This is a genomic window from Xanthomonas sp. CFBP 8151, assembly GCF_011761885.1.
Lineage (GTDB): Bacteria > Pseudomonadota > Gammaproteobacteria > Xanthomonadales > Xanthomonadaceae > Xanthomonas > Xanthomonas arboricola_B.
Window position 1 is genome coordinate 688,175 of record NZ_JAASQZ010000002.1, and the last position, 115,343, is coordinate 803,517.

Below are 115,343 nucleotides of genomic sequence, written 5' to 3' on the forward strand. Positions count from 1 at the left end.
TACCGCTGCTCACCGAGGTCGCGCTGCGGGATCTTTACGACTGGATGGACCGCCTGTTGCGGATGGCTTGCGATATCGGCGTTGCATCGACGCCGCATGCCCCTGGCCAGTTGGAACCCACCACCGCGCCTGCGGACGTGGTCAAGCAAACCTGGAAGCTCTTCGACGCCATTGCCCACGCCACTGCGCATTGGTCGCTGCATCATGCCGTCAGGCAGGCCAACGACCGGCTGGCACCGGTGCGACGCGCCAAACATGGCCTGCTCGACTCCCTCGAAGAAGAACTGGCAGAGCTCACGCTGCACTGGCAGCGGCGCGACCTTGCGACGTTGCAAACAGCGTTGCATGCCTATCACGTACGCCGCATCCAGGCCGTGCCGCGCATCGTGGCGATTATGAATGAGCGCATCAATCAGGCTTCCAGCTTCGGCGACTGAGTGTCGTCAGCGCAGCACATTGCGGGACCTGCATGCTGTGCTTGCGCACTGCCGGCAACGTGTGCCTGATGTGGCGTGAAAGGTGCGATGCGACGCCACCGGCCAGGTTTCCACAGCCATCTTCGATGGCGGTCACACAGTGCATTTAATTATGACGGTGTTACGACTTAATCATTTGAAAATCAATAAGCCCGCCTTTTACCTTGTCTGCGTCATGGATCCCCATGACGCAACCAGGAGACAGCGATGAACATCAATGACACCACCTACAGCGATGCGTCCAGCGAGATCACGGTGCTTGGCGTCGCCAGCACCGACACCAAAGGCGGCCCGCTGGCTGGCGAAGAGATCGGCGGCTTCAATGTGCCTGGCATTTCCGAAGAGTGAACCCGGGGCGTGCCTATGTGCACGCCTCTCCCACCAGGAGTAGAGACCATGGATACCAGCAACAACGACGCTCGTACCACGGCGTTGGATCAGGATCTCATCGTGCTCGGCGTCGCAAGCCTGGACACACAGGGCGGGCCATTGGCAGGCGAAGAAATGGGTGGCATCACCACGCTGGGCATCAGCCAGGACTAGGCATTGCCAACGCGCGGCAGTCGCCGCTGGGCTGTACATGCCGACGGGCAACTTCCCAGGCCACGGGGCGCACTGCAACGGTGCGCCCCTTCTCTCTCAAGGACAGCGCCATGCACCGCTACACATTGCGCGACGACCTATCGTTCTGCCGCATTGGCCAGCGCCTGGTGTTTCTGGATGTCGGCAACGACCGCTACTTCCGTCTGCCCCAGGCACTGGAGCACGCCCTGCTCGCCTACCTGGCGCAAGACCCGGTGCCGGACCTGGAGATCAACGACCTTGTCGAACGGGGCCTGCTGGTGGAACGGTCGCAAGCGACCGCCGGCCCGCAGCTTCCCGTCATGCCTGTTGCGCGTAGCGCGATGGAAATGCCCATACCAGCGCGGCGACCACAGTTGTTTGAAACGCTCGAAGTGCTGGCACTTGTGCTGTCCACACGCCTGGCATTGAAGCGCACCCCGCTTGGCAGGGTACTTGGCAGCCTCTCCGCTGGAGCACAGCGTCGGGGGATGCAGCAATGCTCGCTTGCCGGACTCGAGCAACGGCTCACCGATGCGGCAGCCGTCTTCCGGCGCTCCCGCGTGTGGGTGCCGGTGGAGATGCGCTGCCTGCTCGATTCGGTCGCATTGGCAAGATTCCTGCACAGGCGCCAGTTCGACGCCCAGGTTGTGTTCGGGGTCGCGCTCGATCCGTTTTCGGCCCATTGCTGGGTACAGACAGGCGATCTGGTCTTGAACGACACGGTCGGCAACGTCCACGCGCATACCCCCATCCGGGTGGTGTGATGTACCGCTACATCGCCTTGCTCAACCATGCGCAGGCACACCGCGATGGCGATCGCGCCAGTGTCGATGCGTCGCTTCGACAGATCGGCTTACACCTACGGCAACGCGCTGGGCACATCGATCTGTATGCATCGGACGACACGCCCGTGCTTGCCGTCCCTGGTGGTGGCGCACTGATCGGCCATGTCTTTTCGCGGCGCGACAACGCCCGCTTGGTGGACGGCGCATCGCTGCATGCGTTGTCCGCAGCACAGCGCACGCGACACCTGATCGATACGCACTGGGGCGAGTACCTGCTGTTGCATGCACCGCACGCGGATCCGGGCACTGTCACCGTCATGCGCGAGCCTTCCGGCGGCGTGGCATGCGTCTACGCGCTGCCGCATGGCTTCATCACTTCGGATATCTCGATCGCCACGCATGCGGGTGTGTACGCGCGTGAGATCGACTGGGACTCCATCGCCCATCATCTGCACTACCCGCACCTCAAGACCGAGCGCACCGGGCTTGTCGGCGTGCGCGAATTGCTGCCGGGCAGCCAGCTGTGTCTGCAGTCCAACCGCAGCAGTATCGAGCAAGTCTGGAACCCCTGGGATTTCGTCGCAGCACCTCAGCGCCGCTACAACCCACTCGACGCACAGGCACAGTTGCGTCAGGCGGTGGCCTCCAGCGTCACGTGTTGGGCGCGGACCGATGCGTCCGTGCTGCTGGAACTGTCTGGTGGCCTGGACTCTTCCATCCTCGCCGCATGCCTGAAAGACACTACCGCGCGCGTGGCATGCTGCAATCTGGTCACGCCGGTGCCTGGCGCCGACGAGCGGCACTATGCCCGGCAGATGAGCGATCTGTTGGGCACCGAGCTGATCGTGCGCACCCTGGGATTCGACGCTGCACCGGTCGATTTCGCACCGCCGGCACATGCGGTCGCGCCCAGTACCTGGTTTCTGCAGCATGCCTCCAATGCGCTGAAAGAAGCGGTCGGCACGCAGCTGGCCATCACCAGTTTCTTTTCCGGCGGCGGCGGCGACACCGTGTTCTGCAACACCAGATCCGCCGCGCCCGCCGCAGACGCCTTCCGTGCAGGCGGCCTGCGCGCCGGCTTCAGCGCAGTCCATGCGCTTGCCGAACTGCACCAGTGCACGCTCTGGAAAGCAGGCAGGTTGACGATCAAAAAACTCCTCGCCAAGGCCGGGCCGCCGCGCAAGCCGGAGCGATCGTTCCTGCCAAGCACGCAGGCTGCGGTTCCATTGCAATCGCATCCCTGGTTCGATGCCCCGCCCGACAGCCTGCCCGGTGACCGCGAACGTATCGTCGATCTGGCCGGCACCCAGGTGTTCCGCGATGGGCTGGCGCGCAGTGCGTCGTGGCACCTGCGTATGCCGCTGCTGTCGCAACCGGTGGTGGAAGCCTGCCTGACAGTGCCGAGCTGGATGTGGATCGCTGGCGGCCGCAATCGCGCCGTCGCACGCGATGCGTTTGCTGATGTGCTGCCTGCGCAGATCCTGCATCGCCGCAGCAAAGGCACCTTCATGAACTACTCCGGCGCGGTCTATCGTCAGGGCAGGCAGCAGATCCGCGATTATCTGCTGCAGGGTCGGCTTGCAGGCCAGGGGCTGCTGGACGCCGATGCCCTGCGCCACCATTTCGACCACACACTGGCCGACGGCGACCACAGCGTCATGCGCATCTTCGAGCTGTGTGCGGTCGAGAACTGGGTTCGTCATCAGCGCTGACATTGCCTGCACTGCGTAGATGCGTGCCGTCGGCGTGCCAACGTGCCACACGGAAACTGCACCACGCACACTAGTGGCCACGCGCCGGCAGTGCCGCCTTGATTGCGCGCCAGCGCGCGTACTGCGCGGCCTTTTCCGGCGCAGCGTCCTGATAGTCCTGCAACCAGAAGCGGAACCAATCGACGTTGCGCGCATACACGGCCAACTTGTGCTGCGGCTGGAACTTCTGGTGCGGCTCGTTCGCAAACACGTACAACTCGGCGCGTTGCGCACGCAGCAGGGGAATCAGGTAATCCAGCGCGTACAGATACTCCTGCTCGGAATGCTGGAACAGGATGGGTGCGCGAATCCGCTCCAGCTTGAACGCCGGCGACAGCGCCTTCCAGCGCTCGGGCGTCTGCTCCGGTGCACCCAGGCCCCACATGTCGCGCAGCCCCTTGAGGAAGGGCTCGCCCTTCATGCTGCCGAACAGGTAGTACGACGGCGACACCACCGGGTTGGCCACCGAAGCGGCCGCCAGCAGGTTCGACTCGGTGGCCGTCCACAGGGTCACCGCACCGCCGAAACTCAGCCCCCCCATGCCCACCCGCGTGCGATCGATGCCGGCCTGCGACGACAACAACGCCACCGCACTTTCCACCGCCGCCAGCCCTTCGCCGTGCCGTTCCAGCGCATCCATGGTGTAGCCGGGTAGCTGATTGATGCACAACGCTGCGATGCCTACTTGCGCCAACGTGGCCAGCGGCCACTCATCGCCCACGCCACCGCGCACGAAGCCCGGGCAGCTGTAGTAGGTGACGAACAACGGCAGCTTGCCCGCGCCGGTACCGTGTGCCGCGAAGAACTGCCCGCTGTATCGCCGCCCGCGTGCATCGCTCCACTGCAACAGCCGCGCAGGCGTTGCACGCGCCATGTCCGCCGCAAGCTCCGCGTTGGGATCGAACAGCACCTGCCGCGCGCCATCGTCCAGGCCGAGACGTTCCAGACGCGGCGGGCGATCGGCTTCGGCTGTCACGCACACCAGCGCAACGGCCGAGGCACCGCAGCGTGCCGCCGGATCCCGTCCGCCGTTGATCAAACCGCGCCCCTGCACCACCAACCGCACCTGCCCGGTGGCCGGATTCCAGCGCTGAATGGATTGCGCCAGGCCCAATGCAGGATCGGTGATGGTGAAAAGCACCTCCGCACTCCCCGGGCGCCACTGCACTGCACTGATTGCCTTGCCCACGCAGGCCGCCGCCGTGCAGCGCACGGCCTTGCGCGCATGTGCGCCGGGCACGACTGACAGCGCCACCTGCGGACGGAGTAGCTGGCCGTTGCCATCGCCCACACGCGACAGCACCGCCACCGCCCCACCGGGCGCAGGCACGGATTGCCACACGTCACCGTCGACACCGTGCGTACTGACGGGCGATTCCTGCGCGGGCACCGGCGCAGCGGCGAGTGGCCGCGTGGTTGCCGTCGCCAGATCCAGCGCCAGCCAGTGCTCCGGCACATCCGCCGACAACCCGGTGCGATCGAACCACACCGTGCCGAAGCGTTGCGTCGCCAGCCGTCCTTGCACATTGCCCGAGCGGAACAGGCCTTGCCCGAGCGGCACCGTCTCGTCGATCCGGATGCCCTGCGCATACTCGTCCTGTTCGGCCGCCATGACCTGCGCGCGCGTGGCACCGACGCGGTAACGCAGCACCCGCCCATCCGCGTCCAGCGAAAACTCCTGCACGTCGGCCGCATCGTGGGTCACCGCTTGCGCGCCGGAACCGTCCGCTGCCGCGCGCCACACCGCGATCACGCCCTCGATCAATGCGCGGTAGTACAGCCAGCGGCCATCCGGCGACCACAGCACCTTTGCAGGCAAGGACCCGCCAGCCGAGTCCCGCAACGGCACGCCGCCATCGGCAACGCGTCTGGGCGCAGCATCCTGCAGGCCCTGCACATACCAGACGCTGTCGTAGGTGTTGCGCTGCACCGCTGCCTGCTCGGTGCGAAAGGCCACACTGCGGCCATCCGGCGACAGCGTGGGGCTACCGATATCCACCACTTCCAGCAATCGTTGGGGCGACACCGTTTGCGCGTGGCCCACGCACGCACCGGCCGCCATCAGCACGCCTGCAAGCAGCAGGCGCCATGGTTTGTGATTCCTCACGCACACACTCCTCTCGGCAACGCTCAAGGCCCATCGCCAGTACAGCGGCTGCAGCAGGCAGCCCACACATCACCAGTGCTTGGACACCGACACGCTCACGAAGCGGCCAATCGCCGAATAGTTGGTGGAGTCGTACGGCGCCACGTACAGTGGCGAGGTCACCCAATACAACGGCGGATCGCGATCGAAGACGTTGTCCACCGACGCGCCGAACTCCAGCCCGGCCCACGCACCGCGGCGTGTGCCGGTGGCGTAGCGCAACGCGATATCGAATGTGGTGAATGACGCCGACTCCACCCCATCGGCGCGGTTGCGCACCCCGCCGCGGTAGTTGCCGAACAGCGAGGCAGTGAGCCCGCCCTGCTTCCACACCGCACCCACGCGGCTGCTCAGCTTGGGCGGGTTGAACAGCGTGCCGGCCAGATCGAACGCCGGTTGCGTGGGCAATGTCTGCTGCGTGCTGTCCAGCCAGCTCGCCGAGCCGCGCAGGGTCAGCGTGCCGCGCGCCAACGCCACCTGGTAGCTACCGCTCAGGTCCAGACCCTCGATGTCCTGCTGCGCCACGTTGGCGTACTGCGTGTAGATGATTGCCGCCACCCGGCTCGGGTCGTAGGCGACGCCGGCAAAGTTGGAGAACCGGCTGGCGAGCGCGATCACATCGGCCTGCGCCTGCGGCGTCGGCGTGCGGTCCACGAAGGGCGCGTAGATCGGGTTGCGCAAGGCCTGGCTGGCATTGGTGATCGGCTGCAGCACACGGTTGCTGTAGTCCACCCCGAACCAGGTCAGCTCCGCCTCCAGGCCATCCAGCGCCTCGGGGTGCCAGGCCAGCGAGACCGAGCGGGTGATGGCGCGCTCCGGCTGCAGATCCTGGTTGCCGCCATCGGCCACCAGCACCGTCGTGCCGGCAGGAAAGCCCACCCCGCCGAACGCGCCCGGCTGGAACAGCCACACCTCCTGCGCGTAGTTGCGCTCGAACAGCGTCGGCGCCTTGAACGACTTGCCCCACGAGGCCTTGAGCGTCACATCGCTGCCAGGCGCATACAGCACACCGAACTTGGGCGTTGTCACCCCGCCGAAGCTGCTGTAGTCCTCCCCGCGTACCGCCGCTGTCAGCGTCAGCCGCTGCACACCAGGCACGCCCTGCGCCGGGCCCACCACCGGCAGGTTCAGCTCCGCATAGGCGAAGCGCGCGCTTTCGCTGCCGTCGATCGTCTCCACGCCACTGACGTGGTCGACGTTACGGAACGTGTTGCTGCGATACCCCACCCCGGTGGCCAGGCGCGCATCGCCTGCCGGCAGCGCGAACAGCGGCCCCTCGGCGCCCAGCTCGTAACTGCGGCTGTCGTTGCAGTAGCACAGGTCGGTCACGCTCACCGCACCGCTGGCCAGCGCCGTTTCCTGGCGGTATTGATCGTGCTTGCTGTTGCCGTCGGTGGCGCCCAATGTCAGCGTCCAGTCGTTGGGCAACCACAGCGCAAGGCTTGGCGACAGCAGCAGGCTGGTGGTGGTCGGAGTGACCCGGCTGTTGCGGCCACTGACAGCGTAGAAGTGCAGTTGGTCGCGTTCAGTGCGTAACGCATCCAGGCGCAATTCGGCGTTGTCGCCCAGCGCCTGGTAGGCACTCAGCAGCCCGCTGCGCAGGTCGCTGCCCGGATACAGCGTGGACGGGTCCACCAGCTGTGCGGTGTAACCACGCTGATGGCTGTAGATGGGGTCAGCGGACACGTCCTGATAGGTCGCGATCACCCCACCACTGCGCCAGGTGGTGCCTGCAGTAACGTTATATTGCCGCGAGGTGAGCCCGCCTTGCGTGGCCCGCCCGAAGCGCGTGCCAACGCTCACCCCGTCGTAGTCGCGCTTGAGGATCACATTACCGACGCCACCCACCGCGTCCGACCCATAGATTGCCGACGCACCGTCGGCCACGATCTCCAGCCGCTCCACTGCCTCCACCGGGATCGCGCTGAGGTCCACCGCCTGGGTGAATCCGCCATAGGCCAGCCGGCGCCCATTGAGCAGGGTGAGCGTGGCATCGGCGCCCAGCCCGCGCAGGTTGAGGCTCGCGCCGCCGGTCATGTTCTGGTTCGCATTGCCGGCCCCGGCCAGATTGCCGCTCAGCACGCCCGGGTTCTGCCCGCCGGAAAAGTTCTGCGGCACGCTGCGGATTACCTCGCCCAGATCGCTGAAATCCTCTTCCTGGATACGCGCCGCGCTGATCGAAATCACCGGCGACGGAACGGCACCGCCCTTGATGCGCGTGCCGGTGACTTCGATGGACTCCAACTCGGTCGTGGCGGTTGGCGCCGGCGGGCCCGCCGCAACCGCAGCCTCCGGCGAGCCGGGCCTGGGCGGCTCGCCGGCGTCCGGTGCTACGGCTGCCGGCGTTTTCTGCGCCGCTGCCGGAGGTTGCGTCGCCACCTGCGCTGTCGCGGCCTGTGCCCCCACCGCACCTGCCGCCCCGCTCGCCGCGGCTAGCAGGGCGAGGGAAATGGCGTTGCGTAACGTGCGTGTCTTCATGCTGCATCCTTTGGCTTGCCTGGGTTGGCCCGCCGGCGGCGCACGCCGGGGCGACCCGGCGCGCATCGTCAGCTGAGCAAGATCGGTCCTGCACCCGACTGCTGAAACACGGGCACCGCAACGCGGCAGGCAGTGACCAGTATCGCTAACTGTTTGATTTTCTGGCAACCATCGCGCACGCAAAGTGGCTCGGTACCCATCCGGGCCCGACACGTCATCGCTGTGTCCGCAGTTGCCCTGCTCCTACCCCCTGCTACGCGTCCGACGCGCTACACCCGCATCGCCACCACCCGTGCGCGCCTTGCCGTGGCCACGTGCACAAGCGCATCACCGCGCTGCGCATCGACGTGACCTGCAGGGGTTTGCACGCCTTGCGTGGCCGTGCGTTGCTGCGCCCCAAGGTTGTGCAGCGACACCAGCGAGACAACCGCCAATCCAGTCTGCTGCGTGCATGATCCAAACCGGCACTGCTCCCCGATACTGCCCGTCGTGCTTGCATGTGCATCCTTCGCGTCCTGGGCGCGGCACCATCGCCATTGCGTCCCCCGACAACAAGTGACGTTGCACAAGCGCAATGCCCTACCAACGATGTCTGCAACATGCAGGCAGCGCTGCAACAGCGCGCACATCCAACGGTCTATGCAACACGAAGTGCGGAGTGCGGAGTGCGCGCTACTGCCTCAGCAGGTGATGCACCGCATAGCCAATTGCGGCAACCAGCATCGCTGCCAGCACCAGCCAGGGCCAGCGACGCCGCCGGCCAGAGCGCGACGTCAGCAGTTCCAGATCGCGTGCAGTAGCGGCCTGCAACTCGGCATCATCCAGCACCGCCGACGCGTGTTCGTCCACGTCGAGCAACTGCTGGTAGGCCACACAGTGGCGCGGATCGGCAGCCAGCCATGCCTCACGCGCAGCGCGCTCTGCAGCAGTCTCGCTGCCGCGTCGAACGAGATAGGCGGCCGCCTGCGCGTGGATGCGCCCGGACTCTGCACGCATGGCTGGTCACTCCCGACGGGCCGTCTGCCTGCGCCCTCGTACACGATGCTACCAGCATCTTCCGGCGGCGCCAGCCAGCAGCCTTGCAGCCCGGTTACTGCGGCAATTTCCCCACGGCCGCACGGCACGCCAGTAGCGCACGGCTGATGTGCTTCTCCACCATCTTGGTGGAAATCCCCATCGTCGCGGCGATCTGCGGATAGGTGAGCCCGTCGAACCGGCTGAGCTTGAACGCAAGCCGGCACTTCGGCGGCAGTTCGAGCAAGGTGCGCTTGAGCAGCACATCGAGCGTCTGGCGCGCATCGGCGATCTCGTCCACGCCGGCCTCGTCGGCCCTGATCGGCGCCACCTGATCCAGCGACACGTGCTGCGCCGCCAGCCGCCGCTGACGCGAGCGCCGCAGCTCGATCACCAGATTGTGCGCGATGCGATACATCAGCAGCCGGCGGTCGCCGATGTTGGGCGCATCGCGGTACACCATCATCCGCGAGAAGGTCTCCTGCGCCAGGTCTGCAGCGGTTTCGGCATCGCGCGTACGGCGGCGCAGGTACACCAACAGCTCAGGATGCAGTGCGGCCAGTGCCTGGTCGAACTCGGCACGCAGGCGCTCCCTGTCCCCGAGCGACAGCTGGCCGCGCGCCGCAGGCGGCCCGTCACGCGAGCTCATCGTGATCGCCGCGCCTTCGGCCAAGTGCCGCTGCCCACCAACTTCCCCACGCATCTTGCGACACGACGCACCAGCGCAACGCGCGCGCAAGGGCCGTGCAAGTGGATCTGAACATGAGCAGTGCAGCCAAAAGAGGGAGAGTGGGTGGTGGGCACCGCACCCCGAACCGCAGCCCCACCTCTTCCTCTATGACGGCAAGCGATGCTAACCCCCTACGTTTTGCGCGTTAGTCAGCCTGGGGCATGACCACCACGCGCTCGACACTAGATCGCTGCACGCGCAGCGGAGCGCGGCATCGCCCGGTTGCCACGCTTTTCCCGCGCACTCTATGCAAACAGCGAGGCGGCACGCTTTAGCAGTTGCAGATAACGGATACGCCGCTTGCTACGAAGCGTGCACTAGACCAATGCGTGTGCTCACCTCACGAATGCGCATGCGTCTCTGCAATGTCGACCACTACTCAGCTTCTATGTGCCGCCTTTTGAAACTCGACGGGCCCGTGAGCGCCCGGATACTTCTTCTTGATCAAGATGCGATCGGACGGCGTGACGCAGCTGTCCTCCAGTGAATTGACCACATACGCCTCATCCATCCTGCAGACAACCTGACTGCACCGGTTGAATCAAGTCTTGCTGATGGTGATGTAACTCACGTGCAGCTGGTCTTCGGTTAGACCAATGACAACTCGCGTCGTACCGACCTGCAGCAGCCTGTAAGCCCTGGAGCCGGGCGCATCTGGGTGAGGCGGATACGGGAGGGCATCTGCCCAGGCCGCATCATCGAAAAGAACGCGGGACGGCCAGACCTCTATCACCAGAGTTGTTCGTGATCGATCTTCTTGCGCACCCCGCAGCTCGATATTACGCACGGCGATGCCTGCCAACAGACCATTGCTACCGCCGCGTACAGCCACCCCATCTCGTGACTGGATGGGGCCGAGTTTTGTCGTCAGTAAAGAATCAAGCGCCGCAATATCCTTGAAGTCCGTGATGAGCAAGCGGTCTATGTCTCGCCTAAGTCGCCTCATTACATCAGGCGCTTCCGGCTGCGCTCTGCTTCCGGATGCTACAACAGCCTGCTGAAAGACCGGAGTGCCGGAAACAGGCGCCGCAAGAATCAGACAGACCGCCATCGACACTAACAGGCTCACCGCGCATCCCCTACCGCATGCGGCGCCGCTCGCCGGGTCAGTCACATGCGCCGAGAAAAAGATCATGTCCCCGTCCTCCGTTCTGGATGCACCCACAACCCTAGCCGCCCGAGAAGAGCATCGCAGAACATCGGATCTGTATCCTTCACACCATCCGGTGCTGCGGGGCGATCGATTGCTCGCGCTGCTGCTCCTGCTGCTGGGAGTGCTGCTGACGCTGCGTCTCGCCCAAAGCCTGGAGCTGCGCGAGAGACTGCTCAACCGGCTGTGCAATCGCGTCGTTGGTCTTCATGTGCGCCATCTTGTGAGCGGGGTCGTTCAACGCGCCTTCCACAACGAAGACGTTCTCACCCTGTCGCACGGACTTGGTGTTCTCGCTCAGCACAACGTGATCGATCCGCGCCAGCCCGCTTTCCTTGGCTAGATATGCGCTGCTTGCTGCAAGGCGGGCGCTGTTGTCGTCGTATTCCCTGCCGAGGCCTCGCTCAAGGCGACGAACGGCATCCTCGGCCTGGCGATGAAGTGGATCATGCGCCTGTGGATGCGCGGCTACTGCACTGACCTCGCCCGGGGGCACCTGATTACCGGGTAGATGCGCCTCTCCGATCACTTTCTGCCACCAGAGCTGATCGGGCTTAGGATTACTGCGCTCCCTGTTCAACTCACTGTTAGGCAAGGGGGCATGGATGCTCTTGATCTCGTCGACATTCCCTACCGGCTTGAGCGCGCCTTCAAAGTCCTTGTCGACCCCCTGTCTGGTCGTACGATGCAGTCCCGCATGGTTCAGCGCACCCCACGTGAAGTCGATGCAGCTGTTGGAAGCGCCACCGTACTCCATATTGAACCCATGTTTCGCAGGCGACTTGCCGAAGTCTTTTAGCTTCTCGTACTGCGACTGATCGATTTCCATCGTGCGCGAGTAATAAGGATCTTTATAGTTCCTGACGTCATCCTTGAATACCTTTCCCGGCCCGCTAGACTCGCCGTGCTCTGCGGGAGCAAACCCATAGCTATTAACTTCCTTGCCGTCGCTTACTGTGTAGTACATGTGGCCGGCCATGGAGTTGCCGCCGGTGATCAAGAGTGGGGTGCCCGCCGCAGCGACGTAGACGGTGACAGTGTAGCGTTTGTCGTGATCATCCATGTCTCGCCAACCTTATTTTGCTTTGTGAGTGTAAGCAATCAACAGCTGAGCGTTCTCATCTAGCAATGCCCGCCGGTTCTGATCAATACGCAATCGGAGACGATAGCGACCAGCCTGGAGGGAAGTACTGTAGGCAAACGCGAGCTCCTCGGAGACCGTGCCGGTCGGGGGTAGCCCAGCGCGTGCCATTGTCGCGACATCTGCATTTAGCGCGAACAACCCCTTTGCAATGCCGTCTGCGGCGATGGCAACAGGCAACTCTTGTTCTCTTCCGACACGCTGACTGCGCTGCAGCTCCACCGGAACCGCCCCGGCCTGCTCGATACGTTCCAGATGCACGACTGCAATGATATCGGCACGCACCAGACGGTCGGCGGCATCCGCTACCGTGCCCATGTCATTTCCCGTCAATAGAACGCCGATGAAAATTGGTGGGTTCGCGTCCTCCGGCTGGGCAGGTACGTCGAACTCAAGCACCATGTTTTCTCCGTCGTGCGAAAGCAAGCTTCGCGTCAATGGCACTGTGGTTTGCATATCTGACTGCTCCTTTGCAATGGAGGTATTTGCGGGGGGCGATTGCATGCTGCAGCCTATGATCAGACCGATGATCGATGCCGCAACGGCAAAGCGCATTCGACCGCTTGTAATAAGCACCGTATCTCTCCTGTGAGTGTGATGCTGGATCTGAGGTTCAAGACAAATCCGCGTCCAGGACCATGGGCCATCTTAGCTGCATCTTCTGCGGTCACTATGCAACGTCGTATCGCTTACTCACCCCGCATGGCCAACTGCACTTACGGCGGCGGGCAGGCGTGTGGGCGGCCGAGACTTACCTTATTCTGTTGACCCTCAGCGCGTCATTGACGGACCGGCCTGGGTAACAGCTTGCTGCGACTGCTCCAGCGCCTGCTGCTGTTCGCGTGCCTGGGCCTGAGTCTGGTTAATTGCCTGCACGCGATCGAACGACTGGCTCTCTGGTGACTGCACGGCGTCCACCGTCGGCATGTGCGCGCGCTGGTGTGCCGGGTCGTTGAGGGCGCCCTGGACGACAAAGACCTTCTCGCCGCCGGCCAGCTGACCTGTTGGGTTGTTGAGCACAACATGATCCACCCGCGACAACCCTTCCTCTTTTGCCAGCGCAAGCAGGCTGGCAGTCATGCGCTGACTTGCCCCGTCCCACTCTTTGCCGTGCTGGGCGTCGAGCTGCATCACACCACTTTTGATCTGCTGATATAGCGCGTGGTCTGGGTGGCCTGGCTGTGAGGGCGCCTGCGCTGGGGGACGTGGCGATTGTGGGTCGCGCTCTCGCAGCTCCTGCTCCAGCGCTTGGGCAGAAATCGGCGAGACGTGCAGGTGAGTGTCCTTGCTGTGCTGGAAGAGCCCAGGGGTTGGCGGCTGCGTACTACTGTCCAGGTATGGCATGGGGCGGGTGTCGCTGCCCAGGTCAATGCCGTTGTGCTCCAAAATTTCTTCATTGAATCCCAGGCGCTGCATGTCCAGGATCATTGGCTGCTCCGGCTCGCCGGGCTTTGACTTGTTGTAGTGTCGCTCGTAGATGGCGGCTGTGCCGACCACCCACGGACCGTAATGGTTGACGTAGTCGGACTGGCCCGCATGACCGATACGGGTGTCCTTGACCGACTTGTCGAAGTAATTCACTCCCATTGCCTCGACATTACCCGCCGTGGGCGACAACGTCAGGTCGCTATTGAACGCCAGGTTTGCCTTGGGCGTATAGATGCTTGGATAACCGCTGCGCGTGACGAAATCTCTGGCCCGACCATCCGCAAACAGGTACACATCTTCAAGCGTAGGATTAGGGTTACGACTCTTGACCGCGCTCACGATAGCGTTCCATCCGGCTATTTCGGCCGTTGCTTCGTCCGCACGGTTACTGGCAAGCACCTTCTCGCCAGCAGCAGTGTAATCGTGCGTGCTACGGGCGATTTTTATTGCCTCTGTTTTGAACTGTTCCCGCGCAAGCGCAGCAGTGGGACTGTAAAGGCTATGCTGAATTTCATGTCCCAAGACGAAAGTCAAATCGCCTGCTGCTGCATGCTTGCCGTTGGCATCATTCACCAGCGCTGCAAGCGGCAGGTGAATTTCCTGATCGCGTGGATCATAGGTGCCTCCCGCATGCGGATCGTTTAACGGCGCGAAGCCTTTCAGCAGCTTTTTCTGCACCGCCTCGTTGATCTGGCGGGTCAACTCGGGCGAATCGTTCAGGACCCGATTGAAGTTGTCCAGATGCTCACGTGTGACACCTGGTTGCTGACCGAATGACGCCACCACGGCACTTGCTTCTTGGCTCAACATGTCCGCTCCTTGGACTAGCGAATTTGAACCCACTCGATGCACTGATGAGTGGTGCGCGCTAAAGGTTCGTCAGCCTCGCCACGCGGGAAGAGCTCTACGCGCATCCCTGGGCGTTGAAAGATATCGCTCATCCATCGCCCATCTTCGACAAGATTGCGTTGTCGCGAGAAACCCATTTTTTCGAGGTGCGCCGCAAATGCCTCGAAGTCGATCTGGCAGATATCCGACATAGACGGAGACGCTTCTGGCGGATTAGGCAGGAACAGGAACTCGAACCATGCACCCTTTATTTCGGTTTTGTTGACACCAAACCCGTAGTTCCAGTCTCGGGTCAGCACTCCGCTGGCACCGAACCGCCCGGAACCATCACCGCGGTGCTGTACCGACTGGCCCATTGCTCGAGACACATGATCGGCAGTGAACGATTCAATACTGGTGCTTGTGCGAATCAGCTCCAGTACCCGCTCCAATGCTTCCTGCGCGGTACGTGGTCCACCTTTGGAAGGATCTGCAGGTACGTGATCGGCTGAGGAACTCATGGCAGATGTCTCCGTGACGGTTGCCGGTGCTGGGGTGGCCGCCGTGTGGGCGCATGCGCCCAGAGCGAGGGTGGCGAGCAAGGCGTAGAGGGGGCGCGCGATCATGAAGCGTCCGTTGTGCGCTGGTGTGGCTGCGACGCTAGTGGCATCCGGCACCGAGGTCAATCGCAAGGGGTCTGGCAGCCGCACCATCATCACCGCACGCTGCGCGCCTTGGCCGGCACCTCCACCGGCGGCAACACCTCCATCAGCAACTGCCCTTCGCTCGCGGTGATGCGCAGCTTGGTGCCGATGGCAAAGCCCAGTTGTTCCAGCCATAGGCCGCTGAGGCGGACGTGGGGTACGTGCTGGTCGCCGGCGTGGTCGTGGGCGCCGGGGTAATGGGTGTAGCTGACGGTGCATTGGCGCGGGCGGCGGGCGCGGCGGGGTGCGCGTAGCGTGCCGGGGCCTTGCGGGGAGGCGTCCGGGTCGGGCGGCAGCATCGGTGGCAGCTTGGTGCGGTCGGGTTCCACAACAACCCACTGCACCCGCTTAGGCGGCGTGGGACGCGCACGCGTGCGGGTGGGCCGTGCGCTGGCAGATGCCGTGGGTGGGCGGCGGCGTGTCATGGCGCCTCCGGGTGGTGGCGGGTGATGGTTGCAGCGACGCGCTGCTGCAACGCCACGGCCCTGCGTGCGAACCGGTCACGCGAGTTGTGCGGCAACACAGCGAGCTGGCGACTTAGCAGATACGCCGGATGGTCGCTCGCCTGCTCAACAGCCGCGCGTGCGACGAGCCGGCACAGCACATCGCCCACATCCCACCGCAGGCGGTGAGCGGAAGCTGGCAGCAGATCAACCGGCACAGATGCCGGCATGGATGGTGCGGTAGACATGGCAACGCCCTCCTGGAACAACCCAAGAACCGCCGCCAACGGCGACGGGATGTCGGGAGGTTCGAAACCGCACACAGCCGGCGGGCGTATTCCCCTTGCGGGTGTTGTATTAGCCGCCCTCCCGACGCAGGCATGGCGTCGGCTTGTACCTGCAGGATGCAGGCACAAAAAACCCACCGGTTTGACGGAGGTGGGTACCGCTGTGTGAGGAGTTTCGACGCTCCTTAAGTTGGAGATTGCAACGCACCGATCGCGATGTCAACTGTCGCCATCTGTTCTTAAAAGGCAGATCCAAAAGGCACGGACGCACAGCCTGTGTGCTCAGATATTTAAGATCACAGACCCGCTACGCACCGGGCGCACTAAGAGAAAATTTTTCGTACTGTCCCAACGTTTCCACCTGGCCGTATAGATCAGACACCTCTAATCTTGCCGTATCACTCAACGATGGCAGGCGTCATGGAAAGTAGCGGCGTAGCACCGGTCGTGCCCTTGACTTTCAAGGCATTAGAAGAGCGCCTCAGCGCGCTACCGGAGTTTCCAGCAGATACCGCCAGCCCAAGCCGCCTCGTGCGCGGCGCAGGCATCGTCATGGCGTTGGCAATCGCTTCGACGCTGATTGCATCATTCCTCAGCTTCACGAGTGTTCCGCCTCAGTTGCTAGTAAAGGTAGCAACCGCCGGCCTCCGGGTTGCATTAGTAGCATTGGGCGTCCTGATGCTGCTCGGCATCTACGGGATCGCGAGTGATCTGCGTCGATGGACATTAGATCAAGCAATGCGCACTGATCATCAGCTAGAGCAATTTATGCAGGAGGTGACTTGGCTGCAAGGGTATCCGGCGGCAACCTTGCAAATCATGCTGGATCACGCGCGCTACAGCCATACACGCCGTGCGGGCCGCATTGCGCTATTGGCTGGAAGCATCGACAAGCTAGGCCTTCTGCCGGTTGCGGCGTCGCTCTTTCTAGTTCTGCGCGCTGGTGGCAATCCTTTAGCAATGTCTCCATTGACAGCAATGGTGGGGATTTTCCTGCTGTTCTTCTGGATGATCTGCTGGGTTGCCACATCGGCTAGGGGTAAGCTGCAGACCTATGAGTATTTGCTCGACATGGCGCTAAAGGGCAAAGAGAGGGGCGTAATAGTAGCTGACGCATAGATTGGAGTCAGGCATGGCCAGGTTAGCTCGCCGCTGTAACTTCAGAGTTCCGCGAGCCCGTGGGGGCATACTTGCAACCGATCTCCACATGGATAACCATGCGTTTGATTGCGGTGGAGCTGTCAAATCATGCAAACGAATCCTCACGCCAACCTTTGTGCTCTAGCATTGCTAACAGCTGCTAGTCTCTTCTTCGTATCAGGGTGCTCTGCCATGCAGCAAGACTCACGGCCCGGCTTCAATACTCAACAGTCTGCCGCGAAAGCAAGGCAGCAGCTTCAAGCCGCCAACCCGGTAGGCTCGCCCATTACGGCCGCGCAGAAAAACCTTGAGGATCTAGGATTTCACTGCCAAGCGCTGAACTCTCCTGGCGCAGGTTACAAAGCGTCAATGATGTGCACGCTTTCCCCTGTCGTGAAAGAAGCGCAGCCATCGGTGACAGCGCCAGCTGTGCCGGTTACCTGGATGGTGGGCTTTCATTCTGCTGACGGAATCTACTTGAGCAAACTGGTAGTGAATCGAGCTCCGCAAGATATTGAGGAATAAGTCATGGATGAGCAGAAGAAGGCAACAATTTTGGTGGGGGCAAGCGAGGTTGCTGGTGACCGCCGCCATCTTTACCTGCTCTTTCAGAAATCCGACGGCAGCCAGACGGTAGTACGTGGGGGACCCGACACTAGAGCCGAGGGAAATGACTTGGCAAACTTTGCCGAGAGCACAGTTCTTGGCTCGGAGAAGTTTGGGCACATTCGAGTTGAAGCAGCCCCTTACATTGCCCCTTATGAAATTGGGTACCGGCTCAAACAAGACGGCAACTACGAGCCAGTACCTTTGAACCAGTTGGATCCTTCCGAGCCGGCTCTTGCGAGGGATGCCAAGGGCAACATCGTGAAAGCGACAGTCACCGCACCAGACTGGCCCGCACCGGGCGAGCGCCACGAGCGCATCGTTGCCTGGAGCGGTTCTGACCAGGAGTTATCCACAAAACTTGAGTCTGCCCTGAAGGCTGGGGATCAGATCAATCACGCACAACTGGAATATTCTCCGCTGTACAACAACAGCAACGGTGTTGTCAGCAACTTGCTGAAGTCCAGCGGCGTTCAACCTGTTCTGCCGAAGAACGCACAAGGTGAGACAGTCAACGCCCCGGATTTCGGGGAAGACCTTTATCAAGACGTCGGCGCGGCATCGGTACGCAGCGGATACAGGTTTGACGGCAAGCAGTGGTTCGATGCGGACGATCGTAAAATCGCGCCTCCTACGAGTGGGCAGCCATTGGTACCACAGGATCCGGCCGCGCCGTCGCGTGGATCATCGGATGGTTTCAAGCTCAGCGCGCAGGCTCCATCGCCTAGCGATCCCATGTTTGCTCAAATCCAGGATGGCGTACATCGGATCGATCATTCGCTGAATCGTGCTCCCGATGCGGCAAGTGACCGTATGACCTGGAGCCTGTATGCCCTTGCCAAAGAGCAGGGACTGGAACGTGTAGACAGCGTAGTGCTTGGCCAAGCAGGCACCCGGGCAGCCGCCGGCGAGTACGTTTTTCTGGTCCAGGGAGATCCCTCCACCTCCGTGTACCACCGCGAGCAAATGCGCACGGCAGATGCGGTGGAGAGTTCGGTTGAGCAAAGCCAAGCGCGCGTACAGTCTGCCGAACACACACGTGCACTCGCGATGAGTGCTGAAACTCAGGAACAGAGTCAAAAGCAAGATGCACCAAGGTTGCAAGTCTGATTGACCCAGTCATAGCAGCCTTTCGACCAGCCAAGCAGAGACAACACGTAAGTATTCAGACACTTGGCAGTAGCTCGCTTCCGGCGTTTGAGGTTAGCTTTTGGCTTGCCGAGATGGCAGGTGCTAACGCTTCTAGACGGATCCCAAACCTTGGCATGAACTTAGATATGAAAATTAGGCTCATTTTTGGGACAGCATTCCTTTCGCTATCAATCTCGACTGCTTCTGCAGAAGTAAGTATGCGCTCTGATTATAGAAAGAGCGACGTGCAGCCGGTCAAAGTTGCAAGGGTGGGATCCAACTCGCTCCAAATCACCTATCACATGCCGGCGGAAAGCCAATTCTATTCTCCCGGCGTTGATTTTTTAAGTGACCGCGGCGTCTTGCGCATTGCTATCCGCAGATGTGGCATTAGTGCTAGGTGCGATGCGATGGCGAAAGCTGTCATACCACCAGCTGAGCTTTGGATGCCGAAAGTCACCGTGCCCTATGCGGGCGAAGAGGTCTTGCTGATTTACGTGGATATAGAAGAAAAATTTGCACCTTAGTTTTAAAGTCTGTTCTAGTGGTTCAGGTCAACCTGACCGCGTTAGTCTTGGTAATAAAATGCGTGACCGCAACATTCAGTCGATCATGCAGCTACCTATCTCACTATTCACTCAAACCGCCAGCGTTTTTTTCTGCACGGCCCAATGGGAGCGTTCACTCCATGGAAATCCTCTACTCGGGTACGGACAAGATACTTTGCGACTCGCTCACTTTGATGCTCACTGAATCTCGAATCGAGTACGAGACTAACAGGCGCTTTTACAGAGTGCAGATAAATGACGGCGATGAAGTGCATCAGGTTTTGGTTCAGTGCAATGATTGGGACAGTGCAGCCCGACAGCTCGACATGCTTACCAGGAGGACGCAACACAACGAGGCACCCGCGTCAGCGAACCCTGGATCGCGTCGCCAGTACGCCGCAGTGATCATGATTGCTCTTGGAATCTCTGCCGGCCTTGCCGCTACAAAGCTACTCCATAGCGACCCCAACCCTTGCCTGTTCCTACCGCAGCCCCCTGCTCCCAGCCGATAAGCAACTGGCAGGGCGTGTCGTCTACCCCGGTAACGCAGCGATCAATGTATCGGACGCGACTCAAGAGTGCGAACAGGTGAACCTTCCCCTTTTATTAGCGCGAGCCATGGCTGATCGTATCCTCCCCCAACTGCATGCGCCCAGCGCAAAGCAGTTGGCCAACCTGTACGCACGACGGATGTAGGTCGAACTGGCATTTCTTGATCTGAAGTCCAATCGCTACGGCTAAGCGATGGAAGACAGCCTGACCCGACGCGGTGAGCGGCTGCAGATCCTGTTGTTGCTCAATACGCTGGCCACCTTCGCCAGTTGGCTGGCAGGACTGGGCTGCGAAGCCACTGGCATCGCACACTGGCTGTCGCCCCGCGACAGCTAGCGCAAGCTCTACTCGACACTGCATTAGGGCGCGAGGCGTTGGTCAGACGTTGGCCGATGGAACCTGTCTCACGCTGGCTAGAACGCTTGCGCACACTGCCCGACCGCAGTGCGTGAGCAGATGACGCTGGTGCCGTAAAAACATGGGAACACCTAATAGCCTGACCCCGTTATTTGCACAGTTCCATGCCAGCCTCCGCCAGCGCGCGGATTTCCCATCTGCGATCCGTGATACAGCGGGAATGCGGAATGACTTGAATTGTGGACTCTCCGCTAACTCTTAGCAGAACTTGCTTAAGCACCTAAATGTGCAGGCCCAGAATCGCCTCCGCGACGCGTCGGGAACCTGCGACGGGGTTATCGAAGCTGATCGTCGCAGGAAGTTCTACGCGGAAGGTGAGCGATTGGGCGTCAACATGCTGGTGGGCGACGACGTCATCGCGCCGCAGGACCTCGACGGCCGGGTCTGCCATGTCGTAACCGCGGATAAAGGTCAAGGCGAACGGGGTCGTGAACGGCGCCTCGTTAGCCATCCTGGGGTGCTCGTATCCGATGCCCGACTCCGAGCCGTACATGGCTACGCGCATGAGAAACTCGTCGACCGAGCCGCTTGCTCCGGTCGCGGTGAGTCGCTCAACGATGCTCTCCACCAGGGAGGGGATCGACAACGCAGGCACGTTGGGATCTGTCTGGCTCAGGCCGATGCTTATGAGAAGCAGGCGCGCTTCCCCGAGGGTGTCATCAGTGGCAGGGGCAGGCTCGATCTGGTGAACGCCATGGATGGCGTGACTTGAGGTGGCTCGAGTAGTGGTCTTTATCTCTACGCCCGTGCCCTCCCAAGTGAAGTCCCTTGCAGAGCGGCGCCAGCCATCCCAAGCCTCGATGACCTGCCCGGCGTTGAGATTGTCTGCGCGGCGGCAGACGGCGTCGAGAAGGAGCAGTTCACCTAGAAGTCCGAGGATGGCGTTCTCGGAGATCTCCAAGCGTTTGATGGCGAGTTCGATCAGAGGCTCGGTGACGGCAAAAGCGCGCCCCAAATTGACGTCAGCTCTCTCGCGCAGCAGTTCAGCGGCAATGAATGCACCGACCTGGTCGAAGTGCCCCAGAGCGGGAAGAAGGATGCGGTTGGCCCTCAGCGGCGGCAGGGTGTCTCGGTGCCACGAGTGGTGGTGAATCGCAGACTTCACGGTGCTCGTCTGGGGCTTCAACTGGTCGCCTGCAAGGAAAAGTTCCAAGTGACCGCGACTGTTTCGAGCGAGACCGACCACCTTCGCGTCCGTCAACCAGGTGATGGCTCGGTCATCTCCGATGGCGCCAGCCGGAATGGCGCTAATCTGATCGAGAACTGCTTCGTAGCTGATCATGGAAGTCTCTTCGTAACGGTGGCCGCCCCAGCACGGGTAGCTGAGAACTGCTCAGGTCCTCCCGCAGGGAGGCAGAGTCCAACTGCGACCGTGGGGTGCAAGTCGCTCGGATGTTGATTGACGTAGAAGAGGATCTGACCGTCGGCGCCGCTGGGTCGCCACGCCGTATTGCTGCTCGATGGCACGGATGCGCGACGATGGTGGTAGTAGTCGAAGTAGACGTCACCGCGATACTCGCTCTGGCCGGCGCTTGGGTCGCTAGCTCCCCAAGTTGTCTTAAGTTCGCCTCCGACCACCCTCTTTGTGGTGGCGTGGATGTTGAACGGAAGCAGTGCCAGCGGACCGCTGGACACGACAGCACCATCTCCGTAGCGAATGCCGACCCAGAACCGTGGTTGCTCAGTTGTCTTGCGATCGAGGTCGGCGTAGGACCACAGATCACCGGGGTGGCCAGTGACAAAGAGTCCTGTGATTGAGCGAGTGAGGCTGGCCGACCAGAGTCGAAGATAGGCGGCGATGGCATAGGGGCAGGCACGCCGGGTCGGGTCCCCTGCTCCGTGCCTCACGGGCGGGCGGTAGAACGGCGGATCCGAGATGGGGGTAATTGCGTGTGCTCGGGCTTCAACTCGGCTCCAGAAGTCCGCGTGGAAGCCCTCATTCCCGGGTTGGTAGTCTGCGAAAGTGAGACGATCCAAAAGCTCGGCGGCCTCGGTAAGTTTGAGTGGCACATCCAGTATTCGGCCTCGCAGCACGTTGGCTACAGAGAGATCGCTGGACGACCGTGCGAAGAGTTCCGCCACGACGTCTGCATTGGGATCCGCCTGCTGGCTGTTATTGATAACTGTGACGAAAGGGCGAGCCCCTGGTGACAGGGGAAGGTTACCGACACCCGCGATCTTGCCGGTGGCCTCGAAGTTGAGGCCCTGTAGAACCGTCGGTTCGGGCGCGCCGCCCATCATGCGCTCAGTGATGGCCGTGCGAACCGCTTCGTCGACATCATGATAGGCGCGGAAGAGGGTGAATTGGTCGCTGGAGGCGAAGACGCGGCACAACTCAATATAAGACCCACGGTAGCCGAACCAGCGCTGCATCTGCATCTGAGTGTCGGCTAGCGGGTTAGCCGATGAACGCTGAAACAACGCTGTGGTCATTCCTTCCAGCGTCAGTCCGCGCGCCATGACGTTTCCTGAGACAAAGATAGTGCTGACGTCGCGCGCGGCACTCCACTTGCCGCTTTCTGGGTCCCGGCTGGGGGTGTAAGCAGGGCGCTCGTCAGCGTTAGGGTCGCTATTGACCACGGCGACTCTAGTCCCTGGGATCACCTCACAGATGAGCAGGGCTTCGACGGTCTGCCAATCCGGGAAGGTCTTCGGCGTAAGGACTTTGAACTCGTTCTCGATTGCTCCGGCGGAGGCAATGTACTTGTCGAGCCACTGCGCCCACGGGGTAGGGTCCGCCTGCAGGTCGTTCACCAAAGTGTCGGGGAGCCTGGCGTCGCCGGCGTCAAGCAGTTTCCGAGCAGTCGTCCGGTCTTGGATCCCTGCCCAGAGCAAGACGTCCTCGGCGCCCTGAAAGTGATCTAAGATAGCCGCTGAAGGGTGGTAGAGCATCGAGTGCGGCGGAGCCACGTCGGCAAGGGCTTCTTCTTCGGTGTCGAACTGACCTTTGATGGCGGACGCCGGACCTAGCTTGCCGGAGCGATACAAGCGGATGGCGCCCGCCACCAGGAAGGCCCGGACGGCGTCGGCGAGGTCCTGTTGCGCGGAACTGGTCGTGGGCACGCACAGGCCGGCCGCCTCCGCACGGCGGTAGAAGACCTCACCGCCGGTGTAGTAAGAACGGATTCCAACGATCTCAGGGTAAGTCGATGAGCGAGGGGCGTTGAGGTTGCCAAGGTCGGTCATGTCCACTGGATGGCCGACGTCGAGCGGAGTACGAAGAGAGATCATGAAGTCGCGCGGCGCTAGGGGATTGTGGTCCTCCTGAAGCAGGTTGGCCTGGGGTGTCGCCGTGTAAGCGATGTAGGTTGAGAATAGGTTTCCAGGTGACCCCTGGGGCGGGTCCCAGAGGTTGGCGATCGCACGCGGGATCTGCTTCAACCTACCGTAGATGGGATCTTGCGAGGACTCAACAATGGCATCGAGGATCGAGCCGTCATCAGCCTCATCGTCAAGCACGAGCATGTGAGCTGTGCGACCAAGCTCCTTCACTGCGCCGAAGACGCTTGTGCGGAGGCTTGCTGCCAAGGCGTGCAGATGATCGGTTTGCTTCATCGCCACAATGATCAGCGGCTTGCCCTGACTCAAACGTTGCCGAACCTGAGCCGGTGGCAAGCGATAGGTGGTTGTCAGCGGGTATGTCTGCTCTGACAGTGCGACGCTAGGGGGTGGGCACAGGAGGCGACGCTTGATCTTCTGTGCGTTCTCCTCCCCCGAGTCCAACTGCTGCAACAGTCTCTCGTAGGTCTGGCGCCATAAGGAGAGACGGGTCCCAGCGAGCACGACGATGATGTCAAGGCCGTAGTCGATGGCCAGTGCTGAAACACCCAGCATAGAAGCTGTCTTGCCAGACTGGACCGAACCCATGACAAGTCCAGTGCGCGACCGGCTAGAGGACCATTCTTCGGGCTTCGCCGTGTCGGCCGCCAGTATTCCGCGCTGGAGAATGTATCGAGAGTCTGCTTCAACAGAGGCACGCGCCGTGTCTGTCAGGCCGGTGAGTTGGGCCTTGTAGCGGGCCCACCACGACTCCGGCCGCAGGGAGGCAGGCGGACTGAAGTAGACATGCTCGACGAGTGGGGTGCTTTCCGGCACAGCTCTCAACTCTTCTGCTTGATGCGCATCCGCTGCAGCGAGGCGTACCCGGAAGCACCGAACTGCTGACGCACTGCCTCATCGGCTTGAACAGGATCGATGCCGAAAAGTTCGAGAAGACTCTTGCTGATCCTGGCGATGTAGTCCCACTGGGTTTTTGTCTGCGTCTTGTTAGGGCGCTCCCAGTCCGCGGATTCCTCGCTCGCCGTTCGGACAGCATCACCATTCGCCTCGATGCGATCCTCGATGTCGTCCGGCGACGCCGCCAAGGCCATGGTCATGCCCACGAGGGAACCTACGAGCTGGAGTTCCTGCCACTTGACGCCCTTTCCACCGTCCATGAATTTCTCGGACCACAACTCATTGTGCGATGAGTGGAGTTCGACAGCGCGTAGCAGCAGCGAGAACAGCTTGGTCAACGTCAAGGGCTGGGATAGTGGGTGGGACCGGCTCTTCTGAATCGCAATCAGCAACTGGTCGATGTTGCGACTAGTCGATGCCAGGTCTCTTCCGGCGGTGTCGTGCAACAGCACCGAGATGACCCACGCGAGAACCTTGGTGCGCTTGTAGCGCGTGTCGCCGAAGCCATAGTTCTTCAGCGCCTCGCCGAGACGGCCAAGATCGGGGATACCGGCCAACGACTCGGCGATTTTGGCGACATCAGTGTTCGGGTCGGCGTCACCGGCGGCAGCAAGAGTCGCGCGGGTGAGTTCGACCTCGTGGTAGACCGCGTTACGGATCTCTTCCGCATTCAGGTGAACGCCTTGCTTGTTGTAGAGGCGAAAAACCTCATGGATCTGGGCTTGACTGGCCTGGGTGTATTCGATGACGGGAATGGTGTACTCCACGACGTCCTCGAACAACGCATCGACGGTGAGTTGCTGACCAGCGACGTTGATCTCCCGGGCCTTAATTTGCGTGTAGTACTTCCCGCGGAGAGGCTCAAGGTAGGAACCAACCAGTCCGCCGTCTCCGGTCGTGCGTAACTTGAACGGGAAGTAGTATTCGTTTTCCTGTGTGGAATTAAGTGCGTACCCCTCCAGCGCTTTCCACGCCCGACGGAAGGCCGGATAGTCGTCGTTAAACAGATCCGTCAAATTTCTGCCACCGTGGTCATCTAGGCGTCCTTGCTCGTTGAACCTTTTTCCACTGTGCCGAGCAGTGACTTCCGCAACCTTCTGCTTGGCGACGGGGTGCTTTCCCACGAACCGGAGGATGGCTGTGAGCCTCTGCTTGCCGTCGACGACCTCGTGCGGAGTGGAAGAGCCGGTTCGCAGCAGAATGATGGATGGCAAGGGGACGCCACGGAGAATGGACTCCATTAGGGACTGCCGGTCGCCGCTGCCCCAGACGTCACCTCGCTGGTAGGACGGCGTTAGGTTGGGCGCCTTTTTGGTGAGTTGGAAGATCGGCCAGACTGCGGCCTTCGCCGTGACCGGCTCTGGGCTCACCGCTTCCTCGCTCGCGTCGATCTCGGCCCACGCGTCAGCCCAAGACTGGGTGGCCGTCGCACGGCTGGTGCCTTTGGCCTCAAGTTCATCGAGAAAATTGATCTGCAGCCGACTCGCGATGTCCACGCGCTCGTTTAAACGCTCCAGCGTGCGAAGGCTCAGAGGCGGGTAGACGGCTCCCGGAGCAAGAAGATCGGTGGGATCAAGTTTGAGTTCAGCGATGAGTGCTCGAAGGAAGGGTTCACCGCCCGTGAGCGGGAGGTCACCGCTGAAGCTCAGCCATCCTTGAATCTCAGCCAATTGGTTCATCCATGTATCGGAAGCAAAGTCGACGTCCCCACTGCTGAACATCGAAGATATTGGCGCAACGCCGTCGGGCACGTCTGAAGCCTCCGAGAGAGTCGCAAATCCGTCGGCGAGGCTCTCCAGCATCTGGACCCGCGGGTCCTCCTCTTCGAAGTCGTCTTCGTGTTCGATGTGATCGGTCACGCAGTAGCTCCCAACGGTTCGGGGTCAGGGGTGATGCTTGAGGTGGGCCCGATGAGCCCGTTCAACAATCGCTCCGCGATCTCTTTTACGACGCGGGCGTTAACTGCGTTACCCAGGGCTTTGTACGACTCGAGGTCGGACGCGGGTAAATGAATGTCGCCGAGACACTGAAGTTCAGCACACTCGGCTGGGGTCATGTAGCGACGTTCACCGGTCAGATTGGCACCGAGGATGGGCACCTGGGTCTGTGTAAAGGCAATGAGACTTGGGGAGGTAGTAGGACGCTTGATCCGCACCCCAGACGCGCGCATCTGTAGCACGAAGTTGTCGATGTCGCGGTCTTCGCCCTGTGCATTCCACTCCATCTTCTGGAAGCTGGAGTCGAGGTCTTGAGGGCTCCATCGTGCGAGCCAAGGGTCGATCCAGGAACGATTGGCCTGGTAGAACTCACGGTTCTGCCTAATGAAAGTCCGTTTCCAGGTCGGAAACTGGTAGTCGCCTGGTCGGTTGGCATGGCTCGGTATCCTCGCGACCTGTTCGTCGATCGTGCACTCGAGGGAGTGTCCGAAGCTGCCCTTGAAGCCCATTTGGCGCAGACCCCACACAGGTCTGCGGACCCAAACCCCTGACGGAGTTTCGTGCTCGTAGGGGTAGGTCGCCCCGAACTCCATCGCCCAGATCGGGAAGGAAGGCAGCTTTAGCGCAGCCGGCGAGCGGCGCAGGAAGTCACCCCACATGTCAATGGCTCGTAGCGTCTTTTCCGGGATGGCGCGGCTGGAAGGTACATCGTGGCGCAATACCCGGTGGATCTCGGTCGGGTCCTTGTGCTTCGCTGGCCACTCGAAATGATCGAGCCCCTCAAGCGAACCAACAAAGTAGGCGCGGTCCCGCACCTGTGGGATGCCGAACTCGTGAGGCGAGAAGTGGTCTACATCGACGGAGTAGCCAAGCTCTTCCAGCATGCGAATGATCGTGGCTTTGGTACGGCCGCCGTCATGCTTGAGAATGTTGGGCACGTTCTCCAAGATGAAGTGACGCGGTCGCTTGACTCGCAGGATGTCGTGCACCTTGAAAAAAAGATTGCCTTGACTTGTGTCCTTGAAACCCAGTTGGTCTCCTGCTTTCGAGAACGGCTGGCAGGGAAAACCCGCAGTAAGGACGTGATGATCAGGCACGTTACGGGCGATAATCTCGTCGCTGTTGAGGTCGTTAAGGTCACCCCAAGCGTCGATGCCGAAGTTCACCTTGTAAAGAGCGTTCAACGTAGGCTCCCACTCAGCTGCGAATACGCCACGTCCCTCCAATTCATCAAGGGCAACGTGGAAGCCACCTAGCCCAGCGAAGAGGTCAACAAAACGGAAGGCCTCACTACTTGTTCCCATGCTCCGGTCCCGTCTTTTCCCTGCCTGATCAGGCGAAATTGCTAGTGGCTTTTTAGCCTTGGAATTGTGTCAACTCCCACCGGAAAAGTCAGCAGCGGGCGCAAAACCGGAGCCCAAGCATACTCCCGATGCTCTGAAGCCCAACTGCCTGATGTCCAAGATGGATGTTACGCGACGCCTCAAGTTTCTCGAATCGTTCGCGTGTGCGCACCCCCGTTTGCTCATAAATGAACTCTGCCCCGCTTTTCGCACCCAAATGGCTGGACCGGCTGTGAACACCGCTAAAGCCATTCTCGATTAGATGATCTTGGCGGCATGAAAACAAGGGAGAATCTTAGAACCTGCCCCCCCCCCGTTTGCTGGGCTTAAAATGATAAGCGTCCGAACATGGCACTCGGCGGCAGCACGCCGATACAGAAGCTCGCATTGACAGCGCAGTTTCACCACTAAAAACGAGGGGCTACGCAAGGCCACCTGTGCTGGCCGCCCCCCCCCCTTTTGGTGACGCCACCGGGACTACATCACCCGCATCTTTTGCGCCCTCTCCCGCCCCCCGCTTCGCCGCAAACCAGACCTTGTAAGCATCAGGATCGTAAAAGGAGATCGACTCCACCTCTTTCAGCACAATGACCTTGATCCAGTCTTCAATGACGACCTTTCGCCCACCCACTCCCTTAGCGATCAGCGCCTGAAGCTGCTCGCGATGTCTCTCATGCGGCCGTCGCATCCGCCTGACAAATTTCTTCCCCTCCGGGGTGTTGGTCAATTGCGCAAGGCTCGGCTCCTGGAGACGTTTCTCGATCAGCGCCAGCTGCTTCTCAACCGAATACAGGCGTTGCCGGGCTTCCCAGAGTTCGATTACTGGGTACTCGGTGCGGTGATCCCCCATCCTAAGGTCATCCTTATCGCGCCACGTCGAGAAGGAGGGGAGCAACTCAATGCAAGTGCGGTCATCGTCTAGGTCGAACGGAATCTCGAACACCCTGCCGCAGTAAATCTTGCGGGACTTCAATGTGAACATGACCAGTTTCTGCTCATCCATCGCGCGAGTAAGGATCTGCGCCATTGACCCCGCGTCTTTCTGCGTCAGGCGGTTATAGACGCGTGTTGCGCGGCTGCGAACTTTGGTGTCGTCCAACCCCGATGACGATGCTGCAACATGCCCAACGCGCCAGTGCCATATGGTCACATAGGCCCGCGCGTACAGACTTTCTTTTGCTTCACCCGCCTTGTAGAGCGCCAATGAGGCCTTACCTCTGACGAGCCAGACGGAGATGTAGTTGAGCGCCTTGGCCAACATATAGGAGGCCAGTAGAGTCGCCAGCAGTCGGCTGGCGTGGGTGACCGGAATTGCGCTGTTGATCGCCTCAGCAATAAGTAGCACAGGATTACCCGGCCCCAGGCGCGGACGCAGAAGACCAAGCGTCAGAAAGACCACGGCTCCGATCACCAAGCCGGACGCAGCTGCCATGAATAGCAGCTTCTGCCCTTCCGCTTTCTTGCTGTAATAACGAACTGGGTGAAAGACCAGATTGAACAGATAGCCGCTGATCAGCAGTGCCATCAACACTATCGCCGAGCTTCCTGCTCCCATTCAGCACCTCCCTAGCGAAAGGAGATCAGCCCAGACGCCTGCTCAGCGACTCGATGACACGGCGGCCCTCGCGCGCGTCTATATAGACCTTGTCCGGTTCAACACGGAGCGCGCCACTGAACGTGCGCGTGGTCTGACGGCTACGGAGTTCCTCGGCAGTCTGTCGCTCGATCTCCCGAAGTTGATCGGCCAGTTTTCTAACAATCTCGTTCATGGAGACATTCCGTTGGTGGGACAGTGGAGGCATCATGCATCTCCACTGTCTCATTCGTTGAGACCGCCGTCCAGAGACGCGGATCCCAATCAAACCCCAACAGGATTCGCCTTCTCAGGATCAATCTTGTACTGCTTGATCGCCCGGGCCACATCCTTGCCCGTCATCTTGCCATCCTTCGCCAGCGCGGCAATCGCCGCATGTGCGATGTAGTAGCGGTCGACCTCAAAGAAGCGGCGCAGGTTGGCACGCGTATCCGAGCGACCGAACCCATCCGTGCCGAGGACGGTGTAGGTCATCGGGACGAAGGCGCGGATCTGGTCGGCGAAGGCGCGCACGTAGTCCGTTGCGGCAACAGCCGGGCCCTGACGGCCTTCCAGCAGCTGGGTGACGTAGGGCTTGCGCTGTTCGGCCTCCGGGTGCAGGCGGTTCCAGCGTTCCACGGCGTAGCCGTCGCGGCGCACTTCGTTGAGGCTGGGGCAGGACCAGATGTCGGCAGTGACGCCGAAGTCCTTGTCCAGCAGCTCGGCCGCGGCAATGGCCTCGCGCAGGATGGTGCCGCTGCCCAGCAGCTGCACGCGCAGCTCGCCCTTCTTGGGCTTGCCGGCGTCCTTGAGCAGGTACATGCCCTTGATGATGCCCTCGGCTGCGCCGTCCGGCATGCCGGGGTGGGCGTAGTTCTCGTTCATCAGGGTGATGTAGTAGTACTCGTCGATCTGGTCTTCCATCATCGCCTTCATGCCGTGCTGCATGATGACGGTGACTTCGAAACCGAAGGTCGGATCAAAGCTACGCACATTCGGGATGGAGCCGGCGATGACCTGGCTGAAGCCGTCTTCGTGCTGCAGGCCTTCGCCGTTGAGCGTGGTGCGGCCGGCGGTGCCGCCGAGCAGGAAGCCACGCGTGCGCATGTCCGCTGCCTGCCAGGCGATGTCGCCCACGCGCTGGAAGCCGAACATGGAGTAGTAGATGTAGAACGGCAGCATCGGCACGTCGGAGACCGAGTAGCTGGTGCCGGCGGCCATCCACGAGGCGATGGCGCCCGGCTCGCTGATGCCCTGCTGCAGCACCTGGCCGGTCTGGTCTTCGCGGTAATACATCAGCTGGTCGGCATCGACCGGCTTGTACTTCTGGCCGAACGGGGCATAGATGCCGATCTGGCGGAACATGCCTTCCATACCGAAGGTGCGCGCCTCATCGGCCACGATCGGCACGATGCGCGGGCCCAGTTCCTTGTCGCGCAGGGCAATGTTGAGGCTCTGCACGAAGGACATGGTGGTGGAATAGCTGCGCTCGCCGCTGTCCTTGAGCAGGCGCTCGAACTTGTCGAGCGTGGGCGCCACGAACGACTTGCTGGCCTTGGGGCGGCGCGAGGGCAGGAAGCCGCCCAGCACGTTGCGGCGCTCCTTCAGGTACTGCACTTCCGGGGAGTCTTCGCCGGGGTGGTAGAACGGCACTTGGCCGTCTTCCAGCTGGGCGTCGGTCACCGGGATGTTGAAGCGGTCGCGGAAGTGCTTGACCGCCGCATCGTCCAGCTTCTTGGTCTGGTGGGTGGGGTTGAGCGCCTCACCGGCCGAACCCATGCCGTAGCCCTTGACCGTCTTGGCCAGGATCACGGTGGGCATGCCCTTGGTGTTCACGGCCTGGTGGTAGGCGGCGTACACCTTGTGCGGGTCGTGGCCGCCACGGTTCAGGCGCCAGATGTCGTCGTCGGACAGGCCGGCGACCATGGCCGCGGTCTCCGGGTACTTGCCGAAGAAGTTGGCGCGCGTGTAGGCGCCGCCGAAGGCCTTGCAGTTCTGGTATTCGCCGTCGACGGTTTCCATCATCAGCTTGCGCAGCACACCGTCGGTGTCCTTGGCCAGCAGGGCGTCCCAGTAGCCGCCCCACAGCAGCTTGATGACGTTCCAGCCGCCGCCACGGAACACGCCTTCCAGCTCCTGGATGATCTTGCCGTTGCCGCGCACCGGGCCGTCCAGGCGCTGCAGGTTGCAGTTGACCACGAAGATCAGGTTGTCCAGGCCTTCACGGCCGGCCAGCGCAATGGCGCCGAGGGTTTCCGGCTCGTCGCTCTCGCCGTCGCCGATGAAACACCACACCTTGCGGTCGGACTTCTCGATCAGGCCGCGGTTTTCCAGGTAGCGCATGAACTGCGCCTGGTAGATGGCGGCCAGCGGGCCCAGGCCCATCGACACGGTGGGGGTCTGCCAGAACTCAGGCATCAGCCACGGGTGCGGGTAGGAGGAGATGCCCTGGCCGTCCACTTCCATGCGGAAGTTGTCCAGCTGGGCCTGGCTGATGCGGCCTTCCAGGAAGGCGCGGGCGTAGATGCCCGGTGCGCTGTGGCCCTGGACGAACAGCAGATCGCCCGGGTGCTGGTCGCTGGGCGCGCGCCAGAAGTGGTTGAAGCCCACGTCGTACAGCGTGGCGCTGGAGGCGAACGAGGCGATGTGGCCGCCCAGGTCGCCCGGCTTGCGGTTGGCCCGCACGACGGTGGCCATGGCGTTCCAGCGGATGATCGAGCGGATCTTCCACTCCAGCGCAGAGTCGCCGGGGTTCTTGGCCTCGTTGGCCGGTGCGATGGTGTTGACGTACTCGGTGGTGGGCGAGAACGGCAGGTAGGCGCCGGCGCGGCGGGTCTGTTCGACCATGCCTTCCAGCAGCTGATGGGCGCGCTCCGGGCCTTCGACGTCGATGACGGCCTTGATCGATTCGAGCCACTCCTGCGTCTCAAGCGGGTTCGGATCGTTGTGCAGCACTTCGTTCAACCAGTTCATTAGCGCTCCCGGGGGGACACACCCCGCGGGTGTGTCGACATCGTGAATTCGTGAACCCCCAAGTGTACCGCACGCACCTGTTGCCATTCCTCGCTACGGGTGCGTATGGAATGGGACGGTGTCGTGCGTGGGTGTGCTGGTGGCGGGTGCCGCGGCTGCGGGCGCGGCCGGCGTACGACCAAAGGATAAGGGCCAGCCCGAGGTGCATGCCCCGTAGGAGCGCACCTGGGCGCGAGGGGGTTTATCGGTAATGCCCGTCGCGCCCGGGTGCGCTCCTACGGTGGGGGGGGGTGGTCAGAACGCTTGTAGCGCTTCGGTCAGCTGGCCGTTGTTGTTGACCGCGCCCATGGTGTAGCCCTGCCAGCCGGGGTAGGCGTTGGGCTCCCAGTAGAAGATGCCGAGCACGCGCGATCCGATGCTGCTGCTGCGGCTGAGCAGGTTGGTGAGCATGGCGCGGGTGGTAGCAGCCTGCTGCCAGTCCATGCCGACCTCGGCCACGATCACGTCGCTGCCGTAGCGGGAGATCATGTCGCGCATGTTGGTGTCCAGGCGGTTGTTGTAGTCCTGCCAGCTGCCGACCGGCGGGTAATGCGACATGCCGATGACGTCCCACTTGCCGCCGGCCGAGCGCAGGTTGTCGAAGAACCAGCGGAAGTTGGCGTTGTCGTAGCCGTTGGCCAGGTGCACGATGACCTTGGCGTTGGGGTACACCGCCTTGGTGGCGTTGTAGCCGCTGTTGATGAACTGGCCCAGCGTGGCGAAGTTGGGCGTCTTGCCCTCGTTCCACAGCATGCCGCTGTTGATCTCGTTGCCCACCTGCACCCAGCTGACGGTGATGCCGTTGTCCTTGAGGTAGTTGAGGATGCCCTGGGTGTGGCTGTAGACATCGGTATTGAGCTGGGCGACGGAGTGGCCCGCCCAGGCGGCTGGCTTGGTCTGCTTGCCGGGGTCGGCCCAGCTGTCGCTGTAGTGGAAGTCGATCATGATGCGCATGCCCTGCGCGGCGGCGCGCTTGGCCTTGTCCAGGGTGTCGCGGCCATCGTTCCAGCCGCCGGACGGGTTGACCCATACGCGCAGGCGCACCGCGTTGCCGCCCACATCCTTGAACAGCTTGATGAAGTCGGTGGTATTGCCGGCCGCATTGCGAAACACCTGCGGCGGGTTGGCCGCGGCCTGCTGGTTGAGCCAGCTGACATCGGCGCCCTTGGCGATGCCCTGCGCGCCGGCGCCGGCGCTGAGGCCGCCCAGCAGCACCAGCAGCACACAGTGGTACCCCTTACGAAGAACGTGCATGAACCCTCTCCCTTGATCGTTGGATGTCGCGCCACGTGGCGCCCTGCCCGGTCCCCCTGAATTCGCCGCATGCCTGTGGCGATGCGGCGCTGCCCGCAGCGGCCAGACACGCCGCGAAACGGTGGCGATTGCAGCACGGCGGCGCAATGCGGCCGCGCTCGCTATAGCTGCTGCGCCATTGCGGCATATCTCGCGGCGGCAAACACCTTGCGCCAGCGAACTGGCGATATTTTCGCCAGCGCATTGTTGTGCGGGTGCAACAGAAAACCGGCGCGCTAGTGCGCGGCGTGTGCGACTGGCGATCGGTCGCTGCGGCGATTGGTGTGGTGGACTGTTAGCGACAGCGCATGTATCCGGGCTCGATGCGATGACGCGCTGCCGACTTGCTGGCACCGGGACGCGTTGCTGGAAGCGCACACCCTCGCCGTACGTACGCCGCTCACCGCGCGCTGTAGCTGTAGCTGGGGCGGTGGCTGCGGCTGCGGCTGACAGCTGACAGCTGATTCTGGAACGACACCCCTGGCTCGATCACCGTCACCGGCGCTACGCGGCAAGCTGCGATTCCAGCTCGACAGCAGCAGCCGACGGGTGAAGACCGCCCGCCTTCCAGCTGCCCCACCCGCTCGGTGCATTCGACAAGCTCGCGTCAGGGGATCGGCAGCAACCGAACGAAAAAACGCCGGGCAAGCCGGCGTTTTTCCTGTGCGGCATTCGATGGCGGCAGTTGGCAGATCGAAGCGTCGCCGCGTCAGGCCTGCAGGTCGGGCGCAGTCACCGCATCAAGAGCAACCTACCAGCATGTAGCGAGCGGCCGTCAGATGATGCGGGCGGCGCACCCAGCACCGCAGTGCGTGCGTGGTTCACGCCGATTCCGAGGAGCAGCCGCGCCCGCCTGACGGCTGCGCAACCGTCTTGTCGGCAGCCCAACGCCACGCATGCATGAGCGTACTCAGCCCAGCGCGCGCGCGCCCTGCTGTTGTTGCTGGGTCTGGGTTTGCTGCTGTTCCAGCGCCACCGACTGGCGTGCGGCGTTGTCGGCCACGCGCTGGCTGCTTTGCTCCAGCGGGGTGTTCATGGCGGCCACCGTCTCCACGCTGACACGCAGCTGCGCGGGGTCGTCCACGCGGCCCTGCACGGCGAAGGTACGTGCGGCATCGGGGCTCATCATCACCGCGTCGATGCGCTGGCCGCCGACGGCGTGCATTTCCGAGGCGAGCGAGCCGGACAACTGGGCGCTTTGCTGGTCGGGCGTGCGCCCTGCGCGTGCGTCCTGTGCGTGCACGCCACGCTGCGCGTCCTGGAACAAGGTGTTGCCCACATGCCCCGGCTGATCGATGCGCAGCGAGGTGTGGTCGTTGCCGTGTTCGCGTGCGTCGCGCTTGGCGGGCTCGCCTGGAGCGAGCGGGCCGCGGATGGCGTCGATGGCGTCCTGGCCGAGGCCGCGACCGCTGCGGCTGATGACGGTGATGCCGGCGCGGATCTGATCCAGATCGGTGCGGTACTCGTTGATCATGCGCTTGTTGGTTTCCGCAAGCGTACGCGCACTCGGATCGCTGAGGACGGAACCTTCCTTCAAGAAGTTGTCGAGTTTATGCGCGCCTAACGAGGTTCCTGCAGCAAGCACCGGAGAATCCGGAATCAGAAAGTTGGCTCTGCTGTTGCTGTAACCGGCGTGACCGAGCGTACTGATCTCGTCCGGCTTTGCGTAGATGCGCACCTGGCCGAAATGCGGCGACGCTGCACTCACCGGGTCGGACGCCATCACATGGTTCACCATGGTGTTACCGCCCTCCGGAATCCGGTAGGACAGGCTGGCTGCACCATACGAATTGAAGGTTTCGCCCTTGAGGTCGTAGTGGTGTGCGGAAATCTGCGCGAGCGCACCACCGAGCGAATGGCCCGTCATCGTCACTTCCGGTTGATGCCCGGTCCGGTTGCCGTAGTCCTTTGCGTAGTCGAGTGCATGCTTGGTCAGCGCCAGCGCATCGTCGGCTTGCGGGTTGTGGCGGCTGCGCACCATCGATGCATCGGTCAGGATGTCGTCGATCTTGCCCTCGGTGCCGCGGTGCGCGACAACGATTTCGCCAGTGCTTTCACGGCGGTAGATCGTGCCCTGATAGCCGGTGGCCTTGTTGTCGACATGCTCCAGGATGGCGTACTTCTCGTTTCCGACCGGAACCAATTCCTCATGACCCGGCGCGCGCCGCCCAACCGCGTGATTCTTGTACGTATCCTCGGACAAGTTGGCATAGTGCTGCGATGGGACGGTCATGGCGCAACTTCCTTGGCAGCCAATGTGATGGTGAAGAGATTGTCGCGGATCTCGGGCTTGAACTTGTCCGGGCTCAGCTCACCGGTGTCCGGAAAGCTCTCGGACTCCGAGCGCGGATAGCCTTTCTTCCAGTAGTGCTTTGTCTGCGGCTGCTGCGCAGTCACCGTCTTGCCTTCGATAAACGACAGGAAGCGGGTTTCTTCCTCGGCACCGGTGGCTTTCAACAGCACGCTAGCGCCGCTGAATTCCCAGTGGCAGACGCCGCGGCCGTAGTAGTCCTCGTCCTGCATCAGGTCCAGATAGACGGTGCCGCGGTATTCGGTGTCGGAGATCTTCTTGAGTGCGAAGTCTTCCTGGCTGGTGATGCGCCCGGCGGTGCCGGTTTCGGGCTGGATCTTGCCGCATTCGGCTTCGTTGCTGACGTCGTACTGCGCCGCGCCCTGCACCAGGCCGAACGCACCGGGCGCCTTGTCCAGCGTCAGCGTGACCTCATAGGCCTTGCGCGGGTTGGGATTGAGCTTGGCAAGGCCGCGGCCACCGGCCTCGACGTCGGCTTCTGCGGCGGCCTCGGTTGCGGGGGATTGGGTCTGGGTCATGCTGGTCTCCGGGGCGTTACAGGCCGTAAGCAAAAGGGCCAGCAGGCTCGGGGTCAGAATCTGGCGCAAGGCCGGCCTCCATGGCGATAGGGGGGAGTCAATCTAGTTTGCTTGACCCGCTGGGGTCAATTTACGGCAGCTGAGGATGAGGCGGCCGTGAGCCGGTTGCCGGCGGCCGCAAAACTGCCATGATCGGGGCCATCCGCCACCACGGAAGCGCGCCATCGCCACGGGTCCCACATCGCCAACCGACAGCGTGGCCGTCACTGCGCGGGTGCACTGGCGGCACAGCCTGCGCATGCGCGTGTTGCTGGCCGCCACCGCGGTGCTGGTGGTGTTGCTGGCGTTGCTGGGCACGGTGTTCTACCTGGGCGCACGCGCCGAGCTGGTGGAGGCGGCGCGCACCGAGGTGGATGGCCTGACCGAGCAGACCGCACGCAGCCTGGCGGCGATGCTCGACTCGGTGCAGGTGAGCGGCCGCACGCTGGCGGCCAGCAGCAGCGCGGTGGGGCTGCAGCCGTTCAATCTGCGCGCCCTGCTGCTGGCCACGCTCAGCGGCGACCCGGATATCGGTGCGGCGCGCTTGATCATAGAGCCGCGCACGCAGAAGGCGCGCGACACCGGGTTTGTCTGGTACGTGCATCGCGACGGCGCGCGCGTGCTGGAAAAATCGGTGCAGGACCTGGGCTACGACTACCGCGCGATGCCGTGGTATCTGCGCACCCAGCGCGACGGGCACGCGTGGTGGTCCGAGCCGTATCTCACCACCGATGGCGGCAGCGCGCTGTACACCAGCTACAACCTGCCGCTGCGCCGCCCGGGCGATGCGGTGGATGCCGCGCCGGTGGGCATGGTCAGCGTGGACCTGCCGCTGCAGCACCTGCGCGACATCATCGACCAGTTGCCGCGCGACATCGGCATCCGGCCGATGCTGCTGTCGCCCGAAGGCATGCTGGTGTTCGGCCCCGACCCGGCGTTGAACCTGCGTTACACGCTGGAGCGTTACGTGGCGCAGTCGCGGCCCGACCTGCTGCCGCTGCAGCGCGCGGTGGCGGCGGGCCAGCCGATCTCGTTTGCGCACACCGCGCCGGATGGCGAGCGCTTTCTGACCCATAGCGCGGCAGTGGGGCGCAGTGGCTGGACCTTTGTGCTGTCCGCCTCGGAAGGCTATGTGCTGGCGGGCCTGAACTGGCTGGCCGCGTGGGTGGCGCTGGCGGCGTTGCTGGGCGCGGTGGCGTGGTGGTGGCTGATGGGGCGGATCACCCGCAAGCTGACGCGCCCGATCGAGGAATTGACCGATACCGCCGAGCACTTTCGCCGTGGCGAATTCGAGTACCCGTTGCCGCACATCGAGCGCCGCGACGAGGTGGGCGTGATGGCGCGCGCGTTCGACAGCGCGCGCGATGCGATCCGCGACCACATCGTGCAGATCGGCGAGATGACCGCCGCCCGCGAGCGCATGCACAGCGAGCTGCAGATTGCGCGCGAGATCCAGCAGGCGATGCTGCCTTCCGGGCGTACCTTCGACCGCGCCGGTTCGCATCTGGAAACCTGCGCCTGGCTGGAGCCGGCCAAGGCGGTGGGCGGGGACTTCTACCACTTCGTCGAGACCGAGCCGGGGCTGCTGTGGTTCGTGGTGGGCGATGTGTCCGACAAGGGCGTGCCGGCCGCCTTGTTCATGGCGCGCGCGGTGAGCGTGCTGGAAATCGCCGCGCGCCGGCATACGCGCCCGGACAGCATCCTGATCGCCGCCTCCACACGGCTGGCCGAAAACAACGACACCTGCATGTTCGCCACGGTGCTGTGCGGGGTGATCAATGTGGTGAGCGGCGACTACTGGCTGGCCAGTGCCGGCCACGAGCCGCCGGTGCTGATCGACATCGACGGCAGCGCGCGGCCGTTGCCGCTGGATACCGGCGCGCCACTGGGGATCGAGCCGCAGGTCGCCTACCCGGTGCTGCAGGGCCGCATGCGCGCCGGGCAGACGCTGCTGGGCTATACCGATGGGGTGACCGAGGCGATGGACGAGCAGGGCGCCAGCTATGGGCTGGAGCGCCTGCTGGGTGCATCGCGGCCACGCCGCAGCGCGGCGGCGCAGTGCAAGGCGGTGATCACCAGTATTGCCCACTTCACCGGCCAGGCCGACCCGTACGACGACATCACCCTGCTGGCGATCCGGCTGCGCCAGGAGCATGCTGGACCGGTCGCAGACGCTGGCCGGGACGCCCCCGGAAAGGCAACGACCTGATGAAGCTCGATCTGGCCATCGCGCCCTCGCTGGCCCAGCTGGCCGGCGCCAACGACGCGCTGGAACACTCGCTCACGCTGGAAGGCCTGCACGCCGAGCGCATCGGCCAAGTGCGGCTGATCGTGGAAGAGCTCGGCTGCAATGCGCTCACCCATGGCCAGTGCGCCGAGCAGCCGCTACGCCTGCAACTGCAGCTGGACCCGCAGGCGCTGGTGCTGGAGATGCATGACCCCGGCAGCGCGTTCGACCCCAGCACCGCCGCGATGCCGGACCTGAGTGCCGAGCTCGACGAGCGCGCGATCGGCGGGCTGGGGTTGTTCCTGGTGCATCAGTTCGCCGATCACATCGACTACCGCCGCGATGGTGCATACAACGTGGTGCGCGTCACCCTGCTGCACCCATACGCCCCTGTCCCCGAGGCACTGTCATGACCACGCTCGCCATCCAGATCGACCCGCCGCAGGACACCCGCCAACGCGTCATCCTGACCGGGCGCCTGGACACCCACACCTCTCAGGATCTGGATACGGCGCTGTCGCCGCTGCTGGGCACCCTGATCACCACGCTGGTGCTGGACCTGACCGCGCTGGAATACATCTCCAGCGCCGGTATCCGCTGCATCTTCAAGGCCCGCAAGGCACTGGCCACGCGCCAGGGCAAGGTGCTGGTGACCAACCCGCAGCCGCAGATCCGCAAGGTCTTCGACATGGTCAAGGCAGTGCCGATGAGCGACGTCTTCGCCTCCACCGAAGAGCTGGATGCCTACCTGGCGGCGATGCAGCGCAAGGTCATCGAACAGCATGCGCAGGGCGATACGCCGATCGTGCCGCATTTCGCCGAAGCCTGAGCGCGGCCAACGCCGCGCAGCGAAGCGCCGCCGGCTGGATGCGGACGGCGCGCGCACGGCAGCGGTGCACCCCGGCGGGAGAAGGCAGATGCGATGGTGCACGTGATGATGCGCCCGGACAGCGCCAACGCCTACACCCCGCCTACCCTCGGCAAGGGTGCGGGCACATTCAACATGCCCCCGGCCGCCACATACGCCGCTAACGCCTGGCCCTGGCTCAGCAGATGCCCGTGCATCGTGCGCTCCGCGCCTTCGGCGTCGCTGCGGCGGACGCATGCCATCAGCTCGCGATGCTCGGCCAGCGACTGCGCCATGCGCCCGGGCGTCAACAGCTGCCGGCCGCGGTGCATCTTGAGGATGCGGTGCAGGTCGTGGGTGACGCGGATCAACCACGGATTGCCGGCGTACTGCTGCACGGTCTCGTGGATCAGATAATTGTTGCGGTAGTACTCGGCCAGGTCGCCGGCGGTGGCGGCGGCTTCCATCGCCGCGTGCAGGTCTTCCAGGCGCTGCACGCCGGCCGCGTCGATGCGCTTGACCGCATCGTGCGCGCAGCGGCCTTCCAGCATCGCCATCACCGGGAACAGCTGGTTGAGGTCTTCCAGCGTCAGCCGCGTGACCCGGCTGCCGCGGCCGGCGTCCAGTTGCACCAGGCCTTCGGCGGCGAGCAGCTTGAGGCTCTCGCGCAGCGGGGTGCGGCTGATGCCGAGTTCCTCGGCCAGCGCCGGCTCGTCGATCCATTCGCCCGGCGGCAGCGCGTAGTCGTAGATCTTCTGGCGCAGGCGCTCGGCCACTTCCTCGTACAGCGGTACGCGCTTCTTGGCGCTGCGCGAATCAGGGGCGAGGGTCATGGCAGGCGGGTCGTCGATGCTGGCGTGGGGGCGCCCATTCTACTGGGGCGCCCCGACACCCTGCCGGACGCGGGCCGGATCACAGCCAGCCCGGCACCACGAACAGCAGCCAGGCCACCAGCGGCCCCAGCAGCACCACCAGCCCGCTGTAGACCAGGAAGCGGCGGAACAGCGCGTCGCGTTCTTCCTTGGCGGCCGAGGCCACCACCAACGCACCGTTGGTGGAGAACGGGCTGACATCGACGATGGTGGACGACACCGCCAGCGCGCAGATCACCCCGGCCGCGCCGAGCTGGCCCTGCATCAGGAACGGTACGGCCAGCGGAATGGTGGCGCCCAGCACCGCCGCCGACGAGGCGAACGCGGAAACGACGCCGCCGACGTAACAGACCAGCAACGCCCCCAGCAGCGGCATGCCGATATGCGACACGCCGGTGCCGATGTAGTCCACCGCGCCGGCCTTTTCCAGCACCGCCACATAGGTCACCACGCCGCTGATCAACAGCACCGTGGACCAGCTGATGCCGTCCACCGCGCCCTTCTGCGCGCTGGGCGAGATCAGCGCCAGCGCCACCGCCACGGTGATCGACACCAGCCCGACGTTGAGGTTGTAGACCAGCGCGGCGATGCCCAGGCCGAGCAGGCCGACCAGCGTGATCACCCGATCGCGCGTGATGGCGACCGCCTCCAGCGCCAGCGGATTGGTCGACAAGGTGCCGCCACCGGCGGCCACCAGCGAGCCATGCCCTTCGATCGCGAACGGGCGCTTGGAGGCCTGGTCGTCGGCCACCGCCACATACTGCGCGTCGGCCAGCGAGACCTCCTGCCGACGCATCAGCTTGAGCCCGCCGAAGGCGCAGAAGCAGATGATCGCCATCATCAGGTTGAAGCCCAGGCTGGTGAGGAACACCGCCATCTCGGTGACGTCCAGCCCGGCCTTTTCCACCACCTTGTTGGTGATGCCGCCATACACGCTGATGGGCGAAAAGCCGCCGCCCTGCGCGCCATGGATCACCAGCAGGCCCATCATCAAGGGATTGATGCGGTACTGCTTGGCAAAGCGCAGCGCCACCGGGCCGATGATGGCCACCGCCGCCGGCCCGAGCGCACCGAAGGCGGTGAGCAGGCCGGTGATGACGAACATCACCCAGGGAATGGCGACGATGCGCCCGCGCACCGCGCGCACCGCCCAATGCACCAGCAGATCGATGGTGCCGTTCTTCTGCGCGATAGCGAACAGATAGGTGATGCCGACCAGGGTCAGGAACAGGTCGCCCGGAAAGCCGGCCAGCACCTCCTTGCCGTCCAGCCCCACCCACACGCCGCCAATGATGAAGGCCAGCGCAAAGGCCACCGCGCCCATGTTGATGGGCAATGCGGTGGCGACGATGAACATGATCACCAAGCCAAGAATCGTTGCAATTTGCGGGGTCATGCGCCCTCCCAGACACCTGATACGCGTACAGCACGGATGGCCACCCGCCACCCAGGGGTCACGCCGTGTGCACCACCTCGACCGTCATGCCGCGCGCTCGCATGCGGCGTTGACCCACTCGACCACACCGTGGGTGCTCTGAAATTCGTCGACCGATCGCGCCTCGCAACCCGGCACGCGCTCGCGTGCCATGCGCGCCAATGCGCTGCCGGGCCCCAGTTCGAGAAACACCCGCGCGCCGCGCTCGGCGGCCTGCACCAGCACCTCGTACCAGCGCACGGTCTGCGCGATCTGTGCGGCCAGCGTGTCCACCACCAGGGCCTGCGTGGTGACGGCACGCGCATCGATGCCGGCCAGCACGCGCAGCCTGGGCGCCTGCACGGCTGCATTGTTCAATTCGACGGCGAAGGCGTCGGCGGCCGCACGCAACCACGGCGTATGCGCCGGCACGCTCACCGGCAACGGTGTGACGCGTGCGCCCTGCGCCTGCGCTGCATCGCCCAGTGCCTGCAGTGCCGCCTGCGGGCCACCGAGCACGGCGTGGTCGTCGCCATTGACGATGGCGATGGCCGCGCCATGCGCCCGGCACAGCGCCTCGAGCGTGCGCAGCGGCAGCCCGAGCACCGCCATCAAGCCGGCATGTTCCGGGCTGGCCGCGTCCATCAGGCGCGCGCGGGTGGCAGCCAGCTGCAAGCAGGTGGCGATCTCCATGCTGCCGGCGACCGCATGCGCGGCCAGCTCGCCGACGCTGTAGCCCAGCACCAACACCGGCGTGGGCAGCTGCACACGCAGCACCTGCCAGTGCGCCAGCGTGCCGGCGCAGACCAGCGGCTGTGCGATGGCATTGATGTAGCGGGAGTTGTCTGCGGCCAGCGTTTGCGCCGAGGCGCCAAGCACCTTGCTCGCGGCGGCGATCACCTCGGCCGCGGCAGGCGCATCGGCGACCCGCGCGAACATCGCGGCGTGCTGCCCACCCTGGCCGGGACAAAGCACGGCCAGGCTCATTGGATGACCTGCTTGCAGAAAATGCTATGCCTTGTGCGAGCGTAGCCCTCATTCGCGCTGCGGGCAGTTTGTTCCGTGACCAGGACAAGCAGGCCGTTCACTGAGACAGTGCGAAGGGCAGCGCCGCCACACGCCTGCGTGGACGTTGCCTTCGCAGTTGCCAGTGGTCGACACCGGCTCATGCCGTCTCCTGGCAGTGCAGGAACCAGGCACAGGCCAGCAGATCGGCGCTGCCGCCCGGGCTCAGGCGACGCGCAACAAATTGCGCGCCGATGGCGTGCGCGCACGCGCGCCACTGGGGGTGTGCGATGCCGCCATCGGCCAGAAACGCACGCGCCTGCGCCTTGGCGTAAGCCAGCCCTTCCTGCCCGCCGCGGTGCAGCAGGTTGAGATCGTCGACCTCGGCAATCAGGTGCATCAAGGTCTGCGCCAGTGCGGCCTCGCGCGTGGCGCCGCGGCGCAGTGCGCCACGCAGACACGGCAATGCGATCTCGCGCAGCAATGGATACCCGGCTGCAGCCTGTTCGCGCACGCCACTGATCCGAAATGCCGCGCGCACGCGCTGGCCATTGCTGCGTGGATCCAGCGGTGCGGCCCGCAATGCAGCGCGCCAGACCTGCACCGCGCTGCAGACTGCTTCGCCGGTAGGGGCATGACCGTGCACGGCACGCACGCGCGCCGCCTGCGCAGTGAGCACGCCCATGCTGAAGATCGCACCACGATGGGTATTGATGCCGCCGGTGGCGCGCAGCATCGCCGCTTCGGCCGCGATGCCGAGCTGGCGCAATTGCTCGAACGGCGCGTTGTCGATACCGGCCTGTGCAATCGCGACGAAGTAGCCGCGCAGGGCGAACAGGCTGCGCAGGAACGTTGACGCATCCATATCGGCATGGCTGCCGCTGTCGAACGGCGTGACCAGGCCGGGCTTGGGTGCGCAGCAGAGTTCCGTATGCAGGGCGGCGACCGCCAGCCGCCCCAGCCGATGCGCCAGCGCGCTGGCGGTGCCGGCTTCGGGATGCGATATGCCTTGTCGCGCTGCACTGTCCTGCAGCTCGCCATGCGTGCGTGCAGCGCGCGATGGCGCATGCACGCGGTTCGAAGCAGTGCCTGCAGGGGCAAGGTGCAGTAGCGGCTGGGGCGGTACCTCGTGCGGTGCTGCCGGTACCAGTGTCGGTGTCGATTGGGTGTCCGCACGAACCAGGTGCATCGCTTGGCTGTCTGTACCAACCAGGGATGGTGCGATGTCTGCCTCTTTCGCCCTTGTCATTGGCTGTTGCCGCTCCACCGCGTTGCAACGCGTCACGGAGCGCCTGGCATCGGCGGTGCGTTCGACCAGCGTGCTCATGCCGCGCTCCATACCGGAAACAGCGCGGTGCGCGGCAGCAGGCGGCAGCCGTTGGTGGACTTCACCAGTACCTGCTGTGCGCTGCCGGCGTATTCGCGCCAGTTCACCGCGGTGTCGTCGGGCAACAACAGTTCGCCGTCTGCGCGCAGCCGGTGGCGCTGTTCCCAGCGCTGCAGCAACGTCACCACTGCCTGCGCCTGCTCGGGTGTGGCGATGGACCACAACAGGTCCAGATCCGATTGCGCATGCACATACGCAAGCCCGGTCAGGGCCTGCCATGCGAAGCTGCCGAAGACGCGCGGCTGCAGGGCGTTGGCATTGCACTGGGTCAGCAAGGCCTGCAGTGCAGGCTGCGTCGCGGAGGGTGCGGCTGCGATCACGGCATCCAGCGCCAATGGCGCGGTGCTGCGCGCGACCTCGTCCAGGCCGGCGCTCAGTGCCAGGCGCTGTTTGCCTTCGCTTGGCGGCAACGGCACGCCGAGCCGCAGGCTGCCGGGTGCCTCGCTGCCATCGCCGCGTGCCACCACTGCCGGCAGACCCGCTGCAAACCACTGCTGCAGCCGTGGCTGCGCACCCGGCGTCAGCGCTTGCCAGCGCGCGCCGGGATGCAACCACACCAGTGCGTGGCGGCCGGGCATGCTCAGGCCTCGCCCGCGGCCACGGCCGCAGCGACATCGCGCGCCAGGGTGCGCCCGCCACGCTGCGCGCCGAGTGCCCGGCGTTGATCGCCATCGCTTGGCGCGGCCAGCGCATCGAGCAGCGCCTGCGCCAGATCGCCCTCCCAGAGCGATTCCACCGCGCCCATGCGCACGTAGTTCTCCACGCCAGGCGCGAACACCGGCGAACTCCTGCTCAGCGCCTGCAGGGTGTCCACGGTCTGCTTGGTGACGCGCGCCATCGCGCGCAGATCCATCACCCGGATCTGCGCATCCGGCAATGCGTGGATGTGGTCGGCCATCAGACCGAACGACAGAAAGCCGCCGCTGACCGATTCGCCGTACACCAGCGTGACCAGCCGCGCGCCGCGCTTGCGCGCCAGGTCCAGCGCGCGTGCCAGATGCGCGAAATAACCGTTGATGCCAAGCAGTTCGTCGCGGCGCGCCAGCCGTTGCCCGGCGGTGTCGGCCAGCATCACGATCGGCCGCTGCGGATGCGCGCGCGTGCTCGCCAACACGGTCGCCGCCAGTGCCAGCGCGTGGTCCACGCCGACTTCCAGCTTGTTGGCGGTGCCGATCACGGTGACCTCGCCCGCGGCCGTGGTGGCACTGCCGGTGAGCACATCGTCGTTGCGGGCGATGGCGTGGCCGAGCGGAAACAGCTGGTCCAGCAGTTGGCTCAGTTCCATGGCGTGCTCCGGTCGGCGGTGGCGGCGAGGAAGGCGTCGGTGTCCAGCAACGGCAGGCGTTGCGCCTCGACAATGCCCTGGCGCTGCCAGATCTCCAGGCCGTCGCGGCAATCGCCGTAGGCGGCGATGCGGCTGGACAATTGCTGATGTGCAGCTTCCAGCGCCTGCAGCGCGGCCTCGCCTGCCGGCTCGGTCAGCGTGTCCAGCGCCTGCACGGCAGCATCGGCAAATGCGGCGATACGGTCGGCCACCAGCGTCTGCGCCTCGCCCAGCAGATAGCGGTGCTTGCCGCCGGTGACGCGCCACACCAGGGCACGGTCGCGTGCGTCGAACTCCTCCACACCGCGCACGGTTTCGATCACGTCCGGGCCGGACAGCGACAGGCGGCCTTCTTCGGACATGATCACCGCGCTGCAGCAGCGCGCCACGATGCCCATGCCGCCGAAGGCGCCATTGCCGCTGCCGATCAAGGCCAGCACCGGCACGCCGGCGGCGCGCGTGTTCAAGGTGGCACGCATGATTTCGGAGATGGCGATCAGCCCGGCGTTGGCTTCGTGCAGACGCACGCCGCCGGTGTCGAGCAGCAACAGCACCGCCGCCGGTTGCGTGGCGGCGGCGCGTTCGAGCAGGCCGGTGAGCTTGGCGCCGTGCACCTCGCCGACGCCGCCGCCCAGGAAGGCGCCTTGCTGCGCAGCGATCAGCACGTTGCGCCCGCGCAGGCTGCCTTCGCCGACGACGATGCCGTCATCGAAGGCGCCGGGGGTGTCGAGCTGGGCCAGATGCGGGCTGATCAGGCGACGGCGCGGGCCGACGAATTCGCCGAAGCTGCCGGCATCCAGCACGCCATCGATGCGCTCGCGCGCATCGGCCTCGTAATAGCTGCGCTCGGCCATGGGGATGGTGGTGCTCATACAAGCCTTCCAATGACATGCGTAGGAGCGCACCCGGGCGCGACTGCGGCATTACCGGGAACGCCCATCGCGCCCGGGTGCGCTCCTACAAAATCGCTGTGGTGTGCCGGTTTGTCGTGGCTGCGCTCGGCACTATCGACGGTGGTGCTCCCGACGACTCGCGTAGGAGCGCACCTGGGCGCGACTGCAGCGTTACCGAGAACGCCCATCGCGCCCGGGTGCGCTCCTACGAAATCGCTGCGGTGTGCCGGTTCGTCGTGGCTGCGCTCGGCACTATCGACGGTGATGCTCTGGACGGCTCGCGTAGGAGCGCACCTGGGCGCGACCGAAGCGTTACCGGGAACACCCGTCGCGCCCGGGTGCGCTGCTACGGGGTGAGCGGGGTGGCTCATGCGGCGGCTCCCTGCAGGACGTCCAGCGCCTGCTCCAGGCGCAGGCTCACCACCGCCGGCGTGGCGCCGACATCGTTGATGCTGATGCGCACATCGCGCAACGGATGGCGCGCGGCGAAATCGTCCAGCACCGCCTGCCAGATGGTGCCGAAGCCGCGCGCGGCGGTGAGGATCTCGATCTCCATCGCGCCGTCCAGCGGCACGCGCTCGACCAGCACTTCCAGGTTGCCGGAGGCGACCACGCCGACCAGCGCATGGTCCAGCCCGGCGCGCGCGCCATGCTGGCCATCGAAGCGATACCGCAGGGTGTCCATGCCGTGCCCCTACCAGTTGCGAAAACGTTTCGGCGGGTCGTACAACCCACCGGACCAGCGCACCAGGTCCTTGACCGTGCGCGCGGCGAGCAGGTCGCGCGTGGCATCGCGTGGACGGATGCCCAGGTCTTCCGGCCGCTTGATGACGCCGCGATCGCGCAGGTTTTCCACCGCGCGTTTGTCGCGGCCCAGGCCGACGGCGGTGTAACCGGACACGCCACGGATGGCCTGCTCGCGCTCTTCGCCGCTGCGGCACAGCAACAGGTTGGCGATGCCTTCTTCGGTCAGCACGTGGCTGACGTCGTCGCCATAGATCATCACCGGCGGCAGCGGCATGTTGGCGCGCTCGGCCAGTTCCCAGGCATCGAGCTTGTCGACGAAGGCCGGCGCCATGTGTTCGCGGAAGGTTTCCACCATCTGCACCACCAGCTTGCGCCCGCGCGGCATCTCGCCGGGGCGCGCCTCCTCGCGCCCGGCCTTGAGCCAGGCGGCGCTGGCGTGCCGGCGGCCGCGCGCATCCGAACCCATGTTGGGCGCGCCGCCGAAACCGGCGATGCGGTCGCGCGTGGCGGTGGAGCTGTTGCCCTGCAGATCGATCTGCAGGGTGGAGCCGATGAACATGTCGCAGGCATACAAACCGGCGGTCTGCGACAACGCGCGATTGGAGCGCATGCTGCCGTCGGCACCGGTAAAGAAGATGTCCGGGCGCGCGGCGATGTAGGCCTCCATGCCCAGTTCCGAGCCGAACGAGTGCACCGAGTGCACGAAGCCCGATTCGATCGCCGGGATCAGCGCCGGGTGCGGATTGAGCGCCCAGTGCCGGCAGATCTTGCCTTTCAGCCCCAGCGATTCGGCGTAGGTGGGCAGCAGCAGTTCGATCGCGGCGGTGTCGAAGCCGATGCCGTGGTTGAGCCGGTCCACGCCGTATTCGGCATAGATGCCCTTGATTGCCATCATCGCCATCAGCACCTGGATCTCGGAGATCTGCGCCGGGTCGCGGGTGAACAGCGGTTCGATGTAGTTGGGCCTGGGTGCCTGGGTGACGAAGTCCACCCAGTCGGCCGGAATATCCACGCGCGGCAGCGTGTCGACGATTTCGTTGACCTGCGCAATCACGATGCCGCCCTTGAACGCGGTGGCCTCCACGATCACCGGGGTGTCTTCGGTATTCGGGCCGGTGTAGAGATTGCCGTGGCGGTCGGCGGCCTGCGCGGTGACCAGCGCGATGCGCGGGGTCAGGTCGATGAAATAGCGGCCGAACAATTCCAGATAGGTGTGGATGGCACCGATCTCGATGCGGCCCTCGCCAACCAGCCCGGCCAGGCGCGCGGCCTGCGGGCCGGAGAACGAGAAATCCAGCCGCTTGGCGATACCGCGCTCGAACACGTCCAGATGCGCGGGCAGCGACAACACCGATTGCACCATATGCAGGTCGTGCACGCGCGCCGGGTCCACCTCGGTGAGGCGGCGCGCCAGGAAGTCGGCCTGCTTCTGGTTATTGCCTTCCAGGCAGACGCGGTCGCCCGGCTCGATCACCGCTTCCAGCAGCGCCACCACGTCGTCGGCGGCCACCACGCGCCCCTGCGGCGCCAGGGCTGCGGCGCGCTGCAGGCGCTGGCGCCGGCTCTCGGCCTGGGTGTCCCACTGTCGACTCATGCGTCTGCCTCACCGGGCAAAGCCCGTAATGTCGAAGTAATTACATCGTAATTATGGAGAGCTGTAGTGTCTAGCCGCGTTGCAGCATGGCCCGCAGGGACAGCCAGGCTGGTCGGCCCGGCAACCGGCAGGTGCTTGCGGGCGATCCCACTTCGATATATCTTTTCGCCATGCTTCGTTATATCGAATGACAGTGCGCTCTCGCCACGACGACTTGCCGAATGAACTCGATCCGTCCCTTGCGCGCAGCGCCACGCGCCGCGGCGGCGGTGCGCGCGCGCGACCACTGGAACATGGCGACCTACGCTTGCTGCTGCTGGCGCTGATCGAGCAACAGCCGCGCCATGGCTATGAGTTGATGCGGCAGATCACTGCGCTGTTCAAAGGCCTCTACACGCCCAGTGCGGGCGCCATCTATCCGGCACTGGCGCAACTCGAAACCGAGGGATGGGTGCAGACCGTGCTGGACGAGGGCCGCAAGCGCTACCAGGTCAGCGCGGCCGGCCGCATGCATGCGGCACAGCACCGCGACGCACTCGATGCGGCGCTGGCGCGCACCCACCGCCGCGCGCGCGCGCTGATCAAGGCGCAGACACCGGCGCCGATTCGCGAGGCCATCCACCGCATCAAGCACGGGCTGTTTGCACGGCACGGGCAATGGACGGATGCAGAAACCACACGCATTGCCGCGCTACTCAACGCCGCCGCTGACGGCATGGAGCACGACGACGGCTGAGTGCGTGTGCTGCTGCAACTCCTAGACAAGCCGATGCCGCCTGATCACCCTTTGCGGTAGTTGCATGTCATCGCAGTGTCGACGTTGTAGGCGCAGTGATGTGCAGCCCCGATGCATGCAGTGTTCTGCGAATTCGTGAGTCTGCAAATTGCCGATCATCGACCTTGCTTATTTTGCAGCGGCGTAGCTGCCTGTTCTGATCGAAATGCAGTCTCAGAGTCAACACACCTTCAGGCGTCGGTAACTGAGCCCCTCTCCCTCGGCAGAGGGATTGGGGTGAGGGTCAAGGGCGAAGCCACGTGTCATTGCAACTGCACGAGGCTTCGCTCGTACCCTCATCCGCCCCTGCGGGGCACCTTCTCCGATGGGAGCAGGGTGGGCAACAACCGCTGTTTTTCGCCAGTCGGCTGGCTAGATCGTCGCATCATCGTTTGCAGTCACTCCCCCGCCGCGCATCTGCGCGCCATATCCAGGAATCGCAGCACAATGGCCATCCACACCCACACCCAACTCCGCCGCGATCCGCGCCTGCGCTCCGTGCAGGTGGTGCGCTGCGAGTCGCTCACCCCGCAGATGCGCCGCATCGTGTTCGGCGGCAGCGAACTTGCCGGCTTTCAGAGCGAGGCACCGGACGATCACGTCAAGCTGTTCTTCCCCAATGCCGATGGCGCCTTCGTGCTGCCGACGATGACGCCGGACGGTCCGCGCTATGCCGAAGGCGCGCTGCCCTCGCCCGGCCGCGATTACACCCCGCGCGCATTCGATCCGCAGAGCGGCGAGCTGAGCATCGACTTCGTGCTGCACGGCGACGGCGTGGCCTCCAGCTGGGCGGCGCAGGCACAGCCCGGCGACACGCTGAAGATCGGTGGCCCGCGCGGCTCGTTCCTGGTTGCCGACGACTACGACCACTACGTGCTGATCGGCGATGAAACCGCGCTGCCCGCGATCGGCCGCTGGCTGGAAGCCATGCCCGCCGACATGCATGCGGAGGTCTTTATCGAAATCGCCGATGCGGCCGAACGCCAGGAGCTGCTCAGCGCCGCCGAGGTGGAGGTGTACTGGCTGGAACGCAACGGCTTCGATGCCGCCAGCAGCACGTTGCTGGAAGACAGCCTGCGCGATTACGAGCCGCACGACGGCGACACGTTCTACTGGATCGGTACCGAATCCATGCGCGCGCGTGCGATGCGCAAGTTTCTCGAAGAGCACATGGGCGTGGACAAGGACTCGGTGCGCGCGAAGGGCTACTGGAAGGCTGAATCAGCCCCGCACTGACGGACAGCACGGCGGTGCTGGGTGCGGGGTTCCACGCAAACGGCAGTTGATCTGTGGCTTTTCCGCAGGGCCCTTGGCCGCCCACCATCGCGGGGCACGCCGCAAGTACGTCCGTGTAGGCTCTTACGCGGCATCCATGCCGCGTAAGGCCCCGCGATGGTGGACGGCCAAGGACCAGTCGAGTCGATCGGTGCGCATGGCTTTCAATAAAACGATCAACAAACTGTCTGGTGCGGTGTGCCCGCCGCTCGCGGGCTCGCGGCGTGTCCCGCGCACGGCGAAGGCACCGCGGGCTCGATCGCAATGCCCATAAAAAAACGGCGCCTCCCACCGAGGTGGAGAGGCGCCGTTTTCTTCAGTCAACAGCCTTAAGCCGGTCGGCGGGCTTTGGCGTTCCGCACATCGGTGCGATCGCTCGCACCGATGCATCGACTGCGCTGCGCCTTACTTGGCAGCAGCGGCGTCACCGGCCTTGGCCTGCAGGGCTTCGGTGGTGATGCGGATCTTCACTTCGTCGCTGACGTTCGGGGCGTACTGGCCCACGCCGAAGTCGGTGCGCTTGATGGTGGCGGTGGCGTCGAAACCGGCTGCCGGCACCTTCTTCATCGGGTGCTCGCCGGCACCGTTGAGGGTGACGTCCAGCACGACCGGCTTGGTCTGATCCTTGATGGTCAGGTCGCCGGTGACGGTCAGCTTGTTGGGGCCGGCCGCTTCGACCTTGGTGCTCTTGAAGGTGGCGGTCGGGAACTTGGCCGCGTCGAAGAAATCACCGCTCTTGAGGTGTTCGTCGAACTTGGCGGTGAAGCTGTTCAGACCAGACAGCGGCAGGGTGACCTGCACGGTGGACTTGGTCACGTCGGCCGCGTCGTACACCAGGGTGCCGTCGACATTGCCGAAGTGCGCGGTCGGGTTGGAGAAGCCGAAGTGGCTCCACTGCGCCAGCACGTCGGTGTGGCTCGGGTCCAGCGTGTAGGTGCCCGAAGCCACTTCCACGGCCGGCGCGGTCGAGGCGGCCGGCGCAGCAGCCGGGGCAGGAGTGGTGGCAGCGGCATCGGCCGGTGCGGTGGCGGCCGGGGTTTCGGTGGCCGGCGCGGCGGCATTGTCGGCCGGCTTGGAGCAGGCGGCGATGGCCAGGGTCAGGGCGAGCGGCAGCAACAGTTTGTGGGTGGTCTTCATTGAAACTCCTTGAGATGAGGGACCGCATTGGATCAACGCGGATGGAACAGACGCAGACGGACGAGGACTGCAGCAAAGCGGAAACGTGCGCCTGGGGCGGATTGGACAAGGCGTACGGTGTTCAGGTGGTGCGGGTGGCGCGCTACGCAGCCGGAGTGTACGTGGCTGCCTGCGTGCCGGAGGGCCCGGCTGCGCGCGCCCGACGGTGCGCGCAGCCGCCGTGTCGGCCGCCGTTACTCGATACGTGCGGCTTCGTCGAAGCTTAGCCGCGGCAGCCGCGCAAACAGCCCGGCCGGATCGCCATAGCCAAGATTGACCAGGAAATTGGACTTGATCGGCGTCCCGGCGAAGAACGCCGCATCCACCTTGGCATTGTCGAAGCCGGACATCGGGCCGGCATCCAGACCCAGCGCACGTGCGGCCAGGATCAGGTAGGCGCCCTGCAGCGAGCTGTTACGGAATGCGCCGGCCGCGCGCCCCTCACGCGGGCCTTCGAACCAGCTCTTGGCGTCGGCATGCGGGAACAGGTATGGCAGCTTTTCGTGAAAATCCTCATCGGAGCCGACGATCACCGTGACCGGCGCGGCCAGCGTCTTGGCGGCATTGGCCTCGGACAGCGCCGGCTTGAGCTTCTGCTTGCCCTCCGGCGTGGCCACGAACACGAAACGCGCCGGCGACCCGTTGGCCGCGGTCGGGCCCCACTTCAGCAGATCGTAGAGCTCGCGCAGCTGCGCTTGGCTGACCGGCCTGTCGAGAAAGGCGTTTTGCGTGCGGGCGGTACGGAACAGCTGATCCAGCGCGGCAGCGTCGAGCGAGTCGGACATGGAAACTCCGGGAAGCAAGGGAATGGGCGACAGTAGGATGCAGCACCGGCGCCAGCGTGAAGACCCGCAGTGTAGAGTGAGGCGATTGCTGCAACACGCGCTCTATCTGAAACAAATCTATGTCGGATCTGAAACGATGGCGCTGACCTGGGCGGTCAGCGACGGCCGCGCCGGCAATGCCCGCCAGGCCGAGGCCTTGGCGCAGGCGCTGCACGCCGCACCGGTCACTGCGCTGCATCTGCAGGCCCGCACGCCGTGGCGCTGGGCCGCACCGCGCCTGTTGCCGGGGGCGCAGGCCGCTTTTGGACCCGGCTTTGCCCGGCAATTGCAGCAGCCGCCGGTGCTGGCGATCGGCTGCGGGCGCCAGGCCGCGCTGGCCACCCGGCTGCTGCGCGCGCGCGGCAGCCGGGTGGTGCAACTGCTGGACCCACGCCTGGACCCGCGCCACTGGGATCTGTTGATCGTGCCCGAGCACGATGGGCTGCGTGGCGCCAACGTGCTCACCCTGCTCGGCAGCCTGCATCCGGTGGACGATGCCTGGCTGGCCGCCGGGCGCGCGGCCTTCGCCGCGCTCGGCGCGCTGCCCGGCCCGCGCGTGGCGCTGTTGATCGGCGGCCCCACCGCGCAGGTGCCCTGGACCACCCAGGCGCTTGCGGCGCTGTGCGCGCAACTGCGCGCGCAGGTGCTCGCGGCCGGCGGCAGCCTGCTGGTCACCACCTCCCGGCGCACCCCATCCGAGGCGATCGCAACGCTGCGCAAGACGCATGCAGGCCTGCCAGGCCTGCTGTGGTGCGACGAGCGCGACGGGCCCAATCCGTACGCCGGCCTGCTGGGCTGGGCCGATGCGATCGTGGCCAGTGCCGACTCGGTCAACCTGCTCTCCGAAGCCTGCGCCACGCGGGCACCGGTGGCAGCGGCGTTTGCCGCACAGGCGCAGGGACGGGTGGCCACGTACCTACGGGCACTGCAGGCGCATGGCCGTCTGTGCGATGCCGGCGATGTCTTGGCAACGCCGTCGCAGCGTCAACCACTGCGCGAAACCCAGCGCATCGCCGCACTGGTGCGTGCGCGCCTGCACGTATGATGGTGCCGCCGCCGATGTCACGCGGCAGACACAAGGACGATGCATCCCCCATGCGACTTGTACACAAACGGCGCGGTTGGCCTGCAGCAGCGCTGTTGCTCGCATCCCTGACGTGCGCACTCCACGCCATCGCTGCGCCGGTGTGCACCCCGCACTATCCGGCGCCCGCCACGCTGGCGGCGATGTTCGACCTGGCCAAATCCACCCAGCAGGCGCTGGACGCAGTGGACGGTGCGCAGGTCGTGCTGTTGGCACGCGGCGGCCAGGACCTGAGCCGCTATGGGTTGAAACACAGCCATCTGGCCTTCGCGTTGCGCGAGGACGACGGCACCTGGCGGGTGAAGCACCTGCTCAACCACTGCAGGTCGGACAACTCCGCGCTGTACCACGAAGGCCTGAGCAACTTCATCGGCGAAAGTGCCCTCGCTGCCGATCTGCGCGTCGGCGTGCCGGCACCGGCGCTGCAGCAGCAACTGCGCACGTTGCTGCAGGATCCGGCCACGCTGGCGCACACGCTGCACGAGGCGCGCTACAGCATGATCGCCTATCCGTTTTCCACCGAGTATCAGAATTCCAACCAGTGGGTGCTCGAAGTGCTGGCGGCTGCATTGGCGGCGACCAATGCAGCAGATGCGACACCTGCGCCGGTGAGCGATCGACGCAGCGCACAGGCCTGGCTCAAGCGCAACGGCTACCAACCCACCCGCCTGCACCTGGACCTGAGCAAGCGCATCGGCGCACGTTTTTTCATCGCCAATGCTGCAGTGACCGACCATCCCGCCAGCGAGCGCCTCTCCGGCAATTATTCGGTGATCACGGTCGAGTCGGTGTTCGACTTCCTGCAGCAGCAACACATGCTGCAGCAGGATCATTCCATTCCACGCAGCGTCACCACGCACGGAGCGTCTCCATGAACATCCCTCTTCGATCTGCCGGCCTTGGGCTGTTGCTGGCCGTCTCGTTTGGCCAGCCGATGCAGGCCAACGCAGGCTTGACCACGATCACCCGCGGCGATGCCTCGGCGATGTCGGCGATCCTGGTGATCTCCGCGCCGTACTTCGTGTCGTTGGCGCTGGGCCATAGTGCGATCGCAGGCTCTGAAGCGCTCAGCGAGGCATCGCACAAGGCCTCGGCCGGGCCGTTGCCGCCGATGCGGGTGAAGTCGGTGGAAAAAACCACCGATGGCGGCTGCCAGGTGCAGTTGCAGGATCCCGCAAAAGCCGAGAACACCGCACTGCTGCGCTGGCCGGCTCGCCAGGACGACCCGACTGCGGGCTTCCACGTTGGCGAGACGGTGAGCTTCCAGCCGAGTCCGGCCGGTGCGGGCTGGACGGTACAGTCGCCACAAGGCCAGGCGCTGGCGTTCGTGCCGACCGCAGAATCGGCTGCGCAGAACAGCAGCACCACCTGGTGATAATGGAAGACGCCGTACGGACACCCGCGGTTGCGATGGGGCGTTGCTGACGGCGCCTCACGTGTACAGGTAAGGTATTGCGCACGGCGTGGGCAGATACATCGGCCATTGTCTACCGAAGTGCAACACCACGTTCGTTGATGACCGCTGCAGTCGGATGACGATCGTCACTGTCTGATCGCCAGCACGCCAGTGCATGATCCTTGCGTGTCTTCCACTGGATCTGCAATGCACCACACGCCGCTGTCGCCCATGCGCATGCTGCTGGCCGCCCTGTTCGCCGGTGCGGCCTTGTGGTTCGGGGTCGGTCTGCAGCCGCCATGGTGGTGGGTGTGGCTGGCGCCGGCGCCGCTGCTGTGGCTGGCCTACACGATCGAGCGCACCGCGCACGCACGTATCGCGGTGCTGATCGCCACCAGCATGGCCGCGACGCACTATGTGCCGTACTTCCGCCTGGCGATGCCGTTGCCTGCGGTGGTAATGGCCGCCTGTGGCATCGCGCTGGTGTGGTATGCGGTGGTGATGGGCGCACGCCGGATCGTGCAGCGCCTGCGCAGCGGCTGGAGCGTACTGGCGTACCCGCTGCTGTGGGTCAGCGCCGATTTGTTGATGGCACGGTTGCTGCCGGACGGTAACTGGGGCAGCCCTGCTTACTCGCAGGCCGATGTGCTGCCTTTGCTGCAACTCACTGCACTGAGCGGCGTGTCCGGGCTGTTGTTTGTGGTGTGTCTGCTGCCCTCGTTGCTGGCGTTGCTGGTGTGGCGTGGCAACGCTGTGCGCCGTCCGCTGCTGATCGTCGCTGCCGTGGCGCTGACCTTGGCCGCAAGCACCGGCTATGGCCTGTGGCGGCTGCAGACGCCGGTCGCCGGCACGCCGCTGCGCATCGGCCTGGCGGCCATCGACGATGCGATCGGCCCGGCGGCTGCACCGGCGTACTGGCAACCGATCCGCAATCGCTACGACGCCTTGATCGGCACGCTCGCCGCGCAGGGTGCGCAGCTGGTGGTGTTGCCGGAAAAGATCGCAGTGCTGCCACCGCAGCAACTGACGCAGTGGCAACAGCACTACAGCGCGCTCGCCCGGCAGCACCGGCTGTGGCTGCTGGTAGGGATTGCCGAACACGGCGCGCAGCCGCGCAACCTTGCCTGGTTGTTCGATCCGCAGGGCGTGCGCGTGGAGAGCTACGAGAAACAGTTTCTCGCCCCGCCCGAGCGCGCGCAGCACTACGCACACGGGCAGGACTACGCCATCCGTCACGTCGATGACCTGCGCTGGGGGCTGGCGATCTGCAAGGACATGCTGTTTGCACGGCTGGCACGCGCCAATGGCCAACGCAACGCCGCACTCATGCTGGTGCCGGCCTGGGACTTGGCCTATCGCGATGCCTGGATGTCGGCGCATATGACCGTGCTGCGTGGCGTGGAGAACGGCTACACCGTGGTGCGTAATGCGCGCGAAGGGCTGTTGATCGTCACCGATGCGTACGGCCGTGCGCAGCTGCAGACCCGGAGCGCGCCGATGCCTGGAACGAGCGCAAGTGTCAGCGCGCTGGTCGCCCCGCAAGTGGCAACGTTGTATACGCAGGTCGGCGATGTCTTCGGTGGCGTGTGCGTGCTTGCGATGTTGGTGCTGGCCCTGGTTGCGCGTCGGCGCACTGGCCTGCATGCGTCAACGCGCGGATAATTCGCGCTGATCGCTCACTGCCGCACCGCCATGTCCGCCCCATCCCCCACCCTGCTCACCCCACTCACCGCGCGCGCATTGGCATGGGCGGTCTTGGCCATGGGCGCGGTGGTGCTGTTGTCCAACATCCTGGTGCAGTACCCGATCAACGCTTGGTTGACCTGGGGTGCGTTCTCATACCCGCTGGCGTTTCTGGTGAGCAACCTGATCAATCGCCGCTTCGGCCCACGCGCGGCGCGCAAGGTCGCCTGGTGCGGCTTTGCGCTGGCGGTGGCGTTGTCGCTCTGGCTGGCCACCCCACGCATCGCGGCGGCCTCGTGCACCGCCTTCATCGCGGCGCAGTTGCTGGATATCAGCGTGTTCGACCGGCTGCGTAGTGGCAATTGGTGGCGTGCGCCGATCGTGGCCACCACCTGCAGCGCCACGCTGGATACGGCGATCTTCTGGAGCATCGCCTTTGCCGGCGTCGGGCTGCCATGGATCAGCTGGGCGGCCGGCGACCTGGCGGTGAAGCTGGGCATGGGCGTGTTCCTGCTCGGCCCGTTCCGCGCACTGCTGTGGCGCAGTGCGCCGCGCCCCCACGGCTGACCGGCGCGCCTACGCACCGGCAACCAGGCCAAAGACAGGCGCGGTGAATGGAGGCGATTCCAACGCGCCTGCACGTCTGCCAGCCCGGTCTGCGCGCCACACTCGCCTCGCATCGCAACGCCCGGGTACCGGCCGACCAAGGCTACAGCGCTGCCACATCCTTGCCGACCGGAAACGCCAGTCCTTGCGCGTGTGCGGTGGTGAAGATGCTGTGCCGTGCCTGCTGGATGGCCGGGGTCGGAGCGATCAACCGCGGCCGGCGATCCAGGGTGCAACTCAGGCCCGCTTCCACCAGCGCGGCGTGGGCCTGATGCAGCGGTGCTGCACTCTCTGCCGGTAGCCACTGCGCCCGTACCAGCGCATCGATCAAGGCGGGCGTGGCGCAGGCCGGCAGCAACTCAGGGTGCTGTGCGGCCTGGCCGAGCACGCCGGCCTGCAGGACGAATTCCAGATCGACCAGGCCGCCGGCGCCCTGCTTGAGATCCAGCCGTGCCGCATCGCTGCGATCCAGTTCGCTGCGCATGCGCGCGCGCATCTTGCGTACGTCCTCGTGCAGCACTGCTGTGTCGCGCACGCGTGTCAGCGTGTCGGCACGCACCTGCGCGAAGGCCGCGCAGAGCGCGGCATCGCCGGCCACCGCACGCGCGCGCACCAGCGCCTGATGCTCCCAGGTCCAGGCGCGCTCGCGCTGGTAGTCGCGGTAGCTGGCCAGCGAGGACACCAATGCGCCCTTGCCGCCGTCCGGGCGCAGCCGCACATCGATATCGTAGAGACGGCCGGCGCCGGTCTCGGCAGCCAGCAAGGTCATCACCTTCTGCGCCAGCCGCGCAAACCAGCGCCCGGCGTCCAATGGTCGTTTGCCATCGGACGCCTCCACTTGCTGCGGGTGATCGTAGAGAAACACCAGATCCAGGTCCGAACCGAAGCCCAGTTCCAGGCCGCCCAGACTGCCGTAGCCGATGATGGCGAACGCACCGCCCGGCACCTGCCCGTGCGCGGCGATCAGTTCGCGACGCGCCAGCTGCAGCACCGTCTGCACCACCGCTTCGGCCAGCCAGGCCAGTTGCCGGGTGCTGTCCACGGCCTGCTGGCGGCCATCGAGCGTGGCCAGTGCGACGCGGAAGCTCAGCGCGAGCCGGCGCTCGTTGAGTTCGCGCAGGGCCGCTTCGGTATCCTCGATCTGCAAGGTGCCCAGGCACGCAGCGTGCAACGCGTCGCGGTCGGGCAATGGACCGCTGATGCGGGTGTCGAGCAGTTCGTCCAGCAGCAGCGGATACGCAGCCAGGCGCTCGGCCAGCAAGGCGCTGCGCGAGAGCACATCGACCAGGCGTGCGAGGGCGCTGGGTTGTTCGTCCAGCAAGGCCAGATAGCTGGTGCGGCGCAAGGTGGATTGCAACAGGCCAAGCATGCGGCGCACGGCGGCATCCGGTTGGCTGGCGCGGGTGGCCGCATGCAGCAGCGCCGGCATGACGCGGTCCAGCCGCGCGCATGCGGTATCGGAGAGCGCGCGCACGCCGGAAGACTGGGCAAAATCGGCCAGCACCTGATGCGCACCGCCGGGATCGTGCAATCCAATGCCGGCCAACGGCGCGGCATCGCCTCCCGGCAAGGCGCGCCAGTAATCGGCAAGTGCGTCGGGCGCGGTGGCGCGCACGCGTGGTGCCAGCAACTCGGCAAACTCGGCAGCAACGCGCGCGCGTTGCGGAGCGAGTGCCTGCAGCAGCGCCGGCCAATCCGCATAACCCAGGCCCAGCGCGATGCGTTCGCGATCCAGCGGTGCCTGCGGCAAGGCATGGGTCTGTGCGTCGCGCAACATCTGCAGACGATTTTCGAGCCGGCGCAAGAAGCGATACGCCTCGGTCAATGCATGCCCGTTGTCCGCATCGATCTGGCCTGCCGCCACCAGCGCCTGCAAGGCAGGCAGCAGGCGACGCTGGCGCAGGCTCGGCTCGCGCCCACCGCGGATCAGCTGCAGCGATTGCGCCAGGAACTCGATCTCGCGGATGCCGCCCGGCCCGCGCTTGATGTCGTCCAGACGATCGTGGCGGGCGACTTCGGCAGTGATCGCCGCCTTCATCTCGCGCAAGCCGTCCAGCGCGGTGAAGTCCAGATAACGCCGGTAGACGAAGGGGCGCAGCGTTTCCAGCCAGGCTTCGCCGGCGTCGATATCGCCGGCCACCGCGCGCGCCTTGAGCCAGGCATAACGCTCCCAATCGCGCCCTTCGCGCTGGAAGTACTGGTCCATGCCGGTGAACGACAGGGCCACGCGCCCGGCCGTGCCGAACGGACGCAGGCGCAGATCCACGCGATGGCTGAATCCATCGGCGGTGGTTTCGTCGAGCAGCTTGGCCAGCTGTTGGCCCAGACGCGCAAAATATTCCTCCGCTGCCAGCGGGCGGGCACCATCGGACTGGCCACCCTGCGGATACGCATAGACCAGATCCACATCCGAGGAAAAATTCAGCTCGCCGCCACCGAGCTTGCCCAGCCCGAACACCACCAGCCGCTGCACGCTGCCGTCTTCGGCAATCACCTGGCCGTGGCGGTCGCGGAATTGCTGCTCCAGCGCCTGCAGCCCGCATTGCAGGCAGGTTTCGGCCAGGCGGGTGGCACCGGCCAGGGTGGCATCGACGCTGTCCAGATCGAGCACGTCGCGCCAGACCAGGCGCGCGGATTCCGCACTGCGGTAGCACCGCAACTGCGCCGCCCAGGCCTGGGGCTGTGCGGGGCCGAGCACCGGAAGTGGCAGCGGCGGTGGATCCGGCTGCGCCAGGTGCTGCAGCAAGGCCGGCTGACGCGCCAAGGTATCGAGCGCAAACTCGCTGGCAAGCGCAACCTGTTCGAGTTGCCGATCGAAGTCATCGCCCGGCCAGCGCTGGTCGGCCGGCACGGCATGACGGACACGCGCCACAGTCCGCTCGATCAGGGCGGTAAGCGCAGGAGACACGGATGGGGTAGGCAGCGACATGCGCCGATTCTGGCATCCCTGCACGATAGCGGCACGTGCATGCGGGCGATCCAGCGGTGTCTAGAGACAGCAATACAACTACTGGGTTCAACGCCGCCCTGCGTGTGGCCCCATCAGCACGCGGTCATATCGGCGGGCGTGATGTCCTCGCTGGTTGTGGGCTTCTTGGCCGCATGGATGCCACCGTGGGACCTGCACGGATGATTTACGACGGATCCCAAAAGTGGCGAAGGCATCGCGCGTTGAAACAGCGTCGGGGCTCGAAAGCCGGCTGTCTTGAGCTCAGGTTGGGCAAGGTGGATAAGCAGCGGCAACGCATGTGATCTGTGGCTTCCTTGCAGGGCCCTTGCCCGCCCACCATCCCAGGACACGCCGCAAGTACGTCCTTGTAGGTTCTGGCGCGGCATCCATGCCGCGTAAGGTCCCGCGACGGTAGGCGGGCAAGGACCTAGCGAGATGGTCGGTGTGCATGGTTGCAAATGGTGCATGCGGTGCACGATGTGCGCTGGTTGGATCACTCGGCATTCGCCCAACTTTCACCATTTCTCGATCGCAAGCCGAGCGGCAGACAAACCTCCAACACGCAACCTGTAAACGTCTCGTCTGCGACGCAGGCCGAGTCACACGCTTTCAGGAAAGCAGCCGACCAACTGTCTGGTGCGGTGGCCTCGCCGGTTGCGGGACCGTGTGGCGGCATGGATGCCGCCACCGAGCCCCCAGGGATGGGTTCACGGCGTGTCCCGCGAGCGGTGAGGGCACCGCGCACTCGACGAGCTGAGCTTTTGATTCAAGCATCCGATCGCGGCTGCACAACCTCACCGTTCTCGGTCTCGACTGTTTTGTGCGTTGTGTATCAGGGCTTGGAAAGTGCGGATGGACCAGTTGTAGCGCGGCGGATCTGCAGCCTGGTGGGCGGGCAAGGACCAGTCAAGCTGGCCGGTGTGTGTGGCCTTCAAACGACAGCAAACTACAGCACGTGCCAACCCATCACGCCGCATGCGATGCAGCCCAGCAGCATTGCTAGCCACGCACTCCAGCGCGGCGCATACGCCAGGCCCAGCGCCGCCCACAGTGCGGCCACGCTGACAAACCCCAGCCACAACACCGTGCCCACTGTGCCGCCCCAAGCGAGCACGCATAGCATCAGCGCGGCGATCAACAGACAGACAGCCAGCGCACGCAGCCACCATCGCTGCGCGACCGGCGCAGTGCGGCGGCCGGTGAGCTGCTCGTAATGGCGATGCATCGCCACGGCCAGGGCCATCATTGCGGCGTGGCAGAGCGCGGTGCCTAGCAGCGCGGCAATCAGCCCGTCCATGGCGGATGTCCCAACGACCAGCTCGCACCACTCAGCGCGGCAATGCCCACGCCCAGCCAGCCCCACATGCGCAATGCACTGCGCGCACGAAACATCCACAACACGACGACGGTGTAACTGGCGAAGCTCAGCAAGGTCGTGCTCAGCACCGACACCGCGGGCGACACGCCCGCAAACCGCCACAGCAGCTGCGCCAGCACACTGCAGCCGGTGGAGGTCAGCGCATAGCCGCCGACACTGGCAGCGAGCACGCGACCGGCAACCGACCAGCGGTAGCGCGTCACCGATGCGGTGCGCGAAGACCGCTTCACAACCCGTCCATTGCGGCTGCGGCACCACGCCCGGTGCGTGCCGGTACCGGTCGCGCGGCGCTGCGATGCGCCCGATACGCCGCGTAAGCAAATGCAACGCCGAAGACGAGCGAGACCAGCTCGACCCCGGCGCGCTGCAGGTCGCCGGCAGCCAGATACACGCCCAGATGCTGCCCGGTGGTGACCGCATTGAGCAGCGGCAAGCCGACACACAGCAGCGCGGTCATCGCCAGTTGCTCCACCCATGCACGCGCGGGTGGGCGCAGCAGCGCATGCAGCAGCGTGGCTGCCCATACCCACAGGAATGCGTGGATTTCGATCTGGCTGCGCTCGGCCTGCGCGGCCGGCACCAGGCGGTTGGCATAGAAATACGCAATGCTTGCCAATGCGGTTCCCGCAAGCGCGGCGACATTGAGCGCTTCCACCACCCGATATATACCGGCGATGGCCGTGCCGAACTCCTGCTCGCTACGCCGACGCCGCTTGATCGAAAACAGCAAGGTGCCGGTAGCCATCATCAAGGTGCCGGCCAGGCCGCAGATGAAATACAGCCATTTGCTGGTCCAGCCGCCGAAACCGGCCACGTGCAGGGTCTTGATGACCTCTTCCACATCCTGCGCGTGCAGGTCCGTGCGCGCGGCATCTGCGTGCTGCTCCAGCAGCGCACCGCTGGTCGCGTCGAACAGCACGCTGCTGGCTGGATTGAGCAGGCGCCGCGAGCTGCCGGTCTCTGCCACGCCCGCGACCACGCGCAGCTTGCTGCCGGGTTGATCGGGCCGCTCGATCACCAGCGTTTGCGCGGGTGCTCCGTTGAGCGAGTCTGCACGCTGCACCAGCTCCGGCAGATAGGCGGGCACGCGATTGACTGCGGTTCCGTCCGCGCTGGTCGCAGGCACTGCCGGCGACAATTCATCGGCATAACGCGTGTACGCGTCCTCGTCGCTGCCATACAGCGCGTGCAATGGCGCGGGCATGTAGCTGGTGGAGAAATACGCCAGGCCGGTGTAGACGATCATCAGCAAAAACGGCAGCGTCAGCACCGCCGTGGCGTTGTGCGCGTCCAGCCACGAACGCTGGCCCTTACCCGGGCGGAAGGTGAAGAAATCCAGAAAGATCCGCTTGTGCACGATCACCCCGGACACCAGCGCGATCAGCCCGCACAGCGACACCCAACCCACCAGCCAGTACCCGGGAATGCCGCCGTGCAAGGTGTAGTGGAAGCTCATGAAATGCCGGCCGCCTTCGGTCTGGCGGCCCCACGGAGACGGCAGCAGCTCGCCGCTCCCGGGGTCCAATGACGCCTGCTCCTGGCCATTTGGCGTCCGCCAGAACAGCGTCAGCGCCTCACCCGGATGCGCGGGCAAGGTGATCCGCCACAGGCGCGCCTGTGGCGCAAGTTGATGCAGCTGCGCCAGTGCACGCGGCACCAGCGCTGCTTCCGACAGGACCGTCTGCATACTTGCACTCGGCAAGGCCGGTGTGGCCTGCATCCAGCTGGTGATCGGATCGCGAAACACGCTGAGCGTGCCGGCCAGGAAGATCGCGCACAGCAACCAGCCGCAGCTCAGGCCGCACCAGGTATGCAGCCAGGCCATGCTTTGGCGAAAGCCATCTTTCATCCGACACGCGCCATGCACCACCGCAGCGCTGGTACCCGCATCACAACGCGCCGCGCAGGGTCACCATCACATTGCGTGGTTCGCCGTAATAGCGCCCGTTAACGAAGCTCGACAAGGTGTTGTAGTAGTGCTTGTCGAATACGTTGTTGAGATTGACCGCCACCGACCATTGCCGGTTGACCTGGTACCGCGCCAATGCATTCCAGACCGCACGCCCCTGGATCGGCGCGGTGGCGGTGCCGATCTGCCGATACGCCGCGCTCTGCGCGCTGACACCGCCACCGACGGTGACGTCCTGCAGCGCGCCCGGCAGACGGTAGGTGGTCCATACCCGCAGCAAATGCTTGGGCGTATAGCTGTTGAAGGTCTGGCCCTGGCTGCTGACATCCTGCAGATAGGTGGTGCGGTTGAAGGTGTAACCGGCAAACACGTTGCAGTCGCGCAGCACCTCGCCGCTGACTTCGGCATCGAACCCGCGGCTACGCACCTTGCCGCTGTCGATGTAGCAGAAATCGTTGTTGCGGCAGGTGGGGCTGGTGGTCAGGTCGGCCTGGGCGCGATTCTTCTGATCGATCTGGAACAGCGCAAACGCGCTATTGATGCGCCCGCCCAGCCACTCCCCCTTGACGCCCAGCTCGTAGTTGGCGCCGGTCATCGGCTTGAGCATCTCGCCGGCTTCGGTCTGCGCGTTCTGCGGCTGGAAGATGTCCGCATAACTGGCGTAGGCCGACCAGGTCGGGCTCAAGGCGTACACCAGGCCGGCATACGGCGTGACCTGCCCGGTTTCGCGGGTGTGCTCGATCGATTGCGACGGCGACAGCCCGGTGGTGGTGGTGTTCCACAGGGTGTCATGCCAGCTCACGCGGGTGCCGACGATGGCCCGCAACGGATCCGTCAGCTGCCAACGCAGTGCGCCGTACAAGCCGAACTCGCGCGAGGTGCCATGCCGGGCCTCGCGTGCATTGGCGAAGATTTCCGCATCGCTGATCGCCCGCACATTGCGCTGCAGATTGAACACATTGAAGGTCTGGACGTTGTTCTTGTTGCCGTAGACCGTATCCACGGTGGTCTCGGCAAAGTTGCTGCCGATCACCAACTCGTGCCTGCGTCCCAGTGCATTGAAATGCCCGATCACATTGGCGTCGAAGCCGAAGACGTCCGCATCGGAAATGGTGCGCGCGGCCAGCAACGCGCCGGTGCCGTTGGCCGGATTGATCGCGCGGCTGGAGCTGGCAAATTTCAGATCGTGCAGCTCGCGCACCTGCACCGCACTGAGCTTGAACACCCAGTCGGCATTGAAGCGATGGTCCAGGTCCAGATACAGCCCGCGATTGGACGAGGACTGCCGGTTCCATGCCGCACCCAGATTGGTCTGGCGCGGCAGGCCGATATCGCGGCCATCGCTGAAACTGGGCAGACCGCCGAAGAACGGCCGGCCTTCCACCTGTTCGTAGCTCACGCCCAGGCTGAGCTGGGTCTGTGGCGAGAGCGTGTAATCGAGCGTGCCGTAGTAGGTGGGTGTGCGGCGCGTGACCCCATCGACGAACGAGCGCTGGTCCTGGTAATCGATCACCCCGCGCGCGCGCAATGCGCCATCGGCGGTGAGGTTGGCGCTGCCATCGATCAGCGCACCGTAGCGGTCCCAGCTGCCGCCCTGCACCATCACGCTCACGCCCGGCGCATCCAGCGCACGCTTGCGCACCAGGTTCACCGCACCGCCGGGGTTGCCCGCGCCCTGCAGCAGGCCGGCCGCACCGCGCAGCACTTCGGCGCGATCGTAGATGCCCATGTTGGCGCTGTAGTTGCTCGCACGGCCATACATGCCGCGATTGAGCGGCACGCCGTCGTACTGCACCGTGGTGATGTCGAACCCGCGCGAATAGATGTACTTGCCGCCCTGCGGGCTCTGCACGATGGTGATGCCGGTGGTGCTGGCCAGCGCGTCGTAGACCGAGATGATGTTCTGCTCGTCCATCAACTGACGGGTGACCACGCTGATCGACTGCGGGATGTCCTTGAGCGACTGCTCGCCGCGGCCGATGCTGACCGCACGCGCGGTATAGCTGCCGGTGCCGCTGGTGGTCGCACTGCGGTTGGCCTGCGCGGTCACCTTGACGGTGGGCAGCAGCCACGCGTCCACCCCGCTGTTGCTCGCGCTCGGCTGCGGCGCGGCGCGCAGCACGTAGCCGCCGGTCTGCAACGGGACGGCCTGCAAGCCGCTGCCAGCCAGCAGCGCAGCCAGGGCGGCCGATGCGGTGTAGCTGCCATCCAGGCCGGCGGTGGTCTTGCCGTCGGTCTGCGCGGCGGTGAAGCTCAGCAACAGGTTGGCCGAACCGGCCAGCTCACGCAGCGCCGGCGCCAACGGGCCGGCGGGAATGCGATAGGCCTGGCGTGCCTCCTGCGTGGCAGGCGCGGCCTGGGCGATTGCATCGGGCACCCCCGCATACAAGGCCAGGCTGCAGAGCGCAACCGCCACGGCCGTGCCGAGCGGCCGCTGCACGGCCTGTACCAGGGTATTGCGCTGCAACGACGAAGAGGAAAGGTGGCCGCGGCGGCGGGCAGTGATCGACATGCTGTTCCCACAAAGGTTTGGTGTCGCACTGACACCGTCATTGGGGAGGTGCCACAACGGCGGCGATCGGGCAGCCCGGATGCAAACTTTTTTCGGCGACGTGCCGGCTGGCAGCGCCTCAGCCCTGCCCGGCCGCCTGCACCGTCACCCAGTAACGGCTGCGCCGGCTCACCCGCACCGGCAGCACGCTGGGCAGCATCGCCAGGATGCGGTCGGTGTCGTCCAGCGGGAACACGCCGGAGACGCGCAGGCCTCCCACCTGCGGGTCGCAGCGCAACAGCCCGGAGCGATAACGGCCCAGCTCGGCGATGAAGGTATCCAGACGCCACTCGTCGGCGATCAGCTGCCCGCGCACCCAGGCCGCGGCCTGCGTATCGACCGGCGCGATGGCGCCGAGCGCGTCGGCAGTAAACCGGCACTGCTCGCCCGCATGCACGCGCCCGACGGCCGGCGCGACCGCGCGTGGCCGCACCTCCACCGCGCTTTCCAGCACGCTCAGCTGGGTGTCGTCCTCGCCCTGGCGCACGCAAAAGCGCGTCCCCAATGCATGGATATCGCCCTGCGCAGTGCGCACCAGCAACGGCCGCGCATCGTGGCCCACGCCCAGCGCGTGCGCGGTGGTCACCATGATCTCGCCGGCCAGCAGCCGCAGCAGCCGCTGCTGCGCGTCGAACCGCACATCGATGGCGCTGCGCGTATTGAGGGTGATGCGGCTGCCATCCTGCAACTGCACCTCGCGGCGCTGGCCGGTCGCGGTGGCGTAATCGGCGGTGGCGCGCTGCCAGCGTTCGGTGCGCGAGGCCAGCACGCCGGTGGCCCCGGCCACCCCGCCCCACAGCAGCAGATTCAGCGCCTTGCGCCGGCCCGGCGATGCCTGGCCGTTGCTGCCCGCATACGGCGACAGGCTGCGATAGGCCGCCTGCGGGGTCAGCGTCTTCAGCCGCCCGGTCACCGCCTCGATATGCGCCCACGCCCGCGCATGGTCCGGATGCGCATCGCGCCACTGTTGCCAGCGCTGCAGCTGCGCCTGGCTCGCGGTGCCGGACATCAGCACCGTCAGCCACTGCGCGGCCTGGTCGGCGACCTCGACGCTGATCGGTTGCCCGCCGGCCAGCGGCGCTCGCTGGCCGGCAGCGGTGCGCGCACGGCGCGAGGCGGCATCAGCCATACGCGCAGCTCACGCCGACAGGGCGAACAGGCAATGCCGGTTGGCACGCGTGAGATATTGCTTGACCGAGCTGCTGGACACGCCCAGCCGCTGCGCGATCTGCGCGTAGCTCAGCTCCTGCAGGTGCGCCAACAAAAAGGCTTCCTTCACCTTGGGCGGCAGGCCATCCAGCGCCTGGTCCACCTGCTGCACCGCTTCCAGCGCCAGCAGTTGCAGTTCCGGCGACGGCGCCAGTTCTTCCGGCAGCGCAGCCAGCAGCTCCAGGTAGCTGGTCTCCAGCAACTTGCGCCGCTGCCGGTGCGCCATCAACCGGCGCGCGATGGTGGCCAGGAACGGGCGCGGCTCGCGGATCTCGTCGGCCGCACCCGCGCTGATCACGCTGATGAAGGTGTCCTGCGCCAGGTCGGCAGCCACGAACGCATCGCCCAGCTTGCGCCGCAGCCAGCCCTGCAGCCAGCCATGGTGGTCGGTGTACAGGCGCTCCACCTGTTGATGAAGCGCGCCTTGCGTGACCGACACGATGACCTCCTGAACGGCTGGACCCGGGCGGCAAGGCGCCTGGCGATAAATGAGAATTGATCTCATTCTAGCGGAAGCCGGCGGCGTGTGCAGGCAAAGCGGCTGGCCACTCCCATCACGCCGGTCGAGGACTTGCGGGCCGTTGCCGCCCACGGCGACCTGGCAGTGGCCTGGCCAACCCTTCAACATCTGCGCGTTTCGCGCGGTGAGCGGAGGCGAAGTGGCTTGACTGGCCAACCTTCAGGCAATAAAAAAGCCCGCTTGCAGCGAACTGCCAGCGGGCTTTGCTCCCTCCCCCACGTCGGGATGCAGGAGCATAGTGCGCGCCCCGAACGCCACTTGCACGCTGCACTGCAAAACAACACCAGGCAGTACAGAACTGGCGCTTTTTCCTTCACGTCGCGTTGGCGCGCGGCGACTTCAGCGCAGCAGATCGGGCTGGGCCTGATACCACTGCGGTGCGTGCAGCAGATGCCATTCCGGGGTCTGGCCACGCAACCCCACCGCCGCGCTCAGCATGCCCCAGCGCGCGAGCAGACTGCCGCTGCGTTGGCTGCCCTGCAAGCGCAAGCGCGCATCCACCTGGAAGCGCTCGTTGCGCGCCTGCAGCCGATCGACGATGACGGTGTCGCCCTGCCAATGCACGCGCCCGGTCACCTGCGCCTGGCCTGCATCCACCAGCCGCAGCATCCAGTTCGGGATCGAACGGTCGCGCGCGTACAGCGACATCAAGAAAGCCAGATCGCGCACCTGGATGCGCACGCGTCCATCCACACCGACCGGCTGGCGCCATTGCATGCGGGTGTCTTCCAGCACGATGCGCGCCCACCATCCATCGCGGCGTTGCCCATCCGGCCCGGTGAATCCGATATTGCGCAGCTGGATGGTGCTGGCATCGAGGCGAAAGTTTTCCGCATGCAGATCGCCGCGCTGCAAACGCAGATCCGCATCCACATCGCCGCGCAGTGCCAGGCCGGCAAACTGCAGCCGCGCCGCACGTGCGCCGATGCGCAGGCCGCCCTTGCCGATGCGGCCGCCGGGTTCGATCTGCAGATCGCCGCTCAATACACCGTTGCCGCCGTCGAAGCGCAATTGCTGCTGCGGCAGATAGCGGTTGTAGGCACGCAGATCCGGCACGCGCGCATTGGCGAACAGCAGATGCGCGCGCGTGGCGTCGCGTAACGCGGCCAAGTTGCGCGCGTCGGCGCGCGTCTGCAGGTCCAGACGCAGGTCGCGGCCCTGCACGAACGGGCGCGTGGGCGCATCGCTGTGCGCAATGGAGAACTGCTGCATCTGCAAGGCAAGTGCCGGCAGCAGCTGCCCGTGCGCATCGGCGCTCACCCGCAGGTCGGCGCTGGCCTGCCCATCGATCGCATGGCCCATCACGCCGACATGCGCACGCACGTGCGGCACCTGCAGGCGACTGCCGGCACCGAGCTGGCCGCGATCGATGCGCAGGTCCGCATCCACCAGCCCGTCGCCTTCCAGCGTCAGCCAGTCCACGTCCGGAAACAGCGCCGGAATCCAGCTCAGCGAGGACAGTTGCCAGTGCAGGCGCGCATGCCCGGAGGTGCGCGGCAGCAGGCTGCGCATCGATTGCAGCGGCAATTGCCGGCCTTGCACGCGCAGATCCGCATCCAATGTCAGCCCGGCATCGGCCGGCTCGGGCATGCTCACCTGCAGGCGCATGTCCTGATCCACCTGCAGTTGCGCTGCAAGCTCGCCCAACAGGGCGGCCGGCGTGCGCGTGCTGTCGTGCAGGGGTGCGCGCCATTGCAGTTGGCTGCCGGGCTGCAAGGCGCCGCGCGTCCAGCGCAACTGCCCATCCGCACGCCCTTTGCCGGCGCGTGTGGCGAGCGTATGGCGCCCCTGCGCATTACGTACGACATCCAGTGCCGCGGTGTCGCCATGCACGCTCACCTGCGCATCGGCCAGCTGCAGCACCGCCAGCCCACGTGCCTGATCCGGTGCATGCCGCGCGATGCTGGCTTCGATGCGCAGCTGGCCGTTGCGCAGCACTTCGCTGTCACCCCAGCGCATGCGTGCGTTGTCGAAGCTCGCCCGCGAGGGAAACACTTCCATCGGCCCGCCGCGCAACTGCTTGAACAGGCCGAGCTGCAGCTGACCATCGCCTTCGATCCGCAGCTGACGCAGCGTCACTGCCTGGACCTGATCGGCGACGATGCGATTGAACTGCAGGGTCCAGGCCGGAGCGGTCGATGGACGACCCGCAGGTGCGCCGGCGATGTTGGCGACCCCGGCGGAGTGCGGCACGCGGGCGGCCGCGCCGGTCGTCGGTGCGGGCGGCTGCGTGCTCGCCACGACGTCCGTGGTGCGTGTGGGTGGTTTGTCCTGCGCGGTCGTTGGCGGCGGCGTACCGGCTGCGCTAGTCAGCGGAGCGGCAGCCACCTGCGTGCTCGGCGCTGTCGCCGGTGCTGGCGTCGCCGCGGTATCGGCTGTGGGCACGGCCGCCTGCATGCCGCCACGCACCCCGTGCGCATGCAGCTCCGGCACCAGCAACTGCCGATGCAGCAACGGCAACAGCCGCACCTGCCCGCTCATGCGCTGCGCGCTGACGTTCCAGCGGGTGCGTGCCGAGCGGCCTTGCAACTCCACCTTCCACAGCGTCAGCCGGCCCGGCCACCAGGTCACTGCCGGGCCCCAGTGCATGGTGAACCTGTCCGGCTTGCGATTGAGCGCGGCCGGCCCGAGTGGCGTGTTGAGCAACAGGTTGCCGAGCAGCAGATAGCTTGCGTACACCACCAGCAACGCCAGCAACGGCCAACGCACCGGGCGCGGCAAGGTGTGCCAGCGGGCGCGAACAGGCATCGTCATGACGGCAGGCTCCTGAAGACCGCGCACGCGGCGTGGCGCAGTGTGCCAAGGAAACCGTGAGCGCGGTGCGCAGCGGCGATTGCGGCTGGGCACCGGCAGGCTGCCCGGTGTGCATTGGATGTCCTACACGCCCGGCAGTACGCGCACTGCCTTTTCGAAGACGGCAAAGCTGGCCGCAATACGCAAGCCTCAGACAACGAGCCGCTTACTTCGCCTTCGACACCGCCGGCAACAGCCCCGGCTGCCCGTCGTACCACTCGCGCGCGCCGGCAAGATGCCACTGGCGCTGTTTGCCATCGAGCTCGATCCCGGCGCCCAGCACGCCCCAGCGCAGATACAGATCGCCGCGCCGCTGTTCGTCGTTCAAGGCCAGCCGTGCACGCAGCGACAGCCGCGCATTCTCCGCATGCAGGTCGTCGATCAGCAGCTGCTGCTTGCGCCAACGCACCCTGCCGGCGGCGTCGAACTCGCCCGAATCCAGCAGGCCCAACACCCAGCGCGGATAGTCGGCACGTTGCGCAAACACCGACAGCAGCGGCGCGACATCGCGCATGCGGATCGCTGCATCGGCATCCAGCTGGAACGGTGCGCTGGCCTGGATGGTGCCGGCACCGACCTGCATCTGCCCCCACCAGTCGGCATTGGTGCTGTCGTCGCCCACACGCATATTGCGCAGGCGCACGCGCGTGCCGCTGAGATCGAAGAACTTGTTCTTGAAATCGGCACGCTGCAGCTGCGCCTGCAATTCGGCATCGCCGCGCATCTGCACACCGGCCAGCGCCAGATGCGCGCCCTGCCCGCGCAGGTTGGCATGGCCACTGCCCACATCGCCGGCGGCATTGATCGCCACATCGCCGGTCAGGCTGCCGCTGCCGCCGAGCAGGCGCACGTTCTTGCCCGGCAGGTAACGGTTGTAGACGGTGAGATCGGGTACCCGGGCATCGCTGAAACGCAGCTGCGCCTTGAGCGTGTCGCGCAGGCGCGCCAGCTCGGCGTCGCCATGCATGGCCAGCTGCAGATCGCGGCCGTCCAGCAGGAACTGCCTGGGCGCATCGCGCGGCGTGGCCTTGAAGGTGGGGATGCTCACCTCCAGGTGCGCCTGCGGCGTGGCGGCATCGTCGATGCGTCCATGCGCCTTGGCAATACCGGCAAGCCGCGTATCGAACACCTGCGCCACCGCCTCCACGCGCGGAATCTCCAGGCTGCTGCCGCTGGCGAGGCGGCCCTGCGCCAGCCGCAGATCGGCCTCGACCAGGCCGCCGCCTGCGAGCTGAAACCACGGCTTGCGCACAAACAGCTCGGCAATCCAGTTCAGCGATTCGAACTGCCAGCGCCCACGTACCTGCCCGGACAGGCGCGGCAGCACCTGCGCAGGATCCTGGAAGGGAATGCTGCGTCCGGCGATGCGCAGATCGGCCTGCAGCTCGCTGCCCGTCTTCTCGTCGCGCGGCAGGCGTGCCTGCACACGGATGTCGCGCGCCACGTCCAGTTGCAGCGCCAGCATGCCGCGGTCGGTCGCGCCGACGCCGGCCATCAACGGCAGGCGCCAGACCGCATGACTGCCCTCCTGCAGGGTGCCGCGATCCAGCGTGATATCGGCCTCCACCCGCGCCACCGACGGCCCGCTGCGGATGTCCACGTGCGGCGCGCCGGTGTCGATCTTCAACGCGACGGTATTGGCCTTCAGCTGCAGGCGCGCGTGGGTGAGGCCGAGCTTGCGCAGGCCCGGCGCCTGGTCGCGGTAGTGGCGCGGAAACTGGAATTGCGCATCCAGCTGCGCGCCATTGAACACCTGCACCCCGTCGTAGCTGACCACCGCATCGCGAAAGCCCGCTTCGGAGGGAAACAGCTCCGACGGCCCGCCCTTGAGCTGCTTGAGGAAGCCGACGCTGCCGTGGCCCTGCCCGGCGATCAGCAACTTGCCCAGGCGCGCACTGCGGATGCTGTTGCTGGTGATCGCATCGAAGCGCAGCGTCCAGCCCCGATCGCCGCGTGGCGGTGGCGGGATGGGGGTGTCGGAGGTTTCCACTTCCGCGCTCAGCCCGGTGGCGTGCAACCACGGCAAGCGCACCTCGCGCCGCAGCAGCGGCAGCAACGCCACGCGCGCATTGGCGCGATCGGCGTGAAACACGTAGACCGTGCGGTTGGCCTGCCCGCGCATGCGCACGTTCCAGGCCATCACCTGCCCCGGAAACACAGTCAGTGCCGGGCCGGTCTGCATGGTGAATTTATGCGGCTGCCGGTTGGTGACGGCATCGAACAACGGCGTATTGAGGAACAGGTTGCCGGCCAGCAGGTACAGCGCATACAGCGCCACCAGCACGACCACTGCGATACGCCACGGCCGGGGCCAGCGCTGGAAGCGATCGCGAACAGAGGGCATGGGCGCAGGCAGAAGTCGAGTCTGCCGCCACTATCGCGGTTGCGCTGGCGGCGAAGCGTGAACGTGGCCGGTGCGCAGGGGTGCTACTGGCCTGGCCTGGCACGCAACAGGTCGCTTCGCACGCGTTTGACGTCGTCTGCACAGTCGTATTGCACCAAGGTCGCAGCGCGGCCGGCGCATGCAGCGGCGATAATGGCAGTCCCCTGTCTCGCTGTGCCGCCCATGTCCGACGAACGCATCCTGTACGCGCCGCTGCGCGAGCGCCTGGTTTCTGCCGAGGCCGCTGCTGCACTGATCCAGCCCGGCGAGACCGTGGCGATGAGCGGCTTCACCGGCTCCGGCTACCCCAAGGCGGTGCCGATGGCGCTGGCGCAGCGCATCGAAGCGGCACATCTGCAAGGCCAACCGTTCCAGATCAAGCTGATGACCGGCGCGTCCACCGCACCGGAACTGGACGGTGCGCTGGCCAAGGCCGACGGCATCGCCATGCGCATGCCGTTCCAGTCCGACCCGGACGCGCGCCAGCGCATCAACGCCGGCACGCTGGACTATATCGACATCCATCTCAGCCACGTCGCCCAGCACGTATGGTTCGGCTTCTACGGGCAGATCGACACTGCCGTGGTGGAAGTCTCGGCGATCCGCGCCGACGGCAGCCTGGTGCCGTCCACCTCGATCGGCAACAACAAGACCTGGCTGGACCTGGCCAGCAAGGTGATCATCGAGGTCAACGATTGGCAACCGGCCGGCCTGGATGGCATGCACGACGTCTATTACGGCACCGCGCTGCCGCCGCAGCGCAAGCCGATCCCGTTGATCCACGGCGACGACCGCATCGGCGAGCCCAGCCTGCGCTGCGATCCGGACAAGATCGTGGCAGTGGTGCGCACGCATGGCCCGGACCGCAACAGCCCCTTCGCCGCCGCCGACGACAGCAGCGAACGCATCGCCGCGCATCTGATCGAGTTCCTGCGCCATGAAGTGGGCAAGGGCCGGCTGCCGGCCAGTCTGCTGCCGCTGCAGTCGGGCGTGGGCAATATTCCCAATGCGGTGCTGGCGGGGCTTGCACGCAGCGGTTTCCGCGACCTGGAAGCGTTCACCGAAGTGATCCAGGACGGCATGCTCGCGCTGCTGCGCGATGGCGTGCTGCGCTACGCCTCGTGCACGGGTTTTGCACTCAGCCCGGAGGGCAACGAGGAATTCAAGCGCAATATCGATTTCTACCGGCAGCGCATCATCATGCGCACGCAGGAGATCTCCAATCATCCGGAGCTGGTACGCCGGCTCGGCTGCATCGGCATGAACGGCATGATCGAGGCCGACCTGTACGGCAACGTCAATTCCACCCACGTAATGGGCAGCCGCATCATGAACGGCATCGGCGGCTCCGGCGACTTTGCGCGCAACGGCTTCCTGTCGATCTTCCTGAGCCCCAGCATCGCCAAGGCCGGCAGCATCTCGTCGATCGTGCCGATGGTCAGCCACGTGGACCATACCGAACACGACGTCTCGGTGATCGTCACCGAACAAGGCCTGGCCGATCTGCGCGGCCTCACGCCCAAGCAGCGCGCACGCCAGCTGCTCGATCACTGCGTACACCCGCGTTACCGCGATGCGCTGGAAGACTATGTGGCGCGCGCCAATCGCGACAGCTACGGCAAGCACACTCCGCATCTGCTGACCGAGGCGTTGTCGTGGCATCAGCGCTGGTTGGAGACGGGGGATATGTTGGGGTGAGCGGGGATTGGGGAATCGGGAATCGGGAATCGGGAATCGGGAATCGAGAGTTGTAGCCCAGCGTGGCGTGTTGCTAGAGGGATCGGAGCACGGCCGTCATGCCGGTGTTTAACGCTTCGCGAACTTCATTGCTGGCGCCGACATGCCGCGACATCGCGATGTCATGCATGTGGCCGATAACGTTCCTGCCCGCTCGCATTCGGCGGCAGGACGGCTCTCTCCCCCTCCTGCCGCTGAGCGCGACGGGTCATCACTGGGTGGTGTCCAATCCGTCGGGCCGGCTCCCTGCGCCGGCCCGGCGTTCTTGTTCTGGAGCGGCCATCAACACCACCGTGTTCGTTGCCAGGCTGCTCGACAGGCCTGTTTGGCCGCTGGTCGCCGCAAGCGAGCGCTGTTGCGGATGTGCTGCGTTCTGGATGCTTTGCAGTTTGAAGATGCCGAGCATCGAATGGAATGTGCGTAGCGTTGAATACGCTGCGCATTGAGGCACTGCAGCTCCGGATGGAATGCGCCTTGAATCTGTTGCCATTGCACGATTGCGAATTCGCCGCGCCGTTATGAGCATGCGGTCTTGGATGGCTGCCTTCCGCCGTACCCTCACCCCAACCCCCGCTCCGCGCCCCGGGGCCCGCGCTTGCGGCGCGGGCGCACCACGGCACGCGCGCCAGTGACGCGCAAACGGTGCCTTGGCGCCCCGAAGGAAGCGGGGCTCCATCCCTTCTCCCTGCGGGAGAAGGTGGCGCGCAGCGCCGGATGAGGGTACGCGCGAAGCCTCGCCTTCTCACCCCAGCGCCTCAGCGATCACGCAGCTTCGGCAAGCCGCCTGGCACGACGTGCGCGCACGGCCGTCGCCAGGCGCTCCAGCACCTGCACCGAGGCGTCCCAATCCAGGCAGCCGTCGGTGATGCTCTGGCCGTAGGTCAGTGCGCAGCCCGGCACCAGTTCCTGGCGTCCGCCAACCAGGTGGCTCTCCACCATGACGCCGACGATGCGGGTCTCGCCACCTTCCAGCTGCGTGGCGATGTCGTCGATGACCTTTGGCTGGTTCTCGGGATTCTTGCCGCTGTTGGCGTGGCTGGCGTCGATCATCAGGCGCGCCGGCAAGCCGGACGTGTTGAGCACCTGGCTGGCCGCTTCCACACTGACCGCATCGAAGTTGGGCTGCTTGCCGCCGCGCAGGATCACGTGGCAATCCGGGTTGCCTGCCGTCGCGGCCACCGCGGTGTGGCCGTCCTTGGTCACGGCCAGGAAATGATGCGGGTGCGAGGCCGCACCTACCGCGTCCACCGCAATCTTGACGTCGCCGCCGGTGCCGTTCTTGAAGCCCACCGGGCACGACAAGCCCGATGCCATTTCGCGATGCACCTGGCTTTCGGTGGTCCGCGCGCCGATCGCGCCCCAGGCCACCAGGTCGGCGATGTACTGCGGCGAGATGATGTCGAGGAATTCCACACCGGCCGGCAGGCCGAGGTTGTTGATGTCGCGCAGCAGACCGCGCGCCACCCGCAGGCCCTTGTTGATCTGGAAGCTGCCATCCAGATCCGGATCGTTGATCAGGCCCTTCCAGCCGATGGTGGTACGCGGCTTTTCGAAGTACACCCGCATCACGATCTCCAGCGCGTCGCCAAACTGCTCGCGCAGCGGGCGCAGGCGGTGCGCGTAGTCCATCGCCGCGACCGGATCGTGGATCGAGCAGGGCCCGATCACCACTGCCAGGCGGTCGTCGCGTCCATGCAGGATCTCGTGCAGGGCGGCACGCGACTTGGTCACGGTCTCGGAGGCGCGCTCGTCGCAGGGCAGCAGCGACAGCAGCTGCGAGGGCGGGGCAAGGGCTTCGATCTTGCGGATACGCAGGTCATCGGTCACAGGCGGCATAACTAGTGTCTCGGTGGGCGGTGTTGCATCAGGGAGCCAGGCGCGGCGGCAACAAAAAAGCCGCCAGTGTGCGCTGGCGGCTTTTCGGGAATGCTGCTGAAGGTTTCTTCAGGGTGAGCGCAATCCGTCCTCCGCCAGCGGCATCGGAAAACCGTAGTACCAAAAGTAAAACTGGCTGCGGGGTGCGTTCATTGAGTGCATTGATACCACGCGCGTTTGGCCGTTGCCACTGTTTCATCGGCAACGGAACGCTGCAACGGTGCCCCACGGGGGTGCCTGCAAGCTGCGTGTGCCGCGCCGACCGCCGCGTCGCACGACAAGATGGCGGCATCGCCACGCGCGCGCTGGCAAGCCTGGGGCCAACGGCGTCACGACGTGCCTGAGCACGTGGCAGCGACACTGCAGCGCACGCCACGGCGCCATGCCGTGACGTGCGATGCGGCCGCCACGTTCACTCAGAAGGTGAACACATATTCCGCCGCCACTTCGCGGCCGATCGGGTTGAACAAGGTGGTGTTGTAGAAACCGTAGCCGTAGAAGCGCTCCTTGTTCTCGTAGCCCACTTCGTTGAACACGTTGTTGACGTAGAAGTTGACCTTGGCGTGGTCGGTGATCTTGTAGCCGGTGCTGAGGTTCCAGTAGATCGCCGGGCCGACGCGGCCGAAGTAGCGCTTGCTGCTCTCGCCCAGGTGCACGTTGGCGGTGTCGGTGACCACGCATGCGTCCGAGGCGCTGGGTTGGTAGCCGTCGTCGAAGCGCTCGCAGGTGCCCCAGTTGACCGCGCGCATGGAGCCGAGCCGGCGGAAGTACACCGTCCAGTCCCAGGCGCCGCCGTTGTCCCAATGCACGCTGCCACGCACACGGCTGCGCACGCGTTCGTCGCGGCGGTTTTCGTCGCTGTCGGTGCGGTAGATCTGCTCGCGATAGGCCAGCAGGTTGTTGTAGTCCAGCGACAACTGGAAGTTGCCCCAGCCCGCGGTGGCAAGCCGGTATTTCAGCGAGGCGTCGATGCCGGAGGTTTCCATCTGCGCCAGGTTGATCGGGCCGCGCTCGATGCTGGCGATGGTGCCATCGGCGTTGCGCAGCACGCGCGAGGTGATGGTGTCGCAGTAGCCGGCGCCGCCGGGATTGTTCCAGGCGCCGCCGCTGATGGTGGTGCCGGTGCGGCAGCCTGCTTCGGCCGAGAGGATCTCGTCGCGGTCCAGATCCTTGATCATTTCCTCCAGCTCGATGCGGTAGTAGTCCACGCTCAGCGACAGGCCCTGCACGATGTCCCACACCACCCCGCCGGTGAACGAGCGGCCGGTTTCCGAGCGCAGATCCGGCGTGCCGCGACGGTTCACATCCACGGTGTAGTAGATGTTGCTGTTCTCGTCGTTGCAGCCGCCGGTGAGATACGCGCCGGTGGCGATGCAGCGGTATTGATCGATCACGGTCTGGTTGGTGGAGCTGGGTTCGCCGAGCACGTAATGCATGTCCGGCGCGCGGAAGCTGGTGGCCAGCGTGCTGCGCAACAACAGGCTGTCGACCGGGCGCCATTCCAGACCCGCGCTCCAGGTGGTGTCGCTTTGGGTGCCGACATCGGTCGGAATCGCCGCCGAAGAGCGATAACTGCCGTAGCGATCGTAGCGGCCGGCGACATTGGCGCTCAACGTCGACAACAATGGGATCTGCAATTCCAGCCCGGCCGAACTGCGCATGCGCTCGCCGCCGCCACTGTCCACCACATCGACCGGATAGCACTCGTTGGCGCAGGGGTCGGGCGAGAGCTGGTAGCCCTGCTTGGCGACTTCGGCCATGGTGGCGAAGCGGATCGGCCCGGCCCAGCCCTGCACCAGATCGCCGCTCAGGCTGAAGCTGGCCTGGTTCACCCACGAATACGCCGAGTTATGCGATTTGGCGACCAGCTCGTCGTACTCGCTCGAGGACAGCGGTGCATACAGGCGCGCCTGGTTGATCGCATAGATCGGCGTGCCGTCGGCGGCGGAGCCGGTGGGGCTGCCGAGGAAATAATCGGTGGCGCGGGCGGTGTCCACGGTGCGTACGTATTCGTCCACCGTGTAGCGCGAGCGGCCCACGCTCAACTCCCAGTCGAAGCGGTCGGCCCACGCACCGCGCAAGCCGGCGCTCAGGTCCCAGGACTGCTCCTTGTTGTAGTTGGCCAGGCGGTCCCAACCGCCGGCCTCGCGCCGGGTGAGCTGCCGGATCGCATACAGCGAGCGGCCGGTGTCTGCGTCCTGGAACGGGCCCAGGTACACGTACGGCGGGTCATAGGTCCAACGGCCGATGCTGCGGTTGGCCGACAGCGTGGCCCAGGCTTCGGTGTGCTCGCCGAACTTCCAGGTGCCGTAGAGATAGGCCGAGTAGTCCTCGCTGCCGGTGACCAGCCCCCAGTCGCCGTAGTCGCGGGCCACGCCGCAATAGTCGCCGGCATTGGTGAGCGCACCGGTGTTCTGGTTGTAGCTCAGCCGCTGCCCGTCGATGAACTCGCCGCCGAAGCGCGCACAGGTGCCGGCAGGCGGTGCGAGACGTTCGTTGGTGTTGGCATCGACCAGGCTCAGGCCGGTGAACGGATTGAAGCCGTACAGGCGGTTCTGGCCGGTCCAGTTGGAGTAGGACATGTCGTCGGAGTCGTCCATCTCGGGGCGATCGCGCCCGCTCAACGGATCGCGCCGGGTGGCCTGCAGCGCGTAGGTCAGGCTCCAGTTTTCGCCGGTGCGCCCGCCCGCCCAGGACACGTCGAAACTGTCGCGGCCACCTTCGGTGGCAGTGCCGCCGCGCAGCCGCACCTGATCGCCCTGGTAATCGCGCTTGAGGATCACGTTGACCACGCCGGCCACCGCGTCCGAGCCGTAGATCGCCGAAGCGCCGCCGGTCAGGATGTCGATGCGCTCCACCGCCGCGGACGGGATGTTGCTGTAGTTGGAAAAGTTGCTCTCGCCGCCGTAGGGCAGCGGGTAATCGGCCACGCGGTGCCCGTTGACCAGCAACAGGGTGCGGCCCGGCCCCAGGTCGCGCAGGTTGATCGGCGAGGCGTTGGGCGTATGCGAGCCCCATTGCGTATCGGCCTCCACCGATCCCTGCTGGTTCATGCTGTTGAGCACGTCGTAGACGGTGGCAAAGCCTTCTTGCTGAATTTGCTGCGCGGAGATGGTGACCACCGGCTGCGCGCCTTCGACCTGCGCGCGCTTGATGCGCGAACCGGTGACGCTGACCGCATCCAGGGTGGAGGTGGCACGCGGTTGATCCGGCTCGGCCTGCTGGGCAGCAGCCGACGGTGCGACCGCTGCGGTCAGGGCAAGGGATAAGGAAATCGACAAGGCAAGGCGATGACTGCGGCAGTTCATAAGATCCCCGGGAGAGGCCGGCGCGGCCGGCATGGCGTTTCACTGCAACGACGCCTGCGAGCGATGCACCGCATCGCTACCCCCTGTCCGATGGCCCCCCGACCGTTCGGCGCAAGCGCCTGCGCAACGACGCTAGGGCTGCGATGACATCGGTGTCAACACATTGTCATGCAAGTGTGATGGGGCTCGCATTTTGGTGAATGGCGCAGGGTTCCACACGGTTGGGGCCGCGAACCGATTGCGCGGGCCGGTGGTCGCATCGGCGCCGCGTAGGAGCGCATCTGGGCGCGACTGGGGCGTTCCCGGTGAAGCCTCTTCGCGCCCTGGGGCGCTCCTACGAGGTCGCGGGGCCATGCACACGCGGGTTCGACATGGTTGGGGCCGCGGCATCGGCGCCGCGTAGGAGCGCACCTGGGCGCGACTAGGGCATTCCCGGTGAAGCCTCTTCGCGCCCTGGGGCGCTCCTACGAGGTCATGGGATCTGCGTGGTCACGCACGACCAATCGACGAGCGGATGTTGCGCCATCCATCTTGCCGCCCATAAAAAAACCCCGCCTTTCGGCGGGGTCCTTTGTGCTGCGACAGCCGAGTGGCCTGGATCAGAAATCCATGCCGCCCATGCCGCCCATGCCACCGCCGGCCGGCATCGCCGGCTCGTCCTTCTTCGGTGCATCGGCCACCATGGCTTCGGTGGTGATCATCAGGCCGGCGATCGAGGCGGCGTTCTGCAGCGCCGAGCGGGTGACCTTGGTCGGATCCAGGATGCCGAACTCGACCATGTCGCCGAACTCGCCGTTGGCGGCGTTGTAACCGTAGTTGCCGGTGCCTTCCTTGACCTTGTTCAGGATCACGGACGGCTCTTCGCCGGCATTGGCCACGATCTCGCGCAGCGGGGCTTCCATCGCGCGCAGGGCGATCTGGATGCCGTGGGTCTGGTCTTCGTTGGCACCGGTCAGGTTACCGACGGCCACCAGCGCACGCACCAGGGCCACACCGCCGCCCGGGACCACGCCTTCTTCGACGGCTGCACGGGTAGCGTGCAGGGCGTCTTCGACGCGGGCCTTCTTTTCCTTCATTTCGATTTCGGTCGACGCGCCGACCTTGATCACTGCAACGCCACCGGCCAGCTTGGCCACGCGCTCCTGCAGCTTCTCGCGGTCGTAATCGGACGAGGTGTCTTCGATCTGGGTCTTGATCTGGCCAACGCGGGCTTCAATCGTGGCCGAATCGCCGGCGCCGTCGATGATGGTGGTGTTCTCCTTGGAGACCTGCACCTTCTTGGCGCGGCCGAGGTCCTTGATCGTGGCCTTCTCCAGCGCCAGACCCACTTCCTCGGAGATCACGGTGCCGCCGGTCAGCACGGCCATGTCTTCCAGCATCGCCTTGCGACGGTCGCCGAAGCCCGGTGCCTTGACGGCCACGACCTTGACGATGCCACGGATGGTGTTGACCACCAGGGTCGCCAGCGCTTCGCCTTCGACTTCCTCAGCGACGATCAGCAACGGCTTGCCGGCCTTGGCCACGCCTTCCAGCACGGGCAGCAGGTCGCGCACATTGGAGATCTTCTTGTCGTGCAGCAGGATGAACGGGTCGTCCAGGTCGGCCGACTGGCTCTGCTGGTTGTTGATGAAGTACGGGGAGAGGTAGCCGCGATCGAACTGCATGCCCTCGACCACGTCCAGCTCGTTTTCCAGGCCCGAGCCTTCTTCAACGGTGATCACGCCTTCCTTGCCGACCTTCTGCATCGCTTCGGCAATGATGTTGCCGATCGATTCGTCCGAGTTGGCCGAGATGGTGCCGACCTGGGCAATCGCCTTGTCGTCGGTGGTGGGCTTGGAGATGTTCTTCAGCTCGATGACGGCGGCCTTGACGGCCTGGTCGATACCGCGCTTGAGATCCATCGGGTTCATGCCGGCGGCCACGGCCTTGGCGCCTTCGCGGATCAGGGCCTGGGCCAGCACGGTGGCGGTGGTGGTGCCGTCACCAGCGTTGTCGTTGGTCTTGGAAGCGACTTCCTTGACCATCTGCGCGCCCATGTTCTCGAACTTGTCAGCCAGTTCGATTTCCTTGGCGACGGAGACGCCGTCCTTGGTGATGGTCGGCGCGCCGAAGCTCTTCTCGAGCACGACGTTGCGGCCCTTCGGGCCCAGGGTTGCCTTGACGGCATTGGCAAGCACGTTGACGCCACGAACCATACGGGTACGTGCGTCTTCACCGAAACGAATGTCTTTAGCAGCCATTTGTATGTAACTCCGGAAATGGGGAATAGGGAATGGGGAATCGGTAGATCAACAGCGTGAATCGGGGCGGGGTGGGATGGCGAAGGGGGTTAGCCGCTTTGCCCATTCCCGATTCCCAACTCCCGATTCCCGGCGCATAGCGCCTGATCAGCCGATGACCGCCAGGATGTCGTCTTCGCGCAGCACCTTGTACTCGACGCCTTCGGACTTGTAGCTGCTGCCGGCGTACTGACCGTAGATGACCTTGTCGCCGACCTTGACCACCGGCGCGCGCAGGCTGCCGTTGTCCAGGGGCTTGCCGGCGCCGATGGCGACGACTTCACCCTTGGTGGACTTTTCCTTGGCGGAGTCCGGGATCACGATGCCGCCGGCGGAAACTTCGTCGGCTTCGATCGGCTTGACTACAACGCGGTCGTGAAGCGGCTTGATGCTCATAGAGAAAGACCCTCTTAAGTGATTGATTGGTCTGGAAATTATCGGCGATGTTAGCACTCGTATGTGACGACTGCCAGCACAGCGCGCGGAAAAAACCCGACAGAGCGGGTGCGGGCCAGAGATTGTGCTGCGTGGCCAGCTTTCAAGGGCTGGGGGGCAAAAAATTTTCGCCGGGCAGTTCCGTGCGAGGGCCACAGCGTGGCCGACACACCCGACAGGCAGGTCGCCGGCTGGCGACGGACAGCGGATTTGGAACCGGGCTGTGCAATGGCCTGCCACGCCTGGCACCGGTCACCAGGCATTGGGACGCCAGCAGTGGGCACCGAGCAGCCGCTGGAGCAACCGCACTAGGAGCGGCCGACAAAACGTCGCAAGCAGTCGTCAGGTGGGTGTGGACGGCGCGCTCGGAACTGGAATGTACGAGTGGTACATACCGGTCCCGAGCACCGGCCGCGCCCGGCTGGCGGCTGCGCAGGCGTTTTGTCAGGCGCTCTAAAAATGGAACCGGGTTCCACCGGCTGTCATGCGCACGTCCTACAGTCGGCAACGCATTCCCCGATCACAAGGAGCTGTCGATGAGGTTGCCGTCCCGTGCCCGTGTTTTCTCCGTGAGCTGGTCCCCGAGCTGCACGCTTCCCCTGGCTTGTGCGCTCGCGCTGGCCGTCCCCACCGCCCACGCGTCGGTGTTCATCAACGAACTGCATTACGACGACGCGGGCGCCTCCGGCGACAGCGGCGAAGGGGTGGAAGTGGTGGCCACCGCCGGCGAATCGCTGAGCGGTTACCGCATCTATCTGTACAACGGCAGCGCGCCGGGCGCGGCAACGGTCTACGCCAACACGGCGGTGCCGGCCGGCAGCTTGGTCAGCTGCGGCAGCCAGGTGCGCGTGGCCACGGTCGGCTACGCCAGCAACGGCGTACAGAACGGGCCCAACGACGGCGTGGCGCTGGTCGATTCCAACGGGCAGCTGGTGCAGTTCCTCAGTTACGAAGGCGCCATCACCGCCAGCGGCGGCCCCGCTGCCGGCGTGACCAGCCAGAACCTGCCGGTCAGCGAGAGCAACAGCAGCGCGGTCGGCAGCTCGCTGCAACTGACCGGCACCGGCAGCAGCGCGGCCAATTTCAGCTGGGCCGGCTCGTCGGCGCAGACCTTCGGCGCGTGCAACCGCGGCCAGAGCTTCAACGGCAGCGGCGGTGGCGGCGAGACCGGCGCGGCACCGACGATCACCAGCACCACCCCGACCCAGGGCGCGACCGGCTTCCCCGCCGCCGGCGACCTGAGCGTGGGCTTCAGCGAGGCGGTGACGCTGGGCAGCGGCGCCTTCGCGCTCAGCTGCGCAAGCTCCGGCACGGTGGCGCTGAGCTACCCGACCAGCGGCACCCGCTTCAGCCTGTCGACCAACACCGCCCTGGTCGGTGGCGAGCGTTGCACCCTGGCGATCACCGCCAGCGCCATCCGCGATGCCAGCGGGCTGAGCCCGGCGGCCAACCAGTCCATCGCCTTCACCGTGGCCACCGCCAGCGGCGGCGGCACCGGCTACTACGCACGGGTCAACACCGCCGATGCCAGCCAGCTGCGCTGTTCGCTGCATACGGTGATCAAGGGCCACACGGTCTATCCGTACAGCGGCTCGGGCACCAGCACCTGGACCATCCTGGAAATGGCCGACGAGGACCCCAACAACAGCGGCCGGATCCTGGACGCCTACCGCAACCGCAGCTACGCCAAGGGCAGCGACCGTGCCGGCACCGGGAGCGGGCTGACCTACAACCGCGAGCACACCTGGCCCAACTCGCTGGGCTTCGGCAGCGCCAGTGGCGACAAGGGGCTGCCGTATGCGCCCTACACCGACACCCACATGCTGTATCTGACCGACACCGCCTTCAACGCCGACCGCGGCAACAAGCCCTACGCGGCCTGCACCAGCAGCTGCGGCGAGCGGGTCACCGAGGTCAACGACGGCAGTGGCGGCGGCAGCGGGCGCTACCCGGGCAACTCCAACTGGGTGCGCACCCCGGACGGCAACGGCGGCACCTTCGAGGTGTGGGGCAGGCGCAAGGGCGACATGGCGCGCGCGGTGATGTACATGGCGATCCGCTACGAAGGCGGCATTGATGCGGCCACCGGGCAGTCCGAGCCGGACCTGGAACTCACCGACGACCGCAGCAAGATCGTGCAGACCTCGGCCTCGCCGGCCTATATGGGCCTGTTGTCCACGCTGCTGGCCTGGCACCAGGCCGACCCGCCGGACGATGCCGAGCGGGCGCGCAACCAGGTGATCTTCAGCTTCCAGGGCAACCGCAATCCGTTCGTGGATCATCCCGAATGGGCGACCTCGAGCCTGTTCACCTCGGCCAAGCCGGCCAGCTGCCAGCTGGCCGATTGATCCGGCCCCGGCCCGGCGCCCCAGGCGCCGGGCCGGGAGACGGCCTGCAGCGGCAATCCACGTGCCCGACCACGCAGCAGGCGCGCGAGTCGTCGGCCTGCGACATTCAACATCAGCGGGCAGGCGCAGGGCCGGTATCGCCGGCCAGCCGCCAGGCTCAGCGAACTTGACGCCCTGTTCCGGAATCTACGGTCGATCCCCTGCAGACAGGGGATTACACTGCGCGGTCACATGAGCGCCTCTTCTCTCCATCTGTTGTTCAGCACCTGCCCGGATGCCGACAGCGCCGAGCGCATCGCGCGCGCGCTGCTGGACGAGCGCCTGGCCGCCTGCGTCACCCAGTTGCCCTGCGTGCAGTCGCTGTACCGCTGGAACGGGGCGATCGAATGCAGCCAGGAAGTGCAGCTGTTGATCAAGACCTGGGAAGACCGCCTGCCCGACGCCATCGCGCGGCTGCAGGCGCTGCATCCGTATGAACTGCCGGAGGCGATCGCGGTCCAAGCCAGCGCCGGGCTGCCGGCCTATCTCGATTGGGTCCGGGCCGAAACCCGCAAGGAATCCTGACGTCCATGAAGTCTCTGTCCTGCTGGATCGCCCGCTGCGCATTGCTGGCCGTACCGTTGCTCGCCGCGCCGCTGGCGCTGGTGGCGCCCCTGCCCGCGCAGGCCGCGGTCACCGAGGCCGACCTGCTGCCGGTGGATCAGGCCTTCACCCTGAGCGCCGCCGCCGACAGCCGCGACAGCATCGCGCTGCGCTGGAAGATCGCGCCGGGCTACTACCTGTATCGCCACCGCATCAGCGTCAAATCCGGGCAAGGCTTCGCCGCCGGCGAGCTGGCGCTGCCGGAAGGCGAGAGCAAGCACGACGAGTTCTTCGGCCAGGTGCAGACCTACCGCAAGCAACTGCAGGCCACGCTGGCCGGCAAGGCCGATGCCGGGTTGCGGACCGCGGTGCTGCAGGTGCAGTACCAGGGCTGCGCCGACGCCGGCGTGTGCTACCCGCCGCAACGCCGCGAACTGCGCGTGCGCCTGCCCGATGCCGCGGCTCCCGCCGCGACGCCCGCTGCCCAGCGCGAGAACCTGGGCGCACTGGTGCCGCGCGCACCGGCAGGTCCGCGGCTGTTCGGCAGCACCGGTCAGGCCGCCGGCGTGGACGCCCTGCCGCTGCCGGCCGAACAGGCATTTACCTTCGAAGCCATCGTCGGCGACGGCAATAGCCTGCTGCTGCGCTTCACCCCCGCGCCCGGCTACTACATCTACCGCGACCGCACCTCGCTGGCGCTGGAAGGCGCCGGCGGCGTACGACCCGGGCTGCCGCGCTGGCCGCAGGGCAAGGCGCACCGCGATGAACACTTCGGCGATGTGGTGGTGTATTTCGACCAGGCCGAAGTCACCCTGCCGCTGCTGCGCGAGCACGCCGAACCGGTCAAGGCGACCCTGGTGGCGACCTTCCAGGGCTGCCAGGCCGACGGCATCTGCTACCCGCCGATGACCCGTCGCGTTGCGCTGGAGTTGCCCGCCGGCACGGTGTCGCCGCAGAACCAGGCGCAGGCGGCACCGCTGATGATTTCGCCGCTGCCCGCCGGGCAGCTGCCCGCAGAGCCGGAGCCGGAGCCGGCACCGACGCCCGCGGCGACTGCAGTGCCGGCCGCGGATGCCTCGGCCGACAATCCGCAACGCACCCAGCCGCCGCACACCGACAGGGGCTTGCTGGCAATGCTGGTGCTGGCCCTGCTCGGCGGGCTGGTGTTGAATCTGATGCCCTGCGTGCTGCCGATCCTGTCGTTGAAGGTACTGGGCCTGGCCCACAGCGGCGAAAGCCACAGCCACGCGCGTAGCCATGCGATCTGGTACTCGCTGGGCGTGCTGGTGTCGTTTGCGGCGATCGGCGCGCTGGTGATCGGCCTGCGTGCGGCCGGGCAGGCGGCCGGCTGGGGCTTCCAGCTGCAGCAGCCGTGGTTCGTCGCGGCGCTGGCCTATCTGATGTTTGCGGTGGGCCTGAGCCTGTCGGGCGTGTTCACGCTGGGCGGCAACCTGGGCGGCATAGGCCAGTCGCTGGCAGCGCGCAATGGCCCGCTGGGCGATTTCTTCACCGGCGTGCTGGCCTGCGTGGTGGCCAGCCCCTGCATCGCCCCGTTCATGGGCACCGCACTGGCGTACGCATTCACCGCCCCGGCACTGCTGGCGATGCTGGTGTTCCTGGCGCTGGGCCTGGGCCTGGCGCTGCCGTTCCTGCTGATCGGCTTCATTCCCTCGCTGGCGCGGCGCCTGCCCACGCCCGGCGCGTGGATGGAGACGCTCAAGCAGGTGCTGGCGTTCCCGATGTATCTGACTGCGGTCTGGCTGCTGTGGGTGCTGGGCAAGCAGCGCGGCGTGGACGCGCTGGCGCTGATGCTGGTCGGCGCCACCCTGCTGGCGCTGGGCCTGTTCTGCTTCGAGCGCAGCCGCTGGAAGAGCCATCGCATCGGCATGGGCCTGGCTGCGGTAATGCTGGTGCTGGCGATCGTGCCGGTGGTCGGGGTCACCCGCCTGCGCCTGCCGGCCGCCACTGCCGCCGAAGGCGTGGTGGCGTTTTCGCCGCAGCTGCTGGACCGCCTGCGCGCCGACAACCGCGTGGTGTTCGTCAACATGACCGCCGACTGGTGCGTGACCTGCAAGGCCAACGAGAAGAACGTGTTGAGCGGCGCCGACTTCCGCGATGCGCTGCGCCGCGTCGACGCGGTCTACATGAAAGGCGACTGGACCAACGTCGACCCCAGGATCAGCGCTTTCCTCGACCAGCACCAGGCCGTCGGCGTGCCGCTGTACGTGGTGTACGGCCCCGGCGCACCACCGGCGGTGCTGCCGACCGTGCTGACCAACGCGATCACCGAGGATGCGTTGTTGCGCGCGGCGCGGTGAAGTGAAGCGCTGAGCATCGTTTCAACCAATGGATCAGGCGGTATCGGCGGCAGCACTCTGGAAGCGATCGCGGTAGTCGCTGGGTGTGACTCCGAACATCCGCAGAAAGGCGCGCCGCACGGTTTGCTCGTCCGATAGCCCGGTGATGCCGGCAATGCGCTTGATGGGCAGGCTGCCGCCTTCCAGCAAGCGGCGCGCCGCTTCCAGCCGCAGTATCGCCACGGCCTTGGCCGGGGTTACGCCACAGGTGCGTCGATAGGCGCGGGCGAAGGTGCGCGGCGACAGATTCATGCGCTCGGCAAGTTTTTCTACACGCAGATCGTCGTGCAGGTTGGCCGCCATCCACGCGTGCAGCTCGGCGAAATCGCCGCCGGCCAAGGATTGCGCCGACAGCGGCGCACTGAACTGCGACTGGCCGCCGGCGCGCTTGACGAACACCACCAGCTGACGGGCCACATCGATCGCAAGCCGGTGGCCGTGGTCGTCCTCGATCAGCGCAAGCGTCAGGTCGATGCCGGCGGTGACGCCGGCCGACGACCAGACGTTGCCATCACGCACGAAGATCCTGTCGGCGTCCACGCGGACGCCGGGATACAGGCTGGAAAGCCGGCCTGCCCAATCCCAATGGGTCGCTGCACGCCGGCCATCGAGCTGACCGGCGGCGGCAAGCAGAAAGGCGCCGGTACAGATCGAACACAGCCTGCGCACGCTGGCGCCGCGTGCGGCCACCCAGGCGACCAACCCGTCGGACACCTCGTAGACGGCGCCACGGCAGCCGCCTGGAGCCATCAACGTATCAATTGCCATGCCGTCCAGTGAAGCAAGCGCCACGGACATCAGCTGGAGACCGGCGCTGGTGGTCACCAATCCGCCGTTCTCCGACGCAACGGTGATGTCGTAGCGCAGGCTGCCGACGGCCGCAGGCCTGCATTGATTGGCCGTGTGCAGCGCCTGGACCGGGCCGGTCAGGTCGAGAACATTCATGTTCTCGTGGGCAAGCAGCACCACATGACGCGAAGGGACGGAATCGGACATGGGAGCCTTGTGCGGTCAGCGCAGGTAATCGGGATACTCGAACGCCAACGCAACGCCGGTGGCCGTCGCTTGACCATAGCGCTTCAGGATGCCATCGAGCGCACCCTCCAATGCCCGCACAGGCATCGGGTCGGCCGGGACCAAAAGCACCGCTGCGTCGCCTGGCGTCCGCTGTCGATCGGGAACAAGCACGAGCCCATGGCGTGTCACAACGGACGCGCCGGTGTCGGAGACCAGAGAGGTGTGGCCGCGGCCGGTGCTGGCATAGGCGTCCACCGTCAGCGCCAGCGTTGCTTCATCCACTCCAGTGCTGCCGAGTACCTCGATCCGGTCAGGCCCATGCAGCCATCGATTGGTGTACAGCACCTTGGCCAGCGGCCATGCGGCTGCAATGCCTCGGGGGCGGAACGCATCGCTGTTGTGCCGCGATGACCACTCGCGTGCGCCGACCGTAGAAGCCAACTCCTGCGCTTTTTCGCGACCACTGATGGCCTCCACTAGCGCGATCGATGCGGGAATGGCTGCACTGACGCCGGCGGTCGATATCCAGTTCCCGTCCGCGATGTAGCGCCGATTGGGGGTCCAGCGAATGCCGGGGAACGACTTTGCACGGCGTGAAGCGGTCGACCAATGCGCCGTGGCGCGTCGCCCGTCGAACATGTCCATCTGCGCGGCGATGAGGGCACCGTTGCAGATCGTGACGATCGTGGCCCCCTGCCCGGCCTGCTGCGTCAGCCATGCGATGAGCCGCGGCGCCGCTGCCTGGGCGGGGACAACGATGTAATCGGCACCTTGTGGATGGCTGGCATCGAAGCGGGCCACGGTCATGTCCGTGGCGATTCGGAAGCCGGCGCTTCCAAGATCCGTGAAAGTTGAAAGCGGCCCCGTATCCAGGGTCACCGCCAGCACGTCCATGGAGCCGGCACGCGAGAGGAGACCGAAGGGCACCAGGAAATCGCTGACTTCCACGCCCGCGTTGCCACCCACCACCACGACCACCGGGCGGGCACGTCCTGCGCGGGCCCGATAGGGCGGTATCAGTTCCTGCACGGTTACCGAGCCATCCACCCTCGCCTCCATGGGCGATACCGGCTTGGACAGTGGTTTCGCACAGCCGGCCAGAACGACACACATCGCCCAGGCAGCATGACGGGCCAAACGTTGAACAGTGGAGGGTGCCATGTGCATTCGCAGGTGATGAAGAGTGGCGATTCTTCACGTACGCGGGGTGGCCAGCAACGACGTTAAAGCGTCATTTCCTGCCAGGGCGAGTGGTTTGGCCAGGCCCCGGCACGCGTCCTTGCCGGATCGCAGGGACACCGCCGCGATACGTTCGCCCTCGGGCGCGGTGCCGATGCAGACACAGCGACCAGAGGTGCATGCGCATCGTCGCCGACGATTGCCCGCAGCTTCAACCGAGCCACACTGCCCCACCGACACAGATTCGGCCGGCCTGCACGTCCAGATTTAAAACATACGTTTAAAACAAGCATAACTTCGTCTATCTGGACAGCATCGGCCACATCGCGCAGACTTCCGGCCTTTCCGCTCTCCGGGATGTCATGGCCCACCTGCTGCTGTTGCACGGCCCCAACCTCAACCTGCTCGGCACCCGCGAGCCGGATGTCTACGGGCGCACCACGCTGGCGCAGATCGATGCGGCCCTGGTGGACCGTGCGCAGGCCGCCGGGCATACGCTGGCCTGCCTGCAGTCCAATGCCGAGCACGTGCTGGTGGAGCGCATCCACGCCGCGCGCGAGGACGGCACCGTCTACATCCTGATCAACCCGGCCGCCTTCACCCATACCTCGGTGGCGCTGCGCGATGCGCTGCTGGGTGTGGGCCTGCCGTTCGTGGAAATCCACCTGTCCAACCCGCATGCGCGCGAGCCGTTCCGCCACCACAGCTATCTCAGCGACAAGGCCGATGGCGTGATCTGCGGCTTTGGCGCCGACAGCTACCGGCTGGCGCTGGAAGCGGTGATCGCGCGGCTGGAACGCGACGCATGACATCCCGCTCACCCACGCCGGCGCCTGCGCCGACGGCCTGACCCCATTCCGCCGGCAGCCGCCGGCAACCTCCACCGATTCACCTCATGAGGCCCGTATGGATCTCCGCAAAATCAAGAAACTGATCGACCTGCTCGAAGAATCCAATCTCGCCGAAATCGAGATCAAGGAAGGCGAAGAAAGCGTGCGCCTGGCGCGCGTGCCCAAGGGCACCACCGTGATGAGCGCGCCGGTGCAGCAGTACGCACCCGCCCCGCCCGCGCAGGCCCCGGCCGCGGCCAGCATGCCGATGCAGTCGCCCACCGAGGCCTCCACCGGCGGCGCCAAGCAGGCTGCCGCCCTGCCGGAAGGCCACGTGCTGCGCGCGCCGATGGTCGGCACCTTCTACACCTCGCCCTCGCCGGACAAGCCGGCCTTCGTCAGCGTCGGCCAGCAGGTCAAGGCCGGCGAGACGCTGGCGATCATCGAGGCGATGAAGATGTTCAACCCGATCGAAGCCGACGTCTCCGGCACCATCGTGGCCATCCTCAGCGAAACCGGCCAGCCAGTGGAATTCGATCAGCCGTTGTTCGTGATTGGCTGAGCGGCGGGAATCGGGAGTGGAGAATCGGGAATCGGCAAAGCGGCCTCATGAACGCCTGGAGGCCTGGCGCGATTCCATGCAGCTTGTGGAAACGATCTATCGGTTCACCGAGGTCTTTCCCGAGCAGGAACGCTACGGCCTGACGGCGCAACTGCGCCGTGCGGCCATCAGCGTCCCGTCGAATATCGCCGAAGGTGCGGCGCGACGCTCAACTCCCGATTACGCGCGGTTTCTCTCGATTGCGCGCGGCTCGCTCTCCGAACTGGATACACAGGTCCAGATCGCCGTACGACTGGGCTATAGCAACACCGAAGACGAAGTCATCGTCAGCCAGCAGGTCGACCAGGTCTTTGCCAAGCTCACCGCATTGATGAATGCCTTACGCAAACGTGGAGCCGCACCATGATGCCCGCTTCTACCCATTCCCCATTCTCGACTCCCTATTCCCATGCTCGATAAAGTCGTCATCGCCAACCGAGGTGAAATCGCGCTGCGCATCCTGCGCGCGTGCCACACGCTCGGCATCCGCACGGTCGCGGTGCATTCCACGGTCGACCGCAACCTCAAGCACGTGGCCATGGCCGACGAGTCGGTGTGTATCGGCCCGGCTGCCTCCAGCGACAGTTATCTCAACATCCCGGCGTTGATCGCCGCGGCCGAGGTGACCGATGCGCAGGCCATCCATCCCGGCTACGGCTTTTTGTCGGAAAACGCCGACTTTGCCGAGCGCGTGGAAGAATCCGGCTTCATCTTCATCGGCCCCAAGGCCGACACCATCCGCCTGATGGGCGACAAGGTCGAGGCGATCCGCGCGATGAAGGCCGCCGGCGTGCCGTGCGTGCCCGGTTCGGGCGGCCCGCTGGGCGAGGACATCGTCGCCAACACCAAGGTGGCGCGCGAAATCGGCTACCCGGTGATCATCAAGGCCGCCGGCGGCGGCGGCGGGCGCGGCATGCGTGTGGTGCATTCGGAGGCCGCGTTGAAGGCCGCCATCGAAACCACAAAATCCGAAGCCAAGGCCGCCTTCAGCAACGATCAGGTCTACATGGAGAAGTTCCTGGAAAATCCGCGCCACGTGGAAATCCAGGTGCTGGCCGACGGCCAGGGCGGTGCGATCCATCTGGGCGAACGCGATTGCTCGATGCAGCGCCGCCACCAGAAGGTGGTGGAAGAAGCGCCGGCCCCGGGCATCACCGAAGAGCTGCGCAACGAGATCGGCAAGGTCTGCGTGGATGCCTGCATCCGCATCGGCTATCGCGGCGCGGGCACCTTCGAGTTTTTGTTCGAAGACGGGCGTTTCTACTTCATCGAAATGAACACGCGTATCCAGGTGGAGCATCCGGTCACCGAGCGCATCACCGGCATCGATCTGGTCTGCGAGCAGTTGCGCATTGCCGCCGGCCGCAAGCTGACCATCAAGCAGAGCGACATCGTGCTGCGCGGGCATGCGATCGAGTGCCGCATCAACGCCGAGGACCCGGAAACCTTCATGCCCAACCCGGGCCTGATCACCGCGTTCCATCCGCCCGGCGGCCCGGGCGTGCGTGTGGACACGCACATCTACGCCGGCTACAAGGTGCCGCCGAACTACGACTCGATGATCGGCAAGCTGATCGTGCATGGCCCCGACCGCGAGACCGCGATCGCGCGCATGCGCGTGGCGCTGAGCGAGATGGTGGTGGACGGCATCAAGACCAATATCCCGCTGCAGCAACGCATCATGCGCGACAAGGGCTTCCAGGCCGGCGGGCAGAACATCCACTATCTGGAAAAGCGCCTGGCCGAGCGCAAGAACAAGTCGATCGCGCTGGTCTGATCGCACTGGCCAGTGCACCGCGCAACAGGCCCGGGAAACCGGGCTTGTTGCGTTGTTTCCCGGTGCATCGCGCCGGCAGTGCTTCACGCAGGCCAGGCACGCGGCCCGACGACACCCCGCACCGGCAACACTATGCGGCCAGCCGACCCATGCGTAGGAGCGCACACGGGCGCAACGAGGTTCCACCGATAAAGCGCGGTCGCGCCCGGGTGCGCTCCTACCGTATCCGGGGTGCTGCCGGATCCGCTGCGCAGATCTTCAGTCGTCCGCGCGGATGCGCATCGCGCCCGCATCGGGACGCGATGCGCTGCATCGTTCAGCGCCGCGGCGCAGGCTGCTGGCTGCCCGGCACCGGCACGATGCCGCTGGAGGAGGCCGGGTCGACCACGGTCATGGTTTCGGTGGACCCATCCGGCCACACCACCTGGAAGGTGGAGCCGGCCGGCAATGTCGAAAACGGCATCGCGCTGCTGGCGCGGTAGACCGCAGCCACCTGGCTGGCACCGTGCCGTCGCTGCTGTTCGTCGGCGGCGACCGTGGTCGACTTGACCGACAGCGGCTGGTAGCGGTGATCGGCGGTGTCGATCATCACGATGCCCACGGCCGCGGCCGAATACGCCACAAACAAGGCGACCCAGAACCAGAACTTGGCGCCATGCGCCAGGCGACGGTAATTCATGACTGCGCTCCCGGCTCGGAGACCAAGCTATCGACCATCTCATCCACTCTGTCTGCTCCCTGCCGCGGCACCGCGGCATCGAATACGAACGACACGAAACCCTGTGCGCTGTCGCGCGAACAGATGCCCGCGTTGGCGCAATAACTGGTGACCAGGGTGCTGTCCGCGCTGCAATCCAGCCCGAGCCGGCACGCAGCCACCTGCCAGGCCAGCTCGGCGAACTGATCGCCGGCCACATATCCGTCGAGGCTGTCATCGCCACTGGCGCGCGCGCCCATTGCCGGCGCCAGCGCCAGATAGGCCTCCGGATCGCGTGAGGCCAGCACGCGCTGCACCAGCGCGCGCTTGTAGGTCGGTGAACGCTGCAGCGGTTCGCCCAGCGCCAGCAATGCCGCCTCGGCAGCCAGATTGCCTGCACGCGCGGCCGCGTGACGCTGCTGCGCCACCAGCCGCGGACTCAGGCCGTCGCTGGGCGCAAAGCCGGCGCAGCGTTGCGCCACGCGGGTGCGCGCCGCATGCATCGCCGCCACGCCGGGTGTGGGTTGCGCGGCGATCCAGGCGCTGTCGGCGGCGTAGCCGGCCGGGCTGGACGCATATGGCGCGCAGTAATCGTAGACGCGGCTCAGGCGCCACCCCGCCTGTGCATCGCCGGCGCGCACCTGCCGCTGCAATTGCAGCGCATAGCGGTACAGGTCCGGCTGCGCGTCCACCGCATCGCGGTACGGCAGCTGCAGGGCAGCGCTGCGTTCGGCAGGCGAGTGCGCCACCGCTGTAAGCGCGCCTGCGCGGGCACTGCCGGTAGCCGCTGAAAGCGCTGCGGTGGGCGCGGCGCTCGGTTGCGCGCGCACATGCCACCAGGCCGCCGCCGCGAGCGCGACGGGAGCCAGCAACAGCCAGAGATGGCGGGCACGAGCAAGCGGCATGGAAGGCGACGACCCTGCTGCGGAAAGTCCGGCAGCGACGGCGCGGAGTCTAGCACCCGCATCCGCACGCGCTGGCGCGCAAGCGGACGCTGCCGATGCGAACCAGGCAGGTGCAACGTATGAGGACGGTGCGCTGCACGCGTGGTGCGAATGGCGCGCAGCGGCAGGTCGGTTGCCGGCGCGTGCGCGTGATGCGCCGGCAGCGGCCGGCGCCACGGCGCTGCATCCACCGATCTGACGACGGCATCGGCCGTTGTCGCGCGCTCGACACGTCCGCTCGCCGAAACACCGTCGCGCAGGAGTCCGCCTGTACGGATGGTCTACGATGCACGCTTTCGAATTGCCCGACTGCCACGATGCCGTTTCTTGAACTGACCCTGCCCTGCTCCGACGCCACCCAGCCCCGTTACCAGAATGCGCTGGACGATATCGGCGCGCTGGCGGTAACGCTGCTCGATGCCAATGCCGATACCAGCAACGAGCGCGCCATTCTCGAGCCTGGCGTCGGCGAAACACCGCTGTGGAACACGATGGTGCTGAACGCGCTGTTCGACGGCGACAGCGATGCGCTGGTGCTGCTCGCCGCGCTGGAAGCCTTCGATCCCGGGCTGGACTGGAGTCAGGTCGCGTTCCGCACGGTCGATGACAGCGATTGGGAACGTGCCTGGATGGATCAGTTCAAGCCGATGCAGTTCGGCGCGCGCACCTTCATCGTGCCGTGGAATCACGCGCTGCCCGAGGCCGCGCAGGCGCCCGACGCCGCAGTGATCCGTCTGGATCCGGGCCTGGCGTTCGGCTCGGGCACGCACCAGACCACCGCGCTGTGCCTGCGCTGGCTGGACAGCCTGGCCGGCAGCGGCGAGCTGCAGGGCCGCAGCGTGCTCGATTTCGGCTGCGGCTCGGGTATTCTCGCCGTCGCCGCGCTGAAGCTCGGTGCCGCCAGCGCGGTGGGTGTGGACAATGACCCGCAGGCGCTGCTGGCCACTGCCGACAATGCCGAGCGCAACGCCTTGCAGGCCCAGCTGGCGGTGTACCTGCCCCAGGACGAACCGGTGCAGACCTATCCGGTGGTGGTCGCCAACATCCTGGCGTCGGCGCTGGATGCGCTGGCCGACATCCTGTCCGCCCGTGTGGCACCGGGCGGGCGGATTGCGCTGTCGGGCATCCTGCACGGTCAGGAAGAAGAGCTGCTGCACCGCTACGCGCCCTGGTTCGAGCAACTGCGCTGCGAACGCGACGAGGACTGGATGCGCATCGACGGCGTGCGCCGTCACTGATGCCGCGCTGTGTCAGCGGGGTGGCCGGCCGGCGCGGATCTGCGCGGTGGTCACCGCATCGGCCACACTGATGGCGCGCAGGCGGGTCACCGCCTGCCAGCCGGCGCGCCGCAGTGCCGCGCTGCGCCACGGCCCGGCCTGCCGGGCCAGCTGCACGCGCAGGCCCAGCTCGGCCAGCAGCAAGGCTGCCCAGGCCGGCAGCGACCACGTCCGCGGGCCCAGGCTGGCCAGGCCGCCGGCCAGCGCCAGCAAACCCACACTGAGCGCCAGTAGCCGCCAGTGCCGCTGGCGCAACGCCCACCACCGCGGCGCCAGCCCGGCTGACCATTGCGTGCCGTCGGCCACCGCGGTCCACGCGTCCTGGCGTTGCCAGACCTGGTAACACGGCGCGCCCCGAAAGCGGGTGATCGCCGGATCCAGCGGCGAATGTGCCGGCCATGCGGCGGGCGGTGGCGCGGCGGGCGGCGTTGCCGGCATGGTGGAACGGGCGGATTTAGGAGCGGCTGGCTCGACCATGGATGTCCTCCTTGAGTTCGCTGTGATCCCGTCATCATTGACGCCCGGACAGTATCGCAAACATATCGGCATATGAAAGGTATACGAACTATCCCTGATTGCTGCTAGGGCTATATCTCCCGGCCCGTTCCCCACTCACGGTGCCGTGTGAGCAAGTTGTATGAGCGAGTCCGTGAGGCTCGCGCGCTGACCAAGCTGACCCAGGAAGCCCTGGCCGGCGAGCTGGGTGTGACCCGCAGCGCAGTGGCGCAGTGGGAGATGGCCGAAGGCACCGCGCCCTCGGTGGAAAACCTGATCGGCCTGGCCAAGCGCAGCGGCATGGCGTTCGAATATCTGGCCACCGGCCGCGGCGAGCGGACCTTCGGCCCGCCGGTGTCGGCGATCGCCGAAGAACCCGCGCAGTACCGCCGTCTGGACGACCAGCAACGGGTGCTGCTGACCCGCTTCGATACGCTGGCGCCGCGCCAGCGCAGCGGCCTGCTCGATCTGCTGCTGGCCGAAGGCAAGACGCGGCGCAGGCGTTGATTCGGGATTCGGGATTCGGGATTCGGGATTCGGGATTCGGGATTCGGGAATCGGGAATCGGGAATCGGGAATCGGGAATCGGGGGCAGGCTGCTTGGGGCGTCATTCGTGAGGCAAGCTCGGCGCCGGCAGCGCGACGGTTGGCCAACCAATGGGAATGCGTGCGCGCAGTCGATAGCAGCGGCATCTGCGCTTGCGGCTGCGTGCCGCACGCATGACGCGCCCGGGTTCGCCCATCGGCGTGCGCGTGGTTGAATAGGGTTCTTCCCGCTGCACGCCTGCCGATGTCCCAGACTCCGCCACCGCGCCGCCCCCTGGCCACGTTCCTGCGTGCGACGCCGGCTGCCCCCTCGCTGATACCGACCCCGGTGGTACCTGCTGCCGAAGCGCCGGCGCACGCGCCACCGGTGCCGGCCAGCGACCTGGTGCCGGCGCCGTTGGCGGAGCCAGTGGCCGCCCCGGCGGCGCCGCTGGTCCGGCCACCGGCTGTGCCACCTGCGACCACGCCGCGCAGCGACGCTGCGCCGGCGGACATCACCCTGCCACGCGGCGATTCCGGCCAGACCGCGGCAGACGCCGGGATGGATCGGCTGGCATGGACCACATCGGCCACTCGCCTGCTGCCCGGCGATCCTGCGGACGGCCAAGCGGCCGGCCCCGGCGATACCCGCGCCGCGCTCGCCGGCACTCCCACCGCACAGCCGACCGATGCAGATCCCAATGGCGCAGCTGACGGCGGCATGACAAGCGCAGACCGGGAGCGTGAGCACGGCGCCGCATCCAATCTCGCGGTCACGCCCGCGTCCGGTACCGATCCGGACAGGGACGCCGCGGCAAGCGGCGGCGGCGCGGGCGCTGCCGGCGCAGCGGCGCATGCCCAGTTCCAGCCGCTTCCCGCCCAGGCCGCGCCTGCGTTCGCACGCCGCCCACTGGCCCGGCCACGGCTGCGCGCCAGTGGGCGTCAGTGGGCATTGCTGGTCGGGCTGGTCGGCCTGCTGGCGTTGCAGATCGTCATCGCCGACCGCGCGCAGCTGGCCGCCGACGCGCGTTGGCGCCCGCTGGTGAGCGCGGCCTGCGCGGTGGCGCGCTGCACGCTGCCGGCCTGGCGCGAGCCGGCCGCGCTGACCCTGCTCAACCGCGATGTGCGCCCGCTTCCCGGAGTGCCGGGGGTGCTGCAGATCCAGGCCAGTTTCCGCAACGAGGCGCGCTGGGCGCAGGCCTGGCCGTGGCTGCAGCTGTCGCTGTCCGACGCCGACGGGCGGGTGATCGGCACCCGCGTGCTGGCGCCGCAGGAGTATCTGGGCCAGCCGCCGGCGCCGCAAGACACGCTCGCGCCAGGCCAGGCGGTGCAGGTGGCATTTGTCGTGCGCGAACCGGCCGCGAGCACGGCAGCCTTCAGTTTCGACTTCCGCTGAGCAGACGCGACCTGCACCGATGGCCACACGGGCGTGGCGAGCGGTGAGGTCACGCGCTAGACTCACTCCCCCTCGCCGGCCACGCGTCCCGGCTTCGTGACACTGGGAACCTCCTTTGAACGCAGCCCCCTCTCGTCCTGACACCAGTCGTGGCGCACCGAAGTCGCCGCTGCGCGAACACGTGGCCCAGTCCGTCCGCCGCTATCTGCGCGACCTGGACGGCAGCGACGCCGACGATGTTTACGAAATCGTGCTGCGCGAGATGGAGATTCCCTTGTTCGTGGAAGTGCTCAACCACTGCGAGGGCAACCAGAGCCGTGCGGCGGCAATGCTGGGCATTCACCGCGCCACGCTGCGCAAGAAGCTGAAAGAGTACGGGCTGACGTGAGCCGGGATCGGGAATCGGGAATCGGGATTGCGGAATCGTAAGCGCGTTGCCGCGTCGGTGAGCGGCACTGCGCGCCTGGTGAACGTTGAGGTGCTGGGGTCTTACGCCCAGCCGTAGCGGATCAGATGGAAGAACACCGGGGCGGCGAAGCACACCGAGTCCAGCCGATCGAGCACGCCGCCGTGTCCTTCGATCATGTGACCCCAGTCCTTGATGCCGCGATCGCGCTTGATCGCCGACATCACCAGGCCACCGAAAAACCCCATCAGGTTGGCCACCAGCGCCAGACCGAAGGCATGCCACGGCGCGAACGGGGTAATCCACCATAGCGCCATGCCGAGCAGGCTGGCCGACAGCACGCCGCCGATGAAACCCTCCACGGTCTTGGACGGCGACAGCCTGGGTGCGATCAGATGGCGGCCGGCCAGCTTGCCCCACACGTACTGCAGCACGTCCGAGGACTGCACCACGATCACCAGGAACGCGATCAACAGCAGATTGCGCCCGGCATAGCCGGGAATGTCCAGATTGAGCAGCGCCGGCACGTGCGAGATGCAGAACACGCAGATCATCAGCCCCCACTGCACCTTCGCGGTGCGCTCCAGATAGCGCGTGGTGTCGCCGCCGATGGTGGCCAGGATCGGCAAAACCAAAAACGCGTAGACCGGAATCAGCAAGGTGTACATGCCGTACCAGCCAGTCCACACCAGCCCGTATTGCCACGGCAGCACGATGTAGAACGCGGCCAACAGCGCATAGTAATCGCCGCGCCGCGTCGGCGTCAGGGTGATGAATTCGCGCAGGGCGAACAGCGACACCAGCGCGAACAGACCGATCACCCCGGCGCGCCCGAACACGAAGGCAATGCCGACCACCGCCGCCATCACCCACCACGCGCGGATGCGTGCGACCAGGTTGTCCAACACCGCGCTGGGCTGCGCACGTGCGCGCCAGCGCAAGGTCTCCGAGATCAGCGTCGCCATGACCAGCACCAGCGCGATACCGCTGAATAACCATATGGTCTGCTCATGCATCGACGACCACTGCAGCTGCCCGCTATAGACCATCAGGCTCATGCACGTGCCTCCAGCTGATCCGGCGACAACGCCAGCAGCGCCTCACGCGCACGGGCCAGAAACGCGTGCCTGTCTTCGTCAGCCGCCAGCCGCAGCGGCACGCCGAAGGTGGTGGTGCACAACAGCGGCAGCGGCAGCCATTTGCCCTTGGGCATCACGCGCTTGAGGTTGTCGATCCACACCGGCACGAACTCCAGTTCCGGGCGCTGCCGTGCCAGGTGATACAGCCCGCTCTTGAACGGCAGCACGCCTTCGTCGGGATTGCGCGTGCCTTCGGGAAACAGGATCAACGAATCGCCTGCATCCACCGCATCGCACAGACAGGCGATCGGGTCGCGCGTGCGCTGCGCCGGGTCGCGCTCGATCAACACGCCGTTGAACACCGCATGGATCAGATAGCGACGCAGGCCATCGCGCTGCCAGTAATCGGCCGCCGCCACCGGGCGCACCTGGTGCCGCAGGCTGGCCGGCAACGACGACCAGATCAGCACGAAATCGCCGTGGCTTGCGTGGTTGCCGTAATACACGCGGCGTTCGTTGGAGGGCGCGCAGCCGCGCCACAGCGCACGCGCACCGGTCAGCGTACGGATGGCGCCACTGCAGGCACGCGCGATCAAACGGGCAATCATGTCCACTCCACTATGCGCACGCGCGTGCGCAACCGTAATCCCACCGTCAACAGCGCACCGGCGATCAACACCGCCGTGCGCCGACCAGCCTCCACGTCGCGCGCTGCGCGTGGCCCATCCATTGCACCGGCATGGCCAGCGCAGTGCCCAGCGACAGCCAGCGCATGCGCTGCCCGCGTGCCATCGGCCCCTGGCGCGGCTCGGGCGCACCGCGGGCAGCCCGAGCATGCGGACATCGGCCCTCGCCACTCGATACAGCTCCGCCCACGGCGCAGCGGATGCGTCGTGGGCGTGCCATCGTGCGTGTCGGTGCAGGCAAGAACGCAGCATTGCCGGGACTCGCCCACCAGCTGCTGCGCCTGCGACACCTGGCCGCGGGACTGCCTGGCGACGCGCTGCACGACCGCCGGCAACGCGCTGTCATTGCGACCGAAACGGCAAGCCTGCAATCGCTGCCACAGCGCCGGCTGCGCTGGCGTGGCCTGCATCGGCTCGCCCTGGCCGGCGCGATGCGTGTGCGTCATCGCAGTACCCGCAGGGCCAGCGCCGCGCCCAGCGCCAGTGCCTGCACCGCCAGGCACAGCACCTGCCGACGCAGCAGGCGGCGCATGCCGGCCCAGCGCGACGACCAGTCGCGTACCGGTGGCAACCGCGCCAGCAGGCCAACGGCGTACAGCGCCGCATCGAGCTGTTGCGCAGCGTCCTCCTCGCTGCCGCCACGGCGCTCGAGATGTGCGATCACGCTTTCCAGCAGGTCCACGTCCAGCCCCACACGCAACGCCCAATAGCGTTGGATCAAGCCGGTCACGATGCTGAGCGCATAGCTCAACTGGATCAGCGGCGGTGCCTGCGCAACCCCCAGCAATACGATGGCCGCGGCCAGCAGCAACAGTGAACACCGGTCCAGCGGCGCGCCTTGGCGCAGCACCGCGCGCATGGTCGCCAGCCGCATGAGGGCGTTGTTCATCGCGGCCTCCAGTCGGCCACGTCGTCGCCGGTGCATGCCGCCCGGATGGCCGCGCGATGGGCTTGCCCAAGCACGATCGACGCGCGCACGGCGCGCAGCTGCGCAATGGCCGCGTCCACGTCATGCGCGCGTCCGCTGCGGATCAGCCAGGTGGCGACCCCGGCGGCGCTGCGCGAGTAGCCCAGCGCGCAACACACCAGCACCGGGCCCTGAGCGCGTGCGGTCGCGATGGCGCGTGCGGCTGCGCACAGGCTGGCAGGCGTCGGTGCCACCAGATCCAGCATCGGAATCACCGTGTCGTGCGTGCGCGCCGCGTGCAGCGACAGCTCGGCGCTGAGGTCCACCACCACGGCAAATGCCGTGCGCTGCGCAGGCAGCGGAATACGCCCCAGCCATACGTCGTCGCAGACCATGCGCGGCAGCGGGTCGCGACGCGTCCACAGCCGCGAGTTGCACCATGCGGCCAGCAGGTACGGGGCGAACAACCAGCGCGCGGCCAGACTCAGGCGCCCGTCGCTGCGTTTCTGAAATCCGGCCGGGCCCAGCGCTGCATAGTTGAGCGCGACCAGGCTCAGCGACAGGCTTAGCCACAGCGCCCACAACCCGGCGCCGCCCATCCCTACCGCCAGCGCCGCGCTGACGAGGGCGCCCGCCAGATACGCCACTGCCAAGCGCCAGCGGCGCGCATCGCGCGTCAGTCGCGCCTGCGCGAACGGTGCGACGATGCGCTCCGGCCACAGCCATACGCACAACCAGCCCGCGGCCAAACCAGTGGGGATATCCAGGAAATGATGCTGGTAGGTGGTCAGCACCGAAACACCGATCAAGGCGAACCAGCCATGCAGCGGCACGCGCCACATGCGGCCAAGATGCCGGGCATAGCGCACCCACAACACCACCAGCAACACGATGTGCAGCGACGGCGCCTGATTGAACGGCTTGTCGAAGCCCAGCAGCACCGCAAACAGCCAGCCGAAGATGCCCTCGGTCTGCGGCCGCACGAAGCTGTAGCGCAATGGCCACAGCAAGAAACAGGCAACGCAGATCAGCTGCGCGCTCAGCAGACGCAGCGCATGCGTATCCAGTTCGCATCGGGTACGGCAGACGAAGAACGATGCCGCATAGAACAGGTCGATCGACCAATACGGCACGATGGTCCACGGCACGAACGGCAGGCCGTACTCCCAGCCGAACACCACCGACGGCAGCTGTGGCGCGCGCCCGGCCAGGGTGTTGGCCAGCCCGTAACTGAGGAAGAACAACGGCCCCAGCAACGCCAGCCACAGCGCGGCACGGCCGAGCGGACGCGCGGCCTCGCTCATGCGCCGATCCGCTGCGCCATCGACACGGTGAAGATGCCGAAGGCATCGATGCGCTGCTCGACCTTGCGAAAGCCCGCCGCCTCTACCAATGCGTCCATCTCCTGCTGACTGCGCCGGCGCATCACCCAGGCCACGCCATCGCGGTGGCTGGTCAACGCACGCGCAATGAATTCCAGCTGCGGATGCCAGGGCTGCCCGGTGTAGAGCAGATAGCCGCCCGGCTGCACTGCGGCAGCAAGGCCGGCCAGCGAACGCGCCACCTGGTCGTTGTCGGCAAACAGCTCGTACAGGCCCGACACCACCGCCAGGGTGGGTGCCGGCCGTACCGCCGCCAGCGCCGCAGGATCGAACGCATCGCCCTGCTCGAAGCGCGCGATATCGCCTGCGCCCAGGCGGTGGATCAACGCGGCGCCCTGGGTCACGTTGAGCGGGCTGAAGTCGCGCAGCACGATCGTCTCGGCGCGCTGCGCGCCGCTGCCTAGCGCCTCGAGCACGTAACGGCCATGCCCGGCGGCCACATCCAGCACGCGTACGGGCATGCCGGCGTCGCGCAGCCGCGCCGCCGCATCGCGCAGCAGCTCGCCCAGATGGATGCCGCGGATACGGATGCCACGCCAGCCGATCGCGTTGAGATAGTTGCGGTCGATCATGCGCCCCAGCGGCCCGCGGCCACGCGCCTGATTGCGATAGATGTAGTCGAGCGTGCTGCCGGAATCGAAGCCGGTCTGCAGACCCAGCGCGATGCCGTCGGACAGCTTGCCGCCCAGCCGCAGCCCGGCGCGCACGCCGCGCCAGCGCAGGTTCTGCACGCTGTTGCGTTGCGGCGGCCAGGCCAGCCGCTCGGCTTCCTCGAAGCTGGGCCCGGCGCGATGCGCATCGCGCAGGTCGGTGCGCACCGGCGCTTGTGCAAAGCGTTCTTCGATGAACTGGCGGATGGACGCAATGGCGATGGCGCGGTCACGCTCGCCCAGGGTGTCGTGGAAAAACCCCGGCAACCAGTGCCGCTGCTTGACCGGCGAGCGCAGGTTCTCGTAGAACCGATCCTGCGGGCCGCGATGCACCACGAAATCCGAGCCGGACACCAACAACTGGGTCGGCACCGTGATCGCCTGCGCATCGGCCACCACGCGCGCGGCGGCCGCATACAGCCCCAGCAACACGCGCACCGAGATCGGCCGGGTGATCAGCGGATCGCTGCGATAGCTTTCCACCCGCTGCGCATCATGGGTGAGCCATTGCGGCTTGACGTAGCTGTTGACGAAGAAATTGCCGCGCAGCGCTTGCATCAACGCCAGTCCGGCGCGCGCGAACGGCACATACAGCTTCACCTTGAACGCCGGCGAGGCCAGCACCAGCGCGCGCAGCGGCGGGGCGTAATCGTGCACCCAGGTGGCGGCCACCACCGCGCCCACGCTCTGCGCGATCACCACGATGTCCTGCACCGCGATGCCGTGGCTGGTGCCGATATGGGCGATGAAACGGTCCAGATCGCGCACCAGCGCCTCGAAACCGGGCGCATCGCCGCGCACCCCGGGCGAGCGCCCGTTGCCGCGCGCGTCCCAGGCAAACAACGCGGCGTCAGGCAGCTGCAGTTCTTCGGCCAGATGCATCACCCGGCCGGAATGCTCGTGCCCGCGATGCAGCAGCACCACCGCCCTGGGCGTGCCGCCAGCGGCATCGGCCACCGGCCAATGCCGGTAAAACAATGGCGTTCCATCGAAACTGGCGAACTCGCGCTCTACGACTGTGCGCATCGCATCATCCTGAAAGTAGAAGGGGGAAATTACTGCGTGGCCGCCTCGGCCAGACCGGCGCGCACGCGCCGCCACACCGTGGCAAGGCAGGCAAGACCCAGCGCAATGGCGGCCCAGGTGACACCGCGCGCGCCGAGCAGGCCCAGCGCCAGGCCGAGCCCGAGCACGCCGATGACGAAGGCGCGGTCGCTCTTGCCCATCGGCCCGTCGTAACGGCGGCTGGCACCGACCATCAGGCCGAGCACGCCGGCGTACTCGGTCAAGGCGGCGAAGGAGGCAAAACTCCACAGCGCGGTGGCATCGACGCCGGGCACGCCGAGCAGGCTCACGTACAGCGCCGCATCGGCCACCACATCGCACAGTTCGTTGAGGTAGGCGCCCAGCCGCGATTGCTGGCCGAACTCGCGCGCCAGCATGCCGTCGACCGCGTTGAGCGCCATGCGCAGCAGCATCCAGGCCGGCAGCAGCAGATACAGCAGCGGCCAGCTTGCGCCACCGCGGTAGACCACCGCGGCGACCACCAACGACACCGCAGCGGCCGTGAGCGTCACCTGGTTGGCGGTGACGCCGCCACGATACGCCACGCCCACCATCGGCCGCAGCAGCGCCTGGAAGCGTCCTTTCAGAGCATAGATCGAAGCCATTGCGGGGTGTTGAGTCCATTCGAGCGCTGGCGCAGCCTACAATATCGGCTGCCCCGCAACGACCTCCCCCCACCGATGGCCTCCGATTTCCTGCCCGTGCGCCGGGCCCTGCTCTCCGTTTCCGACAAGACCGGCCTGATCGATCTGGCCCGCGCGCTGGCAGCGCGCAACGTCGCGCTGCTGTCCACCGGCGGCACCGCCAAGGCGATCCGCGAGGCGGGCCTGGCGGTCACCGACGTTGCCGAGCTGACCGGTTTCCCGGAGATGATGGACGGCCGCGTCAAGACCCTGCACCCGCTGGTGCACGGCGGCCTGCTCGGCCGCGCCGGCATCGATGAGGCGGTGATGGCCGAACACGGCATCGTCCCGATCGACCTGCTGGTGCTGAACCTGTATCCGTTCGAGTCGGTGACCGCCAGGGCCGACTGCACGCTGGCCGATGCGGTGGAAAACATCGACATCGGCGGCCCGGCGATGCTGCGCTCGGCGGCCAAGAACTTCGCCCGTGTGGCGGTGGCCACCGACCCGGCGCAGTACGCCGAGCTGCTGGCCGAACTCGATGCCAACGACGGCCAGCTCTCGGCGGCCAGGCGCTTTGCGCTGTCGGTGGCCGCGTTCAACCGCGTGGCGCAGTACGACGCGGCGATCAGCAACTATCTGTCGGCGGTGGCCGACAGCACCGAAAACGTGCCCACGCGCAGCCCGTTCCCGGCGCAGATCAATTCCAACTTCGTCAAGGTGATGGACCTGCGCTACGGCGAGAACCCGCACCAGGCCGGCGCGTTCTACCGCGACCTGTATCCGGTGCCGGGCACGCTGGCCACCTTCCAGCAGTTGCAGGGCAAGGAACTGAGCTACAACAACCTGGCCGATGCCGATGCGGCGTGGGAATGCGTGCGCCAGTTCGACGCGCCGGCCTGCGTGATCGTCAAGCACGCCAACCCCTGCGGCGTGGCGGTGGGCGCGGCCTGCGGCGATGCCTACGAGCTGGCCTATGCGACCGACCCGACCAGCGCCTTCGGCGGCATCCTGGCCTTCAACACGACCCTCGATGCAGCCACTGCCAAAGCCATCCTGGATCGCCAGTTCGTCGAGGTGCTGATCGCCCCGGACTACGCGCCGGGCGCGCTCGACTATGCGACCAAGAAAGCCAACGTGCGCGTGCTCAAGATCCCGCACGGCAACGGCCTCAACAACTACGACACCAAGCGGATCGGCTCGGGCCTGCTGATGCAGTCGTCCGACAACCGCGGCATGTCGCTGGGCGAGCTGAGCGTGGTCACCCAGCGCGCGCCCAGCGAGGCCGAGCTGGGCGATCTGCTGTTCGCCTGGCGCGTGGCCAAGTACGTCAAATCCAACGCGATTGTCTACGCCAAGGACCACCGCACCATCGGTGTGGGCGCCGGGCAGATGAGCCGCGTGGTCAGCGCCAAGATCGCCGCGCTCAAGGCCGAAGAGGCAAAGCTCACCGTGGCCGGCTCGGTGATGGCGTCGGATGCGTTCTTCCCGTTCCGCGACGGCATCGATGCCGCCGCTGCGGCCGGCATCAAGGCGGTGATCCAGCCCGGCGGCTCGATGCGCGATGGCGAAGTGATCGCCGCTGCCGACGAACACGGCATCGCGATGGTGTTCACCGGCGTGCGGCATTTCCGGCACTGACGTGCCGGGAATGGGGATTGGGGAATAGGGAATCGCAAGAGCGGCTCCCTAGATGCCATTCCACATCGTACGGCCTGCACGAGCAAAGACTTTTCTATTCCCCATTCCCTATTCCCCATTCCCCAATCTCGGCACTCACATGAAAATCCTCGTCATCGGCTCCGGCGGCCGTGAACATGCCCTGGCCTGGAAGATCGCGCAGTCCGCGCGCGTGAGCGAGGTGCTGGTGGCACCCGGCAATGCCGGCACCGCGACCGAAACCAAGTGCCGCAATGTGGCGATCAAGGTCGACGACCTGGACGGCCTGCTCGCGCTGGCGCAGCGCGAAGCCGTGGCGCTGACCGTGGTCGGCCCGGAAGTGCCGCTGGTGCTGGGCGTGGTCGACCGTTTCCATGCGCTGGGCCTGCGCATCTTCGGGCCCACCGCCAAGGCCGCGCAGCTGGAAGGCAGCAAGGCCTTCGCCAAGGATTTTCTGGCGCGTCATGGCATCCCCACCGCGTATTACGCGGTGCATACCGAGGTGGACGCAGCGCTGGCCTACGTGCGCAGCAAGTCTGTTGAAAGCGGGGGCGCGCCGATCGTGGTCAAGGCCGATGGCCTGGCCGCCGGCAAGGGCGTGATCGTGGCGATGACGCTGGGCGAGGCCGAAGACGCGGTGCGCGACATGCTCTCGGGCAATGCGTTCGGCGATGCCGGCGCGCGCGTGGTGATCGAGGAATTCCTCGATGGCGAAGAAGCCAGCTTCATCTCGATGGTCGACGGCACCCACGCCTTGCCGATGGCCACCAGCCAGGACCACAAGCGCGTCGGCGATGGCGACACCGGCCCCAATACCGGCGGCATGGGCGCGTACTCGCCGGCCCCGGTGGTCACGCCCGAGGTGCACGCGCGGGTGATGCGCGAGGTGGTCGAGCCGACCGTGCAAGGCATGATCGCCGACGGCGTGCCGTTCACCGGTTTCCTGTACGCCGGGTTGATGATCGATGCGCACGGTGCGCCCAAGGTGATCGAGTTCAACGTGCGCTTCGGCGACCCGGAAACCCAACCGGTGATGCTGCGCCTGCAGTCGGACCTGGTGGATCTGCTGGAAGCGGCCATCGACGGCAAGCTCGACACCGCGCAGGCGCAGTGGGATCCGCGTCCGTCGCTGGGCGTGGTCATCGCCGCCAAACCGTATCCCGAATCCCCGATCACCGGCGAGGTCATCAGCGGCCTGGACGCGGTGCCTGCCACCGCCAAGGTCTTCCATGCCGGCACCGCATTGAATGCAAATGGCGAGGTCGTCAGCGCCGGTGGCCGCGTGCTGTGCGTTGCCGCGCTGGGCGACAGCGTGCTGGAGGCGCAGCGCAACGCCTATGCCGGCCTTCAGCCAATCCACTGGGCCAGCGCGTTCCAGCGCAGCGATATCGGCTGGCGCGCGATCGCCCGCGAGCAGGACGCACAGGCCTGAGCGGCTTGCTCCGGCAGCTGGCACCGCGCGGCTACTGACAAAGAACTAGCCGCCCTCCACCCGGATGGCGCGTGCCTGCGGCAATAATGCCCGGGCACCTTGCCTTGCAGAGACTGTGGCCACTTCCTCCTTCGAAACCCGCCTTAGCCGCCTGTGGGCCCATGAAAAGGCCAGCTATGGCCTGCGCGTGTTCATCGCGCTGGCGGTGGCGATGGGGGTGTGCTGGCATTGGCAGCAACTCACTGCGGTACCGGCACTGTTCCTGGGCGCGATCGCCAGCGCCATCGCCGAGACCGACGACAACTGGCTGGGCCGCATCAAGTCGGTGCTGCTGTCGCTGCTGTGTTTCGCCGCTGCTGCGGCGTCGGTGGTGCTGCTGTTCCCGTATCCGCTGGCATTCGTGACCGGCATGGCGGCGGCGACCTTCTCGCTGACCCTGCTCGGCGCGCTGGGCGAGCGTTACGCCTCGATCGCGCAGGCCACTGTGGCCTTGTCGATCTACGCCATGATCGGCATGGACCAGCACGGCAGCCACGATCCGTCGATCGCCTGGCACGGCGCGGCACTGCTGCTGATCGGCGCCACCTGGTACGGCGTGCTGTCGATCCTGTGGACCCTGCTGTTCGCCAATCGCCCGGTGCGCGAGCGGCTGTCGCGGCTGTTCTTCGAGCTGGGCCGTTATCTCAAGCTCAAGGCCGATCTGTTCGAACCGGTGCGGCAGAGCGACCTGCATGCGCGCCGGCTGGCGTTGGCCGAGCAGAACGCCAGGGTGGTTGGCGCGCTCAACGCCGCCAAGACCGCGATCATGAGCCGCTTCGGCCGGTCGGGGCGGCCGGGCGTGCAATCGGGCCTGTATTTCCGCCTGTACTACATGGCGCAGGAATTCCACGAGCGCGCCAGTTCCTCGCACTATCCCTACGAAGCGCTGACCGAGGCGTTCTTCCACAGCGACGTGCTGTACCGCTGCCAGCGCCTGCTCGCGCTGCAAGGCAAGGCCTGCGCCGCGTTGGGCGAGGCGATCCGCCTGCGCCATCCGTTCGATTACGGCGACAACAGCCGCCTGGCCACCGAAGACCTGCGGCAATCGCTGGACTACCTGCACGCGCGTGCCGATCCCGCACTGGCGCGCCTGCTCGGTGCGCTGGAATTGCTGGTGACCAACCTGCAGAGCATCGAACGCAAGCTGTCGGAAGCGGCGCAATCGGACTCCACCAGCGACAACCTCGACACCCGCCTGCGCGACTCGGCGCCGCACACCTTGCGCGAAATGGCCGCGCGTCTGATGCAGCAACTCACGCCCGGCTCGGTGCTGTTCCGCCACGGCCTGCGCATGGCCATCGCACTGGTGGTCGGCTACGCCATCATGCAGTCCATCCATGCCGACAACGGCTACTGGATCCTGCTCACCACCGCCTTCGTGTGCCGGCCCAATTACGGCGCCACCCGCCTGCGGCTGGTGCAGCGCATCGCCGGCACCCTGATCGGCCTGGTCGCCACCTGGGCGCTGATGCAGCTGTTCCCCGGCACCGAGGTGCAGCTGCTGTTGGCGCTGGCCGCCGCGCTGATCTTCTTCATCGCCCGCACCGATCGCTACATGCTGGCCACCGCCGGCATCACCGTGATGGCGCTGTTCTGCTTCAACCTGCTCGGCGATGGCTTCGTGCTGATCTGGCCGCGCCTGATCGACACGCTGATCGGTTGCGCGATCGCCGCGGCGGCCTCGTTCCTGATCCTGCCGGATTGGCAGGGCCGCCGCCTCAACCAGGTGATGGCCACGGTGCTGGCCAGCTGCGCGCGCTATCTGGCCCAGGTGCTGGAGCAATACGCCAGCGGCATGCGCGACGACCTGCCCTACCGCATCGCACGCCGCGACATGCACAACGCCGATGCCGCCTTGTCGGTGGCGTTGTCCAACATGCTGCGCGAACCGGGCCGCTATCGGCGCAACCTGGATGCGGGCTTCCGCTTCCTGGCGCTGTCCAACACCCTGCTCGGCTATCTGTCTGCGCTCGGCGCGCACCGCGCCGCACTCGATGGCGAACACGACCCCGCCATCGCGCAGGCCGGCGACTATCTTCAACACGCGCTGGGCGAAATCGCCACCGCCTTGCGCGAACGCCAGCCGCTGCCGGCGCACGACGAAAGCGAAGAAATCGCCACCGCCGAAGCGCTGGAGCAACACGCCGTGCAGTTGCCGCCCAAGCAGCGCCTGGTACGCGACCAGCTGGCACTGACCCTGCGGCTGCTGCCCAAACTGCGTGCCGCTGCCCTGGCGGTCACCACCGCGCCGGCAGAGGGCGCAGCGCGCCTGGCAACCAGCAAGGCCTAGTGCGTCGGCGGCGGCGGCGGTGCGCGTATGCGCCGCGCAGTCACTGCCGCATCCACATCAGCGACGAAGCCGAACCCTCCGATGCGCGCGCAGGTCCCACCTGCATCCGATCGCCATGGCGTCGTTCCGGCAGCCGCGCCTACTTCCAGTGCTTGCGCGCCACGCTCAGCCCCACCCAGCCCAGCGCCGCCACCGCCAGCACCGCCCCACCGATCACCACGCCGTTCCAGCCGGCCTGCGCATAGGCCGCCGTGCCCAGCGTGGACCCCACCGCACCGCCGATGAAGTAGCAGGTGATGTAGGCCGAGGTGATGCGATTGCGTGCATTCGGGTTGCGCTGGTAGATCACGCTCTGGTTGGCGATATGCACCCCTTGCACCGCGATATCCAGCAGCAGCACGCCGACGATCAGCAGCGCGATCGACTGCGGCGCAAACGCCAGCAAGCCCCACGACAGCAGCAGCATCCCCAGCCCGCCCCAGCTGACGCGGTCGCCATGGCCGTGATCGGACCAGTGACCGGAGCGGTTGGCCGCCAGCGCGCCGGCCGCACCGATCAGGCCGAACAGCCCGATCACCGCCGTGCCATAGCCATACGCAGGCCCGGACAACAGGAACGCCAGCGTGGTCCAGAACATGCTGAAGCCGGCAAAGATCAGCCCGCCCAGCACCGCGCGCGCGCGCAGCACCGCATCGTCGCGCAGCAGCGTCAGCACCGAGCCCACCAGCTGCGGATACGCCAGCTGCGCATTACCCGGGTGCCGCGGCAGCCCGCGCCACAGCAGCCAGGCGGTGACCACCAACAGGCCGGAGGCGATCCAGTACACCGTATGCCAGCCGCCAACGCCGGCCAGCACCCCGGCCGCGGTGCGCGCCAGCAGGATGCCCAGCAACAGGCCGCTCATCACCGTGCCGATCACCCGCCCGCGCTCGTGCGGGGCGGCCAGGGTCGCGGCAAACGGCACCAGGATCTGCGCCGCCACCGAGCTGGCACCGGTGAGGATCGTGCCGGCCAGCAACATGCCGAAGCTGTGCGAGGCGGCGCTCACCAGCAGGCCCAGCGCACTGAGCACGAACAGGCCGACGATCAGCCCGCGCCGCTCCAGCCGGTCGCCCAGCGGCACCAGCAACAGCAGCCCCGCCGCGTAGGCCAGCTGCGCGGCGGTCACCACCGCCCCGGCACTGCGCACCTGGATCCCGAACGCCTGCGCCAGCGTCTCCAGCAAGGGCTGCGCGTAGTAGTTGCTCGCCACCGCCAGCCCGGTGGCGGCGGCCATCAACACGACCAGCCGTCGGGGCAGGGGCGGATAGGGAGCGGTTTGCACACTCATGGCAGGAGCCTGTTGAAAGAAGGGGCGCAGTGTGGGCGGTGACGCGGCATCTTCCAAGCGCGCCTGGCCCACGCACCAGGGCGCTGCGGAAGCCTGCTAGGCTGCGCGCGTTCGCAAAGGAAACTGCATGTCCGGTCACAGTCAGTTCGCCCTGCTCAGGCAGCGCCGCTTCTTGCCGTTCTTCGCCGTGCAGGCGTTGGGCGCATTCAACGACAACGTCTATCGGCAGGCCATCATCGGCCTGCTGTTCTACCTGGGCATCGATGCGGCGCAGCGCACGCTGTACACCAATCTGGCGCCGGCACTGTTCATCCTGCCGTACTTCCTGTTCTCCGCGCTGGCCGGGCAGATCGCCGAGAAGCTGGAGAAGCAGAAACTCATCGTGATCACCACCACGATGGAGATCGCGATCATGTCGCTGGCGGCGGTGGGGTTTGTCACCGAGAACATGGCGATCCTGCTCATCGCGCTGTTCTGCACCGGCCTGCAGTCCACGCTGTTCGGGCCGGTGAAATATTCGATCCTGCCCTCGGTGCTGAAACCGGAGGAACTCACCGGCGGCAACGGCCTGGTCGAGATGGGCACCTCGATCTCGATCCTGTGCGGCATGATCTTCGGTGGGCTGATCTTCCAGATCGCCGGCAGCCATGGGCCGATCGCCGCGGCCACCGCGGTGATCGCGATTGCCGTCACCGGCAACCTGGTCGCGCGGCTGGTGCCCAGGGTCGATGCCGGCGCGCCCGAGCTGACGATCAACTGGAACCCCATCCCCGAATCGCGCGCCATCATGCGCCTGACCCGGCGTACGCCGGCAGTGCGCAACGCCGTGCTCGGGGTGTCGTGGTTCTGGTTCGTCGGCACCGTGCTGACCGCGCAGTTGCCCACCTACGCGCAGGTCAATCTCGGCGGCCAGCAGGATCTGTACGTGTTCGCGCTGGCGCTGTTTTCGATCGGCACCGGTGTGGGTTCGCTGCTGTGCGAGCGGCTGTCCGGGCGCACCGTGGAAATCGGCCTGGTGCCGCTGGGCGCGTTCGGCATCAGCGCATTTCTGCTGGACCTGTACTTCGCCCGCCCCGGTGCCGCGCCTGCCACCGCTCTGTCGATCGGCCAGTTCGTGCAGCAGGCCGGCAGCGTGCGATTGATCGTGGATCTGGTCGGCATCGGCCTGTTCACCGGTTTGTTCGTGGTGCCGTTGTTCGCCTTGATCCAGAGCCGCACGCCCAAGGCCGAACTCTCGCGCGTGATCGCCGGGCTCAACATCCAGAATTCGTTGTTCATCGTCACCGCCGCCATCATCGGCATCGCGCTGCAGTTGCCGCAGCTGGTGCTGTTCGGCGTGCGCATTCCGTTGCCGGGCCTGAGCATTCCGCAGGTATTCCTGGCCCTGGCGCTGGCCAATACGCTGGTGGCGCTGTGGATCTTCACCCTGGTGCCCGAGTTCCTGATGCGCTTTCTCAGCTGGGTGCTGGTGAGCGTGCTGTACCGGCTGCGCGCGCGCGACATCGACCGCCACGTGCCCGACGAGGGCGCCGCGCTGCTGGTCTGCAACCACGTCAGCTACATGGACGCGCTGATCCTGTCGGCGGTGATTCCGCGCCCGGTGCGCTTTGTCATGTACTACAAGATCTTCCGCATCCCGGTGATGCGCTGGATCTTCCGCACCGCCAAGGCGATCCCGATCGCCGGCGCGCGCGAAGACCCCGCGCTGATGCAGCAGGCCTTCGACCGCATCGATGCGGCGCTGGCCGACGGCGAGCTGGTGTGCATCTTCCCCGAGGGCGCATTGACCAGGGATGGCGAGATCGCGCCGTTCAAATCGGGCGTGGAGAAGATCCTGCAACGCCGCCAGGTACCGGTGATTCCGATGGCGCTGCGCGGCATGTGGTCGAGCATGTGGAGCCGCCGCGACACCCGCCTGGGCCGCATGCGCGTGCCGCGCCGGATGCGCGCGCAGATCGACGTGGCCGCAGCTGCGGCGGTGCCCGGCAACGCGGCGACCGCCGCGCTGCTCGAACAGCAAGTGCGGGCGCTGCGTCAGGATCACCCCTGAGCCCGGCGGGCGCAGGCTTTGCGTCCGTCGCGCGCCGCGAGTAGCCTGTGCGCCATCACACGTTTTGCCGCCGCGTTCGTCTAACGAACGCGACAGATCGTACCGGGGGAAGTCGTGCTCAACATCATCGCGCCTGAGGCGTCTGCCGTGATCGGCAGCTGCCGCTCATTCCAGCGGCCAGCCATCGCCTCGTCAGGGGCGTGCGGCCGTTGTCTGCGCACCCCTTCGACTGTCGCTCTTGCTGCGGCACGCACCCGATAATTCTCCCACTCACCCATCAGTTCGCAGTCGTTTACCACCCAAGGAGCTTCACCATGAGTGCCATCCCACCGCCGATCCATCCCTCGTCCAGCGCCGCACCCGGCCCGGTTCCCAATCACCTGATCTGGGCGATCGTCTCCACCGTGCTCGGCTTCTGCCTGTGCTGCCCGGCCCTGATCAGCGGCATCGTGGCGATCGTGTTCTCCAGCAAGGTCAACGGCCTGCTCAACCAGGGCGACATCGACGGCGCACGGCGCGCCTCCAACACCGCCAAGACCTGGTGCATCGTGACCAGCGTGTTGGCCGTCATTGGCCTGCTGATCAATATCGGCATGGTCGCCACCGGCGGCATGCAGGGCTACATGGACTACATGCAGCAGTTGCAGCACATGCAGTAATGGAACTGCGTCCACGCCATTGGCTTGGACTGGGGGCGGCCACCAGCGTGGCCGCCTTCGGCGTGAGCTTGCTGTATCGCTTCG

General features: G+C 65.9%; 96 protein-coding genes, 1 other RNA gene and 2 pseudogenes (2 of these 99 running past the window's edge). 38 read left to right on the forward strand and 61 right to left on the reverse strand.

Annotated features, from left to right (window positions below; all coding sequences use genetic code 11):
- From FHT08_RS10865 to FHT08_RS10885, 5 genes are all read left to right on the forward strand, one after another.
- Window positions 1-437, forward strand: the 3' portion of a protein-coding gene (locus FHT08_RS10865; protein ID WP_208409033.1) for a GntR family transcriptional regulator. 205 nt of this gene lie to the left of the window's left edge; only the last 437 of its 642 coding nucleotides appear in the window; its start codon lies off the left edge, out of view; it ends in the stop codon at window positions 435-437.
- Window positions 438-683: 246 nt separating this feature from the next.
- Entirely contained in the window at window positions 684-824 is a 141-nt protein-coding gene (locus tag FHT08_RS10870) for a lasso peptide xanthomonin 1 (protein WP_104538648.1), read from the forward strand.
- Window positions 825-872: 48 nt separating this feature from the next.
- The gene (locus FHT08_RS10875) at window positions 873-1,019 is read left to right on the forward strand and encodes a benenodin family lasso peptide (protein WP_006452333.1); all 147 of its coding nucleotides are present in this window, start codon (window positions 873-875) and stop codon (window positions 1,017-1,019) included.
- A gap of 110 nt (window positions 1,020-1,129) precedes the next feature.
- Window positions 1,130-1,804, forward strand: coding sequence for a lasso peptide biosynthesis B2 protein (locus FHT08_RS10880; RefSeq protein WP_166775082.1), 675 nt, complete (start codon window positions 1,130-1,132; stop codon window positions 1,802-1,804).
- A complete protein-coding gene (locus FHT08_RS10885) occupies window positions 1,804-3,537 on the forward strand; it encodes a lasso peptide isopeptide bond-forming cyclase (protein ID WP_166775083.1) in 1,734 nt (577 codons plus the stop codon). The genes FHT08_RS10880 and FHT08_RS10885 overlap by 1 nt, the downstream gene beginning before the upstream one ends.
- A 70-nt stretch (window positions 3,538-3,607) precedes the next feature.
- On the opposite strand, the gene FHT08_RS10890 is transcribed toward FHT08_RS10885, so the two are convergent.
- From FHT08_RS10890 to FHT08_RS10940, 11 genes are all read right to left on the reverse strand, one after another.
- Complete coding sequence (locus tag FHT08_RS10890; protein ID WP_343204144.1) at window positions 3,608-5,683, reverse strand: Atxe2 family lasso peptide isopeptidase; 2,076 nt, start codon at window positions 5,681-5,683, stop codon at window positions 3,608-3,610.
- 69 nt (window positions 5,684-5,752) lie between these two features.
- Window positions 5,753-8,200 carry a TonB-dependent receptor gene (locus FHT08_RS10895; protein ID WP_166775084.1) on the reverse strand — a complete coding sequence of 816 codons (2,448 nt, stop codon included), beginning with the start codon at window positions 8,198-8,200 and terminating at the stop codon, window positions 5,753-5,755.
- A 672-nt stretch (window positions 8,201-8,872) separates the two neighbouring features.
- Window positions 8,873-9,196, reverse strand: a complete 324-nt coding sequence (locus FHT08_RS10900) for a DUF4880 domain-containing protein (protein WP_166775085.1) — start codon at window positions 9,194-9,196, stop codon at window positions 8,873-8,875.
- A 94-nt stretch (window positions 9,197-9,290) separates the two neighbouring features.
- Entirely contained in the window at window positions 9,291-9,863 is a 573-nt protein-coding gene (locus FHT08_RS10905) for an RNA polymerase sigma factor (protein WP_243849010.1), read from the reverse strand.
- 622 nt (window positions 9,864-10,485) lie between these two features.
- A complete protein-coding gene (locus FHT08_RS10910; protein ID WP_166775086.1) occupies window positions 10,486-11,079 on the reverse strand; it encodes a hypothetical protein in 594 nt (197 codons plus the stop codon).
- Between the two features lie 79 nt (window positions 11,080-11,158).
- Entirely contained in the window at window positions 11,159-12,061 is a 903-nt protein-coding gene (locus FHT08_RS10915; protein ID WP_166775458.1) for an XVIPCD domain-containing protein, read from the reverse strand.
- Between the two features lie 108 nt (window positions 12,062-12,169).
- Window positions 12,170-12,790, reverse strand: a complete 621-nt coding sequence (locus FHT08_RS10920; RefSeq protein ID WP_102583400.1) for a hypothetical protein — start codon at window positions 12,788-12,790, stop codon at window positions 12,170-12,172.
- A 216-nt stretch (window positions 12,791-13,006) separates the two neighbouring features.
- Complete coding sequence (locus tag FHT08_RS10925; RefSeq protein WP_208408964.1) at window positions 13,007-14,473, reverse strand: XVIPCD domain-containing protein; 1,467 nt, start codon at window positions 14,471-14,473, stop codon at window positions 13,007-13,009.
- Between the two features lie 14 nt (window positions 14,474-14,487).
- Window positions 14,488-15,117, reverse strand: a complete 630-nt coding sequence (locus FHT08_RS20000) for a hypothetical protein (RefSeq protein ID WP_104533316.1) — start codon at window positions 15,115-15,117, stop codon at window positions 14,488-14,490.
- An 89-nt stretch (window positions 15,118-15,206) separates the two neighbouring features.
- Window positions 15,207-15,620 carry a SymE family type I addiction module toxin gene (locus FHT08_RS10935; RefSeq protein ID WP_102583346.1) on the reverse strand — a complete coding sequence of 138 codons (414 nt, stop codon included), beginning with the start codon at window positions 15,618-15,620 and terminating at the stop codon, window positions 15,207-15,209.
- Window positions 15,617-15,886, reverse strand: coding sequence for a hypothetical protein (locus FHT08_RS10940; RefSeq protein WP_243849011.1), 270 nt, complete (start codon window positions 15,884-15,886; stop codon window positions 15,617-15,619). Before FHT08_RS10940 ends, FHT08_RS10935 begins: the two co-directional genes overlap by 4 nt.
- A gap of 459 nt (window positions 15,887-16,345) precedes the next feature.
- Between FHT08_RS10940 and FHT08_RS10945 the strand changes: the two genes are divergently transcribed.
- From FHT08_RS10945 to FHT08_RS10965, 5 genes and pseudogenes are all read left to right on the forward strand, one after another.
- Window positions 16,346-17,044 (forward strand): hypothetical protein, encoded by a 699-nt coding sequence (locus tag FHT08_RS10945; RefSeq protein ID WP_243849012.1) that lies wholly within the window; start codon window positions 16,346-16,348, stop codon window positions 17,042-17,044.
- A 213-nt stretch (window positions 17,045-17,257) separates the two neighbouring features.
- Window positions 17,258-17,590, forward strand: coding sequence for a hypothetical protein (locus tag FHT08_RS10950; RefSeq protein ID WP_243849013.1), 333 nt, complete (start codon window positions 17,258-17,260; stop codon window positions 17,588-17,590).
- Window positions 17,591-17,593: 3 nt separating this feature from the next.
- On the forward strand, window positions 17,594-18,781 hold the full coding sequence (locus tag FHT08_RS10955) for an XVIPCD domain-containing protein (RefSeq protein ID WP_166775090.1): 1,188 nt from the start codon (window positions 17,594-17,596) through the stop codon (window positions 18,779-18,781).
- A gap of 155 nt (window positions 18,782-18,936) precedes the next feature.
- A complete protein-coding gene (locus tag FHT08_RS10960; RefSeq protein ID WP_243849014.1) occupies window positions 18,937-19,329 on the forward strand; it encodes a hypothetical protein in 393 nt (130 codons plus the stop codon).
- Window positions 19,330-19,960: 631 nt separating this feature from the next.
- A pseudogene (locus FHT08_RS10965) lies at window positions 19,961-20,376 on the forward strand (transposase); the annotation flags it as partial.
- Between the two features lie 163 nt (window positions 20,377-20,539).
- Here the strand turns inward: FHT08_RS10965 and FHT08_RS10970 are convergent.
- The 10 genes from FHT08_RS10970 to FHT08_RS11015 all read right to left on the reverse strand — a co-directional run bounded on the left by FHT08_RS10970 (window position 20,540) and on the right by FHT08_RS11015 (window position 36,482).
- The gene (locus FHT08_RS10970; protein ID WP_166775091.1) at window positions 20,540-21,601 is read right to left on the reverse strand and encodes a PD-(D/E)XK motif protein; all 1,062 of its coding nucleotides are present in this window, start codon (window positions 21,599-21,601) and stop codon (window positions 20,540-20,542) included.
- The gene (locus FHT08_RS10975; RefSeq protein WP_208408965.1) at window positions 21,598-24,186 is read right to left on the reverse strand and encodes a Z1 domain-containing protein; all 2,589 of its coding nucleotides are present in this window, start codon (window positions 24,184-24,186) and stop codon (window positions 21,598-21,600) included. The genes FHT08_RS10970 and FHT08_RS10975 overlap by 4 nt, the downstream gene beginning before the upstream one ends.
- 233 nt (window positions 24,187-24,419) lie before the next feature.
- Window positions 24,420-26,354 (reverse strand): DUF262 domain-containing protein, encoded by a 1,935-nt coding sequence (locus FHT08_RS10980; protein ID WP_166775093.1) that lies wholly within the window; start codon window positions 26,352-26,354, stop codon window positions 24,420-24,422.
- On the reverse strand, window positions 26,351-27,736 hold the full coding sequence (gene dcm, locus FHT08_RS10985) for a DNA (cytosine-5-)-methyltransferase (RefSeq protein WP_166775094.1): 1,386 nt from the start codon (window positions 27,734-27,736) through the stop codon (window positions 26,351-26,353). The genes FHT08_RS10980 and dcm overlap by 4 nt, the downstream gene beginning before the upstream one ends.
- Window positions 27,737-28,196: 460 nt before the next feature.
- On the reverse strand, window positions 28,197-29,300 hold the full coding sequence (locus tag FHT08_RS10990) for a hypothetical protein (protein WP_166775095.1): 1,104 nt from the start codon (window positions 29,298-29,300) through the stop codon (window positions 28,197-28,199).
- A 55-nt stretch (window positions 29,301-29,355) separates the two neighbouring features.
- Window positions 29,356-29,544, reverse strand: coding sequence for a hypothetical protein (locus tag FHT08_RS10995; RefSeq protein WP_166775096.1), 189 nt, complete (start codon window positions 29,542-29,544; stop codon window positions 29,356-29,358).
- Window positions 29,545-29,633: 89 nt separating this feature from the next.
- Entirely contained in the window at window positions 29,634-32,321 is a 2,688-nt protein-coding gene (aceE, locus tag FHT08_RS11000) for a pyruvate dehydrogenase (acetyl-transferring), homodimeric type (RefSeq protein WP_166775097.1), read from the reverse strand.
- 294 nt (window positions 32,322-32,615) lie between these two features.
- On the reverse strand, window positions 32,616-33,614 hold the full coding sequence (locus FHT08_RS11005; RefSeq protein WP_166775098.1) for an arabinogalactan endo-1,4-beta-galactosidase: 999 nt from the start codon (window positions 33,612-33,614) through the stop codon (window positions 32,616-32,618).
- Between the two features lie 949 nt (window positions 33,615-34,563).
- Complete coding sequence (locus tag FHT08_RS11010) at window positions 34,564-35,886, reverse strand: XVIPCD domain-containing protein (RefSeq protein ID WP_166775099.1); 1,323 nt, start codon at window positions 35,884-35,886, stop codon at window positions 34,564-34,566.
- Entirely contained in the window at window positions 35,883-36,482 is a 600-nt protein-coding gene (locus tag FHT08_RS11015) for a hypothetical protein (protein WP_166775100.1), read from the reverse strand. Before FHT08_RS11015 ends, FHT08_RS11010 begins: the two co-directional genes overlap by 4 nt.
- Window positions 36,483-36,780: 298 nt before the next feature.
- Between FHT08_RS11015 and FHT08_RS11020 the strand changes: the two genes are divergently transcribed.
- The 3 genes from FHT08_RS11020 to FHT08_RS11030 are packed head-to-tail and all read left to right on the forward strand — an operon-like array spanning window position 36,781 to window position 39,577.
- The gene (locus FHT08_RS11020; protein ID WP_208408966.1) at window positions 36,781-38,730 is read left to right on the forward strand and encodes a SpoIIE family protein phosphatase; all 1,950 of its coding nucleotides are present in this window, start codon (window positions 36,781-36,783) and stop codon (window positions 38,728-38,730) included.
- A complete protein-coding gene (locus FHT08_RS11025) occupies window positions 38,730-39,161 on the forward strand; it encodes an ATP-binding protein (protein WP_039523217.1) in 432 nt (143 codons plus the stop codon). The genes FHT08_RS11020 and FHT08_RS11025 overlap by 1 nt, the downstream gene beginning before the upstream one ends.
- Window positions 39,158-39,577, forward strand: coding sequence for an STAS domain-containing protein (locus FHT08_RS11030; protein ID WP_166775101.1), 420 nt, complete (start codon window positions 39,158-39,160; stop codon window positions 39,575-39,577). Before FHT08_RS11025 ends, FHT08_RS11030 begins: the two co-directional genes overlap by 4 nt.
- 131 nt (window positions 39,578-39,708) lie before the next feature.
- Here FHT08_RS11030 and FHT08_RS11035 read toward each other — a convergent pair whose 3' ends face one another.
- The 9 genes from FHT08_RS11035 to mdcA all read right to left on the reverse strand — a co-directional run bounded on the left by FHT08_RS11035 (window position 39,709) and on the right by mdcA (window position 48,831).
- Window positions 39,709-40,428, reverse strand: a complete 720-nt coding sequence (locus FHT08_RS11035) for a GntR family transcriptional regulator (RefSeq protein WP_166775102.1) — start codon at window positions 40,426-40,428, stop codon at window positions 39,709-39,711.
- Between the two features lie 79 nt (window positions 40,429-40,507).
- Window positions 40,508-41,863 (reverse strand): SLC13 family permease, encoded by a 1,356-nt coding sequence (locus FHT08_RS11040; protein ID WP_166775103.1) that lies wholly within the window; start codon window positions 41,861-41,863, stop codon window positions 40,508-40,510.
- 84 nt (window positions 41,864-41,947) lie between these two features.
- Window positions 41,948-42,868 (reverse strand): malonate decarboxylase subunit epsilon, encoded by a 921-nt coding sequence (mdcH, locus tag FHT08_RS11045; protein ID WP_166775104.1) that lies wholly within the window; start codon window positions 42,866-42,868, stop codon window positions 41,948-41,950.
- Window positions 42,869-43,046: 178 nt separating this feature from the next.
- A complete protein-coding gene (gene mdcB / locus FHT08_RS11050) occupies window positions 43,047-43,892 on the reverse strand; it encodes a triphosphoribosyl-dephospho-CoA synthase MdcB (RefSeq protein ID WP_166775464.1) in 846 nt (281 codons plus the stop codon).
- Window positions 43,893-44,209: 317 nt separating this feature from the next.
- Complete coding sequence (gene mdcG / locus FHT08_RS11055) at window positions 44,210-44,851, reverse strand: malonate decarboxylase holo-[acyl-carrier-protein] synthase (RefSeq protein WP_166775105.1); 642 nt, start codon at window positions 44,849-44,851, stop codon at window positions 44,210-44,212.
- A 2-nt stretch (window positions 44,852-44,853) separates the two neighbouring features.
- Window positions 44,854-45,558 carry a biotin-independent malonate decarboxylase subunit gamma gene (gene mdcE, locus FHT08_RS11060; RefSeq protein WP_166775106.1) on the reverse strand — a complete coding sequence of 235 codons (705 nt, stop codon included), beginning with the start codon at window positions 45,556-45,558 and terminating at the stop codon, window positions 44,854-44,856.
- Entirely contained in the window at window positions 45,549-46,451 is a 903-nt protein-coding gene (locus FHT08_RS11065) for a biotin-independent malonate decarboxylase subunit beta (RefSeq protein ID WP_208409034.1), read from the reverse strand. The genes mdcE and FHT08_RS11065 overlap by 10 nt, the downstream gene beginning before the upstream one ends.
- Before the next feature lie 406 nt (window positions 46,452-46,857).
- On the reverse strand, window positions 46,858-47,175 hold the full coding sequence (gene mdcC / locus FHT08_RS11070; protein ID WP_166775108.1) for a malonate decarboxylase acyl carrier protein: 318 nt from the start codon (window positions 47,173-47,175) through the stop codon (window positions 46,858-46,860).
- 9 nt (window positions 47,176-47,184) lie between these two features.
- Entirely contained in the window at window positions 47,185-48,831 is a 1,647-nt protein-coding gene (gene mdcA, locus FHT08_RS11075) for a malonate decarboxylase subunit alpha (RefSeq protein WP_166775109.1), read from the reverse strand.
- 187 nt (window positions 48,832-49,018) lie between these two features.
- Here mdcA and FHT08_RS11080 point away from each other — a divergent pair, with 187 nt between their 5' ends.
- On the forward strand, window positions 49,019-49,567 hold the full coding sequence (locus tag FHT08_RS11080) for a PadR family transcriptional regulator (RefSeq protein WP_104606240.1): 549 nt from the start codon (window positions 49,019-49,021) through the stop codon (window positions 49,565-49,567).
- 486 nt (window positions 49,568-50,053) lie between these two features.
- A complete protein-coding gene (locus FHT08_RS11085; RefSeq protein WP_166775110.1) occupies window positions 50,054-50,842 on the forward strand; it encodes a siderophore-interacting protein in 789 nt (262 codons plus the stop codon).
- A 444-nt stretch (window positions 50,843-51,286) separates the two neighbouring features.
- Here FHT08_RS11085 and FHT08_RS11090 read toward each other — a convergent pair whose 3' ends face one another.
- A complete protein-coding gene (locus FHT08_RS11090) occupies window positions 51,287-52,018 on the reverse strand; it encodes a YceI family protein (RefSeq protein WP_104606242.1) in 732 nt (243 codons plus the stop codon).
- Between the two features lie 233 nt (window positions 52,019-52,251).
- Window positions 52,252-52,842 carry a malonic semialdehyde reductase gene (locus tag FHT08_RS11095; RefSeq protein ID WP_104606243.1) on the reverse strand — a complete coding sequence of 197 codons (591 nt, stop codon included), beginning with the start codon at window positions 52,840-52,842 and terminating at the stop codon, window positions 52,252-52,254.
- 136 nt (window positions 52,843-52,978) lie between these two features.
- On the opposite strand from FHT08_RS11095, the gene FHT08_RS11100 reads away from it, so the two are divergent.
- From FHT08_RS11100 to FHT08_RS11120, 5 genes are all read left to right on the forward strand, one after another.
- Complete coding sequence (locus tag FHT08_RS11100; protein WP_166775111.1) at window positions 52,979-53,926, forward strand: ELM1/GtrOC1 family putative glycosyltransferase; 948 nt, start codon at window positions 52,979-52,981, stop codon at window positions 53,924-53,926.
- Window positions 53,927-53,976: 50 nt separating this feature from the next.
- Window positions 53,977-54,840: a DUF2145 domain-containing protein gene (locus tag FHT08_RS11105; RefSeq protein ID WP_104606244.1), complete on the forward strand. Its 864-nt coding sequence runs from the start codon at window positions 53,977-53,979 to the stop codon at window positions 54,838-54,840.
- Complete coding sequence (locus tag FHT08_RS11110) at window positions 54,837-55,340, forward strand: hypothetical protein (RefSeq protein WP_104538672.1); 504 nt, start codon at window positions 54,837-54,839, stop codon at window positions 55,338-55,340. Before FHT08_RS11105 ends, FHT08_RS11110 begins: the two co-directional genes overlap by 4 nt.
- A 228-nt stretch (window positions 55,341-55,568) precedes the next feature.
- Window positions 55,569-57,023, forward strand: coding sequence for a carbon-nitrogen hydrolase family protein (locus tag FHT08_RS11115; protein ID WP_166775112.1), 1,455 nt, complete (start codon window positions 55,569-55,571; stop codon window positions 57,021-57,023).
- A 30-nt stretch (window positions 57,024-57,053) separates the two neighbouring features.
- The gene (locus FHT08_RS11120; RefSeq protein ID WP_166775113.1) at window positions 57,054-57,611 is read left to right on the forward strand and encodes a VUT family protein; all 558 of its coding nucleotides are present in this window, start codon (window positions 57,054-57,056) and stop codon (window positions 57,609-57,611) included.
- Window positions 57,612-57,753: 142 nt separating this feature from the next.
- Here the strand turns inward: FHT08_RS11120 and glnE are convergent, their stop codons facing one another.
- The 9 genes from glnE to FHT08_RS11170 all read right to left on the reverse strand — a co-directional run bounded on the left by glnE (window position 57,754) and on the right by FHT08_RS11170 (window position 73,304).
- Complete coding sequence (gene glnE, locus FHT08_RS11125; RefSeq protein ID WP_166775114.1) at window positions 57,754-60,579, reverse strand: bifunctional [glutamate--ammonia ligase]-adenylyl-L-tyrosine phosphorylase/[glutamate--ammonia-ligase] adenylyltransferase; 2,826 nt, start codon at window positions 60,577-60,579, stop codon at window positions 57,754-57,756.
- 967 nt (window positions 60,580-61,546) lie between these two features.
- Window positions 61,547-61,897 (reverse strand): DUF3325 domain-containing protein, encoded by a 351-nt coding sequence (locus FHT08_RS11135; RefSeq protein WP_166775116.1) that lies wholly within the window; start codon window positions 61,895-61,897, stop codon window positions 61,547-61,549.
- The gene (locus tag FHT08_RS11140) at window positions 61,885-62,208 is read right to left on the reverse strand and encodes a hypothetical protein (RefSeq protein WP_104538678.1); all 324 of its coding nucleotides are present in this window, start codon (window positions 62,206-62,208) and stop codon (window positions 61,885-61,887) included. The genes FHT08_RS11135 and FHT08_RS11140 overlap by 13 nt, the downstream gene beginning before the upstream one ends.
- Complete coding sequence (locus FHT08_RS11145) at window positions 62,205-63,803, reverse strand: PepSY-associated TM helix domain-containing protein (RefSeq protein WP_243849015.1); 1,599 nt, start codon at window positions 63,801-63,803, stop codon at window positions 62,205-62,207. The genes FHT08_RS11140 and FHT08_RS11145 overlap by 4 nt, the downstream gene beginning before the upstream one ends.
- A gap of 64 nt (window positions 63,804-63,867) precedes the next feature.
- Window positions 63,868-66,399, reverse strand: coding sequence for a TonB-dependent siderophore receptor (locus FHT08_RS11150; RefSeq protein WP_166775118.1), 2,532 nt, complete (start codon window positions 66,397-66,399; stop codon window positions 63,868-63,870).
- 118 nt (window positions 66,400-66,517) lie between these two features.
- Window positions 66,518-67,567, reverse strand: coding sequence for a FecR domain-containing protein (locus tag FHT08_RS11155; protein ID WP_166775119.1), 1,050 nt, complete (start codon window positions 67,565-67,567; stop codon window positions 66,518-66,520).
- Between the two features lie 9 nt (window positions 67,568-67,576).
- Entirely contained in the window at window positions 67,577-68,086 is a 510-nt protein-coding gene (locus tag FHT08_RS11160) for a sigma-70 family RNA polymerase sigma factor (RefSeq protein ID WP_016902856.1), read from the reverse strand.
- Between the two features lie 420 nt (window positions 68,087-68,506).
- Window positions 68,507-70,921 (reverse strand): hypothetical protein, encoded by a 2,415-nt coding sequence (locus FHT08_RS11165; protein WP_104538681.1) that lies wholly within the window; start codon window positions 70,919-70,921, stop codon window positions 68,507-68,509.
- Between the two features lie 205 nt (window positions 70,922-71,126).
- The gene (locus FHT08_RS11170) at window positions 71,127-73,304 is read right to left on the reverse strand and encodes a hypothetical protein (protein WP_166775120.1); all 2,178 of its coding nucleotides are present in this window, start codon (window positions 73,302-73,304) and stop codon (window positions 71,127-71,129) included.
- A gap of 222 nt (window positions 73,305-73,526) precedes the next feature.
- On the opposite strand from FHT08_RS11170, the gene FHT08_RS11175 reads away from it, so the two are divergent.
- Complete coding sequence (locus tag FHT08_RS11175) at window positions 73,527-75,041, forward strand: acetyl-CoA hydrolase/transferase family protein (RefSeq protein WP_104606259.1); 1,515 nt, start codon at window positions 73,527-73,529, stop codon at window positions 75,039-75,041.
- A gap of 250 nt (window positions 75,042-75,291) precedes the next feature.
- Here FHT08_RS11175 and FHT08_RS11180 read toward each other — a convergent pair whose 3' ends face one another.
- The 7 genes from FHT08_RS11180 to FHT08_RS11210 form a co-directional block, all read right to left on the reverse strand.
- A complete protein-coding gene (locus FHT08_RS11180) occupies window positions 75,292-75,486 on the reverse strand; it encodes a hypothetical protein (protein WP_166775121.1) in 195 nt (64 codons plus the stop codon).
- 356 nt (window positions 75,487-75,842) lie between these two features.
- The gene (locus FHT08_RS11185; protein ID WP_104606260.1) at window positions 75,843-76,916 is read right to left on the reverse strand and encodes a 3-deoxy-7-phosphoheptulonate synthase; all 1,074 of its coding nucleotides are present in this window, start codon (window positions 76,914-76,916) and stop codon (window positions 75,843-75,845) included.
- Window positions 76,917-76,944: 28 nt separating this feature from the next.
- On the reverse strand, window positions 76,945-77,154 hold the full coding sequence (locus FHT08_RS11190) for a hypothetical protein (RefSeq protein ID WP_166775122.1): 210 nt from the start codon (window positions 77,152-77,154) through the stop codon (window positions 76,945-76,947).
- A gap of 217 nt (window positions 77,155-77,371) precedes the next feature.
- The gene (locus FHT08_RS11195) at window positions 77,372-80,263 is read right to left on the reverse strand and encodes a TonB-dependent receptor (protein WP_166775123.1); all 2,892 of its coding nucleotides are present in this window, start codon (window positions 80,261-80,263) and stop codon (window positions 77,372-77,374) included.
- Window positions 80,264-80,862: 599 nt separating this feature from the next.
- The gene (groL, locus tag FHT08_RS11200) at window positions 80,863-82,503 is read right to left on the reverse strand and encodes a chaperonin GroEL (protein WP_011035771.1); all 1,641 of its coding nucleotides are present in this window, start codon (window positions 82,501-82,503) and stop codon (window positions 80,863-80,865) included.
- Between the two features lie 147 nt (window positions 82,504-82,650).
- Window positions 82,651-82,938, reverse strand: a complete 288-nt coding sequence (locus FHT08_RS11205; RefSeq protein ID WP_003483210.1) for a co-chaperone GroES — start codon at window positions 82,936-82,938, stop codon at window positions 82,651-82,653.
- A 355-nt stretch (window positions 82,939-83,293) separates the two neighbouring features.
- Window positions 83,294-83,370: non-coding RNA, sX9 sRNA (locus FHT08_RS11210), on the reverse strand.
- Window positions 83,371-83,513: 143 nt separating this feature from the next.
- On the opposite strand from FHT08_RS11210, the gene FHT08_RS11215 reads away from it, so the two are divergent.
- The 3 genes from FHT08_RS11215 (at window position 83,514) to FHT08_RS11225 (ending at window position 88,225) form a co-directional block, all read left to right on the forward strand.
- Window positions 83,514-85,325, forward strand: a complete 1,812-nt coding sequence (locus FHT08_RS11215; protein ID WP_166775124.1) for an endonuclease — start codon at window positions 83,514-83,516, stop codon at window positions 85,323-85,325.
- Between the two features lie 231 nt (window positions 85,326-85,556).
- On the forward strand, window positions 85,557-85,889 hold the full coding sequence (gene cutA / locus FHT08_RS11220) for a divalent-cation tolerance protein CutA (RefSeq protein WP_166775125.1): 333 nt from the start codon (window positions 85,557-85,559) through the stop codon (window positions 85,887-85,889).
- Between the two features lie 5 nt (window positions 85,890-85,894).
- Window positions 85,895-88,225 (forward strand): protein-disulfide reductase DsbD, encoded by a 2,331-nt coding sequence (locus FHT08_RS11225; RefSeq protein ID WP_166775126.1) that lies wholly within the window; start codon window positions 85,895-85,897, stop codon window positions 88,223-88,225.
- A gap of 33 nt (window positions 88,226-88,258) precedes the next feature.
- Here FHT08_RS11225 and FHT08_RS11230 read toward each other — a convergent pair whose 3' ends face one another.
- Together FHT08_RS11230 and FHT08_RS11235 are read right to left on the reverse strand one after the other, a co-directional pair.
- Entirely contained in the window at window positions 88,259-89,260 is a 1,002-nt protein-coding gene (locus FHT08_RS11230; RefSeq protein WP_166775127.1) for a helix-turn-helix domain-containing protein, read from the reverse strand.
- 15 nt (window positions 89,261-89,275) lie between these two features.
- Window positions 89,276-90,442 carry a DJ-1/PfpI family protein gene (locus tag FHT08_RS11235; protein ID WP_166775128.1) on the reverse strand — a complete coding sequence of 389 codons (1,167 nt, stop codon included), beginning with the start codon at window positions 90,440-90,442 and terminating at the stop codon, window positions 89,276-89,278.
- A 380-nt stretch (window positions 90,443-90,822) separates the two neighbouring features.
- Here FHT08_RS11235 and aroQ point away from each other — a divergent pair, with 380 nt between their 5' ends.
- The 4 genes from aroQ to accC all read left to right on the forward strand — a co-directional run bounded on the left by aroQ (window position 90,823) and on the right by accC (window position 93,668).
- Window positions 90,823-91,269 (forward strand): type II 3-dehydroquinate dehydratase, encoded by a 447-nt coding sequence (gene aroQ, locus FHT08_RS11240; protein WP_104538691.1) that lies wholly within the window; start codon window positions 90,823-90,825, stop codon window positions 91,267-91,269.
- Window positions 91,270-91,366: 97 nt separating this feature from the next.
- Window positions 91,367-91,852, forward strand: coding sequence for an acetyl-CoA carboxylase biotin carboxyl carrier protein (gene accB, locus FHT08_RS11245; RefSeq protein WP_104538692.1), 486 nt, complete (start codon window positions 91,367-91,369; stop codon window positions 91,850-91,852).
- A gap of 76 nt (window positions 91,853-91,928) precedes the next feature.
- Entirely contained in the window at window positions 91,929-92,258 is a 330-nt protein-coding gene (locus tag FHT08_RS11250; protein ID WP_208408968.1) for a four helix bundle protein, read from the forward strand.
- Between the two features lie 42 nt (window positions 92,259-92,300).
- Window positions 92,301-93,668 carry an acetyl-CoA carboxylase biotin carboxylase subunit gene (gene accC / locus FHT08_RS11255; protein WP_104538693.1) on the forward strand — a complete coding sequence of 456 codons (1,368 nt, stop codon included), beginning with the start codon at window positions 92,301-92,303 and terminating at the stop codon, window positions 93,666-93,668.
- A 316-nt stretch (window positions 93,669-93,984) separates the two neighbouring features.
- Here the strand turns inward: accC and FHT08_RS11260 are convergent, their stop codons facing one another.
- On the reverse strand, window positions 93,985-94,347 hold the full coding sequence (locus FHT08_RS11260) for a hypothetical protein (protein WP_047126172.1): 363 nt from the start codon (window positions 94,345-94,347) through the stop codon (window positions 93,985-93,987).
- Window positions 94,344-95,270: a hypothetical protein gene (locus tag FHT08_RS11265; RefSeq protein ID WP_104606269.1), complete on the reverse strand. Its 927-nt coding sequence runs from the start codon at window positions 95,268-95,270 to the stop codon at window positions 94,344-94,346. Before FHT08_RS11265 ends, FHT08_RS11260 begins: the two co-directional genes overlap by 4 nt.
- 356 nt (window positions 95,271-95,626) lie before the next feature.
- Between FHT08_RS11265 and prmA the strand changes: the two genes are divergently transcribed.
- Window positions 95,627-96,547 (forward strand): 50S ribosomal protein L11 methyltransferase, encoded by a 921-nt coding sequence (gene prmA / locus FHT08_RS11270; protein ID WP_104606271.1) that lies wholly within the window; start codon window positions 95,627-95,629, stop codon window positions 96,545-96,547.
- Between the two features lie 12 nt (window positions 96,548-96,559).
- Here the strand turns inward: prmA and FHT08_RS11275 are convergent, their stop codons facing one another.
- A complete protein-coding gene (locus FHT08_RS11275) occupies window positions 96,560-97,024 on the reverse strand; it encodes a hypothetical protein (RefSeq protein WP_243849036.1) in 465 nt (154 codons plus the stop codon).
- 186 nt (window positions 97,025-97,210) lie between these two features.
- Here FHT08_RS11275 and FHT08_RS11280 point away from each other — a divergent pair, with 186 nt between their 5' ends.
- The 3 genes from FHT08_RS11280 (at window position 97,211) to fis (ending at window position 99,390) form a co-directional block, all read left to right on the forward strand.
- The gene (locus FHT08_RS11280) at window positions 97,211-97,588 is read left to right on the forward strand and encodes a helix-turn-helix transcriptional regulator (protein WP_104534518.1); all 378 of its coding nucleotides are present in this window, start codon (window positions 97,211-97,213) and stop codon (window positions 97,586-97,588) included.
- 283 nt (window positions 97,589-97,871) lie between these two features.
- Window positions 97,872-99,002, forward strand: coding sequence for a DUF3426 domain-containing protein (locus tag FHT08_RS11285; protein ID WP_166775129.1), 1,131 nt, complete (start codon window positions 97,872-97,874; stop codon window positions 99,000-99,002).
- A 115-nt stretch (window positions 99,003-99,117) separates the two neighbouring features.
- Entirely contained in the window at window positions 99,118-99,390 is a 273-nt protein-coding gene (gene fis, locus FHT08_RS11290; RefSeq protein ID WP_002804983.1) for a DNA-binding transcriptional regulator Fis, read from the forward strand.
- 101 nt (window positions 99,391-99,491) lie between these two features.
- Here the strand turns inward: fis and FHT08_RS11295 are convergent, their stop codons facing one another.
- The 7 genes and pseudogenes from FHT08_RS11295 to FHT08_RS11320 form a co-directional block, all read right to left on the reverse strand.
- Window positions 99,492-100,466: a phosphatidate cytidylyltransferase gene (locus FHT08_RS11295; protein ID WP_166775130.1), complete on the reverse strand. Its 975-nt coding sequence runs from the start codon at window positions 100,464-100,466 to the stop codon at window positions 99,492-99,494.
- On the reverse strand, window positions 100,463-101,095 hold the full coding sequence (locus tag FHT08_RS11300) for a lysophospholipid acyltransferase family protein (protein ID WP_104538698.1): 633 nt from the start codon (window positions 101,093-101,095) through the stop codon (window positions 100,463-100,465). The genes FHT08_RS11295 and FHT08_RS11300 overlap by 4 nt, the downstream gene beginning before the upstream one ends.
- Window positions 101,092-101,344 (reverse strand): annotated as a pseudogene (locus tag FHT08_RS20005) (CDP-alcohol phosphatidyltransferase family protein); the annotation flags it as partial. The gene FHT08_RS11300 and the pseudogene FHT08_RS20005, both read right to left, overlap by 4 nt.
- A gap of 271 nt (window positions 101,345-101,615) precedes the next feature.
- Entirely contained in the window at window positions 101,616-102,062 is a 447-nt protein-coding gene (locus FHT08_RS11305; protein ID WP_166775131.1) for a hypothetical protein, read from the reverse strand.
- Window positions 102,059-103,384 (reverse strand): phosphatase PAP2/dual specificity phosphatase family protein, encoded by a 1,326-nt coding sequence (locus FHT08_RS11310; protein ID WP_166775132.1) that lies wholly within the window; start codon window positions 103,382-103,384, stop codon window positions 102,059-102,061. Before FHT08_RS11310 ends, FHT08_RS11305 begins: the two co-directional genes overlap by 4 nt.
- Entirely contained in the window at window positions 103,381-105,138 is a 1,758-nt protein-coding gene (locus FHT08_RS11315; RefSeq protein ID WP_166775133.1) for a bifunctional alpha/beta hydrolase/class I SAM-dependent methyltransferase, read from the reverse strand. Before FHT08_RS11315 ends, FHT08_RS11310 begins: the two co-directional genes overlap by 4 nt.
- Before the next feature lie 29 nt (window positions 105,139-105,167).
- Window positions 105,168-105,782 carry a CDP-alcohol phosphatidyltransferase family protein gene (locus FHT08_RS11320; protein ID WP_104538702.1) on the reverse strand — a complete coding sequence of 205 codons (615 nt, stop codon included), beginning with the start codon at window positions 105,780-105,782 and terminating at the stop codon, window positions 105,168-105,170.
- Between the two features lie 75 nt (window positions 105,783-105,857).
- Between FHT08_RS11320 and purH the strand changes: the two genes are divergently transcribed.
- The 3 genes from purH to yccS all read left to right on the forward strand — a co-directional run bounded on the left by purH (window position 105,858) and on the right by yccS (window position 111,220).
- Window positions 105,858-107,441 (forward strand): bifunctional phosphoribosylaminoimidazolecarboxamide formyltransferase/IMP cyclohydrolase, encoded by a 1,584-nt coding sequence (gene purH / locus FHT08_RS11325; RefSeq protein WP_166775134.1) that lies wholly within the window; start codon window positions 105,858-105,860, stop codon window positions 107,439-107,441.
- 139 nt (window positions 107,442-107,580) lie between these two features.
- Entirely contained in the window at window positions 107,581-108,891 is a 1,311-nt protein-coding gene (gene purD / locus FHT08_RS11330) for a phosphoribosylamine--glycine ligase (protein ID WP_166775135.1), read from the forward strand.
- A 115-nt stretch (window positions 108,892-109,006) separates the two neighbouring features.
- Window positions 109,007-111,220, forward strand: a complete 2,214-nt coding sequence (yccS, locus tag FHT08_RS11335; RefSeq protein WP_104538705.1) for a YccS family putative transporter — start codon at window positions 109,007-109,009, stop codon at window positions 111,218-111,220.
- Between the two features lie 139 nt (window positions 111,221-111,359).
- Here yccS and FHT08_RS11340 read toward each other — a convergent pair whose 3' ends face one another.
- Window positions 111,360-112,550, reverse strand: a complete 1,191-nt coding sequence (locus FHT08_RS11340) for an MFS transporter (RefSeq protein WP_104538706.1) — start codon at window positions 112,548-112,550, stop codon at window positions 111,360-111,362.
- Window positions 112,551-112,677: 127 nt separating this feature from the next.
- Here FHT08_RS11340 and FHT08_RS11345 point away from each other — a divergent pair, with 127 nt between their 5' ends.
- The 3 genes from FHT08_RS11345 to FHT08_RS11355 form a co-directional block, all read left to right on the forward strand.
- A complete protein-coding gene (locus FHT08_RS11345; RefSeq protein ID WP_166775136.1) occupies window positions 112,678-114,600 on the forward strand; it encodes an MFS transporter in 1,923 nt (640 codons plus the stop codon).
- A gap of 314 nt (window positions 114,601-114,914) precedes the next feature.
- Window positions 114,915-115,259: a CD225/dispanin family protein gene (locus FHT08_RS11350; RefSeq protein WP_006450995.1), complete on the forward strand. Its 345-nt coding sequence runs from the start codon at window positions 114,915-114,917 to the stop codon at window positions 115,257-115,259.
- Window positions 115,259-115,343 carry the 5' portion of a DUF2752 domain-containing protein gene (locus tag FHT08_RS11355; RefSeq protein WP_005990725.1) on the forward strand. The gene runs 326 nt beyond the window's last position, so the window shows 85 of its 411 coding nt (coding positions 1-85); it begins with the start codon at window positions 115,259-115,261; the stop codon falls past the right edge of the window. Before FHT08_RS11350 ends, FHT08_RS11355 begins: the two co-directional genes overlap by 1 nt.

Excerpts from the sequence above, each read along its gene's own strand:
- FHT08_RS11015 (WP_166775100.1), bottom strand. The coding sequence starts at position 36,482 with ATGACCCAGACCCAATCCCCCGCAACCGAGGCCGCCGCAGAAGCCGAC.
- FHT08_RS10920 (WP_102583400.1), bottom strand. The coding sequence starts at position 12,790 with ATGCGCTTTGCCGTTGCGGCATCGATCATCGGTCTGATCATAGGCTGC.
- FHT08_RS11080 (WP_104606240.1), top strand. The coding sequence starts at position 49,019 with ATGACAGTGCGCTCTCGCCACGACGACTTGCCGAATGAACTCGATCCG.
- FHT08_RS11165 (WP_104538681.1), bottom strand. The coding sequence starts at position 70,921 with ATGACGATGCCTGTTCGCGCCCGCTGGCACACCTTGCCGCGCCCGGTG.
- glnE (WP_166775114.1), bottom strand. The coding sequence starts at position 60,579 with ATGTCGCTGCCTACCCCATCCGTGTCTCCTGCGCTTACCGCCCTGATC.
- FHT08_RS11315 (WP_166775133.1), bottom strand. The coding sequence starts at position 105,138 with ATGCGCACAGTCGTAGAGCGCGAGTTCGCCAGTTTCGATGGAACGCCA.
- FHT08_RS10990 (WP_166775095.1), bottom strand. The coding sequence starts at position 29,300 with ATGGCACTGCTGATCAGCGGCTATCTGTTCAATCTGGTCTTTCACCCA.
- FHT08_RS10940 (WP_243849011.1), bottom strand. The coding sequence starts at position 15,886 with ATGTCTACCGCACCATCCATGCCGGCATCTGTGCCGGTTGATCTGCTG.
- groL (WP_011035771.1), bottom strand. The coding sequence starts at position 82,503 with ATGGCTGCTAAAGACATTCGTTTCGGTGAAGACGCACGTACCCGTATG.
- FHT08_RS11340 (WP_104538706.1), bottom strand. The coding sequence starts at position 112,550 with ATGAGTGTGCAAACCGCTCCCTATCCGCCCCTGCCCCGACGGCTGGTC.
- FHT08_RS10995 (WP_166775096.1), bottom strand. The coding sequence starts at position 29,544 with ATGAACGAGATTGTTAGAAAACTGGCCGATCAACTTCGGGAGATCGAG.
- accC (WP_104538693.1), top strand. The coding sequence starts at position 92,301 with ATGCTCGATAAAGTCGTCATCGCCAACCGAGGTGAAATCGCGCTGCGC.
- prmA (WP_104606271.1), top strand. The coding sequence starts at position 95,627 with ATGCCGTTTCTTGAACTGACCCTGCCCTGCTCCGACGCCACCCAGCCC.
- FHT08_RS10975 (WP_208408965.1), bottom strand. The coding sequence starts at position 24,186 with ATGGGTTCGGTCCAGTCTGGCAAGACAGCTTCTATGCTGGGTGTTTCA.
- FHT08_RS10905 (WP_243849010.1), bottom strand. The coding sequence starts at position 9,863 with ATGAGCTCGCGTGACGGGCCGCCTGCGGCGCGCGGCCAGCTGTCGCTC.
- aroQ (WP_104538691.1), top strand. The coding sequence starts at position 90,823 with ATGGCCCACCTGCTGCTGTTGCACGGCCCCAACCTCAACCTGCTCGGC.
- FHT08_RS11090 (WP_104606242.1), bottom strand. The coding sequence starts at position 52,018 with ATGAAGACCACCCACAAACTGTTGCTGCCGCTCGCCCTGACCCTGGCC.
- FHT08_RS10895 (WP_166775084.1), bottom strand. The coding sequence starts at position 8,200 with ATGAAGACACGCACGTTACGCAACGCCATTTCCCTCGCCCTGCTAGCC.
- FHT08_RS10885 (WP_166775083.1), top strand. The coding sequence starts at position 1,804 with ATGTACCGCTACATCGCCTTGCTCAACCATGCGCAGGCACACCGCGAT.
- dcm (WP_166775094.1), bottom strand. The coding sequence starts at position 27,736 with ATGGGAACAAGTAGTGAGGCCTTCCGTTTTGTTGACCTCTTCGCTGGG.
- FHT08_RS11145 (WP_243849015.1), bottom strand. The coding sequence starts at position 63,803 with ATGGCCTGGCTGCATACCTGGTGCGGCCTGAGCTGCGGCTGGTTGCTG.
- purH (WP_166775134.1), top strand. The coding sequence starts at position 105,858 with ATGGCCTCCGATTTCCTGCCCGTGCGCCGGGCCCTGCTCTCCGTTTCC.
- FHT08_RS10935 (WP_102583346.1), bottom strand. The coding sequence starts at position 15,620 with ATGACACGCCGCCGCCCACCCACGGCATCTGCCAGCGCACGGCCCACC.
- FHT08_RS10870 (WP_104538648.1), top strand. The coding sequence starts at position 684 with ATGAACATCAATGACACCACCTACAGCGATGCGTCCAGCGAGATCACG.
- mdcA (WP_166775109.1), bottom strand. The coding sequence starts at position 48,831 with ATGAGTCGACAGTGGGACACCCAGGCCGAGAGCCGGCGCCAGCGCCTG.
- FHT08_RS11100 (WP_166775111.1), top strand. The coding sequence starts at position 52,979 with ATGGCGCTGACCTGGGCGGTCAGCGACGGCCGCGCCGGCAATGCCCGC.
- FHT08_RS11225 (WP_166775126.1), top strand. The coding sequence starts at position 85,895 with ATGAAGTCTCTGTCCTGCTGGATCGCCCGCTGCGCATTGCTGGCCGTA.
- FHT08_RS10900 (WP_166775085.1), bottom strand. The coding sequence starts at position 9,196 with ATGCGTGCAGAGTCCGGGCGCATCCACGCGCAGGCGGCCGCCTATCTC.
- FHT08_RS11005 (WP_166775098.1), bottom strand. The coding sequence starts at position 33,614 with ATGCACGTTCTTCGTAAGGGGTACCACTGTGTGCTGCTGGTGCTGCTG.
- FHT08_RS11285 (WP_166775129.1), top strand. The coding sequence starts at position 97,872 with ATGTCCCAGACTCCGCCACCGCGCCGCCCCCTGGCCACGTTCCTGCGT.
- FHT08_RS11195 (WP_166775123.1), bottom strand. The coding sequence starts at position 80,263 with ATGAACTGCCGCAGTCATCGCCTTGCCTTGTCGATTTCCTTATCCCTT.
- FHT08_RS11345 (WP_166775136.1), top strand. The coding sequence starts at position 112,678 with ATGTCCGGTCACAGTCAGTTCGCCCTGCTCAGGCAGCGCCGCTTCTTG.
- FHT08_RS11030 (WP_166775101.1), top strand. The coding sequence starts at position 39,158 with ATGACCACGCTCGCCATCCAGATCGACCCGCCGCAGGACACCCGCCAA.
- FHT08_RS11010 (WP_166775099.1), bottom strand. The coding sequence starts at position 35,886 with ATGACCGTCCCATCGCAGCACTATGCCAACTTGTCCGAGGATACGTAC.
- FHT08_RS11085 (WP_166775110.1), top strand. The coding sequence starts at position 50,054 with ATGGCCATCCACACCCACACCCAACTCCGCCGCGATCCGCGCCTGCGC.
- FHT08_RS11035 (WP_166775102.1), bottom strand. The coding sequence starts at position 40,428 with ATGACCCTCGCCCCTGATTCGCGCAGCGCCAAGAAGCGCGTACCGCTG.
- FHT08_RS11170 (WP_166775120.1), bottom strand. The coding sequence starts at position 73,304 with ATGCCCTCTGTTCGCGATCGCTTCCAGCGCTGGCCCCGGCCGTGGCGT.
- FHT08_RS10880 (WP_166775082.1), top strand. The coding sequence starts at position 1,130 with ATGCACCGCTACACATTGCGCGACGACCTATCGTTCTGCCGCATTGGC.
- FHT08_RS11135 (WP_166775116.1), bottom strand. The coding sequence starts at position 61,897 with ATGGACGGGCTGATTGCCGCGCTGCTAGGCACCGCGCTCTGCCACGCC.
- FHT08_RS11115 (WP_166775112.1), top strand. The coding sequence starts at position 55,569 with ATGCACCACACGCCGCTGTCGCCCATGCGCATGCTGCTGGCCGCCCTG.
- aceE (WP_166775097.1), bottom strand. The coding sequence starts at position 32,321 with ATGAACTGGTTGAACGAAGTGCTGCACAACGATCCGAACCCGCTTGAG.
- FHT08_RS11275 (WP_243849036.1), bottom strand. The coding sequence starts at position 97,024 with ATGCCGGCAACGCCGCCCGCCGCGCCACCGCCCGCCGCATGGCCGGCA.
- mdcC (WP_166775108.1), bottom strand. The coding sequence starts at position 47,175 with ATGGACACCCTGCGGTATCGCTTCGATGGCCAGCATGGCGCGCGCGCC.
- mdcG (WP_166775105.1), bottom strand. The coding sequence starts at position 44,851 with ATGCCCGGCCGCCACGCACTGGTGTGGTTGCATCCCGGCGCGCGCTGG.
- FHT08_RS11265 (WP_104606269.1), bottom strand. The coding sequence starts at position 95,270 with ATGCCGCTTGCTCGTGCCCGCCATCTCTGGCTGTTGCTGGCTCCCGTC.
- FHT08_RS10875 (WP_006452333.1), top strand. The coding sequence starts at position 873 with ATGGATACCAGCAACAACGACGCTCGTACCACGGCGTTGGATCAGGAT.
- FHT08_RS11175 (WP_104606259.1), top strand. The coding sequence starts at position 73,527 with ATGTCCGACGAACGCATCCTGTACGCGCCGCTGCGCGAGCGCCTGGTT.
- FHT08_RS11250 (WP_208408968.1), top strand. The coding sequence starts at position 91,929 with ATGCAGCTTGTGGAAACGATCTATCGGTTCACCGAGGTCTTTCCCGAG.
- FHT08_RS11150 (WP_166775118.1), bottom strand. The coding sequence starts at position 66,399 with ATGTCGATCACTGCCCGCCGCCGCGGCCACCTTTCCTCTTCGTCGTTG.
- FHT08_RS10950 (WP_243849013.1), top strand. The coding sequence starts at position 17,258 with ATGCAGCAAGACTCACGGCCCGGCTTCAATACTCAACAGTCTGCCGCG.
- FHT08_RS11155 (WP_166775119.1), bottom strand. The coding sequence starts at position 67,567 with ATGGCTGATGCCGCCTCGCGCCGTGCGCGCACCGCTGCCGGCCAGCGA.
- FHT08_RS11230 (WP_166775127.1), bottom strand. The coding sequence starts at position 89,260 with ATGTCCGATTCCGTCCCTTCGCGTCATGTGGTGCTGCTTGCCCACGAG.
- FHT08_RS11040 (WP_166775103.1), bottom strand. The coding sequence starts at position 41,863 with ATGACCCCGCAAATTGCAACGATTCTTGGCTTGGTGATCATGTTCATC.
- FHT08_RS11350 (WP_006450995.1), top strand. The coding sequence starts at position 114,915 with ATGAGTGCCATCCCACCGCCGATCCATCCCTCGTCCAGCGCCGCACCC.
- FHT08_RS11095 (WP_104606243.1), bottom strand. The coding sequence starts at position 52,842 with ATGTCCGACTCGCTCGACGCTGCCGCGCTGGATCAGCTGTTCCGTACC.
- mdcH (WP_166775104.1), bottom strand. The coding sequence starts at position 42,868 with ATGAGCCTGGCCGTGCTTTGTCCCGGCCAGGGTGGGCAGCACGCCGCG.
- FHT08_RS11110 (WP_104538672.1), top strand. The coding sequence starts at position 54,837 with ATGAACATCCCTCTTCGATCTGCCGGCCTTGGGCTGTTGCTGGCCGTC.
- FHT08_RS11295 (WP_166775130.1), bottom strand. The coding sequence starts at position 100,466 with ATGAGCCTGATGGTCTATAGCGGGCAGCTGCAGTGGTCGTCGATGCAT.
- FHT08_RS11105 (WP_104606244.1), top strand. The coding sequence starts at position 53,977 with ATGCGACTTGTACACAAACGGCGCGGTTGGCCTGCAGCAGCGCTGTTG.
- purD (WP_166775135.1), top strand. The coding sequence starts at position 107,581 with ATGAAAATCCTCGTCATCGGCTCCGGCGGCCGTGAACATGCCCTGGCC.
- FHT08_RS11120 (WP_166775113.1), top strand. The coding sequence starts at position 57,054 with ATGTCCGCCCCATCCCCCACCCTGCTCACCCCACTCACCGCGCGCGCA.
- FHT08_RS11180 (WP_166775121.1), bottom strand. The coding sequence starts at position 75,486 with ATGCTCGGCATCTTCAAACTGCAAAGCATCCAGAACGCAGCACATCCG.
- FHT08_RS10915 (WP_166775458.1), bottom strand. The coding sequence starts at position 12,061 with ATGTACTACACAGTAAGCGACGGCAAGGAAGTTAATAGCTATGGGTTT.
- FHT08_RS11260 (WP_047126172.1), bottom strand. The coding sequence starts at position 94,347 with ATGAATTACCGTCGCCTGGCGCATGGCGCCAAGTTCTGGTTCTGGGTC.
- FHT08_RS10945 (WP_243849012.1), top strand. The coding sequence starts at position 16,346 with ATGGAAAGTAGCGGCGTAGCACCGGTCGTGCCCTTGACTTTCAAGGCA.
- FHT08_RS20000 (WP_104533316.1), bottom strand. The coding sequence starts at position 15,117 with ATGATCGCGCGCCCCCTCTACGCCTTGCTCGCCACCCTCGCTCTGGGC.
- FHT08_RS11215 (WP_166775124.1), top strand. The coding sequence starts at position 83,514 with ATGAGGTTGCCGTCCCGTGCCCGTGTTTTCTCCGTGAGCTGGTCCCCG.
- FHT08_RS10955 (WP_166775090.1), top strand. The coding sequence starts at position 17,594 with ATGGATGAGCAGAAGAAGGCAACAATTTTGGTGGGGGCAAGCGAGGTT.
- FHT08_RS10925 (WP_208408964.1), bottom strand. The coding sequence starts at position 14,473 with ATGTTGAGCCAAGAAGCAAGTGCCGTGGTGGCGTCATTCGGTCAGCAA.
- FHT08_RS11025 (WP_039523217.1), top strand. The coding sequence starts at position 38,730 with ATGAAGCTCGATCTGGCCATCGCGCCCTCGCTGGCCCAGCTGGCCGGC.
- FHT08_RS11190 (WP_166775122.1), bottom strand. The coding sequence starts at position 77,154 with ATGAAACAGTGGCAACGGCCAAACGCGCGTGGTATCAATGCACTCAAT.
- FHT08_RS11185 (WP_104606260.1), bottom strand. The coding sequence starts at position 76,916 with ATGCCGCCTGTGACCGATGACCTGCGTATCCGCAAGATCGAAGCCCTT.
- FHT08_RS11065 (WP_208409034.1), bottom strand. The coding sequence starts at position 46,451 with ATGGCCGAGCGCAGCTATTACGAGGCCGATGCGCGCGAGCGCATCGAT.
- FHT08_RS11305 (WP_166775131.1), bottom strand. The coding sequence starts at position 102,062 with ATGAACAACGCCCTCATGCGGCTGGCGACCATGCGCGCGGTGCTGCGC.
- FHT08_RS10960 (WP_243849014.1), top strand. The coding sequence starts at position 18,937 with ATGAACTTAGATATGAAAATTAGGCTCATTTTTGGGACAGCATTCCTT.
- FHT08_RS11235 (WP_166775128.1), bottom strand. The coding sequence starts at position 90,442 with ATGGCACCCTCCACTGTTCAACGTTTGGCCCGTCATGCTGCCTGGGCG.
- mdcE (WP_166775106.1), bottom strand. The coding sequence starts at position 45,558 with ATGGAACTGAGCCAACTGCTGGACCAGCTGTTTCCGCTCGGCCACGCC.
- FHT08_RS11020 (WP_208408966.1), top strand. The coding sequence starts at position 36,781 with ATGCGCGTGTTGCTGGCCGCCACCGCGGTGCTGGTGGTGTTGCTGGCG.
- cutA (WP_166775125.1), top strand. The coding sequence starts at position 85,557 with ATGAGCGCCTCTTCTCTCCATCTGTTGTTCAGCACCTGCCCGGATGCC.
- FHT08_RS10910 (WP_166775086.1), bottom strand. The coding sequence starts at position 11,079 with ATGATCTTTTTCTCGGCGCATGTGACTGACCCGGCGAGCGGCGCCGCA.
- FHT08_RS11205 (WP_003483210.1), bottom strand. The coding sequence starts at position 82,938 with ATGAGCATCAAGCCGCTTCACGACCGCGTTGTAGTCAAGCCGATCGAA.
- FHT08_RS11320 (WP_104538702.1), bottom strand. The coding sequence starts at position 105,782 with ATGGCTTCGATCTATGCTCTGAAAGGACGCTTCCAGGCGCTGCTGCGG.
- FHT08_RS11310 (WP_166775132.1), bottom strand. The coding sequence starts at position 103,384 with ATGAGCGAGGCCGCGCGTCCGCTCGGCCGTGCCGCGCTGTGGCTGGCG.
- accB (WP_104538692.1), top strand. The coding sequence starts at position 91,367 with ATGGATCTCCGCAAAATCAAGAAACTGATCGACCTGCTCGAAGAATCC.
- FHT08_RS11300 (WP_104538698.1), bottom strand. The coding sequence starts at position 101,095 with ATGATTGCCCGTTTGATCGCGCGTGCCTGCAGTGGCGCCATCCGTACG.
- FHT08_RS10970 (WP_166775091.1), bottom strand. The coding sequence starts at position 21,601 with ATGATCAGCTACGAAGCAGTTCTCGATCAGATTAGCGCCATTCCGGCT.